General features: G+C 74.0%; 85 protein-coding genes (2 of these 85 running past the window's edge). 36 read left to right on the plus strand and 49 right to left on the minus strand.

From position 1 onward, the window contains the following. Positions 1-722 carry the 5' portion of an FAD-dependent monooxygenase gene (locus tag BMW99_RS02610; RefSeq protein ID WP_069462698.1) on the minus strand. 760 nt of this gene lie to the left of the window's left edge, so 722 of the gene's 1,482 nt are visible here — the first part of the coding sequence; it begins with the start codon at positions 720-722; its stop codon lies off the left edge, out of view. A 40-nt stretch (positions 723-762) separates the two neighbouring features. Further along, entirely contained in the window at positions 763-1,830 is a 1,068-nt protein-coding gene (locus BMW99_RS02615; RefSeq protein WP_075016140.1) for a phosphotransferase family protein, read from the minus strand. A 255-nt stretch (positions 1,831-2,085) separates the two neighbouring features. Between BMW99_RS02615 and BMW99_RS02620 the strand changes: the two genes are divergently transcribed. Genes BMW99_RS02620 through BMW99_RS02630 form a run of 3 tightly spaced genes read left to right on the plus strand, consistent with a single transcriptional unit; the run spans position 2,086 to position 4,418 of the window. After that, positions 2,086-2,622 carry a flavin reductase family protein gene (locus BMW99_RS02620; RefSeq protein WP_177226048.1) on the plus strand — a complete coding sequence of 179 codons (537 nt, stop codon included), beginning with the start codon at positions 2,086-2,088 and terminating at the stop codon, positions 2,620-2,622. Then, entirely contained in the window at positions 2,619-3,449 is an 831-nt protein-coding gene (locus tag BMW99_RS02625) for an SDR family NAD(P)-dependent oxidoreductase (RefSeq protein ID WP_069463325.1), read from the plus strand. The genes BMW99_RS02620 and BMW99_RS02625 overlap by 4 nt, the downstream gene beginning before the upstream one ends. A 12-nt stretch (positions 3,450-3,461) precedes the next feature. Beyond that, positions 3,462-4,418, plus strand: a complete 957-nt coding sequence (locus BMW99_RS02630; RefSeq protein ID WP_069463324.1) for an aromatase/cyclase — start codon at positions 3,462-3,464, stop codon at positions 4,416-4,418. Positions 4,419-4,504: 86 nt separating this feature from the next. Here BMW99_RS02630 and BMW99_RS02635 read toward each other — a convergent pair whose 3' ends face one another. The 6 genes from BMW99_RS02635 to BMW99_RS02660 all read right to left on the minus strand — a co-directional run bounded on the left by BMW99_RS02635 (position 4,505) and on the right by BMW99_RS02660 (position 10,998). After that, positions 4,505-5,524 (minus strand): MBL fold metallo-hydrolase, encoded by a 1,020-nt coding sequence (locus tag BMW99_RS02635; RefSeq protein WP_079175898.1) that lies wholly within the window; start codon positions 5,522-5,524, stop codon positions 4,505-4,507. A gap of 636 nt (positions 5,525-6,160) precedes the next feature. Beyond that, complete coding sequence (locus BMW99_RS02640; protein WP_075016142.1) at positions 6,161-7,081, minus strand: zinc-binding dehydrogenase; 921 nt, start codon at positions 7,079-7,081, stop codon at positions 6,161-6,163. Positions 7,082-7,159: 78 nt separating this feature from the next. Beyond that, positions 7,160-7,420 carry a phosphopantetheine-binding protein gene (locus BMW99_RS02645; protein WP_069463751.1) on the minus strand — a complete coding sequence of 87 codons (261 nt, stop codon included), beginning with the start codon at positions 7,418-7,420 and terminating at the stop codon, positions 7,160-7,162. A 173-nt stretch (positions 7,421-7,593) separates the two neighbouring features. After that, on the minus strand, positions 7,594-8,814 hold the full coding sequence (locus BMW99_RS02650) for a ketosynthase chain-length factor (protein WP_069463750.1): 1,221 nt from the start codon (positions 8,812-8,814) through the stop codon (positions 7,594-7,596). Continuing rightward, positions 8,811-10,112, minus strand: coding sequence for a beta-ketoacyl-[acyl-carrier-protein] synthase family protein (locus tag BMW99_RS02655; RefSeq protein WP_069463749.1), 1,302 nt, complete (start codon positions 10,110-10,112; stop codon positions 8,811-8,813). The genes BMW99_RS02650 and BMW99_RS02655 overlap by 4 nt, the downstream gene beginning before the upstream one ends. A gap of 166 nt (positions 10,113-10,278) precedes the next feature. Next, entirely contained in the window at positions 10,279-10,998 is a 720-nt protein-coding gene (locus tag BMW99_RS02660) for an SDR family NAD(P)-dependent oxidoreductase (protein ID WP_069463748.1), read from the minus strand. 249 nt (positions 10,999-11,247) lie between these two features. On the opposite strand from BMW99_RS02660, the gene BMW99_RS02665 reads away from it, so the two are divergent. After that, positions 11,248-11,625: a hypothetical protein gene (locus BMW99_RS02665; RefSeq protein ID WP_069463747.1), complete on the plus strand. Its 378-nt coding sequence runs from the start codon at positions 11,248-11,250 to the stop codon at positions 11,623-11,625. A 104-nt stretch (positions 11,626-11,729) separates the two neighbouring features. On the opposite strand, the gene BMW99_RS02670 is transcribed toward BMW99_RS02665, so the two are convergent. Together BMW99_RS02670 and BMW99_RS02675 are read right to left on the minus strand one after the other, a co-directional pair. Beyond that, the gene (locus BMW99_RS02670; protein WP_069463746.1) at positions 11,730-12,524 is read right to left on the minus strand and encodes an SDR family NAD(P)-dependent oxidoreductase; all 795 of its coding nucleotides are present in this window, start codon (positions 12,522-12,524) and stop codon (positions 11,730-11,732) included. A gap of 102 nt (positions 12,525-12,626) precedes the next feature. Continuing rightward, on the minus strand, positions 12,627-13,202 hold the full coding sequence (locus BMW99_RS02675; RefSeq protein WP_069463745.1) for a TetR/AcrR family transcriptional regulator: 576 nt from the start codon (positions 13,200-13,202) through the stop codon (positions 12,627-12,629). A 270-nt stretch (positions 13,203-13,472) separates the two neighbouring features. Between BMW99_RS02675 and BMW99_RS02680 the strand changes: the two genes are divergently transcribed. Next, positions 13,473-14,447: a magnesium transporter CorA family protein gene (locus tag BMW99_RS02680; RefSeq protein ID WP_069463753.1), complete on the plus strand. Its 975-nt coding sequence runs from the start codon at positions 13,473-13,475 to the stop codon at positions 14,445-14,447. A 387-nt stretch (positions 14,448-14,834) separates the two neighbouring features. Further along, positions 14,835-17,843 (plus strand): AfsR/SARP family transcriptional regulator, encoded by a 3,009-nt coding sequence (locus tag BMW99_RS02685; RefSeq protein WP_075016143.1) that lies wholly within the window; start codon positions 14,835-14,837, stop codon positions 17,841-17,843. 104 nt (positions 17,844-17,947) lie between these two features. On the opposite strand, the gene BMW99_RS02690 is transcribed toward BMW99_RS02685, so the two are convergent. The 5 genes from BMW99_RS02690 to BMW99_RS02710 form a co-directional block, all read right to left on the minus strand. After that, on the minus strand, positions 17,948-18,352 hold the full coding sequence (locus BMW99_RS02690; protein WP_069466708.1) for a hypothetical protein: 405 nt from the start codon (positions 18,350-18,352) through the stop codon (positions 17,948-17,950). A gap of 130 nt (positions 18,353-18,482) precedes the next feature. Continuing rightward, positions 18,483-19,874, minus strand: coding sequence for an aminotransferase-like domain-containing protein (locus BMW99_RS02695; RefSeq protein WP_079138955.1), 1,392 nt, complete (start codon positions 19,872-19,874; stop codon positions 18,483-18,485). Beyond that, entirely contained in the window at positions 19,871-20,998 is a 1,128-nt protein-coding gene (locus tag BMW99_RS02700; protein ID WP_069466709.1) for an alpha-hydroxy acid oxidase, read from the minus strand. The genes BMW99_RS02695 and BMW99_RS02700 overlap by 4 nt, the downstream gene beginning before the upstream one ends. After that, positions 20,995-22,095, minus strand: coding sequence for a 4-hydroxyphenylpyruvate dioxygenase (hppD, locus tag BMW99_RS02705; RefSeq protein WP_075016144.1), 1,101 nt, complete (start codon positions 22,093-22,095; stop codon positions 20,995-20,997). The genes BMW99_RS02700 and hppD overlap by 4 nt, the downstream gene beginning before the upstream one ends. A 111-nt stretch (positions 22,096-22,206) precedes the next feature. Continuing rightward, positions 22,207-22,419: an MbtH family protein gene (locus tag BMW99_RS02710; RefSeq protein ID WP_075016145.1), complete on the minus strand. Its 213-nt coding sequence runs from the start codon at positions 22,417-22,419 to the stop codon at positions 22,207-22,209. Between the two features lie 597 nt (positions 22,420-23,016). On the opposite strand from BMW99_RS02710, the gene BMW99_RS02715 reads away from it, so the two are divergent. Next, positions 23,017-24,066 (plus strand): helix-turn-helix domain-containing protein, encoded by a 1,050-nt coding sequence (locus tag BMW99_RS02715; protein WP_079139135.1) that lies wholly within the window; start codon positions 23,017-23,019, stop codon positions 24,064-24,066. 28 nt (positions 24,067-24,094) lie between these two features. Here the strand turns inward: BMW99_RS02715 and BMW99_RS02720 are convergent, their stop codons facing one another. Beyond that, positions 24,095-24,694: a hypothetical protein gene (locus BMW99_RS02720; protein ID WP_141726614.1), complete on the minus strand. Its 600-nt coding sequence runs from the start codon at positions 24,692-24,694 to the stop codon at positions 24,095-24,097. An 890-nt stretch (positions 24,695-25,584) separates the two neighbouring features. On the opposite strand from BMW99_RS02720, the gene BMW99_RS41900 reads away from it, so the two are divergent. Together BMW99_RS41900 and BMW99_RS02730 are read left to right on the plus strand one after the other, a co-directional pair. Continuing rightward, positions 25,585-30,843: a non-ribosomal peptide synthetase gene (locus BMW99_RS41900; protein WP_075016146.1), complete on the plus strand. Its 5,259-nt coding sequence runs from the start codon at positions 25,585-25,587 to the stop codon at positions 30,841-30,843. Continuing rightward, the gene (locus tag BMW99_RS02730) at positions 30,840-38,168 is read left to right on the plus strand and encodes a non-ribosomal peptide synthetase (RefSeq protein ID WP_069465874.1); all 7,329 of its coding nucleotides are present in this window, start codon (positions 30,840-30,842) and stop codon (positions 38,166-38,168) included. The genes BMW99_RS41900 and BMW99_RS02730 overlap by 4 nt, the downstream gene beginning before the upstream one ends. 463 nt (positions 38,169-38,631) lie before the next feature. Here the strand turns inward: BMW99_RS02730 and larC are convergent, their stop codons facing one another. The 5 genes from larC to aroF are packed head-to-tail and all read right to left on the minus strand — an operon-like array spanning position 38,632 to position 44,540. After that, a complete protein-coding gene (larC, locus tag BMW99_RS02735; RefSeq protein WP_075016147.1) occupies positions 38,632-40,059 on the minus strand; it encodes a nickel pincer cofactor biosynthesis protein LarC in 1,428 nt (475 codons plus the stop codon). Further along, positions 40,060-40,866, minus strand: coding sequence for a nickel pincer cofactor biosynthesis protein LarB (gene larB, locus BMW99_RS02740; protein WP_069466242.1), 807 nt, complete (start codon positions 40,864-40,866; stop codon positions 40,060-40,062). Next, positions 40,856-41,917 (minus strand): ATP-dependent sacrificial sulfur transferase LarE, encoded by a 1,062-nt coding sequence (gene larE / locus BMW99_RS02745; RefSeq protein ID WP_218159294.1) that lies wholly within the window; start codon positions 41,915-41,917, stop codon positions 40,856-40,858. Before larE ends, larB begins: the two co-directional genes overlap by 11 nt. A 3-nt stretch (positions 41,918-41,920) precedes the next feature. Next, positions 41,921-43,483, minus strand: a complete 1,563-nt coding sequence (locus tag BMW99_RS02750; RefSeq protein ID WP_079175900.1) for an isochorismate synthase — start codon at positions 43,481-43,483, stop codon at positions 41,921-41,923. A 16-nt stretch (positions 43,484-43,499) separates the two neighbouring features. Beyond that, complete coding sequence (gene aroF, locus BMW99_RS02755) at positions 43,500-44,540, minus strand: 3-deoxy-7-phosphoheptulonate synthase (RefSeq protein WP_245791150.1); 1,041 nt, start codon at positions 44,538-44,540, stop codon at positions 43,500-43,502. A 617-nt stretch (positions 44,541-45,157) separates the two neighbouring features. Between aroF and BMW99_RS02760 the strand changes: the two genes are divergently transcribed. The 4 genes from BMW99_RS02760 (at position 45,158) to BMW99_RS02770 (ending at position 48,347) form a co-directional block, all read left to right on the plus strand. After that, the gene (locus BMW99_RS02760) at positions 45,158-45,829 is read left to right on the plus strand and encodes a cyclase family protein (protein ID WP_069462115.1); all 672 of its coding nucleotides are present in this window, start codon (positions 45,158-45,160) and stop codon (positions 45,827-45,829) included. Beyond that, positions 45,826-47,055: a DUF362 domain-containing protein gene (locus tag BMW99_RS02765; RefSeq protein WP_218108377.1), complete on the plus strand. Its 1,230-nt coding sequence runs from the start codon at positions 45,826-45,828 to the stop codon at positions 47,053-47,055. The genes BMW99_RS02760 and BMW99_RS02765 overlap by 4 nt, the downstream gene beginning before the upstream one ends. Positions 47,056-47,226: 171 nt before the next feature. After that, positions 47,227-47,379, plus strand: coding sequence for a hypothetical protein (locus BMW99_RS41135; protein WP_176735392.1), 153 nt, complete (start codon positions 47,227-47,229; stop codon positions 47,377-47,379). 356 nt (positions 47,380-47,735) lie between these two features. After that, positions 47,736-48,347 carry a helix-turn-helix transcriptional regulator gene (locus BMW99_RS02770; protein WP_069462114.1) on the plus strand — a complete coding sequence of 204 codons (612 nt, stop codon included), beginning with the start codon at positions 47,736-47,738 and terminating at the stop codon, positions 48,345-48,347. A 46-nt stretch (positions 48,348-48,393) separates the two neighbouring features. Here BMW99_RS02770 and BMW99_RS02775 read toward each other — a convergent pair whose 3' ends face one another. After that, entirely contained in the window at positions 48,394-48,831 is a 438-nt protein-coding gene (locus BMW99_RS02775) for a VOC family protein (RefSeq protein ID WP_069462113.1), read from the minus strand. Positions 48,832-49,071: 240 nt separating this feature from the next. Between BMW99_RS02775 and BMW99_RS02780 the strand changes: the two genes are divergently transcribed. Then, complete coding sequence (locus BMW99_RS02780; RefSeq protein ID WP_069462112.1) at positions 49,072-49,635, plus strand: GNAT family N-acetyltransferase; 564 nt, start codon at positions 49,072-49,074, stop codon at positions 49,633-49,635. Between the two features lie 51 nt (positions 49,636-49,686). On the opposite strand, the gene BMW99_RS02785 is transcribed toward BMW99_RS02780, so the two are convergent. Beyond that, on the minus strand, positions 49,687-49,992 hold the full coding sequence (locus BMW99_RS02785) for a hypothetical protein (protein ID WP_069462111.1): 306 nt from the start codon (positions 49,990-49,992) through the stop codon (positions 49,687-49,689). Positions 49,993-50,238: 246 nt separating this feature from the next. Between BMW99_RS02785 and BMW99_RS02790 the strand changes: the two genes are divergently transcribed. Beyond that, entirely contained in the window at positions 50,239-50,424 is a 186-nt protein-coding gene (locus tag BMW99_RS02790; protein ID WP_069462110.1) for a CsbD family protein, read from the plus strand. A gap of 105 nt (positions 50,425-50,529) precedes the next feature. On the opposite strand, the gene BMW99_RS02795 is transcribed toward BMW99_RS02790, so the two are convergent. The 7 genes from BMW99_RS02795 to BMW99_RS02825 all read right to left on the minus strand — a co-directional run bounded on the left by BMW99_RS02795 (position 50,530) and on the right by BMW99_RS02825 (position 58,874). Then, positions 50,530-52,029 carry a CoA-acylating methylmalonate-semialdehyde dehydrogenase gene (locus tag BMW99_RS02795; protein ID WP_075016149.1) on the minus strand — a complete coding sequence of 500 codons (1,500 nt, stop codon included), beginning with the start codon at positions 52,027-52,029 and terminating at the stop codon, positions 50,530-50,532. A 44-nt stretch (positions 52,030-52,073) separates the two neighbouring features. Beyond that, a complete protein-coding gene (gene iolD, locus BMW99_RS02800) occupies positions 52,074-54,074 on the minus strand; it encodes a 3D-(3,5/4)-trihydroxycyclohexane-1,2-dione acylhydrolase (decyclizing) (protein ID WP_075016150.1) in 2,001 nt (666 codons plus the stop codon). Then, positions 54,071-55,033 carry a 5-deoxy-glucuronate isomerase gene (iolB, locus tag BMW99_RS02805; protein ID WP_069467282.1) on the minus strand — a complete coding sequence of 321 codons (963 nt, stop codon included), beginning with the start codon at positions 55,031-55,033 and terminating at the stop codon, positions 54,071-54,073. The genes iolD and iolB overlap by 4 nt, the downstream gene beginning before the upstream one ends. Continuing rightward, positions 55,030-55,908 carry a Cgl0159 family (beta/alpha)8-fold protein gene (locus tag BMW99_RS02810; protein WP_069467281.1) on the minus strand — a complete coding sequence of 293 codons (879 nt, stop codon included), beginning with the start codon at positions 55,906-55,908 and terminating at the stop codon, positions 55,030-55,032. The genes iolB and BMW99_RS02810 overlap by 4 nt, the downstream gene beginning before the upstream one ends. Further along, positions 55,908-56,879: a 5-dehydro-2-deoxygluconokinase gene (gene iolC / locus BMW99_RS02815; RefSeq protein WP_075016151.1), complete on the minus strand. Its 972-nt coding sequence runs from the start codon at positions 56,877-56,879 to the stop codon at positions 55,908-55,910. Before iolC ends, BMW99_RS02810 begins: the two co-directional genes overlap by 1 nt. A 2-nt stretch (positions 56,880-56,881) precedes the next feature. Beyond that, positions 56,882-57,802, minus strand: a complete 921-nt coding sequence (locus BMW99_RS02820; protein WP_075016152.1) for a TIM barrel protein — start codon at positions 57,800-57,802, stop codon at positions 56,882-56,884. 280 nt (positions 57,803-58,082) lie between these two features. After that, a complete protein-coding gene (locus BMW99_RS02825; protein WP_176735426.1) occupies positions 58,083-58,874 on the minus strand; it encodes a GntR family transcriptional regulator in 792 nt (263 codons plus the stop codon). Positions 58,875-58,989: 115 nt separating this feature from the next. Between BMW99_RS02825 and BMW99_RS02830 the strand changes: the two genes are divergently transcribed. After that, positions 58,990-59,985 carry a Gfo/Idh/MocA family protein gene (locus BMW99_RS02830; RefSeq protein ID WP_075016153.1) on the plus strand — a complete coding sequence of 332 codons (996 nt, stop codon included), beginning with the start codon at positions 58,990-58,992 and terminating at the stop codon, positions 59,983-59,985. A gap of 234 nt (positions 59,986-60,219) precedes the next feature. On the opposite strand, the gene BMW99_RS02835 is transcribed toward BMW99_RS02830, so the two are convergent. The 6 genes from BMW99_RS02835 to BMW99_RS02860 form a co-directional block, all read right to left on the minus strand. Continuing rightward, the gene (locus tag BMW99_RS02835) at positions 60,220-63,207 is read right to left on the minus strand and encodes a glycoside hydrolase family 2 TIM barrel-domain containing protein (protein WP_069466835.1); all 2,988 of its coding nucleotides are present in this window, start codon (positions 63,205-63,207) and stop codon (positions 60,220-60,222) included. 95 nt (positions 63,208-63,302) lie between these two features. Then, entirely contained in the window at positions 63,303-66,029 is a 2,727-nt protein-coding gene (locus tag BMW99_RS02840; RefSeq protein WP_075016154.1) for a glycoside hydrolase family 38 N-terminal domain-containing protein, read from the minus strand. A 126-nt stretch (positions 66,030-66,155) separates the two neighbouring features. After that, positions 66,156-66,962 carry a carbohydrate ABC transporter permease gene (locus BMW99_RS02845; RefSeq protein ID WP_069465472.1) on the minus strand — a complete coding sequence of 269 codons (807 nt, stop codon included), beginning with the start codon at positions 66,960-66,962 and terminating at the stop codon, positions 66,156-66,158. A 62-nt stretch (positions 66,963-67,024) separates the two neighbouring features. Next, entirely contained in the window at positions 67,025-67,984 is a 960-nt protein-coding gene (locus BMW99_RS02850) for a carbohydrate ABC transporter permease (protein WP_069465469.1), read from the minus strand. Between the two features lie 7 nt (positions 67,985-67,991). After that, the gene (locus BMW99_RS02855) at positions 67,992-69,332 is read right to left on the minus strand and encodes an ABC transporter substrate-binding protein (RefSeq protein ID WP_069465470.1); all 1,341 of its coding nucleotides are present in this window, start codon (positions 69,330-69,332) and stop codon (positions 67,992-67,994) included. Between the two features lie 271 nt (positions 69,333-69,603). After that, entirely contained in the window at positions 69,604-70,611 is a 1,008-nt protein-coding gene (locus BMW99_RS02860) for a LacI family DNA-binding transcriptional regulator (RefSeq protein WP_069465471.1), read from the minus strand. A gap of 410 nt (positions 70,612-71,021) precedes the next feature. On the opposite strand from BMW99_RS02860, the gene BMW99_RS02865 reads away from it, so the two are divergent. Next, positions 71,022-73,310 carry an NEW3 domain-containing protein gene (locus tag BMW99_RS02865; protein WP_075016155.1) on the plus strand — a complete coding sequence of 763 codons (2,289 nt, stop codon included), beginning with the start codon at positions 71,022-71,024 and terminating at the stop codon, positions 73,308-73,310. A 267-nt stretch (positions 73,311-73,577) separates the two neighbouring features. Next, the gene (locus BMW99_RS02870) at positions 73,578-73,973 is read left to right on the plus strand and encodes a nitroreductase/quinone reductase family protein (RefSeq protein ID WP_245791151.1); all 396 of its coding nucleotides are present in this window, start codon (positions 73,578-73,580) and stop codon (positions 73,971-73,973) included. 150 nt (positions 73,974-74,123) lie between these two features. On the opposite strand, the gene BMW99_RS02875 is transcribed toward BMW99_RS02870, so the two are convergent. Next, on the minus strand, positions 74,124-76,448 hold the full coding sequence (locus BMW99_RS02875; protein ID WP_177226049.1) for an ATP-binding protein: 2,325 nt from the start codon (positions 76,446-76,448) through the stop codon (positions 74,124-74,126). 480 nt (positions 76,449-76,928) lie between these two features. Between BMW99_RS02875 and BMW99_RS02880 the strand changes: the two genes are divergently transcribed. From BMW99_RS02880 to BMW99_RS02895, 4 genes are all read left to right on the plus strand, one after another. Next, on the plus strand, positions 76,929-77,693 hold the full coding sequence (locus tag BMW99_RS02880; protein ID WP_075016157.1) for an AfsR/SARP family transcriptional regulator: 765 nt from the start codon (positions 76,929-76,931) through the stop codon (positions 77,691-77,693). Positions 77,694-77,976: 283 nt separating this feature from the next. Then, entirely contained in the window at positions 77,977-78,390 is a 414-nt protein-coding gene (locus tag BMW99_RS02885; protein ID WP_075016158.1) for a peptidoglycan-binding domain-containing protein, read from the plus strand. Positions 78,391-78,581: 191 nt separating this feature from the next. Then, positions 78,582-79,577: a C40 family peptidase gene (locus BMW99_RS02890; protein WP_079139095.1), complete on the plus strand. Its 996-nt coding sequence runs from the start codon at positions 78,582-78,584 to the stop codon at positions 79,575-79,577. A gap of 194 nt (positions 79,578-79,771) precedes the next feature. Next, complete coding sequence (locus BMW99_RS02895) at positions 79,772-80,971, plus strand: hypothetical protein (RefSeq protein ID WP_075016183.1); 1,200 nt, start codon at positions 79,772-79,774, stop codon at positions 80,969-80,971. Positions 80,972-81,077: 106 nt separating this feature from the next. Here BMW99_RS02895 and BMW99_RS42615 read toward each other — a convergent pair whose 3' ends face one another. Beyond that, positions 81,078-85,742, minus strand: a complete 4,665-nt coding sequence (locus BMW99_RS42615; protein WP_407640258.1) for a cation-translocating P-type ATPase — start codon at positions 85,740-85,742, stop codon at positions 81,078-81,080. A 166-nt stretch (positions 85,743-85,908) separates the two neighbouring features. Between BMW99_RS42615 and BMW99_RS02905 the strand changes: the two genes are divergently transcribed. Then, positions 85,909-86,430 carry a hypothetical protein gene (locus BMW99_RS02905; protein ID WP_176735467.1) on the plus strand — a complete coding sequence of 174 codons (522 nt, stop codon included), beginning with the start codon at positions 85,909-85,911 and terminating at the stop codon, positions 86,428-86,430. Between the two features lie 59 nt (positions 86,431-86,489). Here BMW99_RS02905 and BMW99_RS02910 read toward each other — a convergent pair whose 3' ends face one another. The 4 genes from BMW99_RS02910 to BMW99_RS02925 all read right to left on the minus strand — a co-directional run bounded on the left by BMW99_RS02910 (position 86,490) and on the right by BMW99_RS02925 (position 92,524). Continuing rightward, positions 86,490-87,251 (minus strand): SDR family oxidoreductase, encoded by a 762-nt coding sequence (locus tag BMW99_RS02910; RefSeq protein WP_069463316.1) that lies wholly within the window; start codon positions 87,249-87,251, stop codon positions 86,490-86,492. Between the two features lie 183 nt (positions 87,252-87,434). After that, positions 87,435-89,237 (minus strand): thiamine pyrophosphate-dependent enzyme, encoded by a 1,803-nt coding sequence (locus tag BMW99_RS02915; protein WP_069463315.1) that lies wholly within the window; start codon positions 89,235-89,237, stop codon positions 87,435-87,437. Positions 89,238-89,249: 12 nt separating this feature from the next. Next, complete coding sequence (locus BMW99_RS02920; protein ID WP_069463314.1) at positions 89,250-90,833, minus strand: FMN-binding glutamate synthase family protein; 1,584 nt, start codon at positions 90,831-90,833, stop codon at positions 89,250-89,252. Between the two features lie 365 nt (positions 90,834-91,198). Further along, on the minus strand, positions 91,199-92,524 hold the full coding sequence (locus BMW99_RS02925) for a hypothetical protein (RefSeq protein ID WP_069463313.1): 1,326 nt from the start codon (positions 92,522-92,524) through the stop codon (positions 91,199-91,201). Between the two features lie 204 nt (positions 92,525-92,728). On the opposite strand from BMW99_RS02925, the gene BMW99_RS02930 reads away from it, so the two are divergent. Continuing rightward, a complete protein-coding gene (locus BMW99_RS02930) occupies positions 92,729-92,923 on the plus strand; it encodes a hypothetical protein (RefSeq protein ID WP_069463312.1) in 195 nt (64 codons plus the stop codon). A gap of 333 nt (positions 92,924-93,256) precedes the next feature. After that, positions 93,257-95,161, plus strand: a complete 1,905-nt coding sequence (locus BMW99_RS02935) for an arabinofuranosidase catalytic domain-containing protein (RefSeq protein ID WP_069463311.1) — start codon at positions 93,257-93,259, stop codon at positions 95,159-95,161. A 181-nt stretch (positions 95,162-95,342) separates the two neighbouring features. On the opposite strand, the gene BMW99_RS02940 is transcribed toward BMW99_RS02935, so the two are convergent. From BMW99_RS02940 to BMW99_RS41145, 4 genes are all read right to left on the minus strand, one after another. After that, entirely contained in the window at positions 95,343-96,296 is a 954-nt protein-coding gene (locus BMW99_RS02940) for a phosphotransferase family protein (RefSeq protein WP_069463310.1), read from the minus strand. Positions 96,297-96,356: 60 nt separating this feature from the next. Beyond that, the gene (locus tag BMW99_RS41140) at positions 96,357-97,274 is read right to left on the minus strand and encodes an SMI1/KNR4 family protein (RefSeq protein WP_069463309.1); all 918 of its coding nucleotides are present in this window, start codon (positions 97,272-97,274) and stop codon (positions 96,357-96,359) included. A 60-nt stretch (positions 97,275-97,334) separates the two neighbouring features. Further along, positions 97,335-97,712 (minus strand): DUF805 domain-containing protein, encoded by a 378-nt coding sequence (locus BMW99_RS02950; RefSeq protein ID WP_069463308.1) that lies wholly within the window; start codon positions 97,710-97,712, stop codon positions 97,335-97,337. A gap of 369 nt (positions 97,713-98,081) precedes the next feature. Then, complete coding sequence (locus tag BMW99_RS41145) at positions 98,082-102,341, minus strand: golvesin C-terminal-like domain-containing protein (RefSeq protein WP_177226050.1); 4,260 nt, start codon at positions 102,339-102,341, stop codon at positions 98,082-98,084. Positions 102,342-103,000: 659 nt separating this feature from the next. Between BMW99_RS41145 and BMW99_RS02965 the strand changes: the two genes are divergently transcribed. The 4 genes from BMW99_RS02965 to BMW99_RS41915 all read left to right on the plus strand — a co-directional run bounded on the left by BMW99_RS02965 (position 103,001) and on the right by BMW99_RS41915 (position 107,878). Further along, on the plus strand, positions 103,001-104,602 hold the full coding sequence (locus BMW99_RS02965) for a class I SAM-dependent methyltransferase (RefSeq protein WP_143080512.1): 1,602 nt from the start codon (positions 103,001-103,003) through the stop codon (positions 104,600-104,602). Positions 104,603-104,797: 195 nt separating this feature from the next. Further along, on the plus strand, positions 104,798-106,417 hold the full coding sequence (locus BMW99_RS02970) for an amino acid adenylation domain-containing protein (RefSeq protein WP_075016162.1): 1,620 nt from the start codon (positions 104,798-104,800) through the stop codon (positions 106,415-106,417). Between the two features lie 133 nt (positions 106,418-106,550). Next, positions 106,551-107,612, plus strand: coding sequence for a ketoacyl-ACP synthase III family protein (locus tag BMW99_RS02975; protein ID WP_075016163.1), 1,062 nt, complete (start codon positions 106,551-106,553; stop codon positions 107,610-107,612). Continuing rightward, positions 107,609-107,878, plus strand: coding sequence for a phosphopantetheine-binding protein (locus tag BMW99_RS41915; RefSeq protein WP_069467408.1), 270 nt, complete (start codon positions 107,609-107,611; stop codon positions 107,876-107,878). The genes BMW99_RS02975 and BMW99_RS41915 overlap by 4 nt, the downstream gene beginning before the upstream one ends. Here BMW99_RS41915 and BMW99_RS02985 read toward each other — a convergent pair. From BMW99_RS02985 to BMW99_RS02995, 3 genes are read right to left on the minus strand one after another with little or no spacing between them, the layout of a single operon-like run. Beyond that, positions 107,847-108,230, minus strand: coding sequence for an Asp23/Gls24 family envelope stress response protein (locus BMW99_RS02985; protein ID WP_069467407.1), 384 nt, complete (start codon positions 108,228-108,230; stop codon positions 107,847-107,849). The two genes, BMW99_RS41915 and BMW99_RS02985, sit on opposite strands and share 32 nt — an antisense overlap. Continuing rightward, positions 108,227-108,907 (minus strand): hypothetical protein, encoded by a 681-nt coding sequence (locus tag BMW99_RS02990; RefSeq protein ID WP_069467406.1) that lies wholly within the window; start codon positions 108,905-108,907, stop codon positions 108,227-108,229. Before BMW99_RS02990 ends, BMW99_RS02985 begins: the two co-directional genes overlap by 4 nt. Next, on the minus strand, positions 108,898-109,566 hold the full coding sequence (locus tag BMW99_RS02995; protein ID WP_245791153.1) for an RNA polymerase sigma factor: 669 nt from the start codon (positions 109,564-109,566) through the stop codon (positions 108,898-108,900). The genes BMW99_RS02990 and BMW99_RS02995 overlap by 10 nt, the downstream gene beginning before the upstream one ends. Before the next feature lie 185 nt (positions 109,567-109,751). Between BMW99_RS02995 and BMW99_RS03000 the strand changes: the two genes are divergently transcribed. The 7 genes from BMW99_RS03000 to BMW99_RS03030 form a co-directional block, all read left to right on the plus strand. After that, positions 109,752-110,255 (plus strand): Asp23/Gls24 family envelope stress response protein, encoded by a 504-nt coding sequence (locus BMW99_RS03000; protein WP_069467404.1) that lies wholly within the window; start codon positions 109,752-109,754, stop codon positions 110,253-110,255. Positions 110,256-110,346: 91 nt separating this feature from the next. Then, positions 110,347-110,613, plus strand: coding sequence for a hypothetical protein (locus BMW99_RS03005; RefSeq protein WP_069467403.1), 267 nt, complete (start codon positions 110,347-110,349; stop codon positions 110,611-110,613). Then, positions 110,610-111,011 (plus strand): hypothetical protein, encoded by a 402-nt coding sequence (locus BMW99_RS03010; protein ID WP_079139084.1) that lies wholly within the window; start codon positions 110,610-110,612, stop codon positions 111,009-111,011. Before BMW99_RS03005 ends, BMW99_RS03010 begins: the two co-directional genes overlap by 4 nt. Before the next feature lie 237 nt (positions 111,012-111,248). Then, entirely contained in the window at positions 111,249-111,755 is a 507-nt protein-coding gene (locus BMW99_RS03015; protein ID WP_107485324.1) for a DUF6286 domain-containing protein, read from the plus strand. Positions 111,756-111,846: 91 nt separating this feature from the next. Beyond that, positions 111,847-112,455 carry a hypothetical protein gene (locus tag BMW99_RS03020; RefSeq protein ID WP_075016164.1) on the plus strand — a complete coding sequence of 203 codons (609 nt, stop codon included), beginning with the start codon at positions 111,847-111,849 and terminating at the stop codon, positions 112,453-112,455. Between the two features lie 230 nt (positions 112,456-112,685). Beyond that, positions 112,686-114,191 (plus strand): alkaline phosphatase family protein, encoded by a 1,506-nt coding sequence (locus BMW99_RS03025; RefSeq protein WP_075016165.1) that lies wholly within the window; start codon positions 112,686-112,688, stop codon positions 114,189-114,191. Positions 114,192-114,540: 349 nt separating this feature from the next. Next, positions 114,541-115,343, plus strand: partial view of a 3-dehydroquinate synthase gene (locus BMW99_RS03030; RefSeq protein ID WP_069466224.1) — the 5' portion only. It continues 307 nt past the right edge of the window; only the first 803 of its 1,110 coding nucleotides appear in the window; it begins with the start codon at positions 114,541-114,543; the stop codon falls past the right edge of the window.

The raw sequence follows: 115,343 nt of genomic DNA on the forward strand, positions 1-115,343 counted from the left end.
CGGATCGCGGTGACCACCGTCAGCGGGCGGACCTCCACCCGGCCGGTCGCCTCGGCACCGGCCAGCAGGGTGCGGTCGACGCTGCGCTGCGCGCCGGAGTTGACACCGAAGAGGTTGAGCCCGGCCACTTCGGCGGCGACCCGCCGGCCCGCCATCTCCTCACGCACCACGTCCCAGTCGACGGCGAGGTCGACCCGGCGGTAAGGGATGCCGGCCCGGTCGAGCTGCCCGGCGAAGGAACGGGACGAGCGGTAGAACTCGGAGGCCCAGATGTCGTCGGGTACGGGGCTGCAGCCGATGAGTTCGCGGGCCTCCGGGTACCAGCGGGTGGTCATCTCGGTCTGGTCGAGGGCGTCCCCGAACGCCTGCCGGAACAGCTCGGGCGACGGTTCGACCATGGTGGCGTTGCTCAGCAGGGACGCGCCGCCGACGCCGGCCGCGGCGATCATGGTCAGGCCCTCGCCGTCCAGGGACTCCAGGACGCCGGTGTAGACGTCCAGCGTCCGGTCGGTCAGCGGGGAGCGTTCGCTGAGCCAGGCGGCGCGGCCGTCGAGGTCCCGCTGGGTGGCGAAGGTGTCGCCGCGCGGTGTGACGGTCCAGCGCCGGCCGCGTTCCAGCACGACGGTGCGCACTCCGGCCGCGGCCAGGCGTGACGCGGCGATCGCTCCGGCGTACCCGCTGCCGATGACGAGCGCGTCGGTACGGTGCTGCTGGTCTTCCACGGTGCGGCCTCCAGGGGCTCGGGGTCGGTCGGTCGGGAACTCAGGTGCGTTCGTGCAGGGCGCGGTCCAGGAGCCGGGCGGCATTGCGGGCCAGCGGCACGTCGTCCTCGGAGGCGACCATGCCGTGCTCGACGATGAGCCGGCCCACCCGGTTCGCGATGAGGGCGAACCGGAAGCCGGCGAACAGCTCGTACCAGCCGAGGTGTTCAGCGGTCTCGCGGGCGGCGGCCGCCGCGCCGGACGCGTAGCGCCGGACGGTCTCGGTCCTGCCGGGCAGTCCGGGCAGGCGGGGCGCGCCGACGCCTTCGCTGAGGTGGCGGTCGAACCACAGGTACCAGCCGAGGTCCGCCTCGCCCGGGCCCAGGAACGCCATCTCCCAGTCGAGCACGGCCGCGACGGCGGTGCCCGAGTACAGCAGGTTGCCCAGCCGGGCGTCGCCCCAGACGAGCCGGGGCGTCGCGGGCCGGGGCGGCAGCGCGGCGCGCAGCACGTCCAGGGCCCGCACGGCCACGCCCGCCCCGGGACCGTCGAAATGGTCCAGGTGGCGCTCGTAGAAGTCCAGTTGGGCGGTGAGGCCGGCCGGTGCGCGCAGTCCGGTCAGGCCCAGCGCGGCCGGGTCCAGCCGGTGCAGGCGGCGCAGGACGTCCACGCCGTTCGACCACACCGCGGCCCGTCCCCCGGCCGGCAGGTCGTGCAGCGGCCCGGCCCGGTGGTACGACGGCAGGTCCGTGGGGACCCACCCGTCGACGTGGGCCATCGCGTAGAAGGGCGCGCCCAGCAGGCCCGGGTCCGGCTCGTGGCCGAGCACCGCGGGCACGGGCACGTCGGTTCCGGCGAGCGCCGACAGGATCGCGTACTCGTCGTCGAGGTGCGAGACCGGCATGACGCGGTAGCCGGCCGGGGCGACGCGGACCACCAGACGGGTGCTCCGGGGCCGCCCGCGGTCGGTCCACTCGGCGTCCACCAGCAGGCTCTCGTGCGAGAAGCCGGCGCCCTGCGGGACCGTCACGGCGATGCGCGGCTCGCCGGCGGACGGCAGCCGCTCGGCGAGCCAGCCGGTGAGGCGCTTGCGGGTGAGCTCGGGATCGCGCTGCTGCGGTACGGGCATGGGCCGGCTCCTCACCGAACGCGGACGGGCCTTGCGGCGCCCCCCTTTCGGCCGCCGCCGATGATCGTCGCGCAGCGCGCTGGGGGCGCGGTGGGGCCGCGCTGAGGGGGTCACGGACCCCGGCGACCGGCGCACGGGCCGCCCTTCATCGCGCACCCATCACGGCCCCAAGAGCGGCTGCCAGCATCGGCGGCGAGGCGGCCGAACGTGCTCGCCGAACCCGCTCGATCGCCAGGCAGGAGGCCGGAGATGGGCATGGCACCACCCGTCGGCACCCATGTGGAGCCGCAGATGTTCCGGCAGGTGCTCGCCCATGTGCCGACGACCGTCACGGTGGTCACCGCGGCCACCGGCGACGGGCCTGCGGGGCTGGTCGTCGGGTCCTTCGTGTCGGTGTCGCTGCAGCCGCCGCTGGTGGGCGTGTTCATCGACGAGTCCTCGGCGAGCTGGCCGCCGATGAGCGGCTCCGGCTCCTTCACCGTGAACGTCCTCGCGCACGACCAGCAGGACCTGTGCGCCCGGTTCGCCCGCAGCGGCGGGGAGAAGTTCGCCGACCTCACCTGGTGGGAGTCGCCGCACGGCAACCCGGTGCTGCCGGGCACCACGGCCTGGCTGGACTGCCTGGTGCAGCAGGTGCAGAAGCTCGGCGACCACTTCTTCGCGGTGGCCGAGGTGGTCGGCCTCGGGGTCGAGGCCGGCCTCGCACCGATGGTCTTCCACTGCGGCTCGCTGCTCACCGTGGGCGACCTCGCCCCGTCCTCGCACCCGACTCCCGGAAAGGGACAGCCATGACGACCGCACATCCGCACACCCCGCCCCGGCGTGACGACGCCGGCGGCGACGGCCGGGTCGCGCTGATCACCGGCGCCACCAGTGGTATCGGCCTGGCCGTCGCGCGCACCCTGGGCCGGGCCGGCATCCGGGTCTTCCTCACCGCCCGCACCGCCGAGAACGTCGAGGCGACCGTGAAGGCCCTGGACGCCGAGGGCATCACCGCCGACGGCGTCGCCGCGGACGTCCGCCGGGCCGGCGACGTGCGCCGGGCGGTGGAGAGCTGCGTCGCGCGCTTCGGGCCGCTGGACATCCTGGTCAACAACGCCGGCCGCAGCGGCGGCGGGGTGACCTCCCAGATCAGCGACGAGCTGTGGCTCGACGTGATCGACACCAACCTGCACAGCGTGTTCCGGATGACCCGGGAGGCGCTGACCACGGGCGGCCTGGGCAGCAAGGCGTCCGGGCGGATCGTCAACATCGCCTCCACCGGCGGCAAGCAGGGCGTGGTGCTCGGCGCGCCCTACTCCGCGTCCAAGCACGCGGTGGTCGGCTTCACCAAGGCGCTCGGGCTGGAACTGGCCCAGTCCCGCAGCGGCGTGACCGTCAACGCGGTCTGCCCGGGCTATGTGGAGACGCCGATGGCCCAGCGGGTCCGCGACGGCTACGCGGCGGCCTGGGACACCACCGCCGAGGACGTGCTGACCCGCTTCAACGCCAAGATCCCGCTGGGCCGTTACAGCACCCCCGAGGAAGTGGCGGGCATGGTCGGCTATCTCGTCTCCGACACCGCGGCCTCGATCACCGCTCAGGCCCTGAACGTCTGCGGCGGCCTCGGCAACTACTGAGGAGGGAACCCCATGGCAACCGTTCACCACGCACAGCACACCATCACCGTGGCCGCCCCCGCCGACACCGTCTACGGCCTGATCGCGGAGGCCGCGCTCTGGCCGCGGGTGTTCCCGCCGACGGTGCACGTCGAGCAGAAGCCGCAGGGCGGCGGCTGGGAGACCATCCGGATCTGGGCGACCGCCAACGACGAGGTGAAGTCGTGGACCTCGCGGCGCAGGCTCGACCCGGCCGGGCGGACCATCGCCTTCCGCCAGGAGGTCTCGCAGCCGCCGGTCGCGTCGATGGGCGGCCTGTGGACGATCACCCCGCTCTCGGCGGACTCCTGCGAGGTGGTCCTCGACCACGACTTCACGGCGGTCGGCGACACCCCGCAGAACGTGGCGTGGATCGAGCAGGCGGTCGACCGCAACAGCGGAGCCGAACTGGACCGGCTGCGGGTCAACGCCGAACAGGCCGCCCGGATGCCGGAGTTGTCGCTGACCTTCGAGGACCGGGTGACCGTCCAGGGGTCGGCCGCCGACGTGCACGACTTCATCTGGGACGCGGCGGCCTGGCAGGAGCGCCTGCCGCACGTGCGGCGTGTCGTGCTCACCGAACCCGGTCCGGACATCCAGACGCTGGAGATGGACACGCTGGCGAAGGACGGCTCGCAGCACACCACCAAGTCCGTGCGGGTGAGGCTGGGTTCGGAGCGGATCGTCTACAAGCAGCTGCTCGTGCCCGCCCTGCTGACCGCGCACACCGGCGAGTGGATCCTGCGCGAGACGCCGGCGGGCCTGACCGCCACCTCCCGGCACACCATCGTGGTCGATCCGGACGCGGTCGCCGGCGTGCTCGGCCCGCAGGCGTCCGTCGCGGACGCGCGCCGGTTCGTCCGGTCGGCGCTGGGCGCCAACAGCCTGGCGACGCTGGGCCACGCCAAGCGGTACGCCGAGGAGCGCGCGGGCCTGTCGAAGGTCGGCTGAACCGGCCGACCCGCTGAGGGCGGTGCCCGGCCGGAACCCCGGCGGGCACCGCCGTCGCGCGCGTGGGCACGGGCCGCCCGGTGCGGTCAGGCCCGGCAGATCAGCGGACGGCCGCCGCCCCAGCGGGCCATCTCCTGGAAGACCGGCCCGGATCGGATCTGGTGGTCGAGCGGCCGGCCCGCCTCCTCGGCGTACGCCCGGTGCAGGTTGGCCACCAGGCGCTCGGGGTCGCGCAGTTCGGCGAACGCCCCCAGGTCCGCGCGGACGGCCGTCTCGTACGGGCTGAGGCCGTCCGCGACACCGCGCGCCGCGAGCCGCCGGACCCAGCGCAGATACTCCTCGGTGGCGTCCAGCACCTCCGGTCCCGCGACCGGCCCGTGGCCGCCGACGACGACCTCGGGGCCGAGCGCGCGCAGCCGTTCGACGGCCGCGAGCGAGCCGGACACCGATCCCATCAGGACGAACGGGGTGCAGCCGGGCAGCAGCACGTCCCCGGCGAACAGCACCCGGCGCTCCGGCAGCCACGCCACGGTGTCGCTGACGGTGTGCGCGGTGCCCAGGTCGATCAGCTCGACCCGCAGGCCGCCCACGTGCAGGGTCAGCCGCTCCTCGAAGGTGACGGTGGGCAGGACGAGTTCGAGGTCGCCCCACGGCGTCCCGGGCCACACCTGGCGCAGTGCCGTGCCCTTCTCGGCCATCACCGCCCGCGTGGCGGCGGAGGCGACGACGGTGGCGGTGGGCGTGAACAGGGCGTTGCCGAAGTGGTGGTCGCCGTGGTGGTGGGTGTTGACGACGATCCGCGGCGGGTCCGGCGCGAGCCGGGACGTCGCCGCCTGCAGCAGCCGGACGCGGGCCTCGGTCGCCGCCGTGTCGATCAGCGCCGGGGGCGTGGTGCCGTCACCGACGACGATGCCGGCGTTGCTGAGGCACCAGCCGCCGTCGGGCTGCACGAAGGCGTGCACTCCGTCGGCGACGGCCTGGGTGTACGGGGGGTCGGGCGCCGCCTGCCGCGCCTCCACGGCCGGATCGCCGGCCGCGGTCGTGCCTGCGGCGGCAGGGGGGTCGGCCGGGGTTGGGGGCGGGGTTCGGGTCACGGAAGCAGTCATGGCCCTACGGTCCCCGGCCGCGATGGGAGGACGTTCGTGCCCGGCTGGGCGGCCGCTCGTCTGCCCCGCCGCCAGGGCCGCCGAAGCGGCCGCCCCCATCGGGGCGCCGGGGCGCGGCGCCGCGCCACCGGGGCGCTGGGGGCGCCGGGGCGCCGGGGCGCCGGGTCGCCACCCGAGTCGCCGAGACAGCCGACCCCATCGCGCCGCCGGGGCGCCGAAATGGCCGAGCCCCGCCGGGCCACCGGGTCGCCAGGCCGCCCGTGCAACCGCCGCGCCGCCGCGCCATCGGGGCGCTGGGGGCGCCGAAACCGCCGACCCCACCGGGCCGCCAGGCCACCGCGCCACGGGACCGCCGGACCGCCGATACGGCCGACTCTCATCGCACCGCCGGGCCACCGGGTCGCCAGGCCGCCCGCGCCATCCCGCCTCCGGGTCGCCGAGACGGCCGACCCTCATCGAGCCACCGCGCACCGCGCACCGATGGCGCCGCGGCGCCGGAGTCGCGCAGACGGCCGAGCCCCACCGGGCCGCCGGGCCACCGCGCCGCCCGCGCAGCGGCCCCGGACGCGGGGTGGGTTTCCGCGGCCGGGGCCGTTGTCGCGTGGGCGGGGCCGCCCGGGGACGGGCGGGCCGCGGTCAGAGGGCCAGCACCACTTTTCCGTTCACCTGCCGGTCCTGGAGCCGGCGCAGCGCCGGGGCCGGGTCGGTCCAGTCGGCGACCAGCGCGACCTGCGGGTCGATGCGCTCGTCCGCCGCCATCTGGACCAGGAACGCGAGGGCACGGGCCACGTCCTGCCGGGTGATCTCGTCGAAGAGGTACACGTAGTGGATGCTGACGCCGGGCCGGGCCCGCCCCCAGTCGGCGGGCAGCCGCAGTTCGGCGCGGGCGGTGTTGCCGAAGCAGACCACCGTGCCGCCGGGCACGACGTGGTGGAACGCCTGGGTCAGCACCTCGCCGCCGCAGCTGTCCAGCACGACGTCGACGGGTCCGGTCGGCGCGGTGCCGTACAGGTCCACGACGTCCGCGCCGAGTGCCGCCAGGCCCTCGGTCCGCGCGGCCGAACCCACCCACGCGATGACCCGGGCACCCGCGGCGGCGGCGAGCTGCACCGCGATCCGCCCGACGCCGCCGGCCGCGCCGGTCACCAGGACGGTGCGTCCCAGCAGGCGGCCGGCGCGCCGCAGTGCGTAGAGCGCGGTCAGCCCGGCCACCGGCAGCGCGGCGGCGGCCGGCCAGTCCACGCCGTCGGGCAGCGCGGCGAGCCGGCCGGTGCCGATCGCGACCCGCTCTGCGAAGCCGTCCAGGTCGGCCAGGCCCAGCACCCGGGTGCCGGCCGCGGGACCGCCGCCGTCAGCTGCGGCGCGCAGCACCGTTCCGGCCACGTCCCAGCCGAGCCGGGAGCCGGGCGGGAGCCCGCCGATGACCGACAGTTCGCCGCGGTTCACGGCGACCGCGGCGACCGCCACCAGCGCCTGCCCGGGCCCCGGTTCGGGCTCGGGGACCGAGTCCAGCCGCAGGCCGGGCTCGTCGCCGGCCGCCGTGACGAGAGCTTTCACACCGCACCCCTCAATCCTCTTGTCGGATCACGTGGAAGCCGCCGTTGCCGCGCGGCGCTGCAACGCATACGGCACGCCTCAGGCGGCGGCGTTCAGCATGCCGTTGACCAGGTCCAGCAGTTCCCGCGGGGTGCCGCCGGGCTGCGTCGCCTCCTCTTCGAGGGTGATGTCGTAGGTGAGTTCGAGCTTGCCGACCACTTCGAGCAGGGCGAGCGAGTCGTAGCCGAGGTCGGCGAACGCCTTGTCGACCGCGTCGCCGTCGAGGCTGGGCACGTCGGCCCCCTCGCCGCCGGCCTTGACCAGCATTTCCTTGAGGTCGTCGATCGTGATCCGTGCCATGGGTGCGTCTCCTGTCGTGGATTGCGCGGGAATCAGGGTGGGCCCGCCGTCCCGCCGAACTCCGCGATCCCGCGGAACTGGTGGACTGCGGCGGGCTCGTGAACCCTGGCGGGCTCATGGACTCCGGCGGGCTCGTGCGCGGGCTGGTGCGGTTCGGGTTCGTGCGTGTGGCCTCAGGCCGCCCGGCGGACGACGAGCGCCGAGGTGAACCCGCCGGTGCCGCGGGCGAGCACCAGCGCGCTGTCCAGCGGGGCCTGCCGGGCCGCACGGACGAGGTCGAGGTCCGCCGCCGGGCCCGCCGGGTCGGTCACGTGGACGGTGGGCGGGATGACCTGGTCGCGCAACGCGAGGCAGGCCGTCGCGATGTCGAGCGCGGACCCGCCGGACGCCAGCCGGCCCACCATGGTCTTCGGCGCCGTCACGGGCACCGCGCCGGCGCCGAACACCTCGGTGATCGCCTCCGCTTCGGCCCGGTCGAGTGCGGGCAGCCCGACGGCGTCGGCGAACACCACGCCGATGTCGGCGGCGCGCAGCCCCGCGTCGTCCAGCGCCTGCCGGATGACCCGGGGCAGCGCGGGCGGGCGCCCGGTGTCCGGCGCCGGGTCGATGCCCGAGGAGTAACCGGCGACTTCGCCGTAGACCTGCGCGGCGCCCCGGGCGCGCGCGGCCGCGGCCTCCTCGACGATGAGGATCGCGCCGCCCTCCCCCGGCACCCAGCCGGCCGCCGCGGTGTCGAACGGCAGGTAGGCGCGGGCCGGGTCGTCGCCGGAGCTGAGCTGGCCGCCGGACAGGTAGGCCACCCAGCCCCACGGCGACAGGGCGCCGTCGACGCCGCCGGTCACCACGAGCGGCATGCCCTTGCGGATGTGCCGCCGGGCCTGACCGGTCGCGTCCAGCCCGCCGGCCTGCTCGGAGACCAGCACGCCGCTGGGCCCGCGCATGCCGTGCCGGATGGAGATCTGGCCGGTGTTGACCGCGTAGAACCACGCGAACGACTGGTACGCGCTGACGTGCTTGCCGCCGCGGCTCCAGAGCTTCTCCAGCTCGCGGTGGCCGAACTCGAAGCCGCCGTAGGCGTTGGCGGTCACCACGCTCATGCCGAACTCGTCCATCGCCGCCGGGTCGGCGCCCGCGTCGCCCAGCGCCCAGCCGGTCGCGGCGAGTGCCAGGCGGGTCATGTGGTCGGTCTGCGGCATGAGCCGGCCCGGGATGTGCGCGGCCGGGTCGAAGCCGGTGATCTCGCCGGCGAACCGGCAGGGGTAACCCGCGGGGTCGAAGCGGGTGATGCGGCGGATGCCGGACTCGCCGTCCAGCGTGGCCCGCCAGTAGTCCTCGATGCCCAGGCCGTTGGGCGCCGCGACGCCGAGCCCGGTCACCACGGCGGTGGCGGTCATGCCGGCCGCCGTTCGGGCCGGGCCAGCACCATGGCGCTCTGGAAGCCGCCGAAGCCGCTGCCGACGGTGAGCACGGCGTCGGTGCGGTGCTCGCGGGCGACCAGCGGCACGTAGTCGAGGTCGCACTCGGGGTCCGGCTCGTGCAGGTTCGCGGTCGGCGGCACCACGCCGTGCTCCATGGCCAGGGCCGAGGCCGCGATCTCGATCGAGCCGACGGCGCCCAGGGAGTGCCCGATCACCGACTTGATCGAGCTCATCGGGGTCCGGTAGGCGTGGTCGCCGAGGACCCGTTTGACGGCCGCGGTCTCGTGCCGGTCGTTCTGCTTGGTCCCGGAGCCGTGGGCGTTGATGTAGTCGATCGCCTCGCCGGCCATCCGGGCCTCGTCCATGGCGGCCCGGATCGCCTCGGCCATCTCCCGTCCGTCGGGCCGGAGTCCGGTCATGTGGTAGGCGTTGCAGCGGCTCGCGAAGCCGGCGATCTCGGCGTAGACGTGCGCGCCGCGGGCGCGGGCGTGGGACAGCTCCTCGAGGACGAACATCGCGCAGCCCTCGCCGAGCACGAAGCCGTTGCGGGTCCGGTCGAAGGGCCGGGACGCGTGCTCGGGGTCGTCGTTGCGCGGCGAGGTGGCCTTGATGGCGTCGAAGCACGCCACGGTGATCGGGGAGATCGGCGCGTCGGTCGCACCGGTGATCATGACGTCGACGGATCCGTCCCGGATGAGCTCCGCGGCGTGGCCGACCGAGTCCAGGCCCGAGGTGCAGCCCGCGGAGACCACCACGGCGGGCCCCTCGGCGCCGACCTCGCGGGCGACTTCGGCCGCGAACGACGACGGCACGAACCAGTCGTACAGGTGCCGCGAGCCGTAGTTGTGGTCCACCAGCCAGGACTGGCCGCCGTCGCTGACGACGGCGTACTCGCGGTCCAGGCTCATGGTGGCGCCGACGGCGCTGCCGACGGTGACGCCGGTGCGGTACGGGTCGACGTTCTCCAGTCCGCTGTCGGCGACGGCCTCGCGGGTCGCGACCACCGCGAACTGCGCGGCCCGGTCGAGCCGCCGGATCTGCTGCTGCCCGAGTCCTTCCGCGGCCGGGTCGAAGTCGACCTCGCCGGCGATCCTGGACCGGAACGGGGAGGCGTCGAAGAAGGTGATGGTGCGGGTCGCGGTCCGCCCCGAGGTGAGGGTGTCCCAGAAGGCCTTGGTGCCGACCCCGCCGGGGGCGAGCACGCCGATGCCGGTGATCACCACCCGGCGTCCCGACGCGGGCCGGAGCCGGCCGGCCGTTGCTTTGTCCGTCATTCCGCTGACCTTCCACTGCTGGCGTGTCGAGGATGGGTGGACGAGTGAGGGGGTGAGGGTGCGGGTGCGTGGTGACGTGCGGGCCTGCCGACGAGCCTGGGAGACACGCCTGGTGACGTGCTGGTGGCGCGGGCCACCGCCGCCGGTACCCCCCGCGGGTGGCGAGTCACCAGCTCAGGCCGCCGTTGACCTCCAGGACATGGCCGTTGACGTAGGCGGAGTCCTCGACGGCGAGGAAGAGCGCGGCGCGCGCGACGTCGTCGGCGCCGCCCGCCCGGCCGACCGAGATCTTTCCGCCGTAGTGGCTCCACAGCCGCTCGTTGCGGGCGAGTTCACGGCCCATGCCCTCGTCGATGAAGCCGGGGCTCAGGCAGTTGACGGTGATGCCGCGTGGCGCGAACTCCACGGCGGCGACCCGGGTGAACATCTCGATGGCCGCCTTGGACGAGGCGTACGCCGCGGATCCGCGCGCGACCCTGGTGGCCAGCGCGGACGACATCGTCACGATCCGCCCGCCGCCGTCCTTCTCCAGGTACGGCACGGCCTCACGGGCGCACAGGAAGGTACCGTTCAGGTTGGTGTCGATGACCTCCGCCCAGTCCTGCGGCGCCAGTTCGGCGCTCGGCCCGGGCCGGCTGACGCCGGCGTTGGCGACCAGCAGGTCGAGCCGCCCGTAGGCGTCGTACACGGTGCGCATCAACGCGCGCACCGAGGCGGGGTCGCGGACGTCCACCTGCCGGAACGCGAGGTCGCCCGCGCCGTCCGGCCCGGCCTCCCGCGCCGCGCACACGACCTGGCAGCCCTCCTTCACGTAGGCCTCGGCGATGGCACGTCCCAGACCCCTGGTGCCACCGGTGACGATGGCGACTTTCCCGGCGAGCCGCACGGTGTCCTCCTTCAGAGTGCGAACGGAGCGTTCGGAGTTCGGAGTTCGGAGTTCGGCGAGGAGCCCACCCACCGTAGGAACGCCCGTCGGTGCGCCGCTCGCCGCGCACTGGTATCCCGCTGGTCGCCTCCAGGGGCGCCGCCCGCATCCCGACCCCGGCCCCCTGTTGCGGTGTTACGGTCCCGCTGGGACATCCAGGCCGAGCCGAGGGCGCCAGGGGGGCCGAACGCCGTGGAGGAGTATGCGCGTGTGCACCAGGTGTGCGCCGACGTCCTGACCCACCGCCACGCGGGCGCCCAACGGTGCGCCCTGACCGGAGAGTTCATCGCCGCCTACGCAGAGCTGAACCACCTGCTGGCCCGTACCAAGGGAACGCTGCCCGGGGCCGTGTGGGCGGAGTGCGGCAGCGAACTGGAGCGCTGCACGGCCCTCTACCGAAGCGCGTGGGCCCGGTTCGTGGCGTTCGTCCCCGACGACTACCCGCATGGTGTGGACACGGCGCCCCCGTCGACGCTCGGGCCCGAGACGACCGAGGCGTTCCGGTCGGCGGCGAACGGACTCCGCGCCGTGCTCGCCGTCCTGCGTCGGGAGGCGCGCCGGCTCGGCTGCGAGAGCTGGACGAGGTGAGTTCCCGCTGAACGCGGGTGTGACGCCCTCCACGGGGGTGGGGAGGGCGTCACATGGGCGGGATCACGCACCAGGTCCGTGCATCATCTCGTGCGCAGGGGGTGTCAGAGGGTCTTGGTCTGGCCGCCGTCGACGAGGATCTCGGTCCCCGTGATGTTGGCCGCGAGGGGTGAGGCGAGGAACAGGGCCAGGTCGGCGATCTCGTGCGCCTCGGTGATCCGGCCCGAGCTGATGCCCATGTTCTGCGGCACGACCACGTCGAGCGCTTCCTGCGCGGTGGTGCCGGCGGCTGCCGCCGTGGCGTCGGCGAAGCCGCCCGGCGCGGTCCAGAACGGCGTGCGGACCGGTCCCGGGGCGATCGCGTTGACGCGGACGCCCTGAGGGGCGAACTCCTCGGACAGCGACTTGTTCAGGTTCGTCAGCGCGGCCTTGGCGGCCGAGTAGTCGGCCACCATGGGGAAGGGCAGCCGGGCGTTGATGGAGCTGACGTTCACGATGGCCGCGCCGCCGGCCGCGACCAGGTGGGGCAGCGCCGCGCGGCTGGCGCGTACGGCGCTGAAGAAGGTCAGGTCGAAGATCCGCTGCCACTCGGAGTCGTCGATCGTGAGGAACGACTCGCGCGGCTCGGCGGCGCCGACGTTGTTGACGAGGATGTCCAGGCGCTGGTGGCGCTCCACGGCCTTCCGGACCAGGGCCTCGGCGCCCTTCGCGGTGGACAGGTCCACGGACACGATGGTGACGTCGTAACGGGCGGCCAGGGCCTCCAGCTCGGGGGTGGCGGTGCGGCTGCCGGCCACGACCCTGACGCCCTCGACCGCCAGCCGCTCGACGACGGCCAGGCCGATGCCCTTGCTGGCTCCGGTGACGACGGCGACCTTGTCCTTGAGGTGCAGTTCCATGACCCTCTTCTTTCTGGATTGATCAATACATAATGACGATAGGCCAAACCGTGCCGAATTCGGCGCAAACGCGCCCGGCATCCGCTCACCGGAAACGGAAGGTCAGTCCAGGACGCGCATCGCCGTGGACAGGGCCTCCTCCACGAACTCCCGGCCCACGCGCGCCTGGCCGACGACGCGCACGCCCTGGATGAACGTGGTCAGGAACCGGGCCAGCCCCCTCGGGTCCTTCTCCGAGGAGATCTCGCCCCGCGCCTGCGCGCGCTCCAGCGCTCCGGCGAGCAGCGACTCCACCTGCCGGATCGCCGCCGTGACGCGGTCCTCCGCCAGGGGCTGATCGCCGCACTGCGTGGCGGTGTTGACCACCAGGCAGCCGCGCGCGGGGTCGGCCAGGTCCATCTCGACCAGGGAGCCGAGCACCTTGCGGACCGCGGGGCGGATCTCGCCGCCCTCACCCAGGGCCGTCTCCAGGTCGCGGCCCTGGAGGGAGACGTAGCGGTCGAGCGAGCGGAGGTACAGCTGCTCCTTCGACCCGAAGGCCGCGTAGAAGCTGCCACTCCCTATCGCCAGCTCCTTCAGCAGATCCGGCAAGGAGGTGTCGGCGTAGCCGCGGCGCCAGAACAGATCCATGGCGCGATCCACCGCCTGGTCGATGTCGAACTCCCTGGTGCGTGCCATGTCCCCCAGGGTAGCGCGCTTACTGGATTAGTCAATCCAGTAAGCGCCGGGTCACGTCGGATCGGCGACCGCCGGATCCCCTCCGCGCCGGCGTGCCGGCCGGGGACGGTGGACGAGCGGCCCGCGGCGGCCGGGGCGCGCCCTGAGGTGACGCGTCGGCGGCGTGGCACGGACACCGTCGCCGATATCGCGCCTACGCTCCGTCACTGTGGAGATCAGGGTGCAGGAGTCCGCCGCGTCACGGCGTGAGGCGACACCGGGGTGCCGCGCATGACGCGCACGAGGCTGTACCGGAACGGCGCCCTCGAGCTTGAGGACTTCCCCGTCCAGGACATCTCCGAGTACGTGGACAGCGCGGAGTGCACGGTGTGGCTGGACGTGCACGACCCCGCGTCCGCGGACTTCGACATGATCGCCGAGGAGTTCGGGCTGCACGCCCTGGCCGTCGAGGACGCCCGCTACGAGCATCAGCGGCCCAAGCTCGACACCTACCGTACGCACCTGTTCCTGAGCGCCTACGCGGTGACGACCGATCCCGACACCGGCGCGCTCGAGGCCACCGAGGTGTCCGCGTTCATCACCCCGAACGCCCTGATCACCGTCCGCAAGGGGAAGGCCTTCCGCATCCAGCCCGTCGTGGAGCGGTGGGACGACTCCGCCGACCTCGCCCGGCACGGCGTGGGGTTCCTGGTGCACGGGCTGGTCGACTACCTGGTGGACGGGCACTACGCCGCCGTCCAGGACCTCGACGACCGCGTCGAGCAGTTGGAGGACCTCCTCTTCGCGGACAGTCCCGGTGAGATCCAGGCGGTTCAGCGCGGGTCGTTCGAACTGCGCAAACGGCTGGTGCAGTTGCGCCGGGTCGTGCTGCCGATGCGCGAGGTCGTCAACTCGCTGATGCGCCGCGACCTGCACGTGGTCAGCGAACCGCTGTTCCCCTACTTCCAGGACGTCTACGACCACGTGCTGCGCGCCACCGAGTGGACCGAGTCGCTGCGCGACCTGGTGACCACCGTCATGGAGACCAACCTGACGGTCCAGGGCAACCGCATGAACCTGATCATGAAGAAGGTCACCAGCTGGGCCGCGATCATCGCCGTGCCGACCGCCGTCACCGGCTTCTACGGCCAGAACGTCCCCTACCCCGGCTTCGGCGCGCACTTCGGCTTCTGGACCTCCACCGGCCTCATCGTCGCGTTCTCCGCCCTGCTCTACGCGACGTTCAAGTGGCGGGACTGGATCTAGGGTCTCCCCGAGGGCCGCTCCCCGGGTCCCGGTCGGCCCGCGGGCCCGGTGGCGCCGGTATTCCGGCGGAGGTTTCGCACACGACTCGAACAGAAAGGTTTGGCGGCGCGCGTGACGCGGGTAAATTGAGCCGGACCAACGGGGGAAGAAGTTGGCCACCAAAAGCAAGCGATCCACTACCCGGTGTGATCATCAAGGGTTTCCAAAGGTTCACCGGCAACTCCCCCGCAGTACCCGCCGTTCCGCATTCCCGAAGCTATCCTGAGGCCGTTGTGACCAGGAGCGGGTGGCAACGGCCGGGTGCCTCGGTCACGCCTTGCCGGAGACCTCTTCACCATGAATTTCCGGTTTTCGTGCGAGGGGTGACGGTTGAGGCCGAGTACGCCGATGCGACCTGCGGGGCATCTTCGGTTCAACGTCCTCGGCCCGCTGGAGGGCTGGTGCGGCGAGGAGCGGCTGCGGCTCGGAGGCGTCATCCAGGAACGCGTGCTGACCACGTTGTTACTGGAGCCGGGCCGGGTCCTGCCGGTCTCCCGGCTGGTGGCCTCCGCCTGGGAGGACGAGCCGCCGGCCACGTCGTCCCACCAGGTGCGCAAGGCCGTCGCGGTGCTGCGGCAGCGCATCCCCCAGGGCGACCAGGTGCTGGTCACCGACGGCCCCGGGTACCGGGCCGTGCTGGCCGAAGGCCAGCTCGACCTCGTCGAGTTCAGCACCCTCACCAGCACGGCCAGGGACGCGGCGGCGGCCGGCCGCACGGGTGAGGCGGTCGGCGCGCTGCGCGAGGCGCTCGCCCTGTGGCGCGGCCCGGTCCTGTCGGGAGCGGGCGGTCCCGTCATCGAGGCCGCGGCGACCGCCATGGAGGAGCGCCGGCTCGCGGCCCAGGAGCAGCTCTTCGAGCTGCGGCTGGCGCTCGGCGAGGCCCCCGATCTGGTCGTCGACCTGCGGGAGTCCGTCGCCCGGCATCCCCTCCGCGAGACGCTGCGCGGCCAGTTGATGATCGCGCTGTACCGGTCGGGCCGGCAGGCGGAGGCGCTGGAGGAGTTCGCCCGGGTGCGCGAGCTGCTGGCCGAGGAGCTGGGGGTCGGCCCCGGCGCACCGCTCGCGGCCCTGCACGAGGGCATACTCCGGGAGAGTCCCGAACTCGCCGCTCCCCGGCCCGCGGTCGCCGCCCCGGCCCCACCGCCGCCGCCCCCCGCGGTGCCGCCGTGCATGCTGCCTTACGACGTGCCGGGATTCACCGGGCGCAAAAGGGAACTGCGGCAAATCCTCGATCTCGCGCACCGGGGCGGAACCCCCATCATCGCCATTGACGGTATGGGCGGCAGTGGAAAGACCTCCCTTGCGACCAGGGCCGCGCATCTGCTTTCCGCCGACTACCCGCAGGGCCAGCTTTATGTGGACCTGCGCGCGTACGCCGCCGAGGAGGATCCGGTGGCGCCGATCAACGCGATGGGGGCGATGCTGCGCGCCCTCGGCGTGCCGGAGGAACGCATACCCGACACGGCCGTCGGGCGGACGGAGCTGTGGCGGCGGGCGGTCTCGGGGCAGCGCCTGCTGATCTTCGTGGACAACGCGTCGAGCGCCGCGGACGTGCGCTCGCTGATCCCGGTGGGGACGTCCGGCTGCCTGCTGCTGGTCACCGCCCGGCGGCGCCTGTTCGACCTCGACGGTGCGGAGTGGATCTCGCTCGGCGTGCTGGCGCCGGAGGAGAGCGCGGACATCATCGCGGAGGCCCTGGGCGCCGAGCGGGTCGCGGGCGAGCCGCAGGCCGCCGCGGAACTGGCCCGGTTGTGCGGCCATCTGCCCCTCGCCCTGCGCATCGCCGTGGCCCGGCTCGGCAACCGGCCGCGGTGGACCGTGCAGTACATGGTCGACCGGCTGCGCGACGAGACCCGGCGCCTGGACGAACTCAGCGTGGGGGAAAGGAGCGTGGCCGCCACGCTCCGGCTGTCCTACCAGGCGCTCGACGAGGAGACCCGCGCCGCGTTCCGGCTGCTGGCCCTGCACCCGGGCAGCAGCATCGACGCGTACGCCGCGGGCGCGCTGCTCGGCGGCCCGGCCCGGGACGGCGAGGACGTGCTGGAACTGCTGCTGGACGTGCACCTCGTGCAGCAGCCGGAGATCGGGCTGTACGCGTACCACGACCTGGTGGGCACCTTCGCCCGCAGGCTCGTCGGGGGGATCGCCGAGGACGGCGTCGCGGCCGCCGTCGAGCGCGTGCTGGACTACTACTTCACGGTCACTGAACGGGCCTGCTCGACGCTCTTCCCGGGGCGGCGCGACATCGTCACGGGTCTCAAGGCCTCCGACGTCGACGTGCCCGACGTCCAGGACACCGATGCGGCCCGCGCCTGGTTCGCGCGCGAGCAGAACACGCTGATGGCGGTCGTCGGTCTGGCCGCGCACCGCGGGCACGACAGGTACGCCGTGTGCCTCGCGCGCAACCTCGCCTTCTACCTCAACGCACACGGCCTCCTGGACGACTTCGAGAGCGTGTGCCGCAGCGCGGTGGCCGCCGCGCGGCGCCTGGGCGACGACCAGCTGCTCGGGGTGAGTCTGGCCAACCTGGGCATCGCCTACTGGGAGTTGGGCCGCTTCACCCTGGGCATCGAGGTGGCCGCGGAGGGGCGGGACGTCGCGACCCGGATGGGCGACGTCGCGACGCGGGCGCACAGCGACAGCACCCTCGGCCTCTACAAGAGCCTGCTGGGGCGGTTCCCTGAGGCACTGGACCACCTGACGGCGGCGGTCGACGGCGAACGGGAACTGGGCCTGCGCAGGGCGGAGGCGGAATCGCTTACGGTGCTGAGCACCCTGTTCGAGCAGTGGGGCAGGTACGCCGAGGCCGCGACCGCCGCCCGGCGTGCCCTGCTCCTGTGCCGCGAACTCGGGCGGCACGAGAACGAGTTCGTCGCCACCGTCGACCTGGCGATGGCCCAGGCCGGTGTGGGCGACTGGGCCGAGGCCGAGGCACTCCTCGCCCGGGCACGCGTCATGTGCGACGACACGCGGGAGCCCGGCATGGTGGCCCTGACCATGGCCCTGTCGGCCGACGTCGCCGACCGGCTGGGGCATGCCGAGCAGGCCGGCGGGTACGCCGGGGCCGCGCTGGAGCACGCGGCGGCCAGCGCGTCGCCCCTGCGCCGCGTCAAGGTCGAGAACATGATCGGCCGGCTGTTCCACCGCCGCGGGCAGCACGCCGATGCCCGGGTGCTGCATCTGCGGGCGTGGGAGGGCGCCGCCGAACTGGGCTACCTGCCCGAGGAGGCCTACGCCCGCCTGGGGCTCGCCCATGTCTGCGAGGCCCTCGGCGATCCGGCGGCGGCCGGACACCTCGCCGTCAGCGAGGGGCTCTTCGCGGACATGGGGGTGCCGGCCGACCGCAGGCGCCGGTAGCCGCGGCGGACCCGTCCGGTGGACCGGCGGCTGCCGGCCCACCGGACGAGGTCAGTGGTGACGCGGCGGGCGCGGCGGATCCGCCGCGTGCGTCCCGCCCGCGGTCACTCCGCCTCGCCTGCCGGGGCGTTCAGCCAGATGCCCTTGATGCGCGGCCCTTCCGGCAGCAGCAGGACATCGACGCGGGCGGGACCCGACTCGTGACCGGCGACGTCGAGCAGACCGCGCACCGCGGAACGCAGCACGACCGTCTCGGCCTCGCCGGGCGGCGTCGGGTGCTCCCGCCCGTGCACCGGCCGCAGGGGCTCGACGGCGACGACGTCGTGCATGCCGTTGTCGCTGCGGGTGCGGATGCTGAAGAGCGGGCCGTCCGGCACGTCGTGGCCGGCGTAGGAACCCGAGGCTCTCGCGATCGCGACGTACTCGGCCCAGTGTTCGGCGTCGGCCATCTCGCCGAACGACGTGGCCGGTCCCACGGGGTCGTCGGGCCGGTCGGGTGCGCTGGTCATCAGGGGGCCTTTCTCGTAGGGCAGTGGTACACGGAGGCGCCAGCCTTGTCGGGAGGTGTCCCGCTTCGGTCCTGTTCCGGTCCCGGATCGTTCCCGGCGGGTTCCCGCCCGCCGGGGGGGTTGACGGTCGTCACGGGCTCCCGGGCGACGCGCCCGCGCAGGCGTGGACGAAGCCGGCGAAGCGGTCGAGGGCGTCGTCGACGTCGTCGGGTTCCAGGGCGCTGATCGACAGCCGCAGGGAGCGCAGCACGGGCCGGCCGTCGTAGAAGTGGTGCAGCGGCGTCCACAGCACGCCGTGCCGCGCCGCGGAGTACTCGAGGGTGGCGTCGGTCACCTCGAAGGGCACGTCGACCACCACGAAGAAGCCGCCGTCGGGCGTGTTCCAGGTGACCGGGGACGGAGCGGGGAAGCGTGCCGCCAGACCGTCGACGAGCTGCCGCAGATTCCGCCGGTAGACCTCCCGCACGTCCTGGGTGGCCCGCGCCAGGCTGCACCCGTGCTCCAGCAGCCACCCGCCCGCCACCGCCTGGCTCAGCGGCGCGGTGTTGACGGTGACCATGCTCTTGGCCTTGGCCAGCAGGTCGGCGAACAGCACCCGGTCACCCGGGCCCTGGCGGACCTGCTGGTCGGCCACGGCGAAGCCGATCCGGACGCCCGGGAAGACCGACTTGGACAGCGAGCCGAGGTGGACCACGCGCCGGTTCGTGTCCAGCGCCTTGAGCGTGGGCAGCCGCTGCCCTTCCAGCGGGAACAGGCCGTACGGGTTGTCCTCCAGCAGCAGGACGTCCTCCTGCTCCGCCAGGTCGAGCAGGGCGAGCCGGGTGGCCAGCGACAGCCGCAGGCCGGTGGGATTGGCGAAGTCCGGCACGAGGTAGCAGGCCCGCGGCCGCTGCCCCGCGGCACGCGCGCGGTGGATCCGGCGGCGCAGGTCGCCGAGGTCGACCCCGTCCGTGCCGCCCGCCACCGGATGCACCGGCAGGTCCAGCAGCCGCGCGGCACCGGTCACGCCGACGTACACGGGGTCCACCGCCAGCAGGACGTCCCGCTCGTCGCGCTTCAGCGCCCGCATGGTGAGCAGCAGCGCCTCCTGGCAGCCGGTGGTCACCACGATCGCCTCGGGGTCGACGTCCACGCCCTCGTCCACGCTCAGGTAACGGGCGATCAGGTCGTGGATGATGCCCTTGGTCCGGCCGTACTGCAGCAGGGCCCGCCGCACGTGCCGTTCGTCGTAGCCCCGCTCCTCCCGCAGGTGCGCGCAGTACGCGCGCAGCGCGCGGTGCACGTCCTCGACGTCGTAGAAGCCCTCGTACGGCGTCCCCGCCGCCAGGGACAGCGCCTCGGGATGGCGTCCCGCGACCTCGTTGAGGAAGGTCATGGCGGACAGCAGCGGGTCGGTGAGGGAGCCGTGCAGGCCGGACGCGTCCAGGTCGGCCCGCTCGGGCGCGGCGTCCCGCGCGGGCAGCGGCGGACGTACGGGTGCGGCTTCCGGCGCCGGCAGCGGCGGACGTACGGGCGCGGTCATCGCACGCTCCCCGCGGCCGTTGCCGGCACGGGTCCGCCCGTGGTGGCCAGTCCGGCCACCGCCGCGAGGTCCGGGCAGCCGGCCAGCGCCATCGCGTTGTGCAGTTCGGTGCGGAACAGGTCGAGGACGCGGTGCACCCCGGCCTGCCCGGCCGCGGCGAGCCCCCAGAGCACGGGCCGGCCGACGAGCACCGCGCCCGCGCCCAGCGCGAGCGCCTTGAGGATGTCGGTGCCACTGCGGATCCCGCTGTCGAACAGCACTTCGCACCGCCCCGCCACGGCGGCGGCGACCGCCGGCAGCGCCGTGATCGCGGGCTGCGCGCCGTCGAGCTGGCGGCCCCCGTGGTTGGACACCACGATCGCGTCCGCGCCCAGCCCGGCGGCGGCCGCCGCGTCCCGCGGGTCGAGGATCCCCTTCAGCACCAGCGGCAGCCGGGTCCGCTCCCGCAGCCACTCCAGGTCGCGCCACGAGAGCGAGGGGTCCACGAGTCCGGCCGTCTGGCTGGCGATGGCACTGACCCCGGTCCTGGCGGCCGCGGGCAGACCGTCCGCGGAACCGTCGAAGTGCGCCGCGCGCACGCCGTCGGGGAGCCGGAAGGAACCCCGCAGATCCGCCTGCCGCCGTCCCATCCGCGGTGTGTCCACCGTGAGCACCAGGGCCGAGCAGCCGGCCGACTCCGCCCGCGCCAGCAGGTCGGCGGTCACGCCGCGGTCCCGCAGCCAGTACAGCTGGAACCACGTCGTCCCGCCGGCGGCGGCGATCTCCTCGACCGGCACGCTGCTGAAGGTGCTGACGGTGAACGGCATGCCGGCGTCGCGGGCCGCTCGGGCGACGGCCAGTTCGCCGTCGGGGTGGAAGGCGTGCTGGTAGGCCATGGGCGCCACGGCCGCGGGGACCGCGCACGGGGCGCCGAGGAGCACGGTGGAGCTGTCGGTCGCGGAGACGTCCCTGAGCACGCGCGGCACGACGCAGATCGCGTCGAGCGCGGCCCGGTTCGCCCGCAGGGTCAGACCGTCCCCGGCGGCCCCGTTGACGAACCGTTCGATCATCGGCTGCAGCACGGCCGACGCCGGGCCCTCGGCGTCGGCCGGTGCGAGCAGGTCCGCGGGGAGGACGGCGGTCACAGCACGCTCTGCAGCGACGCGTCGCGTTCGGCCTGCACGGCCTCGTACAGGGCCCGGACGTTGCCGTTGCCGAAGGTCTCCGCGCCGATGCGCTCGACGACCTCGAAGAACATCGTCCGGCGCGGGTGCGTCGTCCGGGTGAAGATCTGGTACAGCTGGCCCGCGTGGTCCTCGTCGGCGAGGATGCCGGCGTCCCGCAGCGCGGCGATCGGGTGGCGCGTGTGGTCGAGGCGCCCGGGCAGGCGGTCGTAGTAGGTGTCGGGCGTGCTGAGGAAGGCGACGCCGCCCTCGGTCATCCACGCCGTCGCCTCGACGATGTCGCCGGTGGCGAAGGCCAGGTGGTGGACGCCGCCGCTGCCGTGCCGCTCGAGGAAGTCGCCGATGTGGCCGGCGTCGTGGTCGGGGCTGGGCGCGAGGACGGTGAAGGTGAGTTCGCCCGAGGGGCTGCGCACCGCCTTGGAGTCCATGGCCTCCTTGTCCTGCACCATCAGCTCCTGGTAGACGCTCTCGAAGCCGAAGACGCGCTCGTAGTACTCGGTGCTGGGGGCGAGCTGCCCGACGGGCACGCTGACCGCGACGTGGTCCAGGAGGGTCAGGCCGGGCGTGCCGCCGCGGGCCTCGATGCCGGGGGCGACCGGGCTGAAGCCGGGGAGCGGACCCGGCTGCGCGCCGTCGCGGGCCGGCGCCTGGACGAGGGTGTGCCGCACGTCGTCGAAGCCGGAGTGGAGGACCGCCGTGGTCCAGCCGCGGTCCTCGGACGGGGCGGTGTGCGGCAGCGCGGACCGGGACAGCGCGCCGTCGAAGGCGGCCCTGGCGTCGGAGGTGCGCAGGGCGATGTCGACGACGCCGTCACCGTGGCGGTCGAGGTACCCGGCCGCCGCGTGGGCGTCGTCCAGGGGCTGGGTGAGCACGAGCACGACGGCGCCCTGCCGTAGCGCCAGCGACCGGCTGCGGCCGCCGTGGTCGGTCCGCTCGGCCTCGGCGTGGACGTGGAAGCCGTAGCCGTCGGTGAACTGCCGGGCGACTGCGGTGACATCGGAGACGTACATCTCCGTGTGGCTGACGTGCAGATCGTCGAAGGCGCTGGTGGAGGGCATGGCGAATCCTCGTTCCTGGTGTGGCGACGGGGTGGTGGAGCTGCGGCGCGGGCCCGGTGACGCGGGCGGCGGGGCGGAGGGGGCTGGGCAGGCCGGGCAGATGACGGGGCGTCAGGTGCGCGCCATCTGCTCGGCGAGGCTGCGGGGACGCATGTCCGTCCAGTGCGCCTCGATGTAGGCGAGGCTGTCCGGCCGGCTGCCCGTGTCCCGGACGACCGTCCAGCCGGCCGGGACGTCGGCGAACGCGGGCCACAGCGAGTACTGGTGCTCGTCGTTCCTCAGCACCCGGTACTGGGCGTCGGGGTCGTCGAAGGGATTGGTCACGGCTGGTCTCCTGTCGGTGGGGCGGGGGTGCGGGCAACGGGGTCGGCGGTGCGGGCGGGCGGTGACCCGGGCGGCGCCGGTGACGGCGCGGGTCCCGGGGGCGTCACCGTCACGCGGGCGGGGTCATCCGCCCCAGGACGTGTCGTCGGCGGTGGGCTCGTGGGCGGTCGACGTGCGAGCAGGCATGGGTGACTCCCTGTCAGGGACGGCGGAACGTCGGTCGGGTGTACGGGGAAGGCGCGGCACACATGTGCCGCTCGGCCGGCGGCCGCTGAGCCGCACGGGCGGGCTCCGGCACGCATCCGGCGCGCATCCGGCGCTCTTCCCGCCGCGATTCAGGCTGCCAGCGCGGCCCCCGGCGGTTCCAGCCCTCGCGCCCTTCACCAAACTGCCGATCCGCGCGGTGTCCCCCTCCGGTCGTGCGCGGGTCGGAGGGCCCGGATTCCCGAGCCTTTCGGGCACATCGCTTCGGGGTGGCCGCCCGGCCTCGCTACTTTGCCCGTGATCCACCGCGACGCGGCAGGCGGCCGCGCACCGGGGACCACACGCGTGATGAGGGTCCTCGCCCTGCCGGGACCACAAGGCACGGAGGCTGACATGCAGCTCGGCGACACCCACGAGACACACGACCCGCTGCCCCGGGCCGACCTGCCCCCCTGGCTGGCCGACGACGAGGTCGCCCTGTACGGGTGGGCGGCGGTCCACGAGCACCTCGACCTGCGGGCCGCGGCACGTGACCTCGACGTCGAGCCGGACCGCCTGGCCGCCTCGCTGGCCGCGCTGGGCGAGCGCGGGCTGCTGCGGGTCCTGCCGGGCGAACCCCCGCGCATGCAGGTGGTGGACCCCGATCTGGCCGCCGAGGCCGTCATCATGCCGTTCGAGGAGACCATCAGGCGGCAGCAGGCGGTCCTGCGCGTCCTGCGGGACCACGTCGCCGGCCTGCGCCAGCACTACGTGGAGGGCCTGCGGGCCAGGACACCCGGGGCCGAGCTCATCCCCCGGCTCGACCAGGTGCGTGTCGCGCTCAACCGGGCCTCCGCGCAGTGCCGTTCGGAGATCATGACCAGCCAGCCCGGCGGCAACCGGGACCCGGAGGCGCTCGCGGAGGCGCTCGTGCGCGACACCGCGACGCTGGCCCGCGGGGTGCGGATGCGCACGCTGTACCACCACACCGCCCGGTTCAACGCCCCGAGCCAGGCGTACGTGGCGCAGGCCTCGGCGCTGGGCGCCGAGTACCGGACGGCGCACGAACTCTTCGGCCGGCTCATCGTCTTCGACCGCGAGATGGCCTTCCTCCCGGACACCTCGGGCGACTGGGGCGCCGTCGTCGTCCGGGAGCCGAACGTCGTGCACTTCCTCTGCGAACTGTTCGAGCAGGTCTGGACGCTGGCCCAGCCGTTCTCCAACGCGGCTGCCGACGGGCTCGAGATGATCTCCCGCGAGATCGACGGCAAGATCGTCAAGATGCTCGCCGCGGGGCTGAAGGACGAGACGATCGCCCGGCGCCTCGGCATCTCGCTGCGGACCGCACGCCGCCACATCGCCGACATCATGCAGTCCCTCGGCGCGGGGAGCCGCTTCCAGGCGGGCGTGCTCATGGCCTCGCGCGGCCTGCTGACCGAGGACCGTCCCGTCCTCGCGGACTGAGGCGCCGCACGGCCGCAACGCCCACGGGTCAGTCCTGGAGCCGGAGTTCGACGAGCGTGCAGGAGGCGTGCACCCCGGTCAGGGCATAGCTCCCGGGCCGGGCCATGTACAGCGCCTCGCCCGCGCGCAGCCGCACCCGGACACCCGCCGGGTCCGCGTCGCCCGCCGACGGGCCGTCCGCCGCCGGAACGCCCACGTCGTCCGCGGCCGGGCTGTCCGCTGCCGGAACGTCCACGTCGTCCGCCGCCGGGCCCGGTCCCGCGACCCGGCACTCGCAGGAGCCCGCGAGCTGGACCAGGACCGTGTCGTGCTCCAGCTCGCACGGCGCGGTGCTCCCGCCCTGCCCCAAGGCCCAGTACCCGGCGCGCACCGGGCGGCCGACGAACGTGCCGAGGCGGTCCGCCATCTCCCGCATGCGCGGGTCCGCGGGGCGCAGGACCGCGGAGTCGTCCCCGGCACGGCCGGCCCCCGCGTCCCCGTCCGGCGCGCGCTCGCCGTAGGGGTCCACGACGGCGCCGGAGCCGGCCGGCCAGACCATGGCCGGGCCGCCGGCCCGGTACGTCGCGACGCACAGTGCGATGTCGCGGAAGAACGCGTCGGCCTCTGAGTGCCGTGTCCGGGTGTCCACATCGATGCCCTTCGTCGTTGTCGGGGCCCGCGCGCCCAGCTCCGCGGGCGGGCGCGCGGGCGGCAGGCCGTGGACCCGGGCCGGCCGGCCCGCCACGGCCCGCCACGGCCGCGCCGACTCCCGCGTGCGGAACGCGAGTCGTCCGGCGGATGGGCGCGACCGTGGTGTCAGGTGGTGTCAGGTGAACCAGGCTGGCAGTGCGGGCCACCGCCCTCAATCCCCCGTCCCCCTCATCAACCGGCCGTTCCCGGCGCCGCCTTGCCGTCGGTCCGGTGCCCGTCCACGCACCCGCCGCGAAGGCCTGATGAGCGATGTCCCTTTGCGGCCATGGCCCTTAGCAGAGCGCGCCGGACATCTCCGCGCGAAATACGCCAGATCGAGAGAAGCTGAACGGGCTCTCCGGCGGCGGATGGGCGACCTCGCGCCGCAAATCCCCAGATGGCAGGGCGTGTTGGTGAGTCACGGGGCGGCCGGGGACCGCTCGGGACGGCGGGGCTGGGAATGCCCGTGGTGGCCGTGGCAGCATCCAAGCCGTCTCTGAAGGGGCCAGCGCCGCACGGGAGTCGACCGGCTACAGGAAGGGCCGGGCCACCCCGTCGCGGACCCCCGCGCCCCTCCGCCCTGCCGGGGCCTGACGGCGACGGACGCCGGCCGGCCCGCGCGGCCGGTGCGGCGTCCTGCCGTGGCGCTCCGCGACCGCGCTCCCCCTCCGCACCTCCCCCGTCCGCACCTCCCCGGTCCGCACCTCCCCCTCCCCTGCGCACCTCCCCCTCGCGAACGCGGACCCGTTCCGCTCCTGGTCCTGCGTCTTCCGCCGTCCGCCGCGTGCCGGCCCCTGGTGCCGCCCCCGCGCCGACCCCCAGCCCCGCCCTGCCACGAGGAGGCACCCCGTGAGTGATCCGTCCCGCCACGCCGCACCGCCGCCCCCCGACCCGCCCGCGCCCCGGCCTCCGCGACCAGGTGCCCACGTCCTGCCCGCAGGGCCCGGTGCGCAGGGCCTGCCCGCTGCCGAGCCGTGGAACGACACGGCCCGCGGGATCGCCCCTGCGACCGTCGCCGAGCGCTTCGCGCGGCAGGTGGCGCGCACGCCCGGCGCGATCGCCGTGGCCGGCGGGAGCACGACTCTGACCTATGCCGAACTGGACGCCCGTGCCGAGCGGTTGGCGCGCGTGCTGGCCGCCCGCGGGGTGGGGCCCGAGTCGTTCGTCGCCGTGGTCATGGACCGGTCCGTCGACCTCGTGGTGGTGCTGCTCGCGGTCGTGAAGGCCGGCGGCGCCTACGTGCCGGTCGACCCCGGGTACCCGGCCGCGCGCATCGACACGATGCTCGGTGACTGCGCCCCCGCCCTGGTGCTGTGCGGGCCCGGACAGGCCGGGCTCCCCGGCGCGCTCGTCGTCGACGACGCCCTCGTCGCGTCCGGCGCGGCGCTGCCCGCCGTGACCGCGGGCACCCGGCCGGACCATCCGGTCTACGCGGTCTACACCTCGGGGTCCACCGGCGTGCCCAAGGGCGTGCTCGTGCCGCACGCGGCGGTGGACCGGCTCGTGCACGGCGAGTCCTTCGCGCGCGTGCGCGGTGACGACGTCGTGGCCCTCCTGGCGTCCGTGGCGTTCGACGCCGCGACGTTCGAGTTGTGGGGTGCGCTGCTCAACGGGGCCACGCTGGCGGTCGCGCCGCCCGGGCCGCTGTCGGTGCCCGCGCTCGGGGCCTTCCTGCGACAGCACCGGGTGAGCGTGCTGTGGCTGACGGCGGGGCTGTTCCACCAGGTCGTCGACGCCGACGTCGCGGTGCTCTCCGGGGTGAGGTGCCTGATCGCCGGCGGTGACGTCCTGTCCCCCGCGCGCTGCCGCACCGTGCTGGACCGGCTGCCCGGGACCCGGCTCGTCAACGGCTACGGCCCGACGGAGAACACCACGTTCACCACCACGCACGAGGTGACCGGGGTGGCCGCCGGGACCGGTGTGCCCATCGGCCTGCCCGTCGCGGACACCCGCGTCCACGTCCTGGACGCGCGGCTCGTGCCGGTCGCCGCCGGGGCCACCGGCGAGCTGTACACCTCGGGCACCGGTCTGGCCCGCGGCTACCTCGGCCGGCCGGGACTGACGGGCGAGCGGTTCGTGGCGAGCCCGTTCGGCGACGGGGAGCGGATGTACCGCACCGGCGACCTGGTGCGCCGCAGCGCGGACGGCGTGCTGGAGTTCGTCGGCCGCTCCGACGACCAGGTCAAGCTCCGCGGCTTCCGCATCGAGCCCGGCGAGGTCGAGGCGGCCCTGCTGTCCCACCCGGAGGTGGCACAGGCCGCGGTCGTGGTCCGGGAGGACGTCCGCGGCCGGCCGGACCTCGTCGCCTATGTCGTGCCCGCGGGCGCCGACACCGCGGCGCTGCGCGCGTACCTGCGGGCGCGGCTGCCGGCGTACCTGGTCCCGGCGGCCCTCGTCGGCCTGGCGTCGCTGCCGCTGACGGCCAACGGCAAGCTGGACCGCGGGGCGCTGCCGGCGCCCCGGTTCGGGTCGGCGGCCGGCGGCGGCCCCCGGACGGTCCGGGAGGAGGCCGTCTGCGCGGCGTTCGCCGAGGTCCTCGGCATGCCCGAGGTCGGCGTCGAGGAGAGCTTCTTCGATCTGGGCGGGACCTCGCTGTCCGCCGTCGCCCTCATGGAGCGCCTGCGGGCCCGGGGTGCGGCGGTCGACATCAGGACGCTGTTCGCCGAGCCGACGGTGGCCGGGATCGCCGCCGCCGCGGCCCCCGCGGCGATCGACGTGCCGCCCTGCCGCGTCCCGCCGTCCGCCGCGCGGATCACCGCGCGGATGGTCCCCTTCGCGGGTCTGACCACCGAGCAGCTGGACGCGGTGGTGGCCCCCCTCGCGGGCGGCGCGGCGAACGTCGCCGACGTCTATCCGCTGGCGCCGCTCCAGGAGGGCCTGCTCTACCACCACCAGCTGACCGCGGGTCAGGGCACCGACCCTTACGTGGTACGGGAGTTGTTCCGCTTCGGCTCGCGCGCCGGCCTGGACGCGTTCCTCGCCGCGTGGCAGCGCGCGATCGACCGGCACGAGATCCTCCGCACGTCCCTCGCGTGGGAGGGACTGCCGCATCCGGTGCAGGTGGTGCACCGGCGGGCGACGCTGCCCGTGGTGGAGGTGGCGCTCGCGGACGACGACGTGGTGGGACGCCTGCTGGCCGCCAGCGACGGGCCGATGGACCTGGGCCGGGCGCCGCTGACGGACGCCTTCGCGTCGCCGGACGGGGACGGCTGGGTCCTGGCGCTCCGGCTGCACCACGTCACCCAGGACCACACCACGCTGGAGGTCGTCCTCGACGAGGTGGCGGCGATCATGCGCGGCGACGAGGCGCGGCTGCCCGAACCCCTGCCGTACCGCGCGTACGTGGCGCAGTCGCTCCTGGCGGTCCCCGCCGAGGAGCACCAGGCGTACTTCGCCGCGCTGCTCGGCGACGTCACCGAGCCGACCGTGCCGTTCGGGGTCGTGGCCGTCCGCGGGGACGGCCGGGACGTCACCGAGCGGAGGCAGGCGCTGGACGCCGCTCTCGCGGCCCGGGTGCGGGTCGAGGCCCGGCGTTTCGGGGTCAGCCCGGCCACGCTCTTCCACGTGGTGTGGTCACGCGTCCTCGCCGGTGCCTGCGGGCGGGACGACGTGGTCTTCGGGACCGTGCTGTTCGGCCGCCTGCAGGGCGGCGCGGGTGCCGACCGCGTCCCGGGCCTGTTCATCAACACCCTCCCGGTGCGGGCCCGGACGCGGCAGGGCGGCGTGCCGGACGCGTTGCGCGCGATGCACCGGCAGCTCGCCGAGCTCCTGGTGCACGAGCACGCGTCGCCCGCCGCGGCACAGCGCGCCTCCGGCGTCCGGCCCCCCGCGCCGCTGTTCACGGCGCTCTTCAACTACCGCCACGAGACCGCGCGCGCGGGTGCCTCACCCGCGCCGTTCGAGCGCCTGCTGGAGAGCGAGCGGACCACCTATCCGCTGACGGTGTCGGTGGACGACGACGGCACCGGTTTCGTCTTCGTCACGCAGGCCGCCGAGGGGATCGACCCGGCGCTGGTGGGACGGCTGCTGGCCGCCGCGACCGAGGAGGTCGTGGGCGCGCTGGCCCACCACGGCGCGGGCTCGCGGGCCGCGCGTCCGGAGGGCGGCGACCGCGCTCCGACCCGGGCCGTGACCGCCGACGAGCAGCCGGACACCCGGGCCGCGGCGCCAGACGGTCAGCTCGACGACCGAGCCACGACGGCAGACCCGCTCCCGGACGCCCGAGCCACGACAGCGGACCAATTGGCGGACGAGGACCGGCACAGGGTGCTGGTGGAGTGGAACGACACGGCCGTCCCGCCGGTGGTCGTCACGGTGCCGCAGCTGTTCGCCGAACGGGTCCGGCAGGCGCCGGACGCGCCCGCGGTGGAGCTCGGTGACGAGGTGCTGTCCTATGCCGAACTCGACCGCAGGTCGGACCGGTTGGCGCTGCGGCTGATCGAGCGGGGCGTGCGCCCCGGCGAACCGGTCGCCCTGTTCCTGGAGCGTTCGCCCGACCTGGTCGTGGCGACGCTGGCCGTGCTGAAGGCCGGCGGTGCCTACGTGCCGCTGCACGCGGGCCACCCCGCGGAGCGTCTCTCCTGGGTGCTGGCCGACTGCGGGGCACGCGTGCTGGTGACCGACGAGGTCATGGCGCGGCGGGAGTTCGCCCACGACGCGCACGTGATCGTCCTGGACGGAACGGGCGGGCCCGACGGGCGGGTTCCGCTTCCGGCGGTCCGGATCCGGCCCGCGGAACTCGCCTACCTCATGTACACGTCCGGCTCGACCGGGCAGCCGAAGGGCGTGGCGGTCACCCACCGGGACGTGGTCGCGCTGGCCACCGACCGGCGCTGGGAGGGCGGCAACCACCGGCGGGTCCTGATGCACGCCCCGCACGCGTTCGACTCCTCGACCTACGAGATCTGGCAGCCGCTGCTGAACGGCGGCACGATCGTGGTGCTGCCGCCCGGGGAGTTCGACCCCGAGGCGATGCGCCGCACCGTGGTGGACGGCGGCGTGACGGGCATCCTGCTGACCGCGGGGGTGTTCAACCGCCTGGCGGAGGACGGCAGCGACCTCTTCGGCCGGGTCCGCGAGGTGCTGACCGGCGGCGACGTCGTCTCGGCCGCCGCGGTGCGACGGGTCCGCGCGGCCTTCCCCGGCACCGTGCTCGTCGACGTCTACGGTCCGACCGAGACGACGCTGTTCGCGACCTCCTACCGGGTGGGGCCCGGCAGTTCCCTGGACGAGGGCGTGCCCATCGGCCGGCCGCTGGACGGCATGCGCGCGTACGTCCTCGACGAAGCCCTCCGTCCCGTCCCGCCCGGCACGACCGGCGAACTGCACCTCGCCGGCGCCGGGGTGGCCCGCGGCTACCTCGGCCGGCCCGGGCTGACCGCCGAACGCTTCACCGCCTGCCCCTTCGGGCCGCCGGGCGAACGGATGTACCGCACCGGCGACCTCGTGCGGTGGCGCGCGGACGGGCAGCTGATCTTCGCCGGCCGCGCGGACGACCAGGTGAAGGTGCGCGGCTTCAGGGTCGAACCGGCCGAGATCGAGGCGGTGCTGGCGGGACGTCCCGAGGTGCGCCGCGCGGCCGTCGTCGTCCGCGAGGACCGTCCGGGCGACAAGCGCCTGGTCGGCTACGTGGTGCCGGCCGCAGGCGCGGACGCGGTGCCGGCGGCGCTGCGCGCCGCGGTCGCGGAGGTGCTGCCGGACTACATGGTGCCGGCCACCGTCGTGGTGGTGGACGGCTTCCCGCTCACGCCGAACGGCAAGCTGGACCGCGGCGCGCTGCCCGCCCCCGTGTACGCGGCCGCCGGGAAGGCCAAGGGGCGCGGGCCCGCCGGCCGCACCGAGGAACTGCTGTGCCAGGCCTTCGCCGAGGTCCTCGGCGTGCCCGCGGTGGGCGCCGAGGACAGCTTCTTCGACCTGGGCGGGCACTCGCTGCTGGCCGCACGGCTGATCAACCGGATCCGCTCGGCCTTCGGCGCCGAGCTGGCCATCGGCGCCTTCTTCGAGGCGCCGACCGTCGCGGGCGTCGCCGCCCGGCTGGCCGCGGCTCCCGCGACCGCCGCCCGGCGCCCCGCGCTCCGTCCCCGCGCGCTTGTGAAGGAGTCGTCGTGATCGCACCGTCGTACGCGCAGAGCCGTCTGTGGTTCCTCAACCGGCTGGAGGGCGGCGCCACGTACAACCTGCCGGTGGCCGTCCGGCTGACCGGTCCGCTCAGCGCGGACGCGCTCGAAGCGGCCCTGGGGGACGTCACCGACCGCCACCACAGCCTGCGCACCCGTTTCCCGGAACTCGACGGCGGTCCCGTGCAGGAGGTCGTCCCCGCCGCGCAGGGCCGGCCCGTGCTGCGCCGGGCCCGCACGTCGGCCGACCGGCTGGCCTCGGTCCAGGAGGAGTTCGCCGAGGCGGGCTTCGACCTGGAGAAGGACCTGCCCCTGCGGGCCCTGCTCCTCGAACTCGCCGCCGACGACCACGTGCTGGTCCTCGTCATGCACCACATCGCCTGCGACGGCTGGTCGATGAGGCCGCTGTGGCACGACCTGTCGGTCGCCTACGCCGCGCGCCGCGCCGGCCACGAGCCCGGCTGGGAGCCGCTGCCCGTGCAGTACGCCGACTACGCGGAGTGGCAGCGTGACCTGCTGGGCGCGCCGGACGACCCGGACGCGCTGCAGTCGCGGCAACTCGCCTACTGGCGCGACGTGCTGGCGGGTGCTCCCGAGGAGCTGGCCCTGCCGGCGGACCGGCCGCGTCCGGCGGTGTCCGGCCGGGGCGCCGGCCGGGCGGGGCTGGCGATCCCCGCGGACCTGCACGGCCGGCTGGCGGGGCTGGCCCGCGCGCACGGCGTGACGCTCTTCATGGTGCTCCAGGCCGCGGTGGCGACGCTCCTGTGCCGGATGGGCGCGGGGACGGACGTCCCCCTCGGCACACCGGTGGCCGGACGCACCGACGAGGCGCTGGACGACCTGGTCGGCTTCTTCGTCAACACGCTCGTCATCCGCACCGACCTGTCCGGTTCCCCCACCTTCGCGGACCTCCTCGCCCGGGTGCGGGAGCGCAGCCTGGGCGCGCTCGACCACCAGGACGTGCCGTTCCAGCGGCTGGTCGAGGAACTGGCACCGTCGCGTTCGACCTCACGCCACCCGCTGACGCAGGTGCTGGTGGTCCTGCAGAACAACGAGGCCGCGGTGCCCGATCTGCCCGGGATCGCGGCCCGTCCCTACCTGGTCGGCCGTCCCGTCGCGAAGACCGACCTGACCTTCGAGTTCGGCGAGCGGGCGGCGGAGGCGGACGGCCGTCCGGCCGGGATCGACGGTGCCGTGTTCTACGCCACCGACCTCTTCGACGCCGGTACGGCGGATTCCCTGGCGACGCGGCTGCTGCGGCTGCTGCAGGCGGTGGCGGCCGACCCCGCGCGGCGGGTCGGCTCGATCGACCTGCTGTCGGAGGAGGAGTGGCGCGAGATCCTGGCGCCGGGCGCGGAGGTGGCCCCCGCGCCGGCCGCGGCCGCCACGCTCCCCGGCCGGTTCGAGGCGCGGGCGGCCGGGAACCCGCACGCGCCAGCGGTCGTGGACGCCGACGGCACACGGCTCACCTATGCCGAGCTGAACTCCCGCGCCAACCGGCTCGCCCGGCTGCTCGTCGCGTGCGGGGCCGGCCCGGAGGGCCGGGTGGCGGTGGCCCTGCCCCGCTCCGCGGAGCTGGCCGTCGCCCTGCTCGCCGTCCTCAAGTGCGGTGCCGCCTATGTGCCGTTGGACCCCGACTATCCGGCCGACCGCGTGGCGTACATGCTGGCGGACTCCGCCCCCGCGGTGCTGGTGACCTCTCGCGGCACCGTCGCGGCCGGCCGGGAACGGGGCATGGGGGCACCCGGCCGGGAACAGCCCGCGCCGGCACCCGGCGGGGAGCGGCCGGCGCCGGTCACGCTGCTCCTCGACGACCCCGCCACCGCGGACCGCCTGCACCGCCTCCCGGACGGCGATCTGACCGACGCGGAACGGACGTCGGCCCTCCTCCCGTCCCATCCTGCCTACACGATCTACACCTCGGGGTCGACGGGCCGCCCCAAGGGCGTCCTGGTGCCGCACGCGAGCGTGCTGCGCCTGTTCACGGCCACGGACGCCTGGTTCGGTCCCGGCCCTGAGGACGTGTGGACGTGGTTCCACTCGTTCGCCTTCGACTTCTCCGTGTGGGAGATGTGGGGCGCGCTGCTGCACGGCGGGCTGCTCGTCGTGGTGCCCGTCGACGTCGCCCGCTCCCCGGCCGAGTTCCTGGCGCTGCTGGCGCGGGAGCGGGTGACGGTCCTGAACCAGACGCCCTCGGCGTTCTACCAGCTCGACCGGGCGGACGCGCAGCACCCCGCGCTGAGCGCCGGACTGGCCCTGCGCACCGTGGTGTTCGGTGGTGAGGCGCTGGACGTCACGCGCCTTTCCGGCTGGCACGAGCGCCACGGCGACCGGGCTCCGCGGCTGGTCAACATGTACGGCATCACCGAGACGACCGTGCACGTCAGCTACAAGGAGCTGGCAGCCCTGCCCACGGGCGGCGGCGCGGTGCCCGGCACCATCGGCCGCGGCATCCCGGACCTGAGGGTCCATGTGCTGGACGACGCCCTGCTGCCGTGCCCGCCCGGCGTGCCCGGCGAGATGTACGTGTCGGGCGCCGGCCTGGCCCGCGGCTATCTGGGGCGCCCGGACCTGACCGCGGGCCGGTTCGTCGCCGATCCCTTCGGACCGCCGGGACAGCGGATGTACCGCAGCGGGGACCTGGCGAAGTGGAGTGCCGCCGGGGAGCTGGAGTACCTGGGGCGCAGCGACGACCAGGTCAAGATCCGCGGCTTCCGGATCGAGCTCGGCGAGATCGAGTCGGTGGTCGCCGGGCACGACGCGGTGACGGCGGGCACCGTCCTGGTGCGGGAGGACCGGCCCGGTGACCTGCGGCTGGTCGCCTACGTCACCACGTCCGGCCCGCACGCGCCGGCCGACCGGGACCGGCTGGCGGCCGCGCTCCGGGCCCACTGCACGACCCTGCTGCCCGGCTACATGGTGCCGTCGGCGTTCGTCGTGGTCGACGCGTTCCCCCTGACGGTGAACGGCAAGCTGGACCGGCGGGCGCTGCCCGCGCCGGAGGCCGCGGCCCCGGCCCCGTCCCGCGCACCGGGCACGCCCGAGGAGGAGGTGATGTGCGGCCTGTTCGCGGAGGTCCTGGGCGCGGGAAGCGTCGGCGCCGACGACCACTTCTTCGACCTCGGGGGCCACTCCCTGCTCGCCGTCCGGCTCATCAGCCGCATCCGCGCCGTGATCGGCGTCGACGTCGAGGTCCGCACGCTCTTCGAAGCGCCCACTCCCGCGATGCTCCTCGCCCGCATCGCCGGCGGCGCGGGGGCGGCCGCGGGCACCGATGCGGCGACGCGTCCCGTGCGCGGGCCCAGGCCGCCGGTGATCCCCCTGTCGTCGGCCCAGCGGCGCCTGTGGTTCATGGCCCAGTGGGAGGGTCCGAGCCCCACGTACAACATGCCCGCCGCGTACCGGCTGACGGGCCCGCTGGACACGGCGGCGCTGCGTGACGCGCTCGCGGACCTGGCCGCCCGGCACGAGAGCCTTCGCACGGTCTTCCCCGCGACGGGCGGCGAACCCCGCCAGCTGGTGCTGCCGGCCGACCAGGCGCGCCCCCGGCTGCCGGTGCGCGCCGTGGCCCGCGGCGGGCTGGACGCGGCCGTGGCGGAGGCGTCGGGCCGCAGCTTCGACATCGCGAACGAACCTCCCCTGCACGCCGAGCTGCTGGCGCTCTCCCCCACCGACCACGTCCTCGTCCTCGTCCTGCACCACATCGCCGGCGACGGCTGGTCGATGAAGCCGCTGCTGCGCGACCTGGCCACCGCGTACACGGCACGCCTGGCGGGCCGGCCGCCCGGGTGGCCCGAACTGCCGCTGCAGTACGCCGACTACGCGGTGTGGCAGCGCGACCTCCTCGACGCGGAGGACGACCCCGGCAGCGCGATGAGCCGCCGGCTCGACGCGTGGCGCCGGCAGCTCGCCGGACTTCCGGAGGACCTGCCGCTGCCCACCGACCGGCCGCGTCCGGCGGTCCCCTCCTACGTCGGGGCGGGCACTCCGGTGGAGATCGCACCCGAACTGCACGCCCGGCTGGTGCGGCTCGCGCGCTCGCACGGCGCGAGCCTGTTCATGGTGGTGCAGGCGGCGTTCGCCGCGCTGCTGTCCCGGCTGGGCGGCGGCACCGACATCCCGCTGGGCACGCCCGCGGCGGGGCGCCGGGACGACGCGCTCCACGACCTGGTCGGGATGTTCGTCAACATGCTCGTCCTGCGGACGGACCTGTCCGGGGACCCGCGGTTCACCGACCTGCTCGCCCGCGTCCGGGAGACCGACCTGGCGGCGTACGACGGGCAGGACGTGCCGTTCGAGCGGCTGGTGGAACTCCTCAACCCGGGCCGCTCGACCGCACGGCACCCGCTGTTCCAGGTGATGTGCGCGCTGGACAACACCGCCCCGGCGGAGCTGTCCCTGCCGGGCCTCGAGGTCCGGGAGCGCCCGGGCGTCCGGGCGGCGGCCCGGTTCGACCTGTCGCTGAGCCTGACCGAGCACACCGCGGGCGACGGCGGTGCCGGCGGTGTGCGGGGGGTCCTGCAGTACGCCACCGATCTGTTCGACCCGGCCACGGCCGAGGCGATGGCGGCCCGGCTGGTCCTCGTGCTGACCGCGGTGGCCGACGATCCGACCGTCCGGATCGGGGCGCTCGGCATCCTGCCGGAGCACGAGCGCGAGACCGTTCTGGCGGCCTGGAACGACACGGGGACGAGCGCTCCGGCCCGCACGCTACCGGACCTCTTCCAGGAACAGGTACGGGCGGACCCCGACGCGACGGCGGTCGTCTGCGAAGGCGAGCGGCTCACCTACGGCGAGGTGGACGCCCGGGCCAACCGGCTCGCCCGGCTGCTGATGGCGCGCGGCGCGGGGCCCGAACGGACCGTGGCCCTGGCGCTGCCGCGGTCCGCCGAGGCGATCGTGGCCCTGCTGGCCGTGGCCAAGTCGGGGGCCGCCTACCTGCCGCTGGACACCGAATACCCCGCCGAACGCCTCGCGTTCATGCTCGACGACGCACGGCCGCTGCTGGTGCTGACCACCGCCGCGACCGCCGGGCGCCTGCCCTGCGTCGCCGCGGCGCCGCACCTCCTGCTGGACGCGGCGGCCACGGCCGCGGCGCTCGGCGCCGCCTCGGCGCGGGAGGTGACGGACGGCGAACGCCGCCACCCGCTGCTGCCCGCCCACCCCGCCTATGTCATCTACACCTCCGGATCCACCGGCCGTCCCAAGGGCGTCCAGGTGACCCACCGCGGCATCTCCGGATTCGCCACCACCCAGCGGGAGTTGCTGGACATCGGACCGCGCAGCCGGGTGCTGCACTTCGCCTCGCTCGGCTTCGACGCCGCCACCGCGGAGATCTGCCGCGCGCTGCTGTCGGGCGCGACCCTCGTGGTCAGCCGGCGCAGCGTGTTCGGGCGGCACGGGCTGGCCGAGACGGTGCGGACGGAGGGGGTCACGCACGCCTTCCTGCAGCCGGCGCTGCTCGCCGCGGGCGCCGACCTGTGCCTCGACGGCGTCCGCACGCTCACCGTCGGAGGGGAGGCGTGCCCGCCGTCGCTGGTGGAACAGTGGGCGGGAGGCCGCCGGATGCTCGTCTTCTACGGCCCCACCGAGGCGACCGTCCTCGCCACCCACCACCTGATCGGGCCCGGCGACGCGGACCATCCGTCCGCGGCGCTGCCCATCGGCAGGCCGCTGGCCGGGATGCGGGCCTACGTGCTCGACGCACGCCTCCAGCCGGTGCCCGCCGGCGTGACCGGCGAACTCCACCTCGCGGGCGGCGGCCTGGCCCGCGGTTACCTCGACCGCCCGCAGCTGACCGCGGAACGGTTCGTCGCGTGCCCGTACGGGGAACCCGGCGAGCGGATGTACCGCACCGGCGACCTGGTCCGCTGGAGCGGGGACGGCGAGCTGCACTTCGTCGGCCGCACCGACGACCAGGTCAAACTGCGCGGTTTCCGGATCGAGTTGGGCGAGATCGAGTCGGTGCTGGCGCGCCTTGACGAGGTCGCGCAGGCCGTGGTCGTCGTCCGTGAGGACCGGCCGGGCGACCGGCGCCTGGTCGCGTACGTGCTGCCGGCACCGGGCGCCGTCCCCGATCCGGCCCGGCTGCGGGCCTTCGCCGCACGGACGCTCCCCGAGCACATGGTCCCGTCGGCCGTCGTGCCCCTGACGGCCATGCCGACGACGGCGAACGGCAAGCTCGACCGCCGGGCGCTGCCCGCGCCGGAGGTGCCCGCGCCCGCGGCCTCGCGGGCTCCGCGCACGGCCGACGAGGAGATCCTGTGCGGGCTCTTCGCGGAGGTCCTGGGCGTGGACGGCGTCGGCGTGGACGACCACTTCTTCGAACTGGGCGGCCATTCCCTGCTCGCCACCCGCCTCATCGCGCGCGTCCGCGCCGTGTTCGCCACGGAGGCGGACGTACGCACCGTGTTCGAGGCGCCCACCGTCGCGCTGCTCGCGTCCCGGCTCGGCGCCGCTCCCGCAACGTCGGGCCTGCGAGCGGTGCTGCCGATCAGGGACGCGGGCGCCGGTGAGCCGCTGTTCTGCCTCCCGCCGGCCGGCGGGCTGAGCTGGGCGTACGCCAGGCTCCTCGGCCGCCTTCCGGCCGAGCAGCGCGTGTACGGCCTCCAGGCGCCCGGGACGTACGGGGAGGGGCCGGTACCGGAGGCGGTCGAGGCGATCGCGGCGGACTACGCGCGCCGGATCCGCCGCATCCAGCCGCACGGTCCCTACCGGCTCCTCGGATGGTCCTTCGGCGGCGTCAACGCCCACGCCGTCGCCGTCCGGCTCCAGGAGGAGGGCGAGCGCGTGGAGTTGCTCGCACTCCTCGACGCCTACCCGCACGGCGCCGCGGGAGGGGACGCGGACGAGGCGGCCCTGCTCGCCGATCTCGCCCGCTCACTGGGGGTGCCGCCGTCGCCGGCCGACGTCCCGGCGCTGTCGCCGGAGTGGATCCTGCACCGGCTGCGCGCCGACGACCACCCGCTCCGGGACATCTCGGAAACGGTGCTGCACGCCATGCTCCACGACTACCGCATCGCGCGCGCCTCCCGGCTCACCCACGCGCCCGGGGTGTTCCGGGGGGACGTCCTCGCGTTCACGGCGGCGGCGAGCGCACCCCCGGACGTCACGGCCACGGGCACCTGGTCGCCCTACGTCGACGGGCGGATCACCGAGCACCGGATCGCGTGCCGGCACGAGGACATGCTGCACCCGGCCCACGTCGGCGCTGTCGCCGCCGCGGTGGCCGGGGCGTTGAGGTCCGGAGGCGAGGGGCCGGGCGTCGCCCCCGAGAGCGCGGGCCCGGAACTCGCGGCGGCGGGGCGGCGGGCCTGACGCCCCGCTGATGCGCGACCGAGGGGCGGTGCCCCGGCCGGACGGCCGGGGCACCGCCCCTCGCCGCGTGCCGGGCCGGCCCGCGACGCACGTGCCGACTCGGCGCGGGACGCGACGCGGTGGCTCGGCGCGGGGCACGACATGGTGGGCCTGGGGGTGGGGACTTGAGGCACCTGAAGGACGAACAGGTCTTCCTGGCAGGGGACGTGACCGAGAACGTCCGCGCCGAACGCGCCGGCCCGGGCCGGGACCGGCGCCGGGCGGGGCCCGGCACGGCGGGGCTGCGCGCGGCTGTTCGGGGCCGGACGCGAGGCCGAGGCGTGGGGGACGGGCCGACGGGCGGGGGCCGGGTGCGGGAACCGACGGCTTCCCGTGGGACGGGAACGCCGCGCACCCCCGCGGCGCCGGGCGGCGTCGGGGGGTGCGATGACGTGCGGGTCGGACCGGAGGCTGCCGCGGCGGCTCAGGGGTGCCGCGCGGGCGGCGCCCCGGCCGCCGTCCCGGGGATGGCCGGGCCGGTCCCGCCCTGGACGTGCTCGCCGCCGTCCTCGGCGGGGGACGGCGCGGGGATCGCCGCGCTCCAGGCAGCCGAACTCGGCGCCAGCTCCTGGGCCTTCGCCGAGGCCCGGGCGAGGGCCGTCTTGAGCGGGATGCCGAGCGCGGCCGCGGCCGCGGCGACGTCCTCGTACTCGGGCTGCCCGTTCACGAGCCGGCCGCGGTGGCGGGCGAACTTGATCCGGACCGGCCGGCCGTCCAGCGACACCGTGGCGAAGTGCCGCGCGAGTTCGTGCTTCCCGACCCGGTACTCGCGCAGGCCCAGCGTGGACGTCTCGGTCAGGACGACGTCCCGGAGCGCGGCCAGCCGGGACGGCGGGCACAGGACCGACAGGGTGTGCGCGGGACGTCCCTTCTTCATCACGATCGGGGTGAGCCACGCGTCGGCCGCGCCGGACGCCAGCAGCCGGGACAGGACGTACGGCCAGACGCGGGGATCGAGGTCGTCGACGTTCGCGTCGACGACCACCGCGTCCGTGAGGCGCGGCTCCCCGCCGCCTTCGCCGCCGCCCGGGCCCACCGGGCCGTCCGCGTCCCCTTGCGCTTCCCGCCCTGCCTCCCCCTCGGCCTGCCCGTCCGCGGCCGCGCCGTTCCCGCCGCCCGCCGTCGTGACGGGACGGCCGAGGACGACCCGGACGACGTTGGGGCTGTGCGGCAGGTCGCGGGTGCCGGCGCCCATGCCGACGCCCCGCACCCGCAGCAGCGGCATGGCGCCCCAGGAGCCGCACAGGGTGAGCAGCAGAGCGGCGCCGGTGGGGGTGCACATCTCGAAGGGCTGGTCGCCGGAGCGGACGGGTGCGCCGTGGTCGGCGGCGAGCCGCAGCACGGCGGGGACGGGCACGGGGATCGATCCGTGCGCGGCGGTCACCCGGCCCTGACCGAGCACCAGCGGGGTCGATGTCGCCTCGGTGATGCCCAGTTCGTGGTGGGCCGCGCAGACGGCGGTCACGTCGGCGATCGCGTCGAGCGCCCCCACCTCGTGGAAGTGGACGTCGTCGGCGGGGACGCCGTGGACCGCCGCCTCGGCTCGGGCCAGCCGCGCGAACACCGACAGCGCGGTGTCGCGGACGGGTGCGGCGAGGGGTGCGTCCGCCAGCAGGGCCCGCACGGACCGCCACGTGCGGTGCGCGGGCCCGGGCTCGGTGTCGACGTGGGCCTTGGTGGCGGCGAGGCCGCCGCGCACGACGCGTTCGGTCCGGAGCCGGACCGCTCCCGGCACGACCGCGTCGACGGCCCGCTGCAGCGTCTCCAGCGAGGCCCCCGCGTCGAGCAGCGCGCCCATCAGCATGTCCCCGCTGGCCCCTGACGAGCAGTCGAACCACGCGGCGGCGGCCATTCAGGCCACCTCCCGCTCCGCCGCTCCCGCGGCGGGGGCGCGGCGGGCGATCCGGGCGGCGGCGACCGCGGCCCCGAAGCCGTTGTCGATGTTGCAGACCGTGATGCCGGGGGCGCAGGAGTTGAGCATGCCGAGCATCGCGGTCAGTCCGCCGAGCGCACTGCCGTAGCCGACGCTCGTCGGGACGGCGATGAGGGGGACGCCGACCAGGCCGCCGACGACGCTGGGCAGCGCGCCCTCCATGCCGGCCACCACCACCAGGCAGTCGGCCTCGTGGAGGTCGCCGAGCACGGCGAGGAGCCGGTGGAGGCCGGCCACACCCACGTCGCGGATGCGGCGGACCGCGCAGCCGTACTCCGCGGCGACGAAGGCCGTCTCGGCCGCCACCGGTTCGTCGGAGGTGCCCGCCGACAGGACGGTGACCGAGCCGCCGGGCGCCGGCCGGTCGCCGAGTGCGGCGCAGCGGGCGACCGTGTCCACCCGGGCGTCCGGCAGGGCGGCCGCGACGGCCGCCAGGGTCTCGTCGGACAGCCGGGTGGCCAGGGCCGGGCGGTCCCCCGGCTGCTCGCGCAGGGCCCGCAGCAGCGCCACCGTCTGCTGCGGGGTCTTCCCCGCCGCGTAGACGACCTCGGGGTCGCCGGTCCGCAGGGCGCGGTGGGTGTCCAGCCGCGCGAAGCCGAGGTCCCGGACGCCCCCGGGGCCGGTGCCGGTCAGCGGCCCGTCCCGCAGGGTGACGAGCGCGTCCTCGACCGTGCCGGCTCCGGAGGCCACGCGTTCCAGCAGGATGCGCACTTCGTCACTGTCCATTGCTGCCCTCCGGGCTGCGTGGGGCGGCCGTCGGTTCGACGGCCATGGTGTTGAGGGATCCCGAGCGGAATCCGAGCGGGTCGACCTCGACGTCGTCGAAGCCGGCGTCCCGCACGGCGTCCAGAGCGGGCCGGCAGTCCCCCAGGTCCCGCACCGCGGACGGGGTGACCTGGATCAGGGCGCGGTTCCCGAGATCACGGACGCGCAGATCGCCGGAGACGATCCCGGCCTCCCGCAGTGCCGTGCGCAGCGCCTCCTCCGCCCGCTCGACGCGGGACAGCCGTTCCCGGGTGATCGTCAGCCCGTAGGCGATCCGGCTGGACAGGCAGGGTGAGGCGGGTTTGCTCCAGGTGGGCAGGCCCCAGCTGCGACTCGCGGCCCGCACCTGGGCCTTCGTGAGGCCCGCGTCGGCGAGCGGGGTCAGGGCGCCGAGAGCGGCGGCGGCCTTGACGCCGGGGCGGAAGGGGTCGAGGAGGTCGTCGGCGTTGGTGCCCGTGGCGATGGCGTCCATGCCCTCCTCGGTCGCGAACTCCCCTAGTTTTTGTAGGAGTTCGGTCTTGCAGAACCAGCACCGCGAGCGGGCGTTGCGCCGGTAGCCGTCGCTCTCCAGCTCGCGGGTGGTCACGAAGGCGTGCCGCACGCCCAGGTCGTGCGCGATCGTGCGGACGGCACGGCGTTCACGGTCGGACAGGCTGGCGGAGTCCCCGGTCGCCGCGAGTACGCGGTCGGGGCCGAGGGCACGCGCGGCCGCGGCCAGGACGAGCGTGGAGTCGGCCCCGCCGGAGAACGCCACCACCAGCGAGTCGAGGGCGGCCAGTTGGGCGTGGAGGTTCTCCAGGCGCCCGGCCAGGTGCGGGTCCTCCGTGACCGCGAGGTGTGCGGTTCCCGAGACCGGGCGGTGTCCGGCCGCTGCGGGCGCCGCCGGGGACGGGCCCGATGGTGCGGTCGGGAGCGGCGTGGTCGGGAGCGGAGTCATCCGTTGCGTGGTCCGCGTGACGGGCGTCGTCCGCGTGATGGGCGCGGTCTGCGTCAGGTGCGTGGTCTGCGTCACGGGTCACCCGATTCCCAGGGCCTGGAGCATGGGGCGCAGCTTCGCGCAGGTCTCGGCGTACTCGTCGTCCGGGTCGGAGCCGGTGACGATGCCGCAACCGGCGTAGAGCGAGGCCGTGTGGGAATCGACGACGCCGCTGCGGATCGCCACCGCGAACTCGCCCTGGCCCGCGAGGTCGGTCCAGCCCACGGGAGCGGCGTACCAGCCACGGTCGATGCCCTCGTTGTCGGCGAGCCAGTCGAGGGACTGCGCCCTGGGGTGGCCGCCGAGTGCCGGCGTGGGGTGCAGGCGCTCGACGAGGTCGAGGATGCCGGCCGATTCGTCGGCCAGTCGGCCTTCGACCGCCGTCGACAGGTGCTGGACGTGCGGGAGTTGGACGACGCGGGGTGCGGGCGCCTCGGTCACGGCGGTGCACGCGTCGCGCAGGGCGTCGCGCAGCGCCCGGACGACCACGTCGTGCTCGTGCCGGATCTTGGCGCTGGCCGCGAGTTCCCGTGCCAGGGCCGCGTCCTGCGCGGGGGTGGCGCCGCGCGGGGCGGTCCCGGCGAGTCCGAGGGTGTGCACCGAGCGGCCGGTGAGCCGCACCAGGTACTCGGGCGTCGCGCCGAGGAAGGTCCGCGAGCCGTGGCCCACGGCGAACACGGTGGCGTGCGGGTGCGTCCGCTCCAGTCGCCGGAGCGCCACCGGGAGGTCGAAGGGTGCGGTGGAGGTGACCCGCACCTCGCGTGCCAGCACGACCTTCTCGAACCCGCCGGCTCCGATGTGGCGGACGGCGCGCCGGACGAGGTGCTTCCAGTCCTCGGCCGGCGGCACCTCCTCCGTCAGGGCGGCGACCGCGGGAGCGCAGCTGTCGGCGGCGGCGTCGGCGGACGGGTGAGGAGCGGGCGGCGCCGTCAGGCACCGCGCCGCGAGGCGGAGCAGGGACCGGGCGGTGCGCACCGGGTCGTCGCCGGGGTGGAGAACGGCGTTCAGGCGCACTTCGGCCGCGGAATCCGCCCCGCCCGCCCCGGAGTTCGTGCCGCGTATCTGGAGGGCCGGCACCCACATCAGGCCGTCGGGCCAGGCGGACGGCGACGGAGTGCGCGCCGGTGCGAAGGAGAAGCCGCCGACCAGCACGGGGCCGGACCCGCTGGTGCCCTCGGCCGGAGGGCCGCCGAGTACGGGACCGGTGCTCAGCCGCTGCCAGTCCGCGCGGACGGCCGCCACCCGGCCGTCGCCGCGCGCGGTCAGGTCGTGGGCGGTGCCGAGGCCGACGAGGAAGTCCCCGCCCCAGGCGGACTGCCACAGCAGGGACCGTTCGGTGCGCGTGCGGCCGTGGCTCCACAGGTCGATCGGTGGCGGTTGCGGTGCGACGGTGCGGCAGCTGGCGAGGACGGGCCGGTGTTCGCGCCGTGCGATGGCGGCGGCCCGCCGGCAGACGTCGAGCAGGTCCGCGGGGAAGGAGGGGCCGAGGGCGTCCGGCGCGGTGCCGGTGGGGTGCGTGGTCGCCGGGCCGCGTGCCGCCGCGGGGCGGAACACCTGCCGTCCGGGGAGGGGGCGGCGGGTCGGGTGGGTGTCGAGGGACATCGGTGGCCTCCGGGCGTCAGACGCTGGTCAGGCTGCGGGCGCGCGGCTGCCACAGGGTTCGGCCGACGGCTTCCACGACCGGCCGGAGCCGCGTCATGACGTCGGCGAACTGCGCGCCGCTGAGCGCCTGGGCGCCGTCGCACAGCGCCGCCCGCGCGTCGGTGTGGACGTCGATCAGCAGTCCGTCCGCGCCGCACGCGGCGGCGGCCAGGGACATGGGTCCGACGAGGTGGGGCCGGCCGGTGCTGTGGCTCGGATCGACGACGACCGGCAGATGCGTGCGGCGCTTGGCCTCCGCGACCGCGCTCAGGTCGAGGGTGAAACGCGTGCTGCGGTCGAAGGAGCGGATGCCGCGCTCGCACAGCACCACACCGCCGTTGCCCATGTGCATCAGGTACTCGGCGGCGAGCAGCCACTCCTCGATGGTGGCCGCCATGCCCCGCTTCAGCAGGACCGGCCGGCCCGACGCCCCGGCCTCGCGCAGGAGGGCGAAGTTCTGCATGTTGCGCGTGCCGATCTGGAGCATGTCGCTCTCCTCGGCGACCCGTTCGACGTCCTGCGGGGTGACCACCTCGGTGACCACGGGCAGTCCGGTGCGGCTGCGCTGCTCCGCGAGCAGGGCCAGGCCGGCCACGCCCAGGCCCTGGAAGCTGTAGGGAGAGGTGCGGGGCTTGAAGGCGCCGCCCCGCAGCATGGCCGCCCCCGCGGCCACCACCGCGTCCACGACCCCCGTCATCTGGTCCTGGCTCTCCACGGCGCAGGGGCCCGCGATCACCACGAAGCCGTCGCCGCCGAGGACGGCCCCGTCCGGACCGCCGACCGCCACCCGGGAGTCGGCGGAACGGAAGTCACGGCTGGTCAGCTGCTGGGCTCCCTGGCCGTCGACCACCCGTTCCACACCGGTGGCGGTCTCCAGGACGCCCGCCGCGCCGGGGGCCTCGTTCTCGGTGATCACCAGCGTGGCGCCCTCGAACTCGCCGATCACCGGGTCGAGTCCGCTCTGCCGGAGCAGGGCCTGCACGTGCGCGATCTGGTGGGGCGTCGCGTCCTTGCTCATGACAGCGATCATTTGGTGCCTTCCCTGGGTGTCGTGTGGCCGCGCATTTCCCTGGCGGGACGCCGCGGTCGGGGATGATTCCCGCACCATGCGGGCACTGGGGCGCGTTGCGGAAAACCGGGGCGCGCCTCAGGATCGGCCGCGCCGGCTCTCACGGTGGGGCAGCGGGGAATTCGGGGACTTCGCAAGAAGAGCGAAAGAGGGAGAACGAAGAGAAGGAGGAACAGGACGCCTGGGGGCGCCTTTCGTGCGCCCCGTGGGGATGCGCCGGCCCGGTGGCCCGCGGTTCGGTCACCGCCGGACGGAGCTTCCCGTTCGGTGACGAGAAGGATGCTGCCACGCCGCAGCGGCCTCCACCTAGCCCCGCCCGCCGGCCGCCCCCACTGCTCGGCCGACGGTCGTGAAACCGCCTTCCACCAGGCACGATGCCCGGCTGGCATGGAATCGCCCGCGGTCGGCTTCCCCCGGTGTGCACCTTTTGCCGCCGATGGCCGGCCGCTCTCCCCATGGGGCCATGGCCACAAAGGGACGAGAGGCAGAACGGGGTTTCCGGCCCATGATATTGATGCACCGCCGGAACCGCGGCGGCCGTAAGGACGAGAGCACGGAGGCCGACGATGAAGATGATCGACATCAGCCAGGGATGGTACGACGGGATGCCGTCCTACGACGCTCCCTGGTATCCGGAATTCGGGGTGCGCCGCGCCATGACGCCGGCCACCGATCCCGCGCAGGGTGGACGGACCTTTTCCGATCTGAGCCTCTTCCCGCACAACGGAACGCACGTCGAGTCCGGATTCCATTTCTTCGCCGACCGGGAGAAGATCGACGAGGTCCCACTGGAGACGTTCGCCGGCCGGGTCTGCATCGCCGACCTGTCCCACAAGGGCGATCTGGACCCGGTCACCGGGGAGGACCTCGACAAGGCGCTGGAGGGCGTGTGGCAGCCGGGCGACCGGCTGCTGATCAGGACCGACCACCCCCTCCGGTACCTGGGGCGCGCGGACTACTGGGACAACCCCCCGTACCTCACGGTCTCGGCCGCCGACTGGGCGGTGGAGCACGGGGCGGTGCTCGTCGGGCTGGACTGCATCACCGAGCGCCCGGACGACCGCAGCGGCCAGGTCCACCGGCGGCTGCTCGAAGCGGGGATCCCGATCCTGGAGAACATCCAGAACCTCGACCGGATCTCGGGGCCCGTGGCCCAGTTGATGGCACTGCCGATCAAGATCGCCGGTGTCGAGGCCGCGCCGGTGCGCGCGGTGGTCATCGAGGACTGGCCGCTGTGACGCCCGGCCCCACCGGCCACGACGGCCCGGACGCCACCGCGGTGGCGCTCGCCCGCTCCGCCGCGCCGACGGCGCTCGCGGTCGACCGTGCGGTCGAGGAGGTGCTGGGGCTCGTCGGCGACCCGCTCGACGCGCTCGGGCGGGGCGACCGGGTCGTCATCAAACCCAACATGTTCCAGCGCCAACGGGACTTCCACACCAACGCCGACCTGCTGGTGGCGCTGGCCCGGCGCGCGGCGGCGCGCGGTGCACGGGTGTTCGTCGCGGAACGGACCAGGGCGCTCCTGGAGATCCTCCGGGACAGCCCGGTCCACCGGTACGCCGAGGTCGTCAGCTTCGACGACCGGCCGCTGCGGATCGTGCAGATCCCCGCGGCGACGTCGCTGCGGGTGCCGATCGCGGTCCCCGACCTCGTCACGGACTGCGATCTCTTCGTCGGGGCACCGCAGTTGCGCACGCATTCCAGCGTGGTCTTCACCAACGCCATGAAGAACCTCGTCGGGCTGCTGCCGGGATTCACCACCCGCATCGTGCACATGGCAGGCGTGGAGGAGAGCATCGTGGACCTCAATCTGCTGCGGCCGCAGCACCTGGTGGTCAGCGACGCGACGACGGTCATCGAGGGCAACTACCCGATGGCCGGCCGGAGCAGGAGGGTCGGCGTGGTGGCCGCCTCGCGCAACGCGGTGGCCCTGGACACGGTGACGGCGGCCATGGCCGGGATCGACCCGTCGGAACTGGCCTACCTCCAGGACGCCGGGAGGCGGGGACTCGGCCCGGCGGACCTGGGGTCCCTCGCGATCCGCGGGGAGGAACTCGCCGACGTCTCCTTCCGGATCGAACGGGGTCCGGTGGACCTGACTCCGCCGCGGGCGGGCATCCACGTCCACGCGGAGACCGCCTGCCCGGACTGCCGGCGCTGGATCGCCGCGGCACTGGGCCGCCTTCGGTCCGAACTGCTGGCGTACGAAGGGGAGATGACGATCATCTCCGGCCCCAGGACGGAACTTCCGGCACTGCGAGGCGCGGTGGTGCTCGTCGGCAACGCGACCTACGAGCACCGCGAGGCCGGGGTGTACCTGGAGGGCTGCCCGCCGCGGGCCATCCAGGTCGCCGGGTTCCGCCAGGCCATGGGCCTGCCCGCGTCGGAGGCGGAACTCAGCCAGTCCCGCCTGCCGGTGGCGGGCGTCGATCCCGCGTGGCCCCGGCTGGAGGAGTGTGTCTGAACGTGCGGGCGCCGGGTGAGTACGGGGGACGTCGTTCCCCCCGAACTCACCCGGCTCCGCGCCGTTCCCGCCGCCGTACTGGCAGCCGGTAACGCGGCGGGAACCCATCGGGAAAGGCGGTGTCCAGCATCAGTGGTGTCAACAGCGACCACCACGCGAAAGGCAACCGCCATGGGACGCAAGCTGGCAGGACTGGCCGGAATCATCGTCGCGGTGCTGGCCTTCGGGCTCACGGCCACCGGCACGGCGGGACACGCGCCGGCCTCCTCCCCCGCCCACCACGCACTGGCCGAGGGCAAGGGCCCGACCTCCACCGGTTCGTAGGCCCGGCGCGAGGGATCCCGCCGGCCCAGTGGCCCCTGGCACGCACGACCGCCCGGGCGACCGCCGCGGACGCGGCGCCACCGGAAGGGTCCCGGCCGCCGGAACGCCCGACGGATCCGGCCGCGGGAACGCCCGCCGGATCGCAGCCGCCGGAACAGCACAGCGCACCACGCGACGACGCGCCACAGCGCGAGCGACCGCGGCACGCACCACCGAACCGCCGCCCGGGAAGCACGACGACGCCCCGGGGGCGGCGCGCGGAGCCGGTACTCACACCGGACCGGCCGCGTACCGAGCCCTGGAGGACGAACCGCCGCCAGGCGCCGGCCAGCACCTACGCCCGACTTGGAGAAGCCATGCCTCAACCCACGGTCGTCGTCATCGCTGACGATCCCATCGTCAAAGAAGGCACGGACGCCTACCTCAGCCGAGTCGACGGGTTGCGCCTCAGCCCGATCGACGACCTGCCGAGCGCCGACGTCCTGCTCCTCCTCACCACGCGCATCACCGAGAGCACCCTGACGCTGCTCCGCAACGCCGCGACCGTCAACCGCAACCGCGGCCGGCGCGTGGTGCTGGTGGTCAACGAGATCAGCGAGCGGGAGCTGGTCCGCGCCGTCGAGCTGGGCCTGACGCACCTGCTGCTGCGCCCGGACAGCACGTACGAGCGGATCGTCGAAGCGGTCTGCCACCCCGGCGACTGCGTGCTGCCCACCTCGGCGATCAGGCTGCTGGCCGAGCACGTCAAGCAGGTGAACTCCACCGGGCCCCAGTCGCACGGTCTCTCGCACCGCGACATCGAGATCCTCAGGATGATCTCGGACGGCGCCAGGACGGCGGAGATCGCGGCGAAGCTGAGCTACTCGGAGCGGACCATCAAGAACGTCCTGCAGGCCCTCATGAAGCGGCTCAGGGTCCGCAACCGGGCGCACGCCGTCTCGTGGGCGATGCGCGCCGGCCTCATCTGACGGGCCGTCCGCCGGGCCCGTCGGTCCCACCGAGCCCCGGCCGGGCTCACCCGGAGGACCGGTCCTCCGGCACGTCGTGCAGCACGGGGGCGTAGGAGATGCCCACGATCAGGCCGTCCGCCGTGAGGAGCCGGGCCACCGTCTGGCCCCACGGCTCGGTACGCGCCGCGTGCACCAACGCGAAGCCCGCTCCGCTCAGTTCGTCACCGGCCGCCGCGACGGCCTCCGGGCTCGCCACCTCGAACTCGATCGACGCCTGCGGCACCACCCGGTCGGCGGGCCACTCGGCCGTGCCGAAGCACGCCTGCGCCGCCTCCGACAGCGGCCACAGGCCGAAGTGCCTGCTGCCGGGGACGTTCCCGCTGGAGTAGTAGCCGTCGCCCTCCCCTTCCAGCGGGAGGCCGAGCGCGTCGATGAACAGCGCGCGGCTCAGCGGCGGGTCGGCGACGACCGCTGCCACGCTCGTGATGAAGAGAACGTCCATGCCGGTCGGGGCCCTCCCTGCTGCGATGCGGCCGCGGACCGCGGACGGCGGCTTCGTCCGCGCCGCGTCCGGCCGGTCCCCGCAACCTATCCACCCGCCCCGGGACGGCCTGGGCACGCGGGCCGACACCCGCCGCGCGTCACCCGATCGGTCCGCGCCGGCCGGCCGCCGCCTGCCGTACGGGCCCTGACCTGACAAACCCGTTGTCCGCACTCCGCTGCGTCCGGCATGATCCGCGGGATGGACACGTATCTGGAGACCGAGCGCCTGACCCTGCGCCGCTTCACGGCCGACGACGCGGACCTGCTGATCGAGCTGGACAGCGACCCGGCGGTGATGCGCTACCTGACCGGGGGCGAGGCGACCGCCCCGGAGATCGTCCGCGAAGGCCACCTGCCGTACATCATCGCCGGTTACGAGCGGTGGGACGGCGAGCTCGGGCTGTTCGCCGCGTACGAGCGGGACGGCGGAGCGTTCATCGGGTGGTTCTGCCTGCGTCCCGAAACGGACGGCCCCCGGGAGGAGGCCGAACTCGGTTACCGGCTGCGGCAGTCGTCCTGGGGCAGGGGCTACGCCACCGAAGGCTCGAAGGCCCTGCTGCACAAGGGGTTCACCGGCCTCGGCGTGCGCCTGGTCTGGGGCGAGACGATGACCGTGAACGACGGCTCGCGCAAGGTCATGGAAAAGCTGGGCATGACCCTCGTGGGCACCCTCCCCACTCCCCCGGACATGGAGCAGGTCGAGGGCTCCGAGCACGGGGGCGTGCGGTACGAACTCACGAAGGAGCAGTGGGCGCAGCGTTGAGTCGCGCCGGACGGTGCTGACGTGAACGTGCCGCCGGCCGGGCGGCTGCGATCAGGCCCGCAGCGGGGGTTCGCCGTCGAGGAGCTCGCCGTCGAGAGGCTCGTCGAGGTCCGGCGGATCGGGGTTCCAGCGGTACTGGATGTCGTCGTTCTTCAGCAGGACGCCCGCCTTGACCATGCTCTCCAGGATCTCGTCCACCATGATGCCGAGCGGGAATCCGTCGATCCAGAAGTGGCCCTTCATGGATCCGAAACCGCGATCGGGCGGGATCGCCCCGAGGAACCTGCCCAGCCGGTATCCGGCCTGGTCGAAGTCCGTCCATTCAGCCAGAATCTCCGGCAGCCCCGCGGATTCCATGTCCCCCCGTTCCGCTCCTCGCCGGACCGGCATCCGGCTCTCACCGCCATCGTAGGGCCGCCCGGCACGGGGTCCTCGCTCGATCCGGAGCCGAGCCTCCGCAGGAGATGAGGCGTGAGGATCGAGCGGCGTGTGCGTCTGAACAAGTGGACGGGATTACCCGGCCCGCTTGCGGACAGGCGTCGTGGAGCAGGGACGGCCCTCCGTGAGCGGGTGTCCTCAGCCGGAAGATCAAGGAGTTGCCTGATGAGCGCCAGCGACAAGGCCCATGCCAAGACCGACCAGGTCAAGGGGAAGGCGAAGGAGACCGCCGGCCACGCGGTCGGCAACGAGCGCCTGGAAGCCGAGGGGCGGGCGGACCAGGCCAAGGGTGATGCCCGAGAGGCGGGCGAGAAGATCAAGGACGCCGCCAAGGACGTGCTGGGCGACTGACCGGCACGGTCAGCAGTGTGGGGCGGCCCGTCGCGATCAGCGCGACGGGCCGCCGCACGCGTACGCCGCGTGACGGTGCCGTACCAGGCGGTGCCGGCGCGGCCGTCACACGTTCTGCGGGAAGCCCAGGTTGAGGCCGCCGTGGCCGGGGGCGGGCCAGCGGGAGGTGACGACCTTGCCGCGGGTGAAGAAGTGGACGCCTTCCGTGCCGTGGGCGTGGGTGTCGCCGAAGAGGCTGTTCTTCCAGCCGCCGAAGGAGAAGTAGGAGACGGGTACCGGGATGGGCACGTTGACGCCGACCATGCCGACCTCGACCTCGTGCTGGAAGCGCCGTGCGGCGCCCCCGTCGTTGGTGAAGATCGCCGTGCCGTTGCCGTAGGGGTTGGCGTTGATGAGCGCCAGCCCCTCGTCGTAGGAGGCGACGCGCACCACCGACAGGACGGGCCCGAAGATCTCGTCGGTGTAGACGGGCATGTCGGGCGTGACGTCGTCGAAGAGCGTGGGCCCCAGGAAGAAGCCGTCGCCGTCCGCGTCGAACTCGTCCTTCGTGCCGTCCACGACGAGCCGTGCCCCGGCCTTCGTGCCGGCGTCGACGTAGGAGGCGACCCTGTCCCGGTGCTGACGGGTCACCAGCGGGCCCATGTCGCAGTTCCGGGTGCCGTCGCCGGTGCGCAGCCGGCGCATCCGCTCGGCGATCCGGGCGACGAGGGCGTCGGCGACGGGCTCGACGGCGACCAGCACCGAGATGGCCATGCAGCGCTCGCCGGCCGACCCGAACCCGGCGTTGACGGCGGCGTCGGCGGCCAGGTCGAGGTCCGCGTCGGGCAGCACCAGCATGTGGTTCTTGGCGCCGCCGAGCGCCTGGACCCGCTTGCCGTGCCGGGTCCCCGTCTCGTACACGTACCGGGCGACCGGCGTGGATCCGACGAAGGACACGGCCGCGACGTCCCTATGGGTGAGCAGGGCGTCGACCGCCTCCTTGTCGCCGTTGACGACCTGGAGCACGCCGTCGGGCAGCCCGGCCTCCTTCCACAGCGCGGCCATCGCGAGCGTCGCGCCGGGGTCCTTCTCACTGGGCTTGAGCACCACCGCGTTGCCGCAGGCGAGCGCGAGGGGGACGAACCACATCGGCACCATCACGGGGAAGTTGAACGGCGAGACGACCGCGACCACACCGAGCGGCTGCCGCATCGAGTGGACGTCGACGGCGGTGGAGGCGTTCTCGGTGAAGCCGCCCTTGAGCAGGTGCGGGATGCCGCAGGCGAACTCCGCCACCTCCAGGCCCCGGGTGACCTCGCCGAGTGCGTCGGAGAGGACCTTGCCGTGTTCGGCGGTGACGAGGGCGGCGATCTCCGCCCTGCGGGCGTGCAGGAGTTCACGGAAGGCGAAGAGCACCTGCGACCGCCTGGCGAGCGACACCTCGCGCCACTGCTGCCAGGCCGCCTTCGCGGAGGTGACCGCGGCGCCGGCGAGTGCGGCCGAGGCGAGGTCCACCACGCCGGTCAGCTCCCCGGTGGCCGGGTTGTGGACCGGGGCGGTGCGTTCGGCGGTGCCCTCCCACGGACGGCCGTCGATGAGGTGGGTGATGCGCCGCGGCTCGCTCACGGCAGGCTCCTTCGATGGTGGTGCGGACGGGACGGAGCGCCGGGTCAGTGCCCGGCGGCCTTCCCTTCGTGCGGTGGGGTACGCTCCCCCTCGCCCGCCGGCTGTGCGGGGGCGAGGTACGGGCGCTGGGCGGCCTTGTGCCGGACGTACTCCTCGTGCGCGGCCCGGGTGGACGTGAGGGTGGCGGTCTGGCTGACCGGGACGTCCCACCAGCTCGCACTGTCGGGCGCGGGCACCAGCGGGTCGGTCTCGACGTGGATGACGACGGGTCCGCCGTCGGCCGGCCACGCCTTCGCCTCGGCGACGGCGGCCGCCAGCTCGTCGCGGGAGTGCACCTCGATCACGTGCGCGCCCAGGCTGCGGGCGTTGGCGGCGAGGTCGGTCGGCAGGTGGGGCCCGTCGAGGCGGCCGCCGGCGCCGCGGTAGCGGTACTGCGTGCCGAACCGCTGGGAGCCCAGGGACTCCGAGAGCGAACCGATGGAGTGGAAGCCGTTGTTCTGCACCAGGACGACGACGATCTTGACGCGTTCCTGGACGGCGGTGGCGAGTTCCGTCGGCATCATCAGGTAGCCGCCGTCGCCGACCATCGCGAACACGTCGCGGGTGCCGTCGGCGAGCCGGGCACCGATCGCGCCGGGGATCTCGTAGCCCATGCAGGAGTAGCCGTACTCCACGTGGTAGCCCTTGCGGTCCCGGACCCGCCACAGCTTGTGCAGGTCGCCGGGCATCGAGCCGGCCGCGCACAGCACGACGTCGCGCGGGTCGGACAGCTCGTTGACGCAGCCCAGCACGGCGGACTGGGTGAGGACGCCCTCGGCGAGGCGGTCGGTGACGGAGGCGTCCGGGTGGTACGCCGCCTCCACGACCGCGTCCCACTCGGTCCGCAGCCGCGTCTGCTCCTGCTCGTGGTCCTCCGGCACGCGGTGGCCGGCCAGGGCCGCGGTCAGCGCGGTCAGGGCCTCGCGGGCGTCGGCCACGAGTGCCAGACCCGCCTGCTTGCCCGCGTCGAAGGCGGCCACGTTGATGTTGACGAACCGCACGCCCGGCTGCTGGAAGGCCGTGCGGGACGCGGTGGTGAAGTCGCTCCAGCGGGTGCCGACGCCGATGACGAGATCGGCCTCGCGGGCCAGGGCGTTGGCCGCGGTGGTCCCGGTGGAACCGACCGCGCCCATCAGGCGCGGATGGCCGTGCGGCAGGGAGCCCTTGCCGGCCTGCGTCTCGCCGACGGGGATGCCGGTCGCCTCGGCGAAGGCCCGCAGCGCGTCCTCGGCGCCGGAGTAGTGGACGCCGCCGCCCGCCACGAGCATCGGGCGCCGGGCGGCGCGCACCAGGTCCGCCGCGTCCTGGACGCGGGCGGTCTCGGCGGGCGGGCGGGCGATGTGCCAGGTGCGGGGGGCGAACAGCTCCACCGGCCAGTCGTGCGCCTCGGCCTGCACGTCCTGCGGCAGCGAGATCGTGGCGGCGCCGGTCTCGGCGGGGTCGGTGAGCACCCGCATGGCGCCCAGCAGCGCGCCCGGCAGCTGCTCGGGCCGGCTCACCCGGTCGAAGAACCGCGACAGGGGGCGGAAGGCGTCGTTGACGCTGAGGTCGGCCGCGTGCGGCTGCTCCAGCTCCTGGAGGACGGGGGCGCTCACGCGGGTGGCGAAGGTGTCCGAGGGGAGCAGCAGCACCGGGATGCGGTTGACGGTGGCCAGGGCCGCGCCGGTGAGCATGTTGGTGGAGCCGGGCCCGATGGAGGCGGTGCACGCCCAGGCCTGCAGCCGGTCCCGCTGGCGGGAGTAGGCGACGGAGGTGTGCACCATCGCCTGCTCGTTGCGGGCGAGGACGTACGGCAGCGGTGAGTGTCCGGCCGCGGCCAGGCTCTCCTGCTCGAGCTGGAGCAGTGCCTGCCCGAAGCCGGCCACGTTGCCGTGGCCGAAGATCCCGAAGACTCCGGCGAAGAACCGGTGGCGTTCGCCGTCCCGTTCCGACCACTGGGCGGCCAGGAACCGGGCCGTCGCCTGGGCCACCGTGAGCCGCACCGTCGCGGCCTGCTGCGTGCTCATTCGGTCTCCTTCGTCGCCGGGGCCGCGGCCGGTCCGGGCCGCGTTCCCGCCGGGTCGGCGAGCGGCAGCCGGGGGTCGAACGGCTGGTCCGGCCAGGTCTCGCGGACCCAGGCGTGAGCGGGGTCGTCGCAGATCAGCCAGGCCCGTTCGGGACCGGGGCCGGCCATGACGTTGAGGTAGTAGAGGTGGGCGTCGGCCGCGGCCATCGAGGGCCCGTGCCAGCCGTGCGGCACGAGCACGGCGTCGCCGGTGCGCACCTCGGCGAGCACGTCGATCGGCCGGTCCGCGCGGGAGGCGTAGACCCGCTGGTAGCCGACCGGGTCGGTGCAGCGCGCGTCGGTGCCCTGGGTCTCGAAGTAGTAGATCTCCTCCAGGGCGGTCTCCTCGCCCGGGCGTTCCGCGTCGTGCTTGTGGGGCGGCCAGGAGCTCCAGTTGCCGGCCGGGGTGACGACCTCGCAGGCGATGACGGACTCGGCGTCGAGCACCGCGGGCGTGCCGAAGTTGCGGACCTCGCGCGAGGCGCCGCCGGCGCCGCGCCGCTCGACGGGCACGGCCGCGGCGGGGACGCGGTGGACGGCGCGGCCGGTGCTGCCCGGTGCGAGGGCGCCGGCGACGGCCACGCGCGCGGGGGCGCCGCCGGCCGCGCGGAGGGTGAGGCGCGCACCGGCGGGTACGTATGCGACGTCGGTGGGTCCGGCGAAGACGTCCGCCCGCCCGTCGAGCCCGATCCGGTGGGCCTGTCCGCCGGCCGTCTCGGCGGTGACGTGCACGGCGCCGGACAGCGGGACGACCAGGTGCTCGAAGGCGTCCGCGGCGAGGGTGCGGGTCTCGTCACCGGCCAGCCGGGCGGTGTGCAGGCTGGTGTGCTGCCAGCCGGGGTGGGCGTCGGTGACGGCGAGGTCCCAGCCGCCGGCACCGGCGGTGCCGTGCGGCAGGACCCAGCGGGGGTCGTCGGTCACCTGCTGCTCCCATGGGTGAGGTCGGCCGCGATGTCCACGGCGGCGGCCACGTCGCCGTCCGGCGGGTACAGCAGGGCGCGCCCGACGACCAGGCCGCGCACCTGGGGGATGCGCAGGGCGGCGCCCCAGGAGGCGTAGGTGTCGAGCGGGTCGCCCTGGGGGTCGCCGCCGAGCAGGAGGGTGGGCATCGTGGTGGCGTCCAGGACCCGTTCCAGGTCGTCGACGACCGGCAGTTTGAGCCAGGTGTAGGCGCTGGTCGCGCCGAGTCCGCTCGCCACGTGGATCGAGGTGATGACGCTGTCCGGGTCGAGCAGGTTGCGGGACCGGCCGGCCTCGCGGACCGACAGGAACGGCTCGATCATCGCCATCAGGCCGCGGCCGGCGAGTCCCGTGACGGCCGCCGCGGTCGACTCCAGCGTGGCGGCCGTGGCAGGGTCGCCGAGGCAGATCCGGGTGAGGGTCTTGCCGCCGTCGAGGCCCTGCTCCGCGATGGCCTGCGGGGTGTACGCGGTGAAGCGGTCGTCGAACTCGAAGGCGGCGCCCTGCAGTCCGCCGCGGTTCATCGAGCCGATGACGACCTTGTCCTCCAGGGCGCCCATCAGCAGCAGGTCGTCCAGCAGGTCGGGGGTGCTGAGCACGCCGTCCACGCCGGGCCGTGCGAGCGCGGTGGCCAGGCGGTCCAGCAGGTCGGTGCGGCTGGCCATGGCCCGCCCGTCGCCGCGCACGCCGAGGGCGCCGCGGGCGGGGTGGTCGGCGGCGACGATCAGCAGACGGCCGTCGTCCCCCAGCAGCGGCCGGCGGGCCCGCTTCTGCCAGGCGCGGCCGATGCGTTCGGGCTCGCGGGCCCGGATCTCGGTCAGCTGTGGGGCGTCCATCAGGCCGTCCTCCCGGAAGGGCGCGCCCCGGAGGCCAGCGCGGCCTCCACCTCGGCGGTCGTGGGCATGGCGGTGGAGCATTCGAGGCGGGCGGCGACCAGGGCGCCGGCCACGTTGGCGAACTCGATGACACGGCGCAGTTCCCAGCCGGCGAGCAGGCCGTGGACGAGTGCGCCGCCGAACGCGTCGCCGGCACCGAGGCCGTTGACGACCTGGACGGGGAACGGGGCGACCTCGACGCGTTCGTCCCGGGTGGCGGCGAGGACGCCCCTGGGGCCCTGCTTGACGACGGCGAGGTCCAGGCCGCGTTCCAGCAGGGCGTCGGCGGCGCGCTGCGGGTCACGCTCGCCCACGGCGACCTCGCACTCCTCGCGGTTGCCGACGGCGACGGTGACGTGCTCCAGCGCCCGGCTCACCTGCTCGCGCGCCTCTTCGGCGTCCGTCCAGAACATCGGCCGGTAGTCCAGGTCGAGGACGGTGGTGGCCCGCCGGCCGCGCGCCTGCCAGGCGGCGAAGTGGGCGGCGCGGCTGGGCTGCGCGGACAGGCCGGTGACGGTGGCCCAGAAGACGGCCGTCTCGCGGACGGCGTCCAGCGGCAGGTCGCCGGGCTCGATCATCAGGTCGGGCGCGGTGCCGTAGCGGTAGAAGTAGAGCGGGAAGTCGTCCGGCGGGAAGACCTCGCAGAAGGTGACCGGGGTGGGCGGGCCGTCCGGGTCGGTGATCGCGCCGATGTAGGCGGGGTCGACGCCGAGCCGGGCCGCCTCGGCGCGCACGTAGCGGCCGAACGGGTCGGCGCCGGTGCGGGTGATGAGGGCGGCGTCACGGCCGTGGCGGGCCGCGGCCACGGCGACGTTGGTGGCGCTGCCGCCCAGGAACTTCTGGAAGGTGCGCACCTCCTCCAGACCGACGCCGTGGTCGAGGGGGTAGATGTCGACGCCGGTACGGCCGAGGGTGACGAGGTCGTGGGCCACCGTCAGTCCCTCGCCGGGGCGGGCGCGTCCGGGGTCCCGGCGGCCACGGCGAGCAGGTGGGCCACCGAGGCCCGGACGTCGTCGCGCGGGTCGGCGCCGCCGGGCTCGCCGGGGGCCGCGTGGAGCACGGTGTCCTGTTCCAGGACGTACCAGCCGGCGTAGCCGGCGCCCTCCAGCACGCGGACGATGGCGGCGATGTCGACGTCGCCGGCGCCGAGCGGCACGTACATGCCCTCGGCGACGGCCGCGGTGTAGGCCGTCTCACCGGAGCGGACCCGGTCGGCCAGGGCGCGGCGGACGTCCTTCAGGTGGACGTGGGCGATGCGGTGCGGGTGGGTCGCGGCCAGCGCGACGGGGTCGCCGCCGCCGATGAGCAGGTGGCCGGTGTCCAGGCAGAGCCCGATGCCGCTGCCGTCCAGGACCCGCTGCGTCTCCACGCCGGACTCGACCATGGTGCCGACGTGCGGGTGGAGGGTGGCGGTGAGCCCGGCGGCCGCGGCCGCGGCGGCGATCCGGTCGAGGTTGGTCAGCAGGCGGGCCCAGCCGGCGTCGTCCAGGACCGGGCGGGCGTCGTAGCCGTCGGTGCCGGTCGCGGCGGCGACGACCACGGTGCCCGCGTCGGCGGCGACCAGGCCGGCGATCGCGGCCTCGACCTCGGGCAGCGGATCGTGGGCGGGGTCGTGCAGGACGACGGGGACGAACTGGCCGACGGCGCGCAGGCCGTGGGCGGCCAGGACGGCGGCCTTGGCGGCGGGGGCGTCGGGCAGGAAGCCGTCGGGGCCGAACTCCGTCGCGGCCAGGCCGAGTTCCCGCATCTGGGGCAGGACGGTGCCCGGGCCGAGCTGGTGGCCCCAGCCGGGGACCTCGCACACGCCCCAGGAGATCGGTGCGCCGGCGATCCGCTCGGCGAGGGGGGCGGTCATGACCGGGCTCCGTTCGCCCGGCCGGCGTCCGGCCCGGCGGTGCGGCCGTGCTGGCCGGCCGACGTGTTCCGCATGGCGCGTCCTTCTTCCCGGTAGGTGTCCGTGGGGCGTGGTGCCGCCGCGTACGGCGAGGTGCGGCGACCCGCACCCCTCACCCGGGCGCACGGCCCGAGCGTGTGCACCGAGCCTGCCTCCGAAGCCGACACCCTGTCAATAGTTTGTCCTGACATTCGGACCTTCAGGCAGGCAATCAGCGGGCAGGACGGCCGCTGACCGCGGATCAGTGCGCGGCGACCGTCATCTCGAACGCGTAGCGCGAGGCGCGGTAGACGTGCGAGCCGTACTCCACCGGCCGGTCCGTGGCGTCGCGCGCGGTACGGACCATGGTCAGCAGGGTGGCCCCGCGGCTCTCGTCCAGCAGCCGCGCCTCGGCCGCGGTCGCCCGGCGGGCGCCGATGACCTGCTCCGCGGTACTGAGCACGACGCCCGCGCGGCGCAGCAACTGGTAGAGCCCGGCACCCGCCAGCGCCTTCGGGGTGAGGTCGACCAGGCCGGCCGGCAGGTGGTTGTGCAGCAGCGCTATCGGCTCGCCGTCGGCCAGCCGCAGCCGCTCCAGCGCCACCACCTCGGCACCCTCCTCGACATGGAGGGCGGCGGCGACCTCGGGCCCGGCGGGGACCGTCGCCATGGAGAGCAGTTCGGTGGCCGGGTGCCGGCGGTCGCGGGCCAGGTCCTCGTAGAGGCTGGTGAACTCCAGCTGGCGGCGGATGCGGTTCGCCACCACCTGGGTGCCGACGCCGCGCTTGCGGGCCAGCAGGCCCTTGTCGACGAGGTGCTGCATGGCCTGACGCATCGTCGGGCGGGAGAGCCCGAACTGATCGGCCATCGCGACCTCGTTGCTCAGCCGGGTGCCGGGCGGCAGCACCCCGGACTCGATGAGGTGCTGCAGCTGCTGGGCGAACTGGAAGTACAGCGGGACCGGGCTGCTGCGGTCGATGGTGATCTGCTGCGCGAGCGACTCCACGTGCACCCCTCCTGGAGACTTCTGCCGACGCACCCCAGTATGACTCATCAGGCAGCGTAATCTCTGTACGTCCATATGTCATAACAAACTCTTGCCTTGTCATCCATCGAAGAGTAGAAAGCAAGAGGCCGCTTCCCGCGCTCCGCTCGAAAGGCACCCGCACATGCGCATCGGACTCATCGGCACGGGCCGCATCGGCGCCTTCCATGCCGCCACTCTCGCCGGCCTGGACGCCGTGACCGGCCTCGTGGTGCACGACGCCGACGAACGCTCCGCCCGTACCGTGGCCGACCGGGTGGGCGCGCAGTACGCCGGCGACCTGGACGGCCTGTTCGGCGCGGACCTGGACGGCGTGGTGATCGCCGCGCCCACCGCCTTCCACGCCGAGCTGATCCTGGCCGCCCGCAAGGCGGGCCTGGCGACCTTCTGCGAGAAGCCGGTGTCCGGCACCCTCGCCGAGACCGACGCGGTGCTCGCCGCGCTGGACGAGACCGAAGTCCCGCTCCACATAGGCTTCCAGCGCCGCTTCGACGCCGGGTACCAGGCACTGCGCGAGGCCGTCGCGGACGGGCGGCTCGGCTGGACGCACACGCTGCGCGCCGTCACCGCCGACCCCGCCCCGCCGCACCCGGGCTACATCCCGGCCTCCGGCGGCATCTTCCGCGACTGCTCGGTGCACGACTTCGACATCGTCCGCTGGGTCACCGGGCGCGAGGTCACCGAGGTCTACGCCACCGGCGCCAACCGCGGCGAGGACTTCTTCGCCGCCGCCGGGGACGTCGACACCGCCGTCAGCCTGCTCACGTTCGACGACGGCACCCTGGCCACCTGCACCGCCACCCGCTACAACGGCGCTGGCTACGACGTGCGCCTGGAGGTCTGCGGCTCCGAGGGCACCCTGGCCGCGGGCCTGACCGACCAGAGCCCGCTGACTTCCGCCGAGGGCGGTTCCTGGCCCGCGGGAGCCCCCTACGGCGGCTTCATGGAGCGGTTCCGGGACGCCTACCGGGCCGAGTTGGCCGCCTTCACCGAGGTGGTCGCCGGCACCCGGCCGAGCCCCTGCACCGGGCAGGACGCCCGCGCGGCCCTGGCGATCGCGGAGGCCGCCACGCGCTCGCGCCTGGAGGGCCGCCCGGTCCGGGTGGCCGACGTGGGCTGACGGCCCGCCACCGCACTCGCGGCCGCGGCGACTGCCTCCCGTCGCGGTCGCGAGCCGTCCCGGCGCGGCCCAGGCCGCGTGCGGTTCCCGGGCCGCCGCACCGGGCGCGGGGCATCCCCCGCGCCCCGGTCCCGGCCGCCGTCCGCCGCCGGGACGGCGCGGCGGACCCGCGCCGTACGCGGCGCGGCATCGGATGCCGCGCCGCGTACGGAAGGACCGCGGGCCGGTCACGCGTCAGCCCGCCCGCAGCCGCAGCCTGATGGTGCGGGCCTCGGGACGCAGCGCGAACGGCGGCCACACGTCGGGCCCGCAGGCCCGCGAGCCGAGTCCGTGCTGGGCCGCGTCGATGATGAGGTGCCCGGCCGCGGACACCGGCAGCTCGAACGGGTGGGCGGCGCCGGCGATCTGCTGCGGAGTGTGCCGGCCCAGGCTGAACCCGGGCCGCCGGCCGCGCCCGTCGGGGCAGGCCGTCACCCGCAGCACGCCCGTGCCCGCGCTGGTCAGCGTCAACTCCCGCACCTGCGAGCGGTGTCCGGTCTCCTGCGGCCGGGCGTAGTCCACGGACAACTCCCCGACGCCCGCGGCGAACCGGCCGACGCGGGCCGCCGCCATGCTGTCCGGGTAGGACTCCAGCGGGCCGGCGCCGAACCACTCCGCGCCGTCCACCGGCGCGCCCGCGTCCGGCAGTTCGAAGCGGACACCGATCCGCGGCCACACCGTGGACCAGCCGCGCGAGGGGGCGGTCTCCACCCGCAGTTCCAGCTCGCCGTCCTCCAGCGACCAGGTGGACTCCACGGTCACCCACAGGCCGGAGTTGGCGGCCGAGACGCGGTCGACGGTGCGCAGCGCGCCGTCGGCGCACTCCACCGATATCCGGCGGGTCGTCAGCCGGTCGAGGCCGTCGCGCCGCCACAGCGCGGCGTTGGAGATCCCGGCGACGCTCGCGTCGCTCTCCTCGACCGCACCGGACGTGCCCTCGTCGTTGTCGGTGGGGGCCCGGAACAGCTCCAGCGCCGGGCCGGTGACGGGCCGTCCGGCCAGCCGCACCAGCGATCCGGCGGCGAACTCGGCGATGCCGAGGGTGAGGGTGCCCTCGGCAGGACGCCAGTCGCCGCGCGTCCGCGCGGTGGGCGCGGGGCGGGGCACCGAGCGGTCCTGCTGGGCGGTGGCGACCTCGTGGCCCGCCTCGGCCCAGGCGGTCGCGGCGGCCAGTACCGCCTCGACCGTCAGCCAGGTCTCGGCGTCGCCGGCCACCGGAACGGCCGGCAGCGGCACGGTCACCGACTCCCCGGCGGGCACCGCCGGCACCTCCAGGCCGCCCCCGGCGACCTGGACGCCGTCGTGCTCGACCCGCCAGCGGAAACGCAGGTCGGAGGTGTCGGCGGAGTGCCGCAGGTTGGCGATCTCCACGGTGCCGGCGCCGAAGGAGAAGCGCACCGGCTGCACGACGGCCTTGAACTCGTACAGGCTCGGCGTGGGCACGTCGTCGCTGAGCAGCATGCCGTCCATGACGAAGTTGCCGTCGTGGACCACCTCGCCGAAGTCGCCGCCGTACCCGAAGTACGGGGTGCCGTCGGAGGCGGCGGTGGCGATGCCGTGGTCGCGCCACTCCCAGACGAAGCCGCCGTGCAGCCGCGGGTGGGCGTGCACCAGGGCCTCGTACTGGTCGAGCGCGCCGGGGCCGTTGCCCATCGCGTGCGCGTACTCGCACAGCACGAACGGCTTGGTGCGCTGGTGGGCACCCTGCGCGGGGGTGCAGTTCAGCAGCGGGGCGCGCGAGCCGTCGGTGCCGATCTGCTCGGTCTCCGGCACGGAGGAGTACATCCGGGAGTAGACGTCGGTGTAGGCGCCGGTGTGGTCGCCCTCGTAGTGCACGGGGCGGCCGCCGTCGCGGGCGTGCACCCAGGCGGACATCGCCGCGAGGTTGGTGCCGGTGCCGGCCTCGTTGCCGAGCGACCACATGACGATGCTGGGGTGGTTCTTGTCGCGCTCGACGGTGCGGCGGATGCGGTCCAGGTAGGCATCGCGCCAGGCCGGGTCGTCGCTGGGGTTGCCCGTCCAGCCGACCGCGTCGAAGCCGTGGGTCTCCAGGTCGCACTCCAGGACCACCCAGAAGCCGAGTTCGTCGGCGAGGTCGAGCAGGCGCGGGTGCGGCGGGTAGTGGCTGGTGCGGATCGCGTTGACGTTGAAGCGCTTCATGCGCTCCAGGTCGGCACGGGCATGCTCCTCGTCGAAGACCCGGCCGCGCTCGGGGTGGGTCTCGTGGCGGTTCATCCCGTGGAAGACGACCCGGCGCCCGTTGACGAGGAACCGGTCGCCGCGGATCTCCACGGTGCGGAAGCCGATCCGCAGGGTGACCGTCTCGGTGGCGCTCGCCACCGTCGCCTCGTACAGCCGCGGCTCCTCGGCCGTCCACGGCAGCACCGCACCGGCGGCCAGCGGTGCCACGTCCGCCGGGCTCGACCAGACCTGCTCGATGCCGAGTTCGGGAACGCGCAGGGTGACGGGGAAGGCCGCCGGGCCGGCGGTCACCTCGGGATCGATCCGCCCGTGCCCGTCCTGGTAGCCGGTGCGCAGCCAGACGTCCTCGATGCCGCCGGCGGGGCGGGCGTGGAGGGTGACGTCACGGAAGACGCCCGGCAGCCACCACTGGTCCTGGTCCTCGACGTAGCTGGCCGCCGACCACTGGTGCACCCGCACCGCCACGACGTTGTCACCCGGCCTGACGGCCTCGGTGACGTCGAACTCGTGGGCGAGCCGGCTGCCCGTCGCGCCGCCGACCTCGCGGCCGTTGACCCAGACCCGGTACAGCGACTCGACGCCGTCGAAGCGCAGCACGATCCGCTCGGCGTCCGTCCAGCCGTCGGGCAGGGCGAAGTGGCGGCGGTGGTCGCCGGTCGGGTTCTCGTCCGGGACGTGCGGCGGGTCGATCGGGAAGGGGTACTGCACGTTGGTGTAGATCGGCCGCCCGTAGGCCCCGTCGCCCTGGAGGACCCAGTGGGACGGCACCGGCAGGGTGTCCCAGCCGCCGTCGTCGAAGGCGTCGGCCGCGAAGTCCTCGGCGACCGCCGCCGTGGGCGACAGGCGGAACCGCCAGGGCCCGTTGAGCGAGAGGGAGGGGGCGTCGGAGTGCAGCCAGGAGCGCGCGGGGCGCAGGGCGCCGTAGCCGGGTGCGGGGTCGGCGACGTGCGGGCTGCCGTGGGTGGTTCGCGGGGAGGACACGGGTCTCGACTCTTTCTCGAAAGGGGCTCTTCCGGGGTGCCCGCCGGCCGGGCCGGCGCGGCCGGCGGGCACCCCGTGGTGCGGTGGGCGGCGCGTCAGCGCAGGAGTACGGTGCGGATCTCCCAGGGGCCGAGGTCGAGGCCGAGCGCCCCGGGAGCGGCGGCGGGACCGGCCAGCGGGCGGCCGAGCAGGTCCACGGTGGCCGCTTCGGTGAAGGCACCGGTCACCCGGGCGTGGGCGCCGGTGTCGCTCATGGCGACGAGCCGCACCTCGGTACCGGCCGGGCCGCCGGCCGGGGTGACCGTGCGGATCGACGAGACGAACACGTCGGCGCCCTCGACCTCGATGCCCGCGGTGTCCGGGGGCAGCGTGCCGCCCGCGGGGGCGGTGCCGCGGGCCACCAGCACGTCGTTGCGGAAGAGTTCGGCCATCGCGACCGCCCCGGCCCGCTGCCAGCCGCCGGCCGACGGCAGCACGGCCAGCCGGTTCTCGATCCGCAGGCCGAGGTCCTGGGCGCCGGGTGCGGGGATCTCGCTCGCCGCGGGCTCGTCGCGGTAGGGGTGGATGTTGACGCTGATGGAGCCGATCGCGCGCAGCAGGGTGACCGCGAGTTCGGTGCCGTCCCCGACGACCTCGTACTCCGCGGAGTGGTCGAGCAGGACGGTCGCCGGTCCGGCGGTGACGAACTCGCTCGCGGGGAACGTCGGCAGCGGGTGCTCGCCCCAGCCGCCCTCGGCGGTCAGCCCGCGCGCGGTGACGGCGAACTGGCCGGCCGAGGCGGAGCCGTCGACGGGCTCGGGCAGCGGCACGTGCAGGCGCAGCCGGTGGTCGGCGGAGCGGTTGAGGAAGGAGGTGGTCAGGCGGACGAAGGGCTCGCCGGCCCGCAGCTCCACCAGCGTCTCCACGGGCGTCGGCACCGTCTCCCGGCTGCGCACGTCGCGGTCCTCGGTGAGGGCGGCGGGCCAGGGGTAGACGCGGGTGACGCGGGTGCGGGCCCGCAGCGGGCCCTGCTCCAGCACCTCGACGGTGACCTCGTCGGGTTCGGAGACCAGGACGTCCTCGGCCGGAGGGCCGTAGTTGTAGCTGTCGCCGCGGTCGCCACCGTCGACGAGCCGGCCCAGGCCGCGCAGTTCCGTGCCGTCGGCCGCGGTGACGTCCAGGGTGCCGTCGGCGGCGACGGCCACCTCGACCAGCCCGTTGGCGAGGGTGCGGCCCTGGGCGGTGGCGGGGGTGAAGCCGGGCCGGGGGGCCTGATCGGCGGGGGCTACGCGGACGCTGGCCAGGCCGGAGGCGGGCACGTGGACCGGCGCGAGAGCGGTGGCGCGGGCCTCCTCCAGGGTGAGCACCCGCCACTGCCCCGGGTGCGCGGCGGCGGCCTCGGCCACCTTGCGGCGCAGGATCAGCAGGTCGAACGGGCCGGAGGAGGGCACCTCGCTGAGGTGGAAGACGAGCGATCCGGGGGTGATCTCGTAGGTGTCGATCAGCCGGCCGAACAGCTCGCGGCGGTGGATGCGGCGCAGCACCCGCTCGACCTGGGAGGCGTCCATCGTCTCGTCGCTGAGCACGGTGGGCGCCGTGGCGATCAGCTGGACGGGGTGGACCGAGCCGTCGGCGGCGGTCGCGGCGAGCACGCCCCCCTCGGCGGGCGCGACCACGTCCACCTCGATCTGGGTGGTGCGCGGATGCGGCAGCGGATTGGCGACGAGGTGGGCGTCGCTGGGCACGCGGGCGGCGGGCTCGGCCACGGCGGCGTCGCGCACGGCGCGGGCCGCCTGCGCGGCCTCGGCGAGGCGGGCCTCGACCTGCTCGCAGGTCTCGTCGGTGCCGGAGCCGACGACGGAGTCGTGCGCGGTGGACTCGATGACCTTGTGCCAGGCGAGGGTGAGGAAGGGTGTGCCGTCGCGGTCCGACCACGCGGCGCCGGCCCGTTCGGCGTGGTCGACGAGGCGTTCGGCGGCGGCCATGCGCTGCTTGAGGCCGAGCCGTACGGAGAGCACGCCGGGCAGGATGTTGCCGCGTACGTGGCTGCGCAGCTCACCGGTGACGACCGCGCTGGGCTCGTCGCGGACGTGTGCGCGGATGTACTCCTCCAGCGTGGCCACCGTGATCGGGTGCTCGTCGCTGGAGGCGTGGCGCAGCCAGGCGGTCAGCCGCGGGTCGGGGGCGTTGTGGTCGGTGCCGGCCATGGCGAGCACGGGGTCGCCGCCCCAGCGTTCGGCGGTCATCTCGGCGTAGTCGCGCAGCGCGCGGCCGATCTGCTCGGGCACCAGAAGCACGTCCAGGCCGTTGTCGTAGCCGTCGAAGAGGAACTCGGTGCGGACCTCGGAGCCGTCGGGGGCGCGCCACCGGAAGGCGTGGCCGTCGACCGTGCCGGGCACGCCCCGCCACAGGGCGGCGTGCTCGATCCCGGCGCGGGCCAGGATCTGCGGCATCTGGGCCACGTGGCCGAACATGTCGGGCAGGTAGCCGATGCGCATGGCGCCGCCGAGCCGGTCGGCCGCGGTCCAGCCCATCTGCAGGTTGCGCACGATGGTCTCGCCGGAGCACAGGAACTCGTCGAGGAGGATCAGCCAGGGCCCGACGGCGAGCCGGCCGTCGGCGACGAGGGCGGCGACGCGGTCGCGGTGCTCGGGCCGCATCTCGAGGTAGTCCTCGACCGCGGCCATCTGCCCGTCGACGGTGAACCGGAAGTCCGGGTGCGCCTCGGCGGTGTCGAGCACGGTGTCCAGGGCGGTCACGAGGCGGTGCCGGAACACCTGGAACGGCTCGTACCACTCCCGGTCCCAGTGGAAGTGGGGGACGAAGACGGCGGGATTGCGCATGGGTCGGCGACCTTCTGTCGGCAGGGCCTGGCGGCCTCGGGGAGCGAAGGGGGCTGCGGGCGCGTCGGGCCCGCGGGTGGGGTCGGGCGGTACCGGCGGCTCGGGGCACGCCGGTACCGCCCGGGGTCACTTCAGCGAGCCGGCGGCCAGGCCGGTCCGCCAGAACCGCTGGAGCAGGACGAAGACGATGATCACGGGCACGATCGAGACGAGCGAGCCGGTGATCACGGACTCCTGCAGCAGCGGCGCGCGGGCGGTCTGCCCGTTCCACTCGAACAGGCCGAGCGTGACCGGGAAGAGCGACTCCTTCTGCAGCATCACCATCGGCAGGAAGAAGTTGTTCCAGATCGCCACGAACTGGAAGAGGAAGATCGTCACCAGCGACGGCGCCATCAGCCGGGAGGCCACCGAGAAGAAGGTGCGGAACTCCCCCGCGCCGTCGAGCCTTGCCGACTCCAGCAGTTCCTCGGGGACCGCCGCCGAGGCGAAGATCCGGGCGAGGTAGACGCCGAAGGGGCTGACGATGCTCGGCAGGAACACCGCCCAGTAGGTGTTGACCAGCCCGATCGAGGAGAACAGCAGGAACAGCGGCAGGGCGAGCGCGGTGGTGGGCACCAGCACCCCGCCGAGTACGACGGAGAAGAGGAACTCGCGGCCGCGGAACGCGAACTTCGCCAGCGCGTAGCCGCACATCGCGGAGATCAGCGTGCCCACGCCCGCGCCGAGCACGGCGTAGATCACGCTGTTCAGCGCCCACTTCAGGAAGATGCCGTCGCTGCGGGTGAACAGCGTGTGCAGGTTGTCGAAGAGGTTGAAGTGGGAGAAGGCCAGGCCGTTGGTGGCGGCGAGGTCGCCCTGCGGCTTGGTGGCGGCGACGATCAGGAAGTAGACCGGCAGCAGGAAGTAGATCATCAGGACGAGCATCAGCGCCATGACCGCGGTGCGGCTGGCGAGGCTCTCTCGGGAGGCGGACCGGCGGCCCGCGGTCGGGGTGCTCACAGTCCGGCCCTCTTCGAGGTCAGTCGCATGAACCCGAAGCTCAAGACGAAGGTGATGAGGGCGATGACCACGGAGATCGCCGCTGCCTGCTGGTAGTTGTTCCCCGAGGCCACCGTGTAGGCGAGCATGTTCGGGGTGAAGGTGCTCGAGATGTTCGAGGAGATCTGCCGCAGCACGGCCGGCTCGGCGTAGAGCTGCAGCGTGCCGATGATCGAGAACACCGTGGTCAGCACGATCGAGGGCGCGATGATCGGCACCTTGATCCGCCAGGCGATGGCCCAGTTGCTCGCGCCGTCCAGCTTGGCGGCCTCGTACAGCTCCTGCGGGATGGCCTGCAGCGCCGAGTACATGATCAGCATGTTGTAGCCGGTCCACAGCCAGGTGGAGACGTTCGCCGCGGACCACAGCACCGCGCCCGGCCCGAGGAAGTCCGGGTGCAGCCCGAGGTGCCCGAGCAGGTCGACCACCGGGCTCAGCTGCGGCGAGTACAGGTAGGACCACATGATCGCGGCGATGACGCCGGGCACCGCGTAGGGCAGGAACGCCGAGATCCGGAAGAACGCCTTGATCTTCAGCAGCGGGGTGTCCAGCAGCAGCGCCATGACCAGCGCGACGAACAGCATGACCGGCACCTGCACGACGCCGAAGAGCCCGATGCGCCCGATGCTGGACCAGAACTCGCTGTTCTGCAGCACCTGCGCGTACTGGTGGAAGCCGCCGAAGGTCGTGTACGAGGTGCCGTACTGGCCGCCGGTGCGGCGCACGACCCGGAAGCTCTGCCACAGGGCGTAGCCCACCGGCACCAGGTAGAACAGCACAAACGGCAGGAAGAACGGCGTCAGGAACGCGGCGATGGTGCCCGCCCGCGGGCCGCCGCCGCCGAGGCGGCGACGGCGGCGGCGGGGTGGCTCGGGCGCCGCGACCACGCGCGGTGCGCGGGTTTCGGTGTCAGTCATGCTGCGGTCACTTGCCTGCCTCGGCCGGAATGGCCAGGTCCTTCATCGACTTCAGCGCGGTGGCCTGGGATGTGGACAGCGCTCCGGTGAGGGTGCCGTTGCCGGCCGCGGCCTTGGCCATCGCGTCCTGGAGGCTCAGGTTGACGGTCTTCTGGGTCGGGCCCCAGGCGAAGCTGGTGTCGATGTTCCTGGACGACTCGGCGAAGACGTCGAAGATCTTCTCGTTGTTGTAGTAGGGCACGCCCTGCGAGAGCGAGGGCAGCTGGAGGCCCGCGGTGGCCGCCGGGTAGAGGCCGCCGAGCTTGTTCTCCAGCGCGAGGGCCTGCGGGTCGGTGTTCAGCCAGCTGTTGAACTTCACCGACTCGTACAGGTGCGTGCTGCCCTTCATGAACGCGACGGTGGAGCCGCCCCAGTCGCCGGACGCGGCGTTCGTGCCCCACGTGGGCATCGGCACGATCGACCACTTGCCGGCCTGGCTGGGGAGGTTGTCGCGGAACATGCTGTAGCCCCAGGCGGCGCCGACGTAGCTGGCGATCTGGTCCTTCTGGTAGGCCGCGTACATCTGGGTCGAGCCGTTGGCGAGGTCGGTGCGGACCGTCTTGGCGTCGATCAGCTTCTGCCAGTAGTCGGCGACCTGCTTGCTCTGCGCCGAGTCGACGCTGACCTGCCACTTGTCGTTGCTGTAGGCGTACATCTTGGCGCTGTTCTGCCACAGCAGGCCGTTGAACCACTCGGCGTTGTTCGGGTCGAAGAACGTCATCGTGAGGTTCTTGTCGGCGGCGTGCATCTTCTGCGCGTCGGCCGCGTACTCGTCCCAGGTCTTGGGGACGGGCAGGTGGTACTTGGCGAAGATGTCGCTGCGCACGTAGAGCGCCATCGGGCCGGTGTCCTGCGGGAAGGCGAAGACGCCGGTGCCGCCGAAGCTCGTCTGCGACCAGGTCCAGGGCACGAACTTCGACTTGGCCGCGGTGGCCGCGTCGCACGCGGAGGCGTCGACGAAGGCGTTCTGGGTCCGCAGGTTGGGCAGTTCGTCGTAGCCGACCTGCGCGAGGTCGGGGGCGGTGCCCGCCTTGAGGGCGTTGCTGATCGTGCCGTACTGGTCGTTGGAGATGTTCTTCATCTGGACCTGGATGTTCGGGTTCTGCTGGTTCCAGAGAGCGACGACCTTGTCCATGCCCGGAACGGTGTTCCAGTACTGGAGGGTGACCTTGCCCTTCGCGGGCGCGCAGGAGGCGGCGGCCGAGGTGCCGTCCGAGTGGCCGGACGACGAGCAGCCGGCGAGCACGGCGATGCTCGCCACAGCGGTGACCGCGGCGGCGAGGCGGACGCGCGAGGCGGTGTTTCTCATGGGTTCCTTCCAGGGCGTCCAGCTCCAGTGCTGGACCGGTCGACGTTGACACTCAAGGCGGGGCTGCCTTCTGGTTGGAATCACGTTCTCGGCGCTGGACGGTGCGGACACGGGCGGCGCCGCACCGGGCGCCGAACGCTGGGCGAGGCTGGTGGACCCCGTCCCGTGAACGTTCACGGGAACGTTCACGGACGCTCGTGAATTGCTCGGAAGTCTGCGCTTCGCTCCAGACGAATGTCAAGACATACGGGTCAATCCCGAGTCCGGCAGATTACGAGGAACCGGCCGGCCGGAGTACGGCGCGGACCTCCAGGTCCTCCGGCGGCAGCGGATCCGCGCCGGTCAGCAGCCGTCCGACCTGTTCCACGGCGAGCGAGCCCAGCCGGTGGGTGTCGAGCGCCACGCTCGACAGCGGCGGTTCCATGAGCGCGCCGAGTTGCAGCCCGTCGAAGCCGATGACGGCGAGATCGGCGGGCACGCTGCGCCCGAGCCGGCGCGCCTCCCGCAGGGCGCCGACCGCCACGATGTCGTTGAACGTGAAGACCGCGGTGATCTCCGGATGGGCGGCGAGCAGAGCGCGCAGTCCCGCCCCGCCGCCGTCCGCGGACTGCTCCGCCCCGGCCACCCGGCCGGGGTCGATGCCGTGGCCGAGCGCGGCGGCGGTGAACCACTCGCGGCGCAGGCTGGGTTCGGCGCGGTTGTCGTGGTCGAGCATGCCGATCATGGTGTGCCCCTTGGCGACCAGGTGCGCCACCGCCTCACGCACGCCCTCCTGGCCGTCGATCCGGATCGAGCTGAACCGGGCCATCCGGTGCTCGCGGCCGATCAGCACCAGGGGCATGCCGCGGGTGTACCGGTCGAGCTCGTCCTCGGCACAGCTGAAGTAGCCGACCACGCCGTCCACCTGCGAGCCGATCACCTGGAGCGTGCCGAGCTCCTCGGCGGGCCGGTCGGCGGTGTCGTAGACGACCACGTGCCAGCCGCGGGCGCGGGCGCACTCCAGGGCGGAGGCGGCGACCTCGGTGAAGAACGGGTTGCGCAGGTCCGGGATGACCAGGCCGATGGTGGTGGTGTCCTGGCGGACCAGGCCGCGGGCGAAGCGGCTGGGCCGGTAGCCGAGTTCGCGGGCGGCGTCCAGGACGCGCTGCTTGGTGGACCGCTCGATCTCGTCCTTGCCGTTCAGCGCGCGTGAGACGGTCTGCCGGGAGACCCCTGCGGACCGGGCGACATCATGGATCGTGACCCTGCGGGCCGAGTCCGGCCCCGACGACGACACCATGGCGCACCTCCACTGCTCGCGGGTCACCGGCGGGCCCGCGTCGCCCGAGTATGCCCCACAGTCTTCCGCGTGGCAGCCTCCCGCCGCGGGCACTCCGCGGTGCCGCACCTCTTGACAGGCGCACGGCATCCGGTGCTATCTGTTGCACTGCGTTCGATCGTGTGCGCTCAATCCCCCTTCTCGTGGTGGATGTTGAGCGCCTTGGTGCGATCGGGCGCAGTTGGACGACAGTGAGCCGGGCGGGCTCCGGGCCGTTCCACCAGACCCGCATGCCGTGTCCCCTCAGCCGGGACGGCGGGCGCGGAGAGCGTGGTGTGCCGAGCCGACACCCCCGCTCCCCCGCGCCCCGCATCCCGGCGCCGCCACCCACCCTCTCGCGCCGTGAGGCGCCGCGACGGAGGACATCACCCATGAGGAAACCGATCCGGGGCGCGCTCGCCGCGTTCGCCGGAGCGCTGCTGCTCGCCACCGGCACCACGGTGGCCGGCGGGCCGGCCGCGGAGGCCGCATCGACAGCGCAGGCAGCCCGCGCGGGCAGCAGCACCGCGACCGCCGGACCCCTGCTGGGCTGGAGCAGCTGGAGCTCCATCCGGCGCGAGCCGACCGCGCAGAAGATCGAGGCCCAGGCGAAGGCACTGAAGGACAGCGGCCTGGCGAAGGAGGGCTTCGTCTACGCCAACGTCGACGACTTCTGGTACCACTGTCCCGGCTCCCAGGGCCCGGACGTCGACGCGTACGGCCGCTGGGTCACCGACGAGGCGGCCTTCCCGCCCCAGGGCGCGAAGAACGGCATCCAGGCCGTCGCGGACTACGTGCACTCCCTCGGCCTGAAGTTCGGCCTCTACGTCACTCCCGGCATCTCCAAGCAGGCCGTCGCCCGGAACACCGCGATCGAGGGGACCTCTTACCACGCCGACGACATCGCCACGACCACCGACGAGGCGAACTACAACTGCGGCGGCATGGTCGGCATCGACTACACCAAGCCGGGCGCGCAGGACTTCGTCGATTCCTGGGCCGGCCAGTTCGCCGGCTGGGGCATCGACTACCTGAAGATCGACGGCGTCGGCACCCCCGACATCGGCGACGTCCGCGCCTGGTCGCAGGCCCTGCGGCAGACCGGCCGCCCGATCCACCTGGAACTGTCCAACAGCCTGGACATCGCCAACACGGCCGCCTGGCAGCAGCTCTCCGACGGCTGGCGGACCGGCGGCGACATCGAGTGCTACTGCGGCCCGAACGGCAGCAGCACCCCGCTGACCTCGTGGTCCTCCATCACCTCCCGCTTCGACCAGGTCGCGGCCTGGGCGCCGTACGGCGGGCCGGCCGGCTACAACGACTACGACTCGCTGGAGATCGGCAACGGCACCGACGACGGGCTCACCCCCGACGAGCGCAGGACCCAGATGAGCCTGTGGTCGCTCGCCGCCTCCCCGCTGCTGCTCGGCTCCGACCTGACCCGTCTCGACCCGACCGACCTCGGCATGCTGAGGAACACCGACGTCCTCGGCGTCGACCAGGACGGCATCGACGCGCGGCGGATCGTGAAGGGCGCCGACAGCCAGGTGTTCGCCAAGACCGAGCAGAACGGCGACGCGGTCGTCGGCCTGTTCAACACCGGCTCGGCGCCCCGCGAGGTGGCCACCACCGCGGCGGCGCTCGGTCTGCCCTCCTCCCGGGACTACGCGCTGACCGACCTGTGGAGCCACGGCACCACCGAGTCGGCCGGCCGGATCGCGGCCGACGTCCCGCCGCACGGCGTGGCACTCGTCCGCGTCCACCCCGCGCGGCAGGCCGTCCGCGACGCCGCGCCGTCGGTGACACTCGCCCTGGACTGGGCACCGGCCGCGAGCGACAGCACGACCCGGACGGTCACCGCGACCCTCTCCGACAACGGTTCGCGTCCCGTCACGAACGCCGCGCTGGCCCTGACCGGGCCGGACGGAGCGACGATCGGCACGACGTCGCCGACGCGGACACCGGTCCTGACGCCGGGCGGCGCGCTGAAGGCCACCTACACCGTCGCGCTCAAACCCTCGGACGCGCTGTTCGCCACCAGCGACTTCCAGGGGACGGGGTCGTACCGCTTCGGCTCCTCCGCCACGCACCTGGCGGTGGGGGACACGGTCACCGTCAACCACACGGTCGGCGCGCCGTACCGGACGTACGCCTCCACCACGGCGAGCTTCAGCCAGTCCGGCACGCGGCTCGGCATCCGGGCACAGGGCGCCGACCTCTACACCCCCGTCGACGAGTACGGCACGATCTACCTGCCGGGCGCCGAGCACGACGGCTCCACGACCACGGTGAAGATCGACGCCCAGGCGGACACGAACGTCTGGGCCAAGGCCGGGATCATGGTCCGCAACGACATCACCGAAGCCGGCGCCTCACCCGGCTACCTGGCTCTGGTCGAGACCCCCGGCAACGGCTACCTCCTCGACTGGGACGCCGACGGCGACGGGCAGCTCGACTCCCAGGACTCCACCGGCACGGCCACGTATCCGTCGTGGCTGAAGCTGGTCCGCCACGGCACCACGTACAGCGGCTACTACTCCACCGACGACTCCACCTGGAACCTCGTCGGCACCATCACCCTCCCGACCGCCGCCCCCACCCAGGACGTGGGCCTGACCGCGACGTCGCACGCCGCGGGCACGACGGGCGAGACCGACTTCGACTCCTTCACCACCGACTGACCCCCCGTTCCCTCCCCCGGCGTCCGGCGGCCCCTCGGGCCGCCGGACGCCGGCGCACGCCGTGGTTCGTGACCGCCGCGCTGTGGTCGTGACCGCCGCTCCGGTGCCGGCCGGGAGCAGTAGCGTCGTCACATCCCGGGTGCGCCGGGAGTCGAGGGGGTGAGGGCCGCGGCCGACCGGCCGCCGGCCCGCGGCCGCACCGCGTCACGGGGAGCGTGCGGCACTCACGGGAGGATGGTGTCGGTGTCGGATCGTATGCAGCGAAACATGCGGGTGATCGAGGAGTTCCGGTCTTCCGGGGGCGTGGTCGGCGGTGACTTCGACGGCGTGCCGCTCCTTCTGCTGACCACCACGGGCGCCCGGAGCGGGGAGCCGCGCACCACGCCGCTGACGTATCTCAGCGACGGGGCACGGCTGGTGGTGTTCGCGGCCAACGGCGGCAGGAAGAGCCACCCGGGCTGGTTCCACAACCTGCTCGCGGACCCGACGGCCCGGGTCGAGGTCGGCACGGAGGCCTACGGCGTGGCGGCGGCGCTGGCCGAGGGCGCGGAGCGCGAGCGCTTGTGGGCCGAGCAGTTGCCCGCGACCCCGTACTTCGCGGAGTTCCAGGAGCGTGCCGGGCGTCCCACACCGGTGGTCGCGCTGACGCGGCTCGGGAGCTGAGCCGCGCCGGATTCTCCCTCCGCCGCCCGGCAGCGCTGACCAGCGGCTGCCGGGCGGCCCAGGTCCGGCCGGACGAACGGGTCGCGGCCCGTCCTTGCTCACCGCCCCGCTGCTTCGCCGGCGCCGGGGCGCCGGTGAGGGCGGACGGGTTCAGCCGGCGTCCGTGTCCAGCGCGTCGAGCTCCGCGCGGACCGCGGCCGCGGTCCGGTGATGGCCGAGTTCCTCCCACAGGCCGTGCGCCTGCAGCAGGAAGGCCCGTGCCTCGGCGGGGAGGTGCTCGGCGGCCTTGACCCGGCCCAGGTCGGCGAGGACCGTGGCCTGCGCGTAGCGGTCGCCGGCCTCGCGCGCGATCGGCAGGGCCTCCTCCAGCAGGGGCAGGCTCTCGGCGGGCCGCCCGTGGTGCAGGTGGACCTCCGCCATGTTGAGCAGTGCCACGGCCTCGCCGTCGATGTCGCCCTCCTCCCGGTGGATCGCGAGGGCGGCCCGCAGGTACTCCAGCGCCTCCGCATGGTCGCCGAGGGCGTCCGCGCAGGTCCCGAGGTTGCTGAGCGCGTTCGCTTCGAGCGGGCGCCGCCCGAGGACGCGGGACATGGCCAGGGCCTGGAGCTGGTACGTCCTGGAGTCGGCCCACCGCCCCTGCCGGGCGAACAGCGCGCCGACGTTCCCCAGCGCGGACACCTCGCCGATCCGGTCGCCGAGTTCACGGCGGATGCGGAGGGCGGCGGTCAGGTGCTCCTCGGCCTCCTCGAAGCGGTCGGCCAGGGTCAGCAGGCTGCTGCGGCCGTTGAGCAGGGCCGCCTCGCCGCCGCGCTCACCGAGCAGCCGGGCCGCCTCGAGGCCGACGTCGTTCATGGCCAGGGACTCCGCGTACCAGCCGCACTGCCGGAAGGAGCTTCCGGCGTAGACGGGGAGCAGCCAGGCGATGTCGTGGACCGCGTGCTCGGCGGCGAGCCGGGCGGCCGCCAGCAGGGCCGGGCGCTCCCGGTCGCACCAGGCGAGCGCGGCACCGGCGTCGGCGAACACGGGCGGAGGGTGGTGCGGGTCCGCCTCGGGAAGCCCGGGCCGGCGGGTGTTCGGGCTCAGGACGCGGTCGGCGTCGGCCATGCCCGCGAGATACCAGCCGGTCATCCGGCGGACCGCCGCCCGCTGCTCGGCGTCGCTCTCCTCCTGCGCCACCTGCTCCCGCGCGTAGAGTCCCAGCAGGTCGTGCAGGCGGTAGCGGCCCGGTGCCGGGCTGTCCACCAGGTGGGAGTCCACGAGGAGTTCGAGGGCCGCCTCGGCGCCCTCCTCCTGCTCCCCCAGCAGCGCGGCCGCGGCCTGCAGGCCGACCTCCTTGGGGGCCAGGCCCAGGAGCCGGAAGGCCTGGCGCGGATCGACCTCCCCGTCGGCCTGCGGCTTGGGGAGACCGGTGTAGGTCAGGTGGAAGACCGCCCGCACCGTGAGATCGGCGACCTTCAGCTCGTCGAGCCGGCGGCGTTCGTCGCGGAGCCGGGCACCGAGCGCGCCCACCGGCCAGGACGGCCGTGCGGTCAGCCGCGCCGCGGCGATCTGCACGGCGAGCGGAATGCCGCCGCACAGGCGGGCCAGCTCGGCCGCCCCGTCCGGATCCCGCTCGACCCGGTCCGCCCCGATCCGGGCGGCCAGCACCTCCAGGGCCTCGTCGTCCGCCAGCGGTCCCAGCGCCATGGGCCGGGCACCCGGGATCCCGGGCAGCCAGTCCCGGCTGGTGACCAGGACGGCGCAGGACCGCTCCGCGGGCAGGAGCGGCAGCACCTGACGGGCGTCCTTCGCGTTGTCCAGCAGCACCAGCGCGCGGCGGCCGTGCAGGGCGCTGCGCCACCGGCCGACGAGTTCGTCCAGATCGTCGCGCGGGTCGACGTCCCGGCCCAGGGCCCGGAGCCACCAGCTGAGGACGTGGTGCGGTTCGCGGGGCGCGAGATCGGTGCCGCCCAGGTCGGCGAAGAACTGGCCGTCGGGGAAGCGGTCCGCGAGGCGGTGGGCCGCCTGGAGGGCGAGGGACGTCTTGCCCATTCCACCGCCACCGGTGACCACCGCGATCCGGACCTGCCCGGCCGGTCCGTCCACCGGCGTGAGCGTCTCGTCCAGCGCCCGCAGGTGCTCGTCACGGCCGGCGAACCCGGCCACCGCCGAGGGGAGTTGCGCGATGCGTGGCGCCGATGCCGTTCCGGGTGCGGGGAGGTGGGCGCCGGTCGCGGGGGCCGGCCCGGGCGACGTGGCGGACGGCTGCGCGTCCTGCCCGGCGGCCGGCTGCCGGGGGTCGGCGGCGATCGCGTGCAACCGGAGGAGTTCGTCGTCACCTCGGGTCGCGGCCAGGAGGCTCGCCAGTGCCGCATGCGTGACGAGGCGCTTGCCGTTGAGCCAGCGCTCCCACGAGGCACGGCTGTAGTGCGTCATCCGGCCCATCTGCTGGTAGGTGAGCCGCAGTTCGTCCTTGAGCGCCCGTAACCGGCTCACCAGCTCCCGGTGTGCCGGACCTAAGTCATCGGGCAGCGGAGCCCAGTACGGCACGTTCGTCTCCCAACGGCGGCGTCACCAGATGGTGGTGACGCGGTCTCACTGCCCAGCTCACGGGCGCGACGTCGGTGTGATTGTCACACGCATGGTGGAGGCGCTTGGCGACCTCCGCCGAACTCGCGAGGATCGGCGCAGCGGCCGTCGGGAACACGGGGGCGACGGCCGTGGTGCTCACTCTCGTCACCATGCGAGAAGGGGACTCAGGCCCGGGAGACCCACCGGTCTCCCGGGCACCCGACGAGGTGGCCACCGCCGCCGGGACGTCCTCGCGCCGGGCCGCCGACCCTGGTGGTGCCGCGGCGCCGACGGCGTTCCGGGCCGGGCCGCCTGCCGCACATCCGTCACATTCCTGAGGAACACAGTCGGCGCGGGGGCCGAACGGTCCGCGCGGCCGCGCTCGCAGACACGGGGGAAACAGCTATGCGGTTCAGGATTCTCGGTCCGCTGGAGGTCGTCGACGTCACCGGCCGATGGCGGCCGGTCAGCGGTCCACGCCAGCGCGTGCTGCTGGCCACGCTCCTCCTTCGTCCCAACACGCCCGTCTCCGTGGACGAACTCGCCGAGACGGTCTGGGACGGCGTCCCGCCGGCCGGCTACGCGCAGACGCTGCGCAGCCATGTGATGCGCCTGCGCCGCAGCCTCCAGACGCAGGACGCGGTGCGCCTCCAGACCCGGGCACCCGGCTATGTGCTGGCCGTCGCGGAACGCGAACTCGACGCGCACGCCTTCGAGTCCCTGTGCCGTGAGGCGTCCGCACAGCTCCGCGACGGCGCCTGGAATGCGGTGGCGGACACGGCGGAACGGGCACTGGACCTGTGGCGCGCCCGGCCGCTCCTGGACGTGCCGTCCCAGTCGCTCTCCCAGACGGTCGTGCCGCACTTGGAGCAACTGCGGCTCCAGATCACGGAGTTCCGGTTCGACGCGGAACTCCGCCTGGGCCGCCATCAGGTGCTGGTGCCGCAGCTCCAGTCCCTCGTGGCGGTCCATCCCCTGCACGAGCGCTTCCACGCCCAGTTGATGCTGTCCCTGTCGCGGACAGGACGCCGCGTCGAGGCGCTGGCAGCCTACCGCTCGGCCCGCCGCACACTGATCGACGAGCTCGGCGTGGAACCGGGGCCGGAGATGGCGAGGCTGCACCAGCGCATCCTGTCCGGCGACGACCCGGTCCTCGACCGCGCGGCCTGACCCCTCGATCCCGCCCCGGGAGCACCCCGGCCGCGTCCGCGCGGCCGGGGTGCTCCCGTTGTGGCCGCCGTCGCCACCACCCGCGACGTGACGGCCCACGGCCTCCCCCCGCTCCCCCGCTCGGCCCCGCGCCGATCCCCCCGCGGCTGCTGCCACGCGAATTCCACACCGGTCGCACGGAGTTGCCACGCCCCTCCGACATCGTCCTCGTGACGGCAGCGACTGCGGAAAGGCGGTCGCCCAGGCGTCACAGACATCGTCCTTCTGAAGGGGGAACGGAACCATGGCATCTCGCTCACTCACCCAGCCGCTCCGTCGCCGCATCGCCGCGGCCACCGTCGGCGTACTCGCCGTCGGCGGCCTCACGATGGTGGCCAGCGTGCCGGCGCAGGCCGCGAGTTCGAGCCTGTGCAGCTACACGAACGCCCAGCCGGAGATCAGCGTCGGCAGCCAGGGCATCGCGGTGGAGCAGGCCCAGTGCGAGCTCAACTTCGCCTACGCGAGGGCCCACTCCACCAACTACGGCAACGGCTCGTACAACGGCCTGACCGTGGACGGCGACTTCGGCGGGAACACCGAGGCCGCGACGAAGAACTTCCAGATCCACTGCATGGGCGCCACCAACCCCAACGGCATCATCGGCCCGAACACCTGGTCCGCGCTGAACTACTGGGTCGCGCAGCCGACGTACTGCTGAGCCCGGCCGGCGACCGGCGCCCCGCAGCGCACCGGCGGGGCGCCACCGCCGTCCGGCACAGCCGCCCGACGCACCGGGCCACGGTTCCGCTCGAAGCAACGCACCGCACCACACGGTGCCCGCGCCGGTGCGGGTTGGGCGCTTCACCCCGCCCGCGCCCCGCTGCTCCCCCTCGCAGAAAGGAAGAGGCCATGCCTCTCAAGAGACGTTCCGCGATGTTCGTCGCGGCCGCCGCCGTGTCGCTCGTCGCGCTGGCGCCGACCGTCGCGAACGCCGTGCCGCACACGGCGGTGGCCGCGGCTGCCGTCACGCCGGACTCCTCGGTCAACGGCAGCATCTCGGCCTCGGAGATCCTCTCCCGTGCCGCGTCCTGGAACGGGACCCCGTACAGCACCACGACGTACAAGTACGGGCCCGGCAACGACATCGCCTACCGCACGGACTGCTCCGGCTACGTGTCGATGGCGCTGCACCTGTCCAGCAGCCGGACCACGGTCACGCTGCCCTCGGTGGTCCACTCGATCAGCAAGTCCGACCTGCAGCCCGGCGACATCATCGGGGTGCTCGGCCCGAACACCGACGGCAACGCCGGTCACGTGCTGATCTTCGACGGCTGGGCGGACACCGCTCACACCAAGTACAACGCCTGGGAGAACTCCGGCGACGCCGGCGTCCACCACCCGACGATCCCGTACCCGTACTGGCCGAACACCAGTGGTCCGGCGGCGTCGTTGTACCAGCCCTACCGCTACGACAACGAGTCCGGTGCGGCCGGCGGCGGCGTGCCCCCGTGGCCGAACCTCATGCAGGGCAACTCCGGCACGAACGTGGAGGCCGCGCAGTACCTGCTGGACGACCACGGCGCGTCCATCGCCACCGACGGCCAGTTCGGCGCGAACACCGCCGCGGCCGCGAAGGCCTACCAGTCCGCGCACGGCCTGGGCGCCGACGGCCAGATCGGCCCGCAGACCTGGGGCTCGCTGATCGTCCAGATCCAGCAGGGCTCCACCGGCGACGCCGTCAAGGCCGCCCAGCTCGAACTGAACAAGTACGGCTACGGCGTGTCCGTCGACGGCCAGTTCGGCCCCGGCACCGACAGTGCCGTCCGGGCGTTCCAGTCCGCGCACGGCCTCGGCGTCGACGGCCAGATCGGCCCGCAGACCTGGGAGACCCTCGTCGGCGACTGAGCCTCCACCGGCACGCCCCGAGGTGGCGACCGCGGCCCTGCCGCGGTCGCCACTCACGACCCCGCAGCCTCACGGATCCCGGCCCGCACACGTCCTGCGGACCGTCCCGGCGGGCGGTGCCGGCGGGTGCGGGAACGGCTTCCCCGGTGCGGTAATCTCTGCCGACTCCCGCCGAGAACAAGGGCATGTGGCACATGACTACCGCACCTCCGCCTCCCCGCGAGGAGGACGACGAGCCGTCGGACCTTCCTGACACGGTCTGGGAGGAGTTCGCGCGGGACACCGCCGCGAAGATCCGGTCGGACGCGCCGAAGGAGCCCTCCGCGCGCGCTCGCATGGTCACCGAGCGGCTGCGCCGCGAGGACGCGGACGCGCAGGAGCGGGCGCGCGCCGCGAAGCCCCGTGGCAGGCGGCAGAAGCGCCAGGAGCCGGAAGGCTGGCGGACCGGCCCCGCCTGGCGGGAGATGCAGCGGGGCGAGCGGGGGCCGTGGCGTGACCGCATACGGACGCCGGCCATCGTCGCGGCGGTGGCCGTGCTCGCACTGATCGCCGTCAACCCGTCCGGCGCGCGCTCGCTCGTCCTCGGCCACGGGCACTCCTCCGGCAGCGACGAGACCTCGTCCACCGGCACGCCGCTGCCGCCCGAGACGGCGACGCCGACCGCCGCGCCGACCGTCGCCGCCGAGCCCGACGCCCCCACCCCGAGCCATCCCTTCGCGGGATCGCCGGCCCTGCAGTGGGCGGACGGCGCGGCGGGCATCGTGCTCCCGCATCCGGCACCCGCCGGCGACCTGACGGCGAAGCAGGTCGCCGCGGTGCTGCGGACGACGAAGGCGTTCCTGGTCGCGACCAACCTCGATCCGGAGGAACTCCGGGGCGGCTACCCGACCGCGGCGCTGCGCCTGACCGATCCGGTCAACGGCGTGCGCGCCATGATGACGGCGGATCTGCGCTCGCCGAGCGCGAAGGCCGACCCGACCGTGTGGTTCACGCGCTACAACCCCGCGCACTTCCGGCTCGTGGGCAGCGTGGTCAAGGTCCGCGGGCGGATGACCTTCGCCCGGGCCGACCACGGAGCCGTGCGGGTGCGCACCGACTACAGCTACGTGTATGCCTTCACCCAGGCCGGGGATCCCCACGGGACGGTGGCGCGGCTCATCGTGCGGCGCGAACTCGACACCCAGTGGTACCCGCACTCGGATCCGGGGAAGGTGCAGATCGTCGCGCAGGGCGCGGAGTTCGGCGGCTCCGGCTGCGGCTTCGTCGACGGCTACCTGCACCCCTACTTCGGGGGCACCCCCGGCGCGGCCCCGACCGGTCCCGCCACCGACCCCTACGACCGCACCAAGTCCCTCGCGAAGGCGGGGAGCTGCGGAACCGTCAGCCGCACCTGAGCCGGCTCAGGGCGTTCCGCCGCTCCCGCGGAAGCCTCGCTGATCCCCGGGCGTCACGAGGGTGACGGGCTGGTGCACGCGGAAGGCGCCCGCCGGCGGTGGCCGCTCAGCCTTCCGGCGGTGGCGCGAGACGTGCGAGGACGCGCGGGGCGAGGGCGGCGGCGACCGTGGCCGTGGTGGAGCAGGTCGCCACGGTCGTCCAGGCCACGGGGCCGAGCGGGGTGCAGCCGAAGAACTGGCTGACGCCGGGGGTCTGGATGACGGTGACCAGCGCGGCCGTCGAGATCGCGGCGGTGGTCACGACCAGCGGGCTGTGCCAGTCGGTGATGAGGGTCTGGCCGAGCTGGGTGCCGACGAGAGCGGCCAGTCCCATGGTGCCGGCCCGGGTGGCGCGACCGGTCATGCGCCCCGTCTGCCAGGCGCAGGCGGCGCCGAGCGTGGTGGCGGCGCCGCGTACGGCCAGGACCCGGGCGAGCTCGGGCCCGAGCAGGGCGGGGACGGGGCCGCCGGCGAGCGGGTCCTCGCCGGTGTCGGGGGTGCGGGCGGGCGCGAGGGCGACGGCCAGCGCGGGCAGCATGTCGGTGAACATGTTGACCAGCAGCAACTGGCGGGTGCCCAGCGGCGCGCGCCCGGACAGGGCGGTGCCCAGCACGGTGAACGCCACCTCGCCCGCGTTGCCGCCGACGAGGATGCCGACCGCGTCGCGGACGCTGTGCCACAGGGTGCGGCCTTCGAGGAGGGCGTCGAGGAGGCGGGCCGGGTCGGGATCGGTCAGGACGAGGTCGGCGGCGGCCCGCGCGGAGGTGGAGCCGTGGGCGGTCAGGCCGATGCCGACGTCGGCCAGCCGGATCGCGGCCGCGTCGTTGACGCCGTCACCGGCCATCGCCACGACGTGCCCGGCACGCTGGAGGTCCTGGACGATGCGGACCTTGTGCTCCGGGGACACCCGCGCGAAGACGGCGGTCCGGGAGACCTTCTCGATGCGGTCGCGGTCGGCGAGGGCGTCGAGTCCGGGGCCGGTCAGCACGGTGTCGGCCTGCGGGATGCCCAGATCCCGGGCGACGGACGCGGCCGTGGCGGGGTGGTCGCCCGTGATCATGGCGACCCGCACCCCTGCGTCGGCGAGCCGTTTGACGGTCTCCGCGGCGCTGGGCCGCGGGGTGTCGGCGATGGCGAGGAAACCGACGAGCGTGAGGTCGTGGGCCAGCGCGGAGAGGTCGTCGTCCGGGGCCGGAGGCCGGTCGGGGAAGCCCTCGGCGACGGCCAGGACGCGCAGCCCGTCGTCGGCGAGGCGCCGCACCAAAGCCTCGGCGGTGCGGCGGCGCGCCGGTCCGAACGGCACCCGGGCCGCCCGGCCGCCGTCCTGCTCCGACGGCCCGCCGGGGCCGGTGGCGGTGGCGGTGGCGGTGGCCGAGGTGCAGCGGGCCAGCACCGTCTCCGGGGCGCCCTTGACCGCGAGCCGGACTCGTCCGGCGTCGGTGCCCGCCGAGGCCGAGTAGCCGCGGCTGGCCTCGAACGGAAGCTCCGCGGACAGTCCCCAGCCCCGGTCGGGCGGGCAGTGCGCGGCGGCGGCGTCGAGGACGGCCCGGTCGGTGGCGTGGGCGACGACGCGGTCACCGGCGGGGGGCGGGCAGGCCCGGGCGGCGGTGCGCAGCAGGCGCCGGCCGGCCACGCCGTCCAGGTCGAGGTCGCAGTCGAGGCCGGCCAGACGGGTCACCGCGAGCTGCCCGAGCGTGAGCGTCCCGGTCTTGTCGAAGCAGACGACGTCGACGCGGCCGAGCGCTTCCAGGACGCGGGGCGCGCGGGTCAGGACGCCCTTCTGGGACAGGCGCCGGGCCGCCGCGGACTGCGCGACGGTGGCGACCAGCGGCAGTCCTTCGGGCACGGCGGCGACCGCGACGGCCACGCCGGAGGCGAGTGCCTGGCGTACCGGCACACCGCGCAGCATCCCCAGCAGGGTGACGGCGGCGCCGCCGATGCCGACGGCGGGCAGGGCGGTCCTGGTCAGCTCGGCGAGGTGGCCCTCGATGCCCGTCGGGACGGTCGCGGCGCCCGCCATGTCGGCGGCGCGCCCGGCCTCGCTCTGCGCGCCGGTGGCGGTGACGACGGCGTAGCCGGTCCCGGCCAGGACCGTGCAGCCCTGGTAGACCATGCACGACCGCTCCGCGAGATCGGCGCCCGGCGTGGCCGCCGGGTCCTTGACGACCGGCGCGGCCTCACCGGTCAGGCTCGCCTCGTCCAGTTCGAGGCGGTCGCAGACCAGCAGCCGCGCGTCGGCCGGCACGACGTCGGCCGGGCCCAGCGCGACGATGTCGCCGACCTGGAGGTCCTCGACCGGGACCGTGTCCTCGGGGGCGCCGGCGAGACCCGCGAAGAAGGCGTCCCGGTCGGCGGCGGACCCGTGGTCCGGGGGCGTCCAGGCGATCCGCCGGGCGGTCGTCCGCTGGGTCAGCAGCAGGGCGCGCAGGGCGCGTTCGGCCCTGGCCCGCTGCGCGCCGCTGATCACGGCGTTCCCGGCCATGACGCCGCCGACGAGGGCGGAGTCGATGGTGGACCCCACGGCGGCGGACGCGGCCGCGCCCAGCGCGAGCACGGGCGTCAGCGGGTCGCGCAGCTCTTCGCGGACCGCCGTCACCAGCTGGCCCGCGCCGCGGGCCGCCGAGCGCATCCCCGTCGCCCCGGCCACCGCGAGCACGGCTCCGCGGGCGGCGGCGGCCGCGCCCCTGCGCGGTGCCGGCCCTCCCGCCGCGGACCGGGTGCGGACGCCCCGCGCGTGCAGGACGCCGAGGGTCTCGCGCGCCCCGAGGGCGTGCCAGGTGCCCCGGACGCGGCGGGGCGGAAGGGGGCGGCGGGCCAGCCGGCGGGCCGCGCGCAGGGCGCCGAGCTGGGCGAGGAACGCGGCACCGTAGACCGGGGACGTCGTCAGCCCCAGCATGCTGCGGCGGCGTCCCGCGGCGGCGATCAGCGCGCCGAGGGCGGAGCCGCCCATGGACAGGTGCGCGGACCGGCCGCTGACCTGGCGGGCCTCGTCGAGGGCGACGAGGACGCGCCAGACCTGCTCGAGGCCGGGGCCGCAGATCAGGTCGGCGGACCAGCAGGGGTGACTCGGCACACCGGGTCCGGGCAGGACGCCCACACCGACGTCCGCGGCCGCCAGGGCCCGGTCGTCGCCACCGCTGACCACCAGGACCACCTCGCCGTCCCGCTGCAGCCGGCGGACCTCCGCGGCCGCCGTCGCGCCGGCCGCCAGGACGCGGTCGGCCCAGGGCAGCAGTTCACCGGCGCCGGCGTGCTCCGTCAGCAGCAGGCTGCGGCCGCCGGTGCGGGCGGCGCCGACGAGGGCGTCGGCGAGGGGATCGAGGTCGCAGCCCGCGAGGACCCGGCCGTGGTGACGGCCGTCGGCGTCGCAGAGGTCCAGCGGCATCCCCGCGGGGTCCTGGGGCCTACGGCCGGCGGTGCCGCGAGCGCGCCGCAGCTGCCAGCCGCCCGCCGTCCAGGGGCCCTTGCCGGAGAGCTCCGCCACCGACCGCCCGGCGAGGACGTTGTGGGCCGCGCTCCACACCTGCGCCTCGTCCAGGCCGCCGTCGGCGGACGTCACCGCCAGCAGCCGGGGGCGGGGGGCGCACAGCACGGCCGAGTCGATGACGACGGTCGTCACCCGGTCCAGCACCCGCAGGGTCTCGGCGTCCATCGGCACCGTGCCGCCGCCGGCCAGGTCGCGGCCGAGCAGCGCGCTGAACGCCTCGCGGCCCATGCCCGCGGCCTTGGGCACCGTCGCGAGGATCGCCCGGGCGGCGGATTCGACGCTGCCGGTGCAGGCGAGCACCCCGCCCGCGCCCAGCAGGGCGGCCAGTGACGTCCGGTCCGCGGCCTTCTCCGCCGGGCCCGCCGGCAGCGGCACGGGCCGGGGCCCGCGTGCGGCGATCCGTGGCGGGAGTCCGGTGCCCGCGCACACCAGCTCGTGCTCCCGCCGTTCCCAGACCCCTTGACGGGCCCGGATCTCGGCGAGCTGCCAGATCCGCTGCACGGTGTCCAGCGCCACGGGTGCCACACCGTCGGTCAGCGCGTGGACGGCGGCGCTGGACACGGCGAGCACCACCGCTGCGTGCGGCTTGCCGAGCCGGTTCTCGACCAGGCGCCGCAACCGCGGGTGGGACTCCGTCATCACCACCGGGAGCCGCAGCACGGCGGGGAACGCGGGCAGCGGCGTGACCTTCCGGGCCGCCGCCACGCCCAGGGCCAGGCAGTCGGCGACCAGGGCCGCCTTGGCCAGTGCGGCCGGCGCGCCGTCGAACGGGGGCGTGGGGCCGAGGCCGCTGAACGGCTGGTCGCCCGTGCCGTGCGCCTCCTCCAGGTCTGCCACCACGCCGAGCACCTCGTCGAGGCCCGTCCCGTCGTCTCCGAGCTCGACGACCACCTGCCCGAGGACGGCGTTGACCTCCGCCCAGTGCACTCCCTCGATCGCGCGCACGGCCGCGGTGAGGTCCCGGCCGAGCCGTTCGTGGCGCTCGCCCCGCCCGGTCAGTCCCCGGACCTCGATGTGGGCACGGTCCGCACGCCGCCACACGCGCCGCCGGCCCCGCCGCTCCCCCGCGTCCGCCAGGACCGCGGCGGCTTCGGCGAGGTCGCCGGGGACGCCGCGCAGCGCCCGCTGCGCGGCGTCCCCGACCTGCTGGGCCTTCGCGGCGGCGTCGCGGACGGCCCCGCCCAGCGCTCCGACCGGCGCGGCCACCAGGCCGGCCACGGAGGGCACGAGTCCGCTCAACGACACCAAGGCAACTCCCGCAGTACCCGGGCCCACGGCCACCACGCGCGGGACGGGTCCGGTCGGGGTCTGGTCGCGGCGTGCGTTACGAAGAGAACATTAGGTGACGAAGCTAGATAATGAGGAGATAACACCCCAGAGGGGATCTACGGAGCCGGCAGAAGGGCACCCCATGGCACCCGCAGCGCAGCGCAGCCGCCAGACGACCGCACGAGCCGCGAAGAGCACGGCCACGTCGCCCAAGGGCGGCGCGGCACGCGGCCGGGCTTCCGGCAGCACGGCTCCGCGGACGACAGGGAAGACGGGCACGAAACGCACGGCACGGACGGCCAAGCCGGCCAGGTCGGCGAAGTCGGCCAAGACTGCGAAGCCGGCAACGTCGGCCAAGGCGGCGAAGACGGCGAAGACGCAGGGCAAGGCCTCCGGCAGCGGGACGCACGATCACGACCTGACCCTCACCATCCCGGTCGACAGCGCCGCCAGCGCTGTGGGCAAGGTCGTCTCCTTGCCGGTGGTCGCGGCCCAGCGCATCCTTCCCTCCGCGGGCGGGCTTCCGCTGTACGTCGGCCTGGGCGCCCTGGGCGTGGTGGGCGTGCTGGAGTGGCCGGTGGCAGCCGGCATCGGCGTGGGCTACGCGGTCCTGCGGCAGGGCGGGCCCCTCAACCCGCACCCCGGCGGGAACGGGGCCGAGTAGGGCGTCCGCGGGTCCCGGACGCGCGCCGGCCCAAGCCGCCGGGTCGCGTGCCCGCCGGCTCAGCCGGAGACGAGCTGCTGGCCGCCGTCGATGTCGTACGTCCCACCCGTGAGGACCCGGTTGCACATGATGTGCACGGCCAGGGCCGCGACGTCACCGGCCTCCACCACGCGCCGGATGGGCAGCTTCGCGCGCAACTCCTCACGTCTGGCCTCGAGTTGGTCGCCCAGGAGTGAGGCCGACAGCGGGGTGTCGACGAATCCGGCGGCGATGAGGTTCACCCGGACCGGTGCCATCTCCAGCGCCAGGTTCGCGACAAGGGGCGGCAGCGCCGCGGTCATCGCGGTCATGACGGAGAGCCCGACACCGGGATGCCGGCCGCCGGTGCCGCCGACGTACAGCAGCGTGCCGCCGGCCCGGACCTTGTCGCGGCCGGCGAGAGCGATGCCGAACGTCAGGGCCATGCGCTCGTCGAAGGCCTGCCGGGCGGCCGCCAGATCCATGCCGTCCAGCGGCATGTAGAAGGGGCTCCCGGCGGTGCTCATGACGTGGTCGACGGGACCGGGCAGGTCCTGGAAGAACTGCTGGAGGCGTTCGACGTCGGTGGCGTCGAACGCCGCGGTGCCGGCGGCGCCCAGTTCGGCCGCCGCCTCCCGCAGCCGTTCGGGGTTGCGTCCCGCCAGGATCACCGCCGCCCCGCGCTCACGGGCCTGGCGCGCCGTCTCCCGGCCGATTCCCGCGCTGCCGCCGATCACCACGACCGTCTGGCCGGTCATGTCGGACGAGTAAGCGGCGCTGTGGTCGCTCGCCGAAGCATTCATCGCCTTCTGCCGCCTCCGGGCCCTTGCCGTCACGTCTGCCGCGGCCAGTGTCACCGCGCGGCCGGCGTTCCCCGCTCCGCCACACGCGGGCGGGTCCGCGGTGTCGCCCGGGCGGCCGGTCGTCCCGGGCACACGGGCTCGGAGTTTCGCAGTTCCAGGCGGGCGCCCCGGCCGGTCCGCCGCTCAGTCCCGTGCGGAGGTCTCGCCGTGGCTGCGGATGATCTCCTTGAACTTGGCGACGGCGAAGCCCCAGCCCTGTTCGACCGTGGGTTTGGCCGGGACGGCGATCTCGTCGGGGTTGGTGAGGACGTCCAGCAGCACGGGCCCGGGAGTGGCCAGCGCCGTACGGACGGCGTCGTCCAGGTCCGCGGGATCGGTGACGCGCACGCCGGTCAGGCCCATGGCCGTGGCCACCGCCGCGAAGTCCGGGTTGTCCAGGACGGTGCCGAACTCGGGGAGCCCCGACTGCTCCTGCTCGAGCTTCACCATGCCCAGCCTGCGGTTGTCGAAGACGACCAGGGTCGTCGGCAGGTCGTAGGTCCTGAGCGTCATCAGGTCGCCGAGCAGCATGCTCAGCCCGCCGTCGCCGCAGAACGCGACCACCTGCCGGTCCCGGTCCAGGAACTGCGCGCCGAGGGCGTGCGGCATGGCGTTGGCCATCGAGCCGAGGTTGTAGGAGCCCAGCAGGCGCCGGCGGCCGCGCATCTCCACGAAGCGCGACAGCCAGACCGTCGCCATCCCCGTGTCGGAGGTGAACACCGCGTCGTCGGCGGCGTGCCGGTCGATCGCGGCGGCGAGCGACTCGGGCCGGATGCCGTGCTCGCGGTTGTCCAGTGCCGAACGCACCCGGCCGGCCAGACCCTCGTCATGGGCGGGCGCGGCCAGTCTCGCCTGGCCCTCGCGCCAGGAGGCGAAGCGCTTCACGGCCTTCTCCAGGTGGCCGCGGTCGCGCTCGGCCGGCGGGGGTGACGCGGACCCTTCGGCCGGCGGTGGTGACGCGGACAGTTCGGCCAGCAGGTCCCTGACAGTGCAGCCGACATCCCCGACCAGGCCGATCGTGACCGGGACACGGCGTCCGATGTGCGCCGGCTCGGTGTCGACCTGGATCACGGTGCGGCCTTCCGGATACCAGTCGCGGTACGGGAAGTCGGTGCCGAGCAGCAGCAGCGTGTCGGCGTCGTCGAGGGCCGAGGCCGCCGCCGGATTGCCGATCAGACCGGTCTGCCCCACCTGGAACGGGTTGTCGCCCTCGTAGCCCTCCTTGGCCTTGAGCGTCAGCACCATGGGCGCCGCGAGCCGGTCGGCGAGTGCCAGGACCGGCTCCCGGACGTCCCGGGCGCCGCGTCCGACGAGCAGGGTGACGCGCTCGGCCTGCCCCAGCAGCGCCGCGGCGGACTGGACCGCACCCTGCTCCGGCCGCGTCACGGGCGAGGTCAGCGAGAAGCGGGCGGGGCGGTCGGCGGGCAGTTCCTGGTCGCCGATGTCGCCGGGGACGGACAGGACCGCGACGCCCCTGCGCCCCAGTGCGTTGCGGACCGCGGTCTCCAGCAGCAGCGGCAGCTGTTCGGGCGAGGTGACGGTCGCCCGGAAGACCGCCACGTCGCTGAACAGGGCGTCGTTGTCGACTTCCTGGAAGTAGTCGCTGCCCAGTTCGGCCAGCGGGACCTGGCCGGCGATGGCCAGCACCGGCGTGCGGCTCTTGGCCGCGTCGTAGAGGCCGTTGAGCAGGTGGACGGAGCCCGGGCCGACCGTGCCCATGCACACCGCGAGTTGCCCCGTCAGCTGCGACTGGGCGCTCGCGGCGAACGCCGCCACCTCCTCGTGACGGCAGCCGACCCACTCCACCCCCTCGGTGGTCCGGATCGCGTCGGTCAGCGGGTTGAGAGCGTCTCCGACGACGCCGAAGACCTGGCGCACCCCCAGTTCGGCGAGGGCGTCCACGATCACGCGGGCAACGGTTCGGGCGGTTCGGGCGGTTCGGGCCATGGTGTCTCCAGTTCAGACGGTGAAGCGGTCAGGGTCGGCGGCAGCCCAGTCCGCCGCCCACGAGGCCGGCGCCTCGGCGAGCAACTGGCCGGGGGCCAGCCACTCGTACAGCTCGTCGTAGCCGCGGACGGTGAAGGGGTCGATGCGCCGGCGCAGCATGTGGGGGCGCAGTTGCGACGGTTCGGTGACACCCATCGACGCCATGATCTGCAGCGCACTGCCCACGGTGGCGGCCTGAAGCCGCTGCACCCGCAGGGACTTGTCGCCGACGTCGAGCGCGCGGGCGCGGCGCGGGTCCTGGGTGGTCACCCCGACGGGGCAGGTGTTGGTGTGGCAGCGCTGCGCCTGGATGCAGCCGACGGCGAACATCATGGCGCGGGCGGCGTTGCCGTAGTCCGCGCCCTGCACCATGCGCTTGACCAGGTCGCTTCCGGTGGCGATCTTGCCGCTGGCGCCGATGCGGACGCGGTCGCGCAGGCCGACGCCGACCAGCGCGTTGTGCACGGTGGTCAGGCCCTCGGTGAGCGGGGTGCCGACGTGGTCGGCGAACTCCAGGGGTGCCGCGCCGGTACCGCCCTCGGCTCCGTCGACGATGACGAAGTCGGGAGCGGTGCCCTCCTCGATCATCGCCTTGCAGACGGCGAGGAACTGGCGGCGGGAGCCGACGCACAGCTTGAAGCCGGCCGGCTTCCCGCCGGACATCTCCCGCATCCGGGCGATGAACCGGATCAACTCGCGCGGGGTGCTGAACACCTGGTGGTACGGGGGCGAGATCACGGTCCTGCCCTGCGGGACCTCGCGCACCCGTGCGATCTCCGCGTCGACCTTCGCTCCCGGCAGCACTCCCCCGATGCCCGGCTTCGCCCCCTGGGACAGCTTCAGGGAGACGCACTTGACGTTGTCGTGCGCGGACTTGTCGGCGAACTCGGCCGCGTCGAAGCCGCCGTCCTTGTCACGGCAGCCGAAGTAGCCGGTGCCGATCTCCCATATCAGGTGGCCGCCGTGCCGCAGGTGGTACTCCGACAGTCCGCCCTCGCCGGTGTCCTGCGCGAAACCGCCCGCCGACGCCCCCTTGTTGAGCGCCAGGACCGCCTGCGCGGACAGCGAACCGAAGCTCATCGCGGACACGTTGAGCAGCGCCATGTCGTACGGCTTGGAGCAGTCGGGGCCGCCGATCCGCACCCGGGGCGGGACGTCGGGCACCGGCCGCGGCGCCATGGACTGCACGAGGAACTCGTGCCCGGGGCGGTAGACGTCGCGTTCGGTCCCGTACGGTTCCTCGGCGTCCGTCCCCTTGGCGCGTTCGTAGACGATGCTGCGGGTGTCGCGGTCGAAGGGGCGCCCGTCGAAGTTCCGCTCGATGAAGTACTGCTGCAGTTCCGGCCTGATCCTCTCCAGCAGGTAGCGGGCGTGGCCGATCACCGGGTAGTTGCGCAGCACCGCGTGGCGGCGCTGCAGCAGGTCCCACAGGCCCAGCACCGCCAGCAGCCCCAGCGGGACGGCCGCCACCAGCCACCACGCGGTGAACGCCCCGGCCAGGGCCGCCGTCAGCGCCGCCGCGAGCAGGGTCACCGTCACTGCACCGAATCTCGTCACGCACGCCGCCTTGCCCGGCCGGGAGCCGCCATGCGGGACGCCGGGTCAAATGCCGGTCATGCCTCCGGCCCCGGGCACGCCCCCCGCCGCCGGACCGGCGTGCGGGTCGGGCGGGACGTCGGCGCGGGGGGATATCCGACGGGGCTCGCACTGTGGGAGGTGGGCGGCGTGCTGAACGTCGCCACGGCGGACGACGACGACGCGGTGGTGCGTCGATGGGATGGGGCAACCGGCCAGCAGCGTGGCGAGCTGTCTCAGGGATACGCGGTCGCGGCCGGCCAACTCGCGGGTGGCGCCGTCGCGCCGGCCGTCGGGACGCTCGACGGGTCCCTTCGCGTCGCGCGCGTGCGCCGAGCGTCCGGTCGTCAACCGGCCGGGCAGGGCTTCACGTTGCCGATGACACCGATCCGGATGCCGAGCCACGGATAGGTGCGGTCGAAGAACGCGTTGTCCTGGGGCTGGAGTCCGACCGCGGAGGGCCACATCTGGAAGGCCGGTGCGTTGGAGATGCCGCCGTGCAGCCGCCGCCAGACCCGCGCGGGACTCTGGCCGGCCGGGGGCGGCGCGAGGGTGTCCGTCCATTCGACGGCGTTGCCGCCCTGGTCGAGGGTGCCCCACGGGGAGGTGGTGCGCGCCTGGCCTACGGTGCTGAGGCTGCCCTGGTAGATCTGGCCGTAGGTGGCCGGGTCGAGTCCGAGCGGGTTCACCGTCGCGCAGGCCCGCGGCCCCGCCTCGCCCGGGCACCAGCTCGGCGCCGGAAGGCCGGAGGCGTGGTACGAAGCGAGGGGCTGGGTCGCGGCGTTGGCGACGTCGCCGTTGGTGGGGTGCAGCACGGTGGGTGCGGGGGCGGTGGCGTCACCGTCGCCGAACACCCCGGGGTTGGTCGGGTACTTCCAGTACGAGTAGGTGCCGCCGCCCCGCGGGTCGTAGTACGCGGCCTTGATCCATTCGTCCTGGCTCGGTACGACGAACCCGTTGGTGTGGGTGCGGATCGCCTTCGGGCGCGCGAGGTCGTACATGCCGCGTTCGGTCGTCGCGGACAGCCGCACGGTGTAGGTGACGTAGTCGAAGCCACCGCCGGCGGCGGAGCTCTTGGACTCGACGCGGCCGTTGTAGAGCGAGTTGGCGAAGCGCGCGGCCCGCAGGAAGTCCGCGAAGCCGTACGGCTTGTCCGTCCACTCCGGGTACGCGACGGAGTAGTGCCGGCCGTCGGGAGCCTGCGCGGAGAAGTTGATCTGGCCGTACTTCGGCCACGCCGTCGAGCTCTCGGTCTCGTCGTACAGGCCGCGCCGGTTGCCGCCGTGCGGGTCGGCCGTGTTCAGGAACGCCACCCACTGTCCGACGGTGACCTCGAACTTGCCGATCTCATACGGCTTGTCGACGCCGCCGACCATCAGGCAGCCGGACGGCGACGCGGGGGCGTCGGCGCACGAACGGTAGACCGCGTCCGTGAACGGGACCACGCCCACCGCCGGGTTGCCGGGCGCGGCCACGCGGGCCGTGGTGACCGTGATGACCGAGCCGCCGCCCGCCGGGTCCCCGCGGTCCCGGCCCGAGGCGGCGGCGGAGACCGGGCCGGCCCCGGCCAGGGCGGACACGGCCAGGGCGGACACGGCCAGCAGGGCCGCCGGACCGGACGTCGTCCGAACGGCCCTGCTCAGGCGGGTGGCGCGGCGGGTGACGACGGGCATCGGCGTCCCTCTTCGGCTGATGCGCCGGCCTGGCGCAAGTGGGGGGCGAACAGTGCGCCCCCACCGTAGGCGCCGTCGCCGCCGGGCACCCGTTCCTCCCGCCTGACCTCCCCGAAAGCACCCGAAGAGCGGATCCCGAACCGCCGGCGGTGGTCCCTCGAGGCGCCCACGACCGCGCGCGCCGAGGAGGTACTCGGCGAAGCCGTGCGCGCCCTGGTCGGCGAGCCGGGCCTGGCCCGTCTGGACCTCCACGCCCTGGCGCCCCCTGCCACCGGGCCGCTGCTCCAGGAGGCGCTGGGCGGTCCCGGTGCCCGCGCGGCCCTCAGCCACGCCACCGCCCACCACGCGCCGGCAGCTCACCACCCTGTTGAAGCCGGAGTGACGGCCGGTGACGCGTAAGCCCGCGTGCCCGGGTGACACCGGGCAGGGGCAGCCGCCGGCGCGGCACTGCTGAACGTCGGCTGATTGCACTCACTTTGCGCATAAGACGTGGCGGACACGCACCTGTTTCGCCTCAAAGACCTCGCGAACTGCCCGACGCCCCTGGTGTCACCGTCTTGACTTACGCATAGAGCCAGCTGAATATGTGTGCTGCGCCACAGGGAACGCCACCGTTCTGCCGCGCACCGGGCAGAACCAGCGGTCTCTGACCGTGCCCGAAGATGAGCGCTGGCCGCGATCCGGCTCAACACCTCGGGCGGAAGTGCACCCCCCACATTTCCGGAGGTATTCGTGCTGGCTCTCCCCAGACTCCGACGCCGCACGGGGTTACTCGTCGCGTTCCTGCTCGCGGTGGCCCTCGCGCTGCCGGTCTTCGGCACGACGGTGACGCGCGCCGCGGCGGCCTCGCCGGGGCCCTGCGACATCTACGCGTCAGGTGGCACGCCGTGCGAGGCGGCGTACAGCACCACCCGGGCGATGTTCGCCTCGTACAACGGCCCGCTCTACCAGATCCAGCGCGCCTCGGACAGCGCCGCCCTGAACATCGGCCTCGCGTCCGCCGGCGGCCTGGTCGACTCGGCGCCGCAGGTCTCCTTCTGCGCCGGCACGACCTGCACCCTCGTCCAGCTGTACGACCAGACGCCGAACGCCAACAACATGCCCATCTCCCCGGGCAGTTCGTGTTCCGGGTGCGCGAACGGCCTGTCCGGTCCCGGCCCGAACGGCTCCGACATCGGCGCGGACGCGATGGCGCTGCCGATCACCGTCGGCGGCCGGCCCGCCTACGGCGTCCTGGTCGACACCATCGGTACCGGATACCGCAACAACGCCGTGAAGAACGTGCCCATCGGCTCGCAGCCCGAGGGCATCTACATGCTCACGTCCTCGAACCTCACCAGCGGCAGCTGCTGCTTCGACTTCGGCTCGGCCGAGACGGACGACTCGGACGACGGCAACTCCACCATGAACGCGATCTACTACGGCTCCGCCTGCTGGACCGGCGGCTGCACCGGCTCCGGCCCCTGGGTCGGCGGTGACCTCGAGAACGGCATGTACTTCAGCGCCGCCGGCCCCAACCCGTCGAACATCCCCAGCGAGACGGGGTCGTTCGTGACCGCCTGGGAGAAGAACAACGGCACGACGAACTTCACGCTCAAATACGGCAACGGGCAGTCCGGCGGACTGACACAGGCGTACTCCGGAGCCCTTCCCGACGGCTACAACCCGATGAAGGTGCAGCCGTCCGTCGAACTCGGCACCGGCGGCGACAACAGCCCCGAAGGCACGGGGGAGTTCTTCGAGGGTGCCGTCACCAAGGGCTTCCCGACCGACGCGACGGAGAACTCCGTCCAGGCGAACATCACTTCGGCCGGCTACACGAACAACACGACCACGTTCCCGCCGCCCACCGAGTCCGTGGTCAGCCTCAAGGCCCACGCCAACGGCAAGTACGTCGACGCGGCGAACAGCAGCACCTCGCTCGTCGCCGACGCCACCTCGGTCGGCAGGAACGAGACCTTCGACATGGTCGCCAACACCAACGGCACCGTGAACCTCAAGGCGCTCTCCGACAACGACTGGGTCACCGCCGAGAGCAACGGCAACGCGCCGCTGATCGCCAACCGCGGTGCGCCCGGCCCGTGGGAGACGTTCTCCCTGCTCCACAACCCCGACGGCAGCGTCAGCCTCCGCGCCTACAACAACCAGCACATCGTCACGGCCGAGAACGCCGGTGCCTCGGCGCTGATCGCCAACCGCACGGCCATCGGCCCCTGGGAGGAGTTCGACCTCGCCCCCGTCACCGTCCCGGTCAGCTTCCGCGCCCACGCGAACAACACGTACGTGTCCGCCGAGAACACCGGGGCGTCGGCCCTGATCGCCGACCGGACGGCGATCGGGTCGTGGGAGACCTTCGACCTGATCGGCAACACCGACGGCAGCGTCAGTCTGAAGGCCCACGCCGACGGCGACTACGTCACCGCCGACAACGCGGGTGCCGCACCGCTGATCGCCAACCGCACGGCGATCGGCCCCTGGGAGAAGTTCACTCTCGTCGGCAACACCGACGGGAGCGTCAGCCTCCTCGCCCGCGTGAACAACCACGACGTGAGCGCCCCCGACGGGGGCACGTCGCCGTTGATCGCCTCGGCGACCTCGATCACCTCGGCGGAGAAGTACGACCTCGTCTTCGACTGACACCCCGCCACGGCGACGCACGGGCGCCTGTCCCCCGCCCTCGCCCCCGCACGGGGGGCCGGGGACGGCGCTCGGCCGCCGACGGCGCGCGACCGGGCCGCCACACGGCAAGCCGGCGGTCCGCCGTGAGGCGACCGTCCTCGTTGCCGCCATCGACGAGTGGCGGTGTCGGACAGCCGCTTCAGGGGCTGAACACCGGATTGCGGCGGAGCAGTCGTGCGCACCACCGGAAGTGTCCGTCGTGGTCGTCCGTGCCGAAGAGGTCGTAGGTGGTGAGTGCGTATGCGGCCTGATAGGTGGTGAGGGTCAGTGGCGCGTAACCGAGTTCGTCGGCGAAGAGGCCGGTGAGTTCCGCAGCGTGTTCCTCGGCGTGCGGCCCGTACATGTCCCAGATGGCAGCGGTGACGGCGGCCTCGAAGGCCGGGTCGCCCGCGGTCGTGTAGAAGCCGAAGTCGAGCACGGCGACAGGCCGGCCGGACGCGTCGACGTGGATGTTGGGCGGTACGAGGTCACCATGGATCGCTGTCACCGGGGCGTCGGGGAGCGAGCGCAGTGCCTTCCGCGTGCGCTCGACTCCCGCGTCGAAGTCGGGCACGTAGGTGGCCAGGGCGGCGCCGTGCCGGCGTGCGGCCCGGGCGACCAGGGCCGCGAGGGCGTTGCGGAAGCAGTCGTGACCCCGCCACAGCGGACGGTCGTCACCCTGCACGGTCAACTGACGCATGGCGTCGGTACCCGGCACTCGGGCCAGGCCACGCAGAACGGCAAGGATCGCGCCGTTGTGCCGGGTAGGCAGCTCACGCTCATAGGCTGCGTGCGCGGAGTCGACCCGCATCGGGGCTCCGGGCAGCGCACGCTCGTACGTCACCAGGACCCCCTCGTGGTCCTCCACGTCGAGGATCTCCGGGGTGGCGAACGGCAGCGGGTGCCGCGCGATGTCCGCGTACACCTGGCGGGTCAGAGCGAAATCGGCCGGCGGTCGGCCACTCCACACCTTGGCGGCCCGGCCCTCGCCCAGCCCGTAGACCACGCCTTCGGCACCAGCACCGATACGGCGGACACCCAGGTGCCCGCGATCGGCGAAGTACGCGAGCCACGGGTCAGCGAGTGAGGCTTCCGCGTTCACGATGTTCTCCATCCCCGTAGTAGACCAGCAGCCGCACCGACCCCACCGGACGTTTTCGTCCGGGACACGCCCCTAGGGTCGGACGCCGTGGGTCATGAACCAGTGCGTGTCGAACCACTGGGCTGTGGAGTGCGGTTGAGCGGGATCGGTGAGCAGGCGGAAGACGAACTCGCCCGTGGAACCGTCGAAGCGGTCCCACTCGCGGTAGTCGTCCTCGACGGACAGGATGGGCCACCGGTCGGGGTCGGAGCCGTCCGTCAACCAGTAGACGGTGGCCTGGTGTTCCGTGCCGGCCCACTGCAACAGACCGCCCGGGGCCGGGAAAAGACGGTGCGGCGCGTACATGCCCTCGCCGTGCGTCGTGGCGGACCGGGCGAGGGTCTCGGCCCGCCGCTCGATCCCGTCGGCGCCTGACAGCGTGCCGGGGGCCAGAGGGCTGAAGTAGCCGTCGAAGGCTCCGTGGCCGAACGTCTCGACGAGGTGCTTGTAGTCCGCGGGCAGCGGCGTCCCGATCCGGGCCTCGACGTGCGACCAGTCGACGGCGTGGGGCCGGTCCGTGTCGCCTCCGGTGACGGCGATGATCCTGTCCACCCAGGAGCCGCCCTCGGGTATCGCCTCCGGCCCGGGCACGGTCCGCCCGGCCACGACCACCACGACGCGCGGGCCCCGCGCGGTACGGACGGTGCCGCAGCCGATCCACCGCGCCGCACACGCCCAGGCGCTCAACTCGGCCACCTGCTCCCCGTAGGGGGCCAGCAGCGGGCGTCCGGTCCGGTCGGTGACCGCAGGGTCGACGCGCCCCTCGGCCACGAGCACGCGGTGCCCGCCGTACCGGGCGTCGAGTTCCTCGACCAGCCCGGCGGGGCTGCTCTCACCGGGCGGCACCAGGCACCGGTGGCCCTCGGCGTGACCGGGCTCCGGGCAGATCAGTTCCCCTTTGTGTCCCCAGGTCAGTTCGAGGACGGTGCGGAGAAGGTCGTCGCGTTCCATGGCCACACAGTGAAGCGGACGGCACTGACAACCGTCAGTGCCGTCCGTCCCGACGAGAGATCAGTACTGGGGCTGCGGCACGAACGCGTGGTCGGCCGGCTCCTTGGGGTCGGGACCGTAGGCGTTCACGCCCCGGTCGCCGGCGGTGCACGTGAAGACCAGCAAGATGATGCTGCCGACCGCCGGGATGAGGCCGAGCAGGATGAACCAGCCGGACTTGCCGGTGTCGTGCAGACGGCGCACGCCCACGGCCAGGGTCGGCACGATGACCGCGATCAGGTACAGGAAGTACGGGATCATGGTGTGCACCACGGCCCCGACGATGAGCAGCACCACGAGGGCGATGCAGGTGAACAAGGTGTACTGCCAGTACTCCTTGCGGCGGGCTCTCCCGCTGAAAACGGCGTACTTCTTGAGCACGTCGATGTACCAACGCACGTGTGTGTCCCCCCAAGGACAAGAAAAAAGAGAGTCGCGATCGAGTCGACGACCCGGGCCGATCAGCGGCCGGGCGGCAGACACTAGGGGCGTTGACCTGGCCAAGTCAACTGACCCGGAGCACCGTTGCCGGCGCCGTTCCCGTGCCCGTGCACGAGCGCCTTTCACCGCACCGCGGGGCACCGGCCGAAGCGTCCCGGACGGGTGAACGCACGGCGTCCCAGGCCCGTCCGGCGGGTTTCCGTTCGGCGTCAGCGGATGGTGACCGCATCCGCCACCGCCGCGCCGCGGGCGGCCGCGCGACGTCGCCGCTCCCAACGGGGAAGGTGGCGCGCGGTGGCGGGGAGCGTCACCGCGCGCCGGGAGCGGCTACGGCGCGTAGGTGTCGTCGTACCAGCTCAGGTCATCGCAGTAGATGAGGTGGCGCGGGTTCGCGTTCTGGCTGACGCCGGGGGCCGGGGGCCCGATGTTCCAGGGATTGCCTCCGTTGCCGCGCTGGACGATGTTGCAGTTGTCGTAGGCGTTGCCGGCGTCGCTGTTGGCCCCGGGCACGTTGGAGAAGTTGACGAAGTCGCCGGTCTGCACCGGCCCGGTGGTCGGATGGCCGGACTGGTCGACGAGTTTGCCGTCCAGGTAGAGGTAGAGGCTGGGCATGTAGCTCTGCGCGACGAGGCTGTTCTGCGGGCTGTCGTCGCCGTTGGGCACGGTCTGCGTCGACTCGACGGTCCCGTCGGAGCAGAACGCCGTGGTGACCTGCTGCCAGATGGGCGGCGCGCCGTTGAACAGCGAACCCTCCGTGTCGCCCCAGCCGCGGAAGAACATGTTGGAGAAGTCGGTGGCCGTGGTCGCCATCTGCGGCGGCATCTGCCCGGCGTTCACGGCGCTCTGGATCTGCGCGACCCAGGCGCTGAAGTTCGCGTCGGTCTTGCCGGACTGGGTGTCGAGCGGCCGGTAGCCGATCGACCCGCCGCTGATCGCCTTGACCGCGACACATTTGCCGGTCGAGTCGACCTGCGGGCCGCTGACGTGCGGCATGTAGGCCTCACCGGGCGTCGTGCCGGTGACGAGCGGGTTGGGCACGTGGGTGGGATCGCCGGTGTAGGCGTTGGCGTTGACCTCGTCGTAGGACAGGTCGGGAATCGGGATGCCGTAGTCCGCCTGCACGCCGGCGACGAAACCCGTCAGCCAGTCGGGGAGTTCGGTGGTGCCGGTGCGGCTCGTCACCGCGGCCGACTGCGAGCCGTTGAAGACGTTGCCCTGGGAGTCGACCGCGTAGGTGACGTCGACGTGGGTCTTGATCTTGTAGCTGGTGTCGGCGGCGTAGTTCTGGTCGGGCGTCTTCGTCAGGTCCGGACGCGGTACGGAGAACTGCATGAGCCGGGCGGGCGTCATGCCGTCCGCGCTGCCGGTGCCGGTGGCGGTGTCGCCGGCCTCCTGGACCTCGGTGCCCCACTTCTGCACCGCGGCCAGCGTGGCCTGCCCCACGCAGTCCGCGGTCTTGGGGCCGGTATCGCAGGAGGGGAAGTTCATGCCGCCCAGACCGACGTCCTGCTGCTGGGGGTTGGCCCAGTCGGGGCCGCCGACCGTTCGGTCGAGTCCCCAGGCGTACAGCATCTGCATGGTGTTCAGGGGGCTCTGGACGGCGGTCGGCGAGTTGGTCGTGATGTTCTGCTGCGGATCGAAGAGCGACACCGCGTCGAAACTGTGGTGCTGGAAGGTGCCCGACACCGGGACGAACGCGACGGCGTCGAAGGCGACGTCGTGCGTGCCCAGCGAACTGTCGTCGGTCACGTTGTTCAGCGTGACCTGCGCGTTGCTCCCCAACTGGAAGTAGCCGACGTTCTGCCACTCGTCGGCACTGGTGTGCTGGCTGATCGGGCGGTCGTACACGGTGCCGTCGGCGGCGGTCACCTTGTAGTGCGCGGAGTCGGTGGTGCCGCCGGTGCTCGGGGTGTGGGCGAGCACGTGGTACAGGTTGGTCGGCAGTGCGGCGGTCCAGGTGCCGGTCACCTGGTGCTGGGTGTCGCCCGCGGCGCGGTTGTGGGTGAAGTACAGATGGCCGCCGAAGCCGGCGCCGAGCTGGTGGGTGTCGATCGCCGCGATCGGGTCACCTGCCGCGTTCGTGCCGTAACTCAGCTGGAAGGAACCGCCGTTGGTCCAGTTCATGCCGGTGCAGCCCGCGGTGTTCTGGGCGGGCGTGGCGAGCTCGTCCACGAGGACCGAGCCGGCCGGCAGGGTGGACTGGCAGTCCGCGGGGTGCGGATCGGTCACGCCCGGGTCGGCCGAGCCCGGGGTGAAGGCGAGCGACTGCGTCGCGCACGCGGTGGCGCAGTCGGGCGCCCAGGTGACCGGCTGGTGCCACCAGCAGTGGTAGTAGAGCGGGTCGTCCTTGGTCAGGTTGCCGTAGCCGCAGAAGGTCTGGGTGGGGTCGGCCGCGTCGCAGTTGTCGGACCCGTCGCAGAAGAGGGCGGCCGACGGGACGATGAGACCCCGGATCGCGCCGCTGTAGTGGGGTGTCAGGTAGGAGGTCTGGCTCTTGTAGTTCAGGATGGGGTGCTCCACCCAGCCCAGAACCCGCTCCTGGTACGGCCAGTTGGCGGGGTGCGCGGCGTCGCCGTAGCCGTTGCGCAGGAAGAGGTCGCGGTTGGGCGGATAGGCGGGGTTGATCGGGTTGTTGGTCCAGCCGAGGCCGGTGTTCCCCGCCGAATCGGCGGCGTGGAAGCCGGTGTTGTACGCCCACAGGGCCAGATACCAGTTCTCGATCTTGCTGGAGTCGCCGTTGTTGGCGATGGTTCCGGCGGCCGCGAGCTGGTTCCACTTGTCCTCGAGGATCTGCAGGCCGGCGGCGATGTTCTCCTCGTAGTCCACGGCGATCTTCATCTTGCCGTGCTGCGAGTAGGTGGGGTCGTAGGCGCCCATTCCCGTGGTGACCTGGGAGATGCCGTAACCGCAGTCCGCGGCGGCGTAGTTGATGACGTCGACGGTGCCGGCGGAGCCGTAGTAGTCGGCGATCAGCGGGTTGCCGGACAGGCCCGGGAGCGAGTGCCAGGACGCCTGGTCGAAGTTGGACTCCTGGGCGAGCAGCCCGAGGAAGACCTGGGCCGGAACGGTGCCGCCGCCCGTCAGCGCGTGCGGCGGGAAGTCGCCACTGGGCTGGTAAGCGGCCAGGCCCATGTTCATGAAGTTCGCCGGGCGCTGGTCCGTCAGCTGCCCGGTGACGGCGAGGTCGACCGCCCGCTGCACCTGCGGTGCTCCCGGCTGCATGGCCTGCAGCGTCGGGTCGTTGCGCGGGACGGCGCAGGCCGGCGTCTGGGCCACGGCGGCGAGACGGCCGGAGGTCGTCGCCGAACGGCCCGAGGCGGCCGGAGAGCGGCCGGAGGTCGTCGCCGAACGGCCCGAGGCCGTTCCGAGACGGCTGGGGGCGGTCGCGCCCGTCGCGAACCCCGTCCGCGAGACGGCCGTCGTCGCCGGTGCGGCCCGTCCGAGGTCCGCGCTGCCGGCCAGCGCGCGGCCGGTGGCGGTGGCGACGAGCCGGACGGCGATCCGCCCGCTGCCGGCCGCCGGGGAGGGGGTCGCGGCGGTGCCACCGGCCGCCGGGCGTCCGGTGGCCGCGTGCCCGGCCACCGCCTGCCCGTCGAGCGAGACGGCGTCGACGACGTCCGGCAGGCTCCTGGTGACGGTGGTGGCCACGCCCTTCGGGACGGATCCGGTCAGCGACCTGGCGACCAGCACGGGGTGGCCCCCGCGGCCGTTGAACAGGCCGGTGCTCGTCAGCTCGCCCCGGGCGAGCGGCGTCACCCGGCCGCCGGCCGCACGAAGGACGTCGGCGCCGGTGCCGTGCCTCGCCAGGAACGTGGCGTTCCCGGCCTGGTCGGCGACGACGTCGAAGACCTGGCCGGGCGCCGTGGCGAGGGTCCGTACGGTGCCCCGCTCGCCGACCTGCACCAGGGCGGCGCCCCGCGCGGCCAGGATCCGGCCCTCGCCCGCGGGTACCGCGCTGGTGAGCTGGCCGGGTTCGGTGACCGGCGCCGACACGGTCGCGGTGCCGGCGTGCACGGTGACCAGTTGGGTGCTCTGCTCGTCCTCACCGAGACTGCGGGTCAGCACCGCGTCGTCACCCGCTCCGCACCCCGGCGAGGAGTAGGTGAGCGCGACACCTGAGGTGACCGGGTGGACCGTGCCGTCCGGGACGTCCACCACGTAGGCGAAGGCGCCCCGGTCCCGGAGCGCCGGCACGTTGGCGAAGCCCCCGGGCGCCACGACGGCGACGACGTGCTTGCCGTCGCCGGTCAGGCACGAGTAGCCGGTCCAGGACGAGGAGTCCAGGTCCAGCGGCTTGAGCGTCGCCAGCGGCTGCCAGGCGAAGCCGGACCGGCCGGCGGCGGTGAACAGGTGGTATCCCGCCGAGTCCTCGGCGGTGTCGAGGATCAGGTCGCGGGAGTCGTGCCAGCCGGGCCCGAGGGCGCGGGCCTGTGCGGTCGGCGTGGTGGCGGTCGCCGGAGTGCTGCTCGTGGGCTGGGCCGCGGGTGGCGCGGCGAGCGCCGGAGGGCCGGCCAGGGAGAGCAGCACGGCCGTGGTCGCCGCCGCCGCGCTCGTGGCCAGGAGGTGCCTGGCCCGGGTGCGGTGCATGGGTCACTCCTCGTGGGTGCTGGTGGGGGTCGAAGGGGAGGGCGCGAGAGCGCCGGTGGGCGGCAGGAGCGAGGGACGGACTCCTGCCGCCCACCGGGCGGAGGAGGTGCTTGGGGCAGCGGTCGGTGCGTCGGGCCGGGACGCCGCGGCGGCCCTGACCCGGCCGGTCCGGCAGGCTCAGCCGGTCCGCCGGGCGGCGGCGGTCGCCGCCGCGGCTGTGTCCGCCGGTGCCTTGGCCGTCGCCGGTGTCGTCGCCGGTGTCGTGGCCGTGGCCGCCGATGGCGATGCCGCCTCGGCCGAACGTCTCACCGCTGTTCCCTTCGTCGCGCGCGTACGGGCTGAAGCCCAACGTGACGCTAGGGACACGGGTCCGTCGGCCGTCCTAGATCCGTCCTAGCGCCGCATCGGGCGGCACGGGCGTGACGTGGGGCACGGCACGGGATCGAGCGCCCTGCCCGGGGACAAGCCCCGTCCGAGCCGTCCTCAGCCTCGGGCTGTCACGCTCGGGCCGAGGAAGGGACGGCCGAGGCACGCCATCGGGCCGTTCCCGCCGCGACCGCCGACGTTGCGCGCCGGCCACACCCGGGACCAGCCAGGCGCGGCGCCAGGAGGACGCGGGGCAAGGGCAGTTGCCGACGGGAGCGCGAGGAGGCACCACCGTGACCGAGCGCCGACCGGCACCCGCACCCGCTCCCAGTGGCACTGCCGCATCCGGCCAGGCGGCCGCGGCGACTGTTGCCCGGCACCTGACCCGGCACCCGGCCGTCGAGGACGCCGCGGTGCTCCTGAGGGCCTCGCCCGACGGCCGGGACGAACTGGCCGCCTACGTCGTGCCCGTGGCCGGCTACCTGGCCGCACGGGCGCCCGAGTGGGCGAGCGAGCACGTCGGTGGATGGAAGGACGTCTTCGAGCACGTCTACCGCGACGTTCCCGCCGGAACAGCCGGAACCGCCCGACCCGCAGACGGCGCAGACGTGCCGTCCGTCGAGCCGGAGTTCGACCGGTCGGGCTGGAACAGCAGTTACACCGGCACGGTCATGACGCGCCGGGAGGTCGGCGAGGCGATCGACAGCATCGTGGACCAGGCGACGGCGCTGCCGCACCGCAGGGTCCTGGAGGTGGGCTGCGGGACCGGCATGCTGCTGCAGCGTCTCGCGCAGCGCACCGAGCGGTACTGGGCGACGGATCTGTCGGGCCGGGTGCTGCGCGCCGTCCAGCAGCGTCTGGACGCGTCACCGCGCCCTTACCCGGGGGTCACGCTCCTGGAGCGCGAGGGGACCGACTTCAGCGGCTTCGACGACGACAGCCTGGACCTGGTCCTGCTCAACTCCGTCGTCCAGTACTTCCCCTCCGCGCACTATCTCCGCGAGGTGCTGCGCGAGGCCGTCCGCGTCGTGCGTCCCGGTGGCGCCGTCTTCCTCGGTGACGTGCGCGATCTGAGGCTGCTGCACGTGTTCCACAGCTCGGTTGAGGTCTTCCACGCCGAAAGCGGCTCGCGGGCCGGCGAGTTGCGGCGCCGTGTACGCGCGGCCGCCGCCGAGGACGGCGAACTGCTGGTCGACCCGGGCTTCTTCGCGGCCCTGGCCGCGGAACTGCCGGGGCTGCGCGACGTCGGCGTGCAGCTCAAACGCGGCACGGTGGCCAACGAGCTGACCAAGTTCCGCTACGACGTGACGCTGCGGGTCGGCGAGCGGCCGCGTCCGGGGCCGGAACCCCGTGTCGAGCGGTGGGAGCCGGCGAGTGGGAGCGTCGCCGCCGTGGAGTCCCGGCTCGGCCGCGGTGAGGCGATGGAGGTCGTCATCCTCGACGTCCCCGACTCCCGGACGGCCGGCGACGTCGCGACATGGCGGGCCCTGTCCGGCAGCGCGCCCGATACCCGGCTCGCCGACCTGCCGTCGCCTGGCGCACCGCGGGGTGAGGCACCGGGCCTCTGGTGGGCGGCCGGCCGCCGGTACGGCCTCACCGTCGCGGTGACACCCCCGCGCTCCGGCACGCCGGGCCGCTACGACGTGGCGCTCAGCCGCAGCGGGTCCACGGCGCCGTGGGCGCCGCGGACCCCGGCGGACACCCTGACCAGCGCACCGCTGCACCACGTCCTGTCCGACGACCTCGCCGTGGAACTCCGCGGGCTTCTCGCCGAACACCTGCCGCCGGACCTGGTCCCCGCCCGCATCGCCGTCGTCGACCGGATCCCCCACCGCCCCGACGGGACCCTTGACGCCGGGCTGCTGCCCGAGCCCACCGACGGCGCCCGGGAGTGACCGTGCGCCGCTCCTCACCGCAAGGGCCGGCGACCGGACCGACGTCCTGGGCCGGGGCCCGGCCCGCGCACCCCGCGGCCGGCCGCGTTCGCCACGGACGGCGCGCCCCGCACCCTCACGTCCCCGGCCGGCTCCCGGCCCCCGTCCCGGACCGGTGACCGCGTGCCACCCACGAAACGGAAACGTGAGAACCCCATGCGCGACCGCGACCCCGCGTCCCTGCGCTTTCTGCACGCCGGCTTTCTGCGCACGGTGCGGCGCCATCCGCACCGCGCCGCTCTGGCGCTGGGGGAACGCGTGTGGACGTACGCCGAGTTGGACCATCTCGCGCGGTGGTGGGCGGGCGCGCTGCTGGCGCTGCACCCCCGCCCCCGGCGGGTGGGCGTGCTCGGGCACCGCGGCGTCGTGACGTACGCCGGGTTCCTCGCGGCCCTGTACGCGGGCGCGGCCGCCGTGCCGCTCAACAGCACCTACCCGGTCCGGCGCAACCAGGACCTCGTGGCGCGCGCCGACCTCGACGCCCTGCTGACCGACGAGAGTTCGCTGCCGCACGCGCGCGGTGTCCTGCGTGACCTGCCGGACGCACCGCCGCTGGTGGTCGCGCGGTCGGACGGCAGTCCGCGGGCGTTGGGCGCCGGACCGGGCGCCGGACCGGGCGCCGGGCACGGCGGGACCGTCGCGGACGCGAGCCCCCTGCGGGAACCGCTGCCGCCCGATCCCGGCGACACGGCGTATCTGCTGTTCACCTCGGGATCGACCGGCCATCCCAAGGGCGTGCCGATCTCGCACGCCAACGTGAGCGCGTTCCTGCGCGTGAACACCGAGCGGTACGACTTCTCGCCCGAGGACCGGTTCGGCAACACCTTCGACCTGACCTTCGACCTGTCCGTCTTCGACCTGTTCATGGCCTGGGGCAGCGGCGGCCTGCTGCTGCCGCTGGCCGGAAGGGACGTGCACGCCCCGCTGAGGTTCGTCCGCGACCGGCGGATCACCGTCTGGTTCTCGGTGCCCTCGGTCGCCGTGCTCCAGCACAACAGCGGTGCCCTGACGCCCGGGAGCATGCCGTCGCTGCGCTGGAGCCTGTTCTGCGGGGAGGCGCTTCCGGCGTCCGCGGCCGCGGCCTGGCAGGCGGCGGCCCCGGGGTCGGTGGTGGAGAACCTGTACGGGCCGACGGAGGCCACCATCGCCTGCACGGTGCACCGCTGGCACCCGCGGCAGTCCCCCGCCCGGTGCGCGAACGGCATCGTGCCGATCGGCCGGCCCTACCCGGGGATGGACGCCGCGCTGCTGGCAGCCGACGGATCCGAGGTGGCCGGCGGCGGGACGGGCGAGATCTGCCTGCGCGGGCCACAGGTCTTCTCCGGCTACTGGCGGGCTCCGGAGCAGACCCGGGCCGCCTTCCACGGGCGCGGCGACGGCCTGTGGTACCGCACCGGCGACCTGGGCCGGTGGGCCGCGGACGGCAGCCTCCTGTACGCCGGCCGGCTCGACTCGCAGGTCAAAGTCCTGGGCCACCGCGTCGAGTTGGGCGACGTGGAGGCACACCTGCGCCGGCAGGACGGTGTCGAGCAGGCCGTGGTCGTCGCCGTGCCCGGGGAGGAGGGGGGAACGACCGTCCTGGCGGCGGTCCTGTGCGGCCGCGACGCGGACGTGCCGGCGGTGGAGGAGGGCCTGCGCGAGGGCCTGCCGCCTTACATGATCCCGCTGACGTTCCACCTCGTGGACCGTCTTCCGCTCAACGCCAACGGGAAGGTCGACCGGGCCGGGTTGCGTGCGCGAGTGATGTCCGGACAGCTCGAACCCTTCCCGCTGTGACCGGCCGCACCGTGGGGGCGGCCGGCGCCGTCCCCGCGTCCGCAGCCGGCCGCGCCGCGACCCCTCCCCCCGCGTGCACCACCGCGCTCTCCCACCTCCCCGCACGCCCCTGTCGGTCACAAGGAGGACGTTCGTGAAAGTCGATGGCATCCACCTCGCGGGCATCGGTACGTACACCCCGCGGCCCACCCCCGTCGAGGAGGCGGTACGGCAGGGCATGTTCGATCCCGCCGCGGCCAAGGAGTCCGGTCTGCTCTCCGTCGCCGTCGAACCCGCCGTGTCCGCACCGGACATGGCCGTGCACGCCGCCCGGCAGGCCCTGGCGCAGGCCTGCCACGACCCCGACGACTTCGCGGCCGTCATCCACAACGGCGCCTACTACCAGGGCCCGGGGCACTGGTCCGCACCCCACTACGTGCTCCATCGCGCCCTCGGCCAGCCGATCCCCGCGTTCGGGATCTCGCACGGATGCCTGGCGGTGCTGACCTCCCTGCACCTGGCCGCCGGCCTCCTGGAGCACGGGCGGCCCGGCCGGCAGGCGCTCCTGATCACCGGCGCGGACAACTTCTCCACCCCGATGTTCGACCGGTGGAACGACTCCGAGCTCGCGGTGTTCGCCGACAGCGGCGTCGCGCTCGTGGCCTCCACCCGGGGCGGCTTCGCCAGGCTGAAGGCCGTCGGCTCCCGTTCGGCGCCCGAGTTGGAGGGCATCCACCGCGGCAACGACTCCCTGCTGCCGCCCGCCCGGTACCCCGATCATCCCTGGCAGGTCGCGACGCGGCGGCAGGAGTGGGCCGAGCGCCCGGACGCCGATCCCCGCGACCTGATCGCCTCGGTCAACCGATTCGGTGAACTCGTCGCAGGCCTGGCCGAGCGGACGCTGGCCGAGGCCGGCGTCGGCCGGGACGCCATCGTCCGGGTCGCCCACACCGGCTTCAGCGAGAACTCCCTGCACACGCTGCTCCTCGACCCGCTCGGCCTGCCCGTCGAGCTCAGCACCTGGGACCACCTGAGGACCCTCGGCCACGCCACCGTCGGCGACCAGGTGCTGGGCCTGGCGCATCTGTGGCGGACCGGTCAGGTCGGCCGCGGGGACCACGTGCTGCTCGTGGGGGCCACGGAAGGCCTCGAAGCGGGCTGCGCCGTCATCGAGATCAGCCGCGACGCCCGCGGCCCGGAAGCGGGGATCCGGTGACGGACGGCACGGACCCCGGCCCGGCCGCCGTCACCACCGACGAGGTGCGGAACACCGTCGCCGCCGTCCTGAAGGTGGCGCCCGGGCGGATCGGCGACGACACCGACCTCGTCGAACTCGGCCTGGACTCCCTGCGGATGATGCGGCTGACCGGCCGGTGGCGGCGCAGCGGGCTGACCGTCGACTTCCCCACGCTGACCGCCGAGCCCACGGTCCGCGCGTGGGCACGGCACCTCAACGGTGGCGGGCGCCCTGGGCCAGGATGATCCGGGTCACGGTGACGGAGACGGTGACCGGTGCGGCCGCTCCTCGGCGCGCCATCTGCTCGGAGACCGCTGTCCGGACACGGTCGTGGACGTCACGCGCCACGTCGACGGTGCGGCGCCCTTCGTGGAGGGCGCAGCGGACTTCGACGGTCCAGCCGCCCGAACGAGGGTCGCGTTCGGTGCGGATGCCGGCCTGGGGCGACGGCACGGGAGAGCCGAACGCGTGCCGGACCCGGGTGGCGGCCGCGGCCAGGGACTGGCCGAGGCTGGGCGGCAGTTCGGCCACGCCCCGCACGGACAACGCCGCCTGGGTGGCGATCTGCTGGACGGCGAGCCGGTCGTCGGCCGTCACGGCCCGCTCGTCCCGACGGGTCGGCCGGCGGCCGGGCGGCGCCCGGTCTCCAGGACCGACACGAACTTCAGGTCGATGCGGCGTGCGGCCAGGCCGAGTTGCCGCTGGGCGGCGTAGGCGACGGCGCGCCGCACCTGGGCGCCTCGCGCGGGCAGCGGCCGGTCGAGGGTGCTGGCGAGCGTCATCACGATGTCCACCGCGGTGCCGCCGTGTTCGTCGGGGAACAGGCGGCAACTCGCCGCACGCACTCCGGGCACGGTGTCCGCGGCCCGGCGCAGCACCTTCGCCGCCGACGTCTCGGCGACCCGCAGATCCCGCTCGCAGTCGTCGAGGGGCAGGAGCCGGCCCAGCCGTGTCTCGGCCCGCACCGCCTCGATGACCCGGTCGGCGACCATCCGCGCGCTGGGGCGTTCGTCGCGCAGCACACGGGTCGCGCGGTCGAGGGCGACCAGGCCCTCGGCGGCCTGCCGGCAGTGCGGGCAGCCGGCCATGTGCGGGTCGCGGCGGTCGGCGTGGGTGCGGGCCTGGTCCCAGGCCTCGCTCACCAGGCGGCCGCACGGCAGCCGCTCGTCGCCCACGAGTCGTGCCGGATCCGCGGGACCGGTGGAACCGGGGGTACCGGCGTCCTGTGGCCGTTCCGGGTTCGGGGAGACGGCGCCCGCGTCCTCTAGCGCCATGAGGCCATCTCCTTCGTCAAGGTGCGCCGGGCCCGGAAGAGCCTGCCGCGCACGGTTGTCTCGCTCATGCCGACCACCTGGGCGATCTCCTCGTAGGACAGCCCGTGCAGCTCCCGCAGGATCCAGCAGGCCCGCTGGTCGGGCCGCAGCCGCGCCAGCGCCTGGGCCAGTGCCTCCGTGGCCGCGGCGCTCTCGGCGGCGCGGGCGGGCTGCCCGCCGGCGTCGTGCGCCGCCGCCTCCGGAACGGCGTCCAGCGGCACCGAGGGAGCGCGTGAGCGCAGCACGGTGAGGCACCGGTTGGTGACGATGCGGTACATCCATGTACGGAACGTCGCGTCCCCGCGGAAGTCGGGGAGCCGCCGCCACGCGTTGACGAGGGCGTCCTGGAGCGCCTCCTCGGCGTCGGGCACGTTGCCCAGCAGGCGGTACGCCAGTGCCAGCAGCGACCGGCTGTGGCGGCGGACCAGGATCGCGAACGCGTCGTCGTCGCCCTCGGCCGCCCTGGCGGACAGCACGGAGTCGGGCAGGTCGGCGTCCGGCGGATCGGTGCGGTCCCCCTCGCCGTCGGTGGGATCCGGGAGCGGTGGGCAGTCGGCCATGGCCGCGCCGCGGTCGATCCGCCCGGGCGCGGGCGAGGCTGCGTGTGCTCGAGCATCCACAGATCACTTCCCAGCCGTTCAGGTGGCCCGACCGGCCCGCGACCGCGGTGCGTGACGCGCATCCGGTTGCCGGTGTGCCCGAGCCGGTCCGATCACCTCACTGGAAAGTGTGACGTTTTCCTCCCATATGTGTCCAATCCTCTGACGGACGCCGCCCGGCTGTCCGCACTCACGGGAGCAACGTCATGACCGACACCGCAACACGCCCCGACACCGACAAGCGCAAGGCCGGCCTCAGGGAGTCCGGCATCGGCAAGCACGGGGACCTCGCCGCGCCGGAGGACCGCGGGCGCACGACGATCGCCGACAGCGTCGTGGAGAAGATGGCCGGTATCGCGACCCGCGAGGTCGCGGGCGTCCACAACCTGGGTACCGGCATGGCCCGGACCATCGGAGGCGTACGCGAGCGGATGCCCGGCACCCAGCCCAGCATCACCCGCGGCGTCCACGTCGAGGTCGGCGAGCACCAGGCCGCCGTCGACCTGGACGTGGTCATCGACTACGGCTACGCCATCGCCGATGTCGCCTCCGACGTGCGTGTCAGCGTCATCTCGGCGCTCGAGCGCATGACGGGGCTGGAGGTCGTCGAAGTGAACGTCGCCGTCGACGACATCGACATCCCCGACGACGGCGACGAGGACGGGGACCGCGGCGGGAACGCCGAGGACCGGCGCCGGCGCGTCGAGTGACCCCGGCCGAGATCCGGCACCGGCACGGGGCCGGGGGGACCTGGCAGTACGGGCCCGGCCACCGGCACCGTCGACGGAAAGGCGAGGAACGATGAGAAGCACCACGATCGGACTGATGAGCGGCATGGCCCTCGGGTTCGCGGCCTACTTCGGCGGCTTCGGCGCCTTCGTCGTGGTCGCGGTCCTGGGAGTGGCGGGCCTGGCCCTCGGCTTCCTGGTGCGCGCGGGCGGGCCCGGGGCCGGCTACCTCCGCGAGCGCGAGGACGACCTCCGCCGGGGCCTCGCACGGCGCGGCGACACACCGGCGGGCGGTCACACCCGCTCCGGTGGTTCGCAGCACAGGGTGCGTGTCCGGTGAGGATCCGACGGCGTCCGCACAGCCCGCCGCCCGTCACGGGCGACACCGGGCGGCTGCCGCCGCCCGCCGAGCGCGGCGCGACCGTGATCCCCGGCCCGGTGGTGGCCCGGCTCACCGCCGGGGTGGCGGCTGAGGCGCTGGCGCGGCGTACCGGTGGGCCCCTCGCCCACGCGGGCCTGGGCACTCCCCGGTCCACCGTCAGGGTGCGCCACGGGTCGGCCCGGATCGCCGTGTCGCTGGATCTGCCCTACCCGGGCGACGCGGGCCGCTCCTGCGACGAACTGGGACGCGAGATCACCGAGCGGGTCTCCCACCTGACGGCCCTGCCCATCGAGCACGTGACGGTCTCGGTCCGGCGGCTCGTCCTGACCGACGGCCCCGGCCGGCGCGTGCACTGAGTTCGACCGCGTTCAGCTGAGTTCAGCTGAGTTCAGCCGAGTTCACCTGAGTTCACCGGTTCCTAGGACGGGATCATCATGAGCACCCGACATCCCCCGGCTCCCGCAGCGGCGGCCGGCGCGAGGCCGCGCCCGGACCGGCAGGCGGGAACGGACCGACAGCCTGCCCCGGGCACGCGGACGATCGCGCGCGGCCCCGCGCGGCGGCCGTGGAGCGGCCGCCGGACGGCGGCCGCGGTGACCGCCGCACTGGTGGCGATCGTCGCCACCGCGCTGCTCTTCGAGGCGGTCCGGACGCGCACCGGGCACCCCGCGAACGGCTGGTGGACGACCCTCAGCGGGTACCTCACCACCCGGCCGGCCGACGACCCGTGGATCCTCGCGGGCGCCGCCGCCGCGGCCGCGCTCGGCCTGTGGCTGGTCGTCCTGGCGCTCACGCCCGGGCTGCGGCGCCGCCTTCCCCTGCGGGCACCGGCCGGCACGTCCCCGGCGACGCGCGCCGTGCTGGACCGCAAGGGCGCCGCAACGCTGCTGCGCGACGTGGCGATGCGCGTCCCCGGAGTCGGCGCGGCACGTGTGCGTCTCGGCCGGCGCCGGCTCACCGTCCGCGCCGACGTGCGCTTCGGGGACGTCGCGCGGGTGCGGACCGACCTGACGCGGGAACTCCGGCGCGCGGTGCGCGACCAACTCGGCCTGGCACGCGAGCCGAAGCCGGTGATCCGCGTGCGCCGCGGCCCGACCTGACCTGGCCCGGCCCCTCCGGGCCGCGAGCCCGGCACACCCTTCCGGCGCGGCCCGTCCCCAGGCCCACCCCCACTCCCCTCCGGACGAGACGATGACAGCACACACTGCACACACGCGGACCAACCGGCTCCTGCTGGCCCTGCTCGGGCTCACGCTGACGGGCGGAGGACTCCTCGTCCTCGCCGGCGGGGCGGACCTGTACCGGCACTGGAACCTCTCGCCACCTGACGGTTGGCCCCTGCGGAACCACCACGACGTGCTGTTCACCTCGGCCGACGAGAGCCGGTGGGCGGGCCAGAGCTGGTGGTGGCCCACCGCCGTCGCGGCGCTCGCCGCGCTGGCGCTGCTGGCCGTCGCATGGCTCCTGGCCCAGGGACGCGCCCGGCACAAGCCCCTGCCCGTCGGCGGCACTTCGCGGCGGACCGCCGTGCGGCTCACCGGCGCCGTCCTGGCGGACGCCCTCGCCGAGGACCTCGCCACCGTGCCCGGCGTCGAGCACGCCCGAGCACGCGTCGCCCACCCGCGCGGCCACCCCGAGTCCCGTATCGACCTGACCCTCGCCCCGGACGCGGCCCCCCGCCACGTACTCACCGAACTCCGGGAACCCCTCGCCCGCGCCGAACGCACCCTCGGCCGCCACGAGTTCCCCACCCGCGTCACCCTCCACGTCCCCCACCACCCCCCACGCCGGGTCGACTGACCCCTCGCCAGGTCCGCGGCTTCGGCGGAGCAGGACGCCGTGCACCGGCAGTGGTTGAGCCGGTGGCGACGGGCGGGTTCACCGCGGCTCCGCGTGGGCGCCGGGTCGGCGATCGGCCGTGTTCGTGTCGACGGATGACCGTGGGCAGGTTCGTTCGGGATCCTCGAGCCCCGAACCACGCGACTCCAGGGAGAATGTGGATGCGCCCACCTTTCACGCGCACTCGCCTCATGACGGCGGCCGGATCGATCGCCGCGCTCGTCGGGCTGACGACCCAGATGGCGGCCGCCGCACCGACACCCGCGGCCGCGCCCGCCGCCGCGCAGGCACATACCTCGCCGATCAAGCACGTCGTCGAAGTGATGCTGGAGAACCACTCGTTCGACAACCTGTTCGGCAGCTTTCCGGGAGCCGAAGGCATTCCCGCGGGCACGACGCTGCAGAACCCGAAGGCCACGTACGACTCCGCGCCCCCCGTCAGCCCCGTGTGGGCGTCGCCGAACGAGGGCGACGTCTACGCCGGCATCGACAACAGCCGGGCCGCCGTGCAGATGTCCATGGACTACCAGCCCCGGCAGGGCTACCTCATGGACCATTACACGATGTTCCCGTCCAACGGCATGGCCTCCATCACCGAGTTCGGCCCGCAGTTCACCCCGAACCAGCAGTACCTCGCCGGCCACTACGCGCTGGAGGACCACAACTTCCAGCCCGCGATCGCCCCGACGCAGCCCAACGTGATGTACGCGCTGAACGCCGACGCGCACGGCTGGATGTACAACAACCTCAACCCGGACGACACCCAGCCGTGGAACTCCGTGTTCGACGAGCTGGCCGACCGCCACCGCACCGGCAGGGTCTACTACGGCGTGCCCCGGTCCCATCTGACCGGCACCATCTGGGAGAAGATCGTCCCGCCGGACCTGGCGGACCTGTCCACCGCGGACCAGTTCTTCTCGGACGCCGCGTCCGACAGCCTGCCCGACTTCTCCTTCGTGCGCCCCGGAGTCGACTACAGCGGCGAGCCGGAGGAGGACCTCGGCAACCCCGACGCCTGGATCGGGCAGATCGTCGACGCGGTGGCCAAGAGCCCGGCCTGGGACTCCACGGCCATCTTCGTCACCTACGACGAGGGCGGCGGCTTCTGGGACCACGTACCGCCGCGCACCGCCCACGCTTTCGGCTACGGCGAGCGCACCCCCACCATGATCGTGTCCCCCTACGTGCGGCAGGGCGTGTTCCATCAGGAGACGACGAACATGTCGATCCTGTCGTTCATGCAGAAGCAGTGGGACATGCCGCCGCTGAACACCCTCAACGCCCGGCAGAACGACCTCAGCGACGCGTTCGACTTCACGCAGGCGCCGCTGCCCGCGCCCCGGATGCCGGTGGCGCCCACGGACACGCTGGCCTTCCGCGGCGGCAAGGACACCTCCCACGCGCCGATCCCCAAGCAGAACTCCCCGGCGACGTTCACCCTCGAAGCCAACGGCAGCGGCCTCACCCTCGACCCCACCGCGCAAGGACCGGTCACCCTGACGATGGTCCCGCCCAAGGGCGTCGCCGTCCCCGCCACCTTCCCGAGCACCGTCGACCTCACCGACGGCTGGGCCTCCTTCACCACCACGTTCACGCGCCCCGGCTTCTACCGGATCAAGGCCGAGGGACCTGACGGCAGCGTCGGCTGGCAGACGGTCGACGTCGGCGTCAACGCCACCACGCTCCCCACCCCCTGACGCACCCCCACCATCCCCCCCCAGGGTGCGGCCCCGTACGGGCCGCACCCGCGCGGGTCGGCGCCTCGGTCGCCCGCGGCGGCGGGTCGGCGTGAGATCGCATACGTACCCGTCATCAGTGGCCGGACCTGCGTGAGCTGACACTGACCAGCGATTCCGCATGATCGCCGAACTCGGTTATCAGCAGCGCCCGTTGCCCTGACCTCTGACGTCCTTTCGGATTCACTTCGGCCGCGGCCCCGAATCCGGGTTCCGCGGCTCACCCCGGAAATCCGGACCGGGATCTTCCCTTGACAGCGACGGGACCCGCCTCGTCTTATATGGAGAACGCCTGATCCTGGGGGGCTCTGTGCAGCCGGGGAAGACACGGCACGACGAAGTACTCGGATTCGCCTTCCAGCGGGAGTTCTCCGGGGGGATCGACATCGGTACGGGCAACCTCGAGAGCGACCTGGCCCGTCGGCTCGAGGGCGCGACGCCGTTCGTCCTCGCCGACGAGGACGTCTGGAGCGGGCCGGTCGGGGACGCCGTGACCAAGGCCGCGTCCGGCCTGTCCGACCACCAGGTACTCCGCGTTCGCGCCGGCGAGTCCGCGAAGACCCACGAGACCTGGCGGGCGACGCTCGAGTGGATGCATGCCGCCGGGGTGCGGCGGCGGGACGTCCTGGTCATCGTGGGCGGCGGCAGTCTCAGTGACATGGGGGGATTCTCCGCAGCCTCTTACATGCGCGGTATTCCCTACATCAACGTGCCGACCACCCTCCTCGGTCAAGCGGATGCCGCCGTCGGGGGGAAAGTGGCCATCAACTTACCCGGCGCCAAGAACGCCGTCGGAGCCTTTCACCATCCCCGGGCGGTGGTCGCCGATGCGGCAGTGCTGGCAACGCTCTCCCGGCGCGATCTTGCCGCCGGACTCGCCGAGTGTGTGAAAGTCGCCGCCGCCCAGCCGAGCGGCGATCTCTTCCGGTTTCTTTCGTCCCATGCGGCCGACCTCCTCCGCCACGACATCCCGGCACTGGAACACGTCGTCCGTGCGGCCGTCACGGAAAAGCTGCGCCTGGTGGCACCGGACCCGTTCGAGGAGGACCTCGCCAGGGTCCTCAACTTCGGGCACACGGTGGGGCATGCGCTCGAAACCGCCGATGGCTACCT

The sequence above is a fragment of the Actinacidiphila rubida genome, from assembly GCF_900110255.1.
Taxonomy (GTDB): Bacteria; Actinomycetota; Actinomycetes; order Streptomycetales; family Streptomycetaceae; genus Actinacidiphila; species Actinacidiphila rubida.

What these genes read in the sequence shown, in the direction of transcription:
- hppD (WP_075016144.1), bottom strand. Translation starts at nt 22,095, where the DNA reads ATGCCCTCCACCAGCGCCTTCGACGATCTGCACGTCAGCCACACGGAG.
- BMW99_RS02895 (WP_075016183.1), top strand. Translation starts at nt 79,772, where the DNA reads ATGACTACCGCACCTCCGCCTCCCCGCGAGGAGGACGACGAGCCGTCG.
- BMW99_RS02655 (WP_069463749.1), bottom strand. Translation starts at nt 10,112, where the DNA reads ATGACGGACAAAGCAACGGCCGGCCGGCTCCGGCCCGCGTCGGGACGC.
- larB (WP_069466242.1), bottom strand. Translation starts at nt 40,866, where the DNA reads ATGGACAGTGACGAAGTGCGCATCCTGCTGGAACGCGTGGCCTCCGGA.
- BMW99_RS02635 (WP_079175898.1), bottom strand. Translation starts at nt 5,524, where the DNA reads ATGACTGCTTCCGTGACCCGAACCCCGCCCCCAACCCCGGCCGACCCC.
- BMW99_RS02770 (WP_069462114.1), top strand. Translation starts at nt 47,736, where the DNA reads ATGCCTCAACCCACGGTCGTCGTCATCGCTGACGATCCCATCGTCAAA.
- BMW99_RS02825 (WP_176735426.1), bottom strand. Translation starts at nt 58,874, where the DNA reads ATGAGTCATACTGGGGTGCGTCGGCAGAAGTCTCCAGGAGGGGTGCAC.
- BMW99_RS02915 (WP_069463315.1), bottom strand. Translation starts at nt 89,237, where the DNA reads ATGGCCCGAACCGCCCGAACCGCCCGAACCGTTGCCCGCGTGATCGTG.
- BMW99_RS03000 (WP_069467404.1), top strand. Translation starts at nt 109,752, where the DNA reads ATGACCGACACCGCAACACGCCCCGACACCGACAAGCGCAAGGCCGGC.
- BMW99_RS02940 (WP_069463310.1), bottom strand. Translation starts at nt 96,296, where the DNA reads ATGGAGAACATCGTGAACGCGGAAGCCTCACTCGCTGACCCGTGGCTC.
- BMW99_RS02885 (WP_075016158.1), top strand. Translation starts at nt 77,977, where the DNA reads ATGGCATCTCGCTCACTCACCCAGCCGCTCCGTCGCCGCATCGCCGCG.
- BMW99_RS41140 (WP_069463309.1), bottom strand. Translation starts at nt 97,274, where the DNA reads ATGGAACGCGACGACCTTCTCCGCACCGTCCTCGAACTGACCTGGGGA.
- BMW99_RS02695 (WP_079138955.1), bottom strand. Translation starts at nt 19,874, where the DNA reads ATGACCGCGCCCGTACGTCCGCCGCTGCCGGCGCCGGAAGCCGCACCC.
- BMW99_RS03025 (WP_075016165.1), top strand. Translation starts at nt 112,686, where the DNA reads ATGACGGCGGCCGGATCGATCGCCGCGCTCGTCGGGCTGACGACCCAG.
- BMW99_RS02990 (WP_069467406.1), bottom strand. Translation starts at nt 108,907, where the DNA reads ATGGCGCTAGAGGACGCGGGCGCCGTCTCCCCGAACCCGGAACGGCCA.
- BMW99_RS02830 (WP_075016153.1), top strand. Translation starts at nt 58,990, where the DNA reads ATGCGCATCGGACTCATCGGCACGGGCCGCATCGGCGCCTTCCATGCC.
- BMW99_RS02785 (WP_069462111.1), bottom strand. Translation starts at nt 49,992, where the DNA reads ATGGAATCCGCGGGGCTGCCGGAGATTCTGGCTGAATGGACGGACTTC.
- BMW99_RS02775 (WP_069462113.1), bottom strand. Translation starts at nt 48,831, where the DNA reads ATGGACGTTCTCTTCATCACGAGCGTGGCAGCGGTCGTCGCCGACCCG.
- BMW99_RS02675 (WP_069463745.1), bottom strand. Translation starts at nt 13,202, where the DNA reads ATGGCACGCACCAGGGAGTTCGACATCGACCAGGCGGTGGATCGCGCC.
- BMW99_RS02690 (WP_069466708.1), bottom strand. Translation starts at nt 18,352, where the DNA reads ATGACCAGCGCACCCGACCGGCCCGACGACCCCGTGGGACCGGCCACG.
- BMW99_RS02715 (WP_079139135.1), top strand. Translation starts at nt 23,017, where the DNA reads ATGCAGCTCGGCGACACCCACGAGACACACGACCCGCTGCCCCGGGCC.
- BMW99_RS02645 (WP_069463751.1), bottom strand. Translation starts at nt 7,420, where the DNA reads ATGGCACGGATCACGATCGACGACCTCAAGGAAATGCTGGTCAAGGCC.
- BMW99_RS02685 (WP_075016143.1), top strand. Translation starts at nt 14,835, where the DNA reads ATGCGACCTGCGGGGCATCTTCGGTTCAACGTCCTCGGCCCGCTGGAG.
- BMW99_RS03020 (WP_075016164.1), top strand. Translation starts at nt 111,847, where the DNA reads ATGACAGCACACACTGCACACACGCGGACCAACCGGCTCCTGCTGGCC.
- BMW99_RS41145 (WP_177226050.1), bottom strand. Translation starts at nt 102,341, where the DNA reads ATGCACCGCACCCGGGCCAGGCACCTCCTGGCCACGAGCGCGGCGGCG.
- BMW99_RS02650 (WP_069463750.1), bottom strand. Translation starts at nt 8,814, where the DNA reads ATGACCGCCACCGCCGTGGTGACCGGGCTCGGCGTCGCGGCGCCCAAC.
- BMW99_RS02750 (WP_079175900.1), bottom strand. Translation starts at nt 43,483, where the DNA reads ATGTCCCTCGACACCCACCCGACCCGCCGCCCCCTCCCCGGACGGCAG.
- BMW99_RS02845 (WP_069465472.1), bottom strand. Translation starts at nt 66,962, where the DNA reads ATGGCGCTGATGCTCGTCCTGATGATCTACTTCCTGCTGCCGGTCTAC.
- BMW99_RS02870 (WP_245791151.1), top strand. Translation starts at nt 73,578, where the DNA reads ATGCGGGTGATCGAGGAGTTCCGGTCTTCCGGGGGCGTGGTCGGCGGT.
- BMW99_RS02910 (WP_069463316.1), bottom strand. Translation starts at nt 87,251, where the DNA reads ATGAATGCTTCGGCGAGCGACCACAGCGCCGCTTACTCGTCCGACATG.
- BMW99_RS41135 (WP_176735392.1), top strand. Translation starts at nt 47,227, where the DNA reads ATGGGACGCAAGCTGGCAGGACTGGCCGGAATCATCGTCGCGGTGCTG.
- BMW99_RS02810 (WP_069467281.1), bottom strand. Translation starts at nt 55,908, where the DNA reads ATGGACGCCCCACAGCTGACCGAGATCCGGGCCCGCGAGCCCGAACGC.
- BMW99_RS02840 (WP_075016154.1), bottom strand. Translation starts at nt 66,029, where the DNA reads ATGCGCAATCCCGCCGTCTTCGTCCCCCACTTCCACTGGGACCGGGAG.
- larC (WP_075016147.1), bottom strand. Translation starts at nt 40,059, where the DNA reads ATGGCCGCCGCCGCGTGGTTCGACTGCTCGTCAGGGGCCAGCGGGGAC.
- aroF (WP_245791150.1), bottom strand. Translation starts at nt 44,540, where the DNA reads ATGAGCAAGGACGCGACGCCCCACCAGATCGCGCACGTGCAGGCCCTG.
- BMW99_RS02925 (WP_069463313.1), bottom strand. Translation starts at nt 92,524, where the DNA reads ATGCCCGTCGTCACCCGCCGCGCCACCCGCCTGAGCAGGGCCGTTCGG.
- BMW99_RS02860 (WP_069465471.1), bottom strand. Translation starts at nt 70,611, where the DNA reads ATGGTGTCGTCGTCGGGGCCGGACTCGGCCCGCAGGGTCACGATCCAT.
- BMW99_RS02905 (WP_176735467.1), top strand. Translation starts at nt 85,909, where the DNA reads ATGGCACCCGCAGCGCAGCGCAGCCGCCAGACGACCGCACGAGCCGCG.
- BMW99_RS02855 (WP_069465470.1), bottom strand. Translation starts at nt 69,332, where the DNA reads ATGAGAAACACCGCCTCGCGCGTCCGCCTCGCCGCCGCGGTCACCGCT.
- BMW99_RS02865 (WP_075016155.1), top strand. Translation starts at nt 71,022, where the DNA reads ATGAGGAAACCGATCCGGGGCGCGCTCGCCGCGTTCGCCGGAGCGCTG.
- BMW99_RS02970 (WP_075016162.1), top strand. Translation starts at nt 104,798, where the DNA reads ATGCGCGACCGCGACCCCGCGTCCCTGCGCTTTCTGCACGCCGGCTTT.
- BMW99_RS02615 (WP_075016140.1), bottom strand. Translation starts at nt 1,830, where the DNA reads ATGCCCGTACCGCAGCAGCGCGATCCCGAGCTCACCCGCAAGCGCCTC.
- BMW99_RS02760 (WP_069462115.1), top strand. Translation starts at nt 45,158, where the DNA reads ATGAAGATGATCGACATCAGCCAGGGATGGTACGACGGGATGCCGTCC.
- BMW99_RS02790 (WP_069462110.1), top strand. Translation starts at nt 50,239, where the DNA reads ATGAGCGCCAGCGACAAGGCCCATGCCAAGACCGACCAGGTCAAGGGG.
- BMW99_RS03005 (WP_069467403.1), top strand. Translation starts at nt 110,347, where the DNA reads ATGAGAAGCACCACGATCGGACTGATGAGCGGCATGGCCCTCGGGTTC.
- BMW99_RS02780 (WP_069462112.1), top strand. Translation starts at nt 49,072, where the DNA reads ATGGACACGTATCTGGAGACCGAGCGCCTGACCCTGCGCCGCTTCACG.
- BMW99_RS02625 (WP_069463325.1), top strand. Translation starts at nt 2,619, where the DNA reads ATGACGACCGCACATCCGCACACCCCGCCCCGGCGTGACGACGCCGGC.
- BMW99_RS02630 (WP_069463324.1), top strand. Translation starts at nt 3,462, where the DNA reads ATGGCAACCGTTCACCACGCACAGCACACCATCACCGTGGCCGCCCCC.
- iolD (WP_075016150.1), bottom strand. Translation starts at nt 54,074, where the DNA reads ATGAGCACGCAGCAGGCCGCGACGGTGCGGCTCACGGTGGCCCAGGCG.
- BMW99_RS02850 (WP_069465469.1), bottom strand. Translation starts at nt 67,984, where the DNA reads ATGACTGACACCGAAACCCGCGCACCGCGCGTGGTCGCGGCGCCCGAG.
- BMW99_RS02820 (WP_075016152.1), bottom strand. Translation starts at nt 57,802, where the DNA reads ATGACCGCCCCCCTCGCCGAGCGGATCGCCGGCGCACCGATCTCCTGG.
- BMW99_RS02890 (WP_079139095.1), top strand. Translation starts at nt 78,582, where the DNA reads ATGCCTCTCAAGAGACGTTCCGCGATGTTCGTCGCGGCCGCCGCCGTG.
- BMW99_RS02880 (WP_075016157.1), top strand. Translation starts at nt 76,929, where the DNA reads ATGCGGTTCAGGATTCTCGGTCCGCTGGAGGTCGTCGACGTCACCGGC.
- BMW99_RS02680 (WP_069463753.1), top strand. Translation starts at nt 13,473, where the DNA reads ATGACGCGCACGAGGCTGTACCGGAACGGCGCCCTCGAGCTTGAGGAC.
- BMW99_RS02620 (WP_177226048.1), top strand. Translation starts at nt 2,086, where the DNA reads ATGGCACCACCCGTCGGCACCCATGTGGAGCCGCAGATGTTCCGGCAG.
- BMW99_RS02670 (WP_069463746.1), bottom strand. Translation starts at nt 12,524, where the DNA reads ATGGAACTGCACCTCAAGGACAAGGTCGCCGTCGTCACCGGAGCCAGC.